Below are 114657 nucleotides of genomic sequence, written 5' to 3' on the forward strand. Positions count from 1 at the left end.
CACCGCGCTCGCGCTCGGCGGCGCGATAGCCGGTGGCAGTGTGCGGGTCGAGGATCTCCTGGGTGCGGTGATGGGCCTCGCGGATCACTTCCAGGATGGTGGCGTCGTCGATGCTGTGGCTGGCGAACATCTCGCGCAGCCGCGCCAGCGGCGCATCGGCCAGCGCCGAGGGCTCGTCCTGGAAGCGCTCGAGCAGTTCGGCCACGGCCGCGCCGTCACGCTGATAGGCCTCGAACAGCAGACGCTCGAAGTTGGACGACACCACGATGTCCATGGACGGCGCCAGGGTCGCGACCAGTTCCTTCCTGGAGAAGTCGTTGTCGGCCAGGGTGCGGTGCAGGATGTCGTTGGCGTTGGTGGCGATCACGAAGCGCTCGACCGGCAGGCCCATGCGGTAGGCCATGTAGCCGGCGAAGACGTTGCCGAAGTTGGCCGACGGCACGCAGAAGCTCACCTTGCGGTGCGGCGCGCCGAGCGCCACGGCGGAGGCCACGTAGTAGACGATCTGGGCCATGATGCGCGCCCAGTTGATCGAGTTCACCGCCACCAGCCGAGTGCCGTTCAGGAAGTCCTGGTTGGCGAAGCTGGCCTTGACCATGGCCTGGGCGTCGTCGAAGTTGCCCTCGATGGCGACGTTGAACACGTTGTCCGCCAGCACGGTGGTCATCTGGCGACGCTGGACCTCGGACACCCGCTCGTGGGGGTGCAGAATGAAGATGTCCAGGTTGTCGCAGTGGCGGCAGCCCTCGATGGCGGCCGAGCCGGTGTCGCCGGAGGTGGCGCCCATGATCACCGCACGCTCGCCGCGCTTCTTGAGGAAGTGGTCGAGCAGCCGGCCGAGCAGCTGCAGGGCCACGTCCTTGAACGCCAGCGTCGGGCCGTGGAACAGCTCGAGCAGGAAGTGGTTGGCATCGAGCTGGTTCAGCGGCACCACGGCGTCGTGGCTGAAGGTGGCGTAGGCGTCGCGAACGATCTCGCGGAAGGTGTCGTCGTCGATCTCGCCGCCCACATAGGGCTGCATCACCCGGAAGGCGATCTCGGCGTAGGAGCAGCCAGCCATGTCGGCCAGCTGCTCGTGGCTCAGCTGGGGGACGGTCTCGGGCACGTAGAGGCCGCCGTCGCTGGCCATGCCGGTGAGCACGACCTCCTCGAAGGAGAGCGCGGGCGCCTGCCCGCGAGTACTGATATAGCGCATCATTCCACTCCGTGGGACTCGAGCTACGGGCTACGGGCTACGGGCATATCGCTGCCCGCCGCCCGCTGCCCGAGGCACGCGGCCGATGGTTATTGATTCTCTTCCAGCGACTCGACGCGAATGCGAGTGACGGAACCGGCGATGTCGGCCATGGCCTCGATCTTGCGGATCGCCTCGTTCATGTGCTTCTCGCGGGTGCGGTGGGTCATCAGGATGATCGGCACCAGCTCGCCCTCGGTCGCCTCCTTCTGGATCAGCGCCTCGATGGAGATGCCTTCCTCGGAGAGGATGGTGGCGACGCGAGCCAGCACGCCGGGACGATCGACCGCCAGCAGACGCAGGTAGTAGGCGGTGCTGATCTCTTCCATGGCCAGGATCGGCGGCTGGTCGGCGTTCTCGCCGATGCCGCTGAAGGCCAGGTAGGGCACGCGGTAGTGGTGGTCGGTGGCGATGTCGCGGGCCACGTCGAGCACGTCGGCGACCACCGCGGAGGCGGTCGGCTCGGCGCCGGCACCGGCGCCGTAGTAGAGGGTCGGGCCCACGGCGTCGCCCATCACGGCGATGGCGTTCTTGACACCGTGCACGTTGGCCAGCAGCCGCTCCTTGGGAATCAGCGTCGGATGCACGCGCAGCTCCAGGCCCTCGTCGGTGCGCTTGGAGATGCCCAGGTGCTTGATGATGTAGCCCAGGTTGTCGGCCTGCTCGACGTCCTCGGCGGTGACCCGGGAGATGCCCTCGGTGTAGGCCTTCTCGAACTGCAGCGGCACGCCGTAGGCGATGGAGGCCAGGATGGTCAGCTTGTGGGCGGCGTCGATGCCTTCCACGTCGAAGGTCGGGTCGGCCTCGGCGTAGCCCAGCGCCTGGGCCTCGGCCAGCACGTCCTCGAAGGCGCGGCCTTCGTCGCGCATGTGGGTGAGGATGAAGTTGCCGGTGCCGTTGATGATGCCGGCCAGCCACTCGATGCGGTTGGCGCCCAGACCCTCGCGCAGCGACTTGATCACCGGGATGCCGCCGGCCACCGCGGCCTCGAAGGCCACGATCACGCCCTTCTCGTGGGCGGCCTGAAAGATCTCGTTGCCGTGCACCGCGATCAGTGCCTTGTTGGCGGTGACCACGTGCTTGCCGTTCTCGATGGCGGTCAGCACCAGCTCGCGGGCCACGTCGTAGCCGCCGATCAGTTCGACGACGACGTCGATGTCGGGATTGGCCGCGACCTCGAAGATGTCATGGGTCGTGTTGATGCCGGTGACGTCACACTCGGGGTTGGGCGTGCGGAAGGCCACCTGCTCGATGACGATCGGACGCCCCGCCCGACGGGCGATCTCGTCGGCGTTGCGCGTCAGTACGTTGAAGGTCCCGCCTCCGACGGTGCCCAGGCCACAGATTCCCACTCTCACCGGTTTCAATGTCTTTCCCCTCGTTACTGCTTGGTGTCTCAGCGATGTTCGGCCCGAAGGCCCGCGCGCTCGATGGCGCGCCTATTCGTCGTTCAGGCCCAGCATGGTCGCCAGGCGTTCGGCCGGCACGTAGCCGGGCACCAGGCGCCCGTCGGGCAGCACGATGGCCGGGGTGCCCTGCACGCCCAGCTGCATGCCCAGATGATACTGTTCCTCGACCGGATTGTCGCAGCTTGCGTTGCCTTCGAGCGCCTCTTCGCGCTTGGCCGTCGACATCGCCTCGCTGGGATTGTCGGCGCACCAGACCTGCTGCAGCTCACGGGCCCCCGGCGAGCTCATCCCGCCGCGCGGAAAGGCCAGGTAGTCGACTTCGATACCCATCTCGTTGAGGCGCGGCACCTCCTCGTGCAGGCGGCGGCAGTAGGGGCAGGTGGTGTCGGTGAACACCGTGACCCGCGCCTTCGGCTCGTCGGTGCCGCGGAAGATCACCCGCTCCTCGTCAGGGATCGCCGCGACGCGGGCGGCCCGCTCGGCGTTGCGCGCCTGCTCGGAGAGGTTCACCAGCCCTCCCTCGGCGTTCTCGTAGAGGTCGCCGACCAGGAAGTAGCCGCCATCGGCATCGGTATAGAAGCGCTCGCCGGTTTCCAGTCGCACCGCGTAGAAACCCGCCAGCGGGGTCTCCTCGATATGCTCCACCGGCATCTGCTGGCCGTCGACCTCGAGACGTTCGGTCAGCTGCTCGATGGCCGGGTCCTGGGCCAGGGCGGGGAGTGACAGAGCGGCGAGCATACCGCCGGCGACAACACGGGAGATGGGTCTCATGATTCAGCCTCGGGGATGATGATCGGCGTGCAGGACCTCGAGCCGGGCCTGCGCGACATGGGTATAGATCTGCGTGGTCGACAGGTCGCTGTGACCGAGCAGCAGCTGTACGACACGCAGATTGGCCCCATGATTCAACAGATGGGTGGCGAAGGCGTGGCGCAGGGTGTGCGGCGACAGCGGGCGATCGATGCCGGCGACCAGGGCATGGGCCTTGATACGGTGCCAGAAGGCCTGGCGCGTCAGGCAGGCGTCACGCCGACCGGGAAACAGCGCCGGCCGAGACGGGTCGTCCATCAGCGCCGCACGCCCGGTACGCAGGTAGCGCGACAGCCAGTCCACCGCCTCTTCGCCGAGCGGCACCAGGCGCTCCTTGTCGCCCTTGCCGCGCACCCGCACCACGCCCTGGCGCAGGTTGACGGCGTCGGTGGTCAGCCCGACCAGCTCGCTGACGCGCAGCCCGGCGGCATAGAGCACCTCGAGCATGGTGCGATCGCGCAGCCCCAAGTCGCTGCCGAGGTCCGGCGCGGCCAGTAGCCGCTCCACCTCGTCCTCTTCCAGGGTGTCCGGTAGCGACGGCCGGGCCGGCGGCAGCTTCACCTCGGCGATCGGGTCGTGGTCGATGCGCCCCTCGGCCAGCGCCCAGCGGTAGAAGCGTCGCAGGCTCGACAGCAGCCGGGCATTGCTGCGCAGCTTGTAGCCGTCGTCACGCCGGGCGTCGAGCCAGGCCGGCAGGGCCTCGGCGCCGGGCGCCAGCAGCGTGGCGTTGCGCCCGTCTAGCCAGGCCGCCCAGGCGGTCAGGTCACGGCGATAGGCCGCCAGGGTGTTGTCGCTGGCGCCCTCTCCCAGCCACAGGTCATCGAGGCAGGCCTCGATCAGCGCCAGGGCCTCGTCAGCGATGGTCGTCATGGCGTTCCTCGCCCCCTGAACGACGAAACCCCGCCCCGCGACTGCGGTGACGGGGTTGCGATGTCACGCGGACTGACAAGCCGCGTCACCACTGGCCGGCGAGGCGTCGCCTCAGGCCAGCTTTTCCTTGATGCGGGCGGACTTGCCGCTGCGCTCGCGGAGGTAGTACAGCTTGGCCTGGCGAACGTCGCCGCGGCGCTTGACGCTGATGGAGTCGACCAGCGGGCTGTAGGTCTGGAAGGTCCGCTCGACGCCGACACCGTGGGAGATCTTGCGCACGGTGAAGGCGGAGTTCAGGCCGCGGTTACGCTTGCCGATGACGACGCCTTCGAAGGCCTGCAGACGCTCGCGGCTGCCTTCCTTGACCTTGACCTGGACGGTCACGGTGTCGCCCGGGGCGAATTCCGGCACTTCCTTGCTCATCTGCTCGGCTTCGAGCGCCTGGATCACCTTGTTCTTGCTGCTCATGACTTAACTCCTCGATAACATACATGATTCGCCGATCCGGCAGTGGATGGCCGACGAACCGTGATCCCGGCGCTCGAATGCCTCGACGCGCGGGAGTCCTGTTGGTGACGCAGGTCTCCGCCTCTCGTGGCGTGTCCTGCACCTCCGCCCGGCCTAGTCGCCTTCGGCCGGCACGTACTCCTCGATGAACTCCTTGAGCAGAGCCTGCTGCTCGGCGTCCAGCGTCCTGCCCTCGAGCAGGTCGGGTCGCCGGAGCCAGGTCCGCCCCAGGGACTGCTTGAGCCGCCAGCGCCGGATGGCGCCATGGTGGCCGCTGAGCAGGACATCCGGCACCCGCCGCCCGTCGATCACCTCGGGGCGCGTGTAGTGCGGACAGTCCAGCAGTCCGTCGTTGAAGGAGTCCTCGACCGCGGAATCCTGATGGCCCAGCACGCCAGGCACCAGCCTTGCCGCGGCATCGATCAGCACCATCGCCGGCAGCTCGCCGCCGCTCAGCACATAGTCGCCGATCGACCATTCTTCATCGATGTCGGCTTCAACGACCCGTTCATCGATGCCTTCGTAGCGTCCGGCCACTACCACCAGGGGTGGGCCTTCCGCCAGCTCCTGCGCGCCGCGCTGATCCAGCTGACGCCCCTGGGGCGAAAGATAGATCACCTTCGGGCGTTGCCCGGTGGCGTCCTCGGCCCGCTCGCGGGCATCGTGGATGGCCGAGCGCAGGGTGTCGACCTTCATCAGCATCCCCGGTCCGCCGCCGTAGGGGCGGTCGTCCACGGTGCGATGCCGGTCGGTGGCGTAGTCCCGGGGATTCCAGAACTCCAGGGCGATCTGCCCCTTGTCCACCGCTCTGCCCGTCACGCCCTGACGGGTCAGCGCCTCGAACATCTCGGGGAACAGCGATACCACACCGACCCACATGGAGGCGTCGCTGCGACTCAAAAGTCCGGATCCCAGTCGACGGTCATCACGCCGGCCTCGAGATCCACCTTCTGCACGACCTCGTCGGGCAGGAAGGGCAGCAGTCTTTCGCGATCGTCGATGGCGTCGCCGTCACGCCCCTTCACGACCATGACGTCGTTGGCGCCGGTCTCGAAGAGGTAGTCGACGCGGCCCAGCGTCACGCCGTCGCGGGTCACGACCCGCAGGCCTTCCAGCTGGTACCAGTAGAACTCGTCGTCGCCGTCGAGTTCGGGCAGCTCGGCCGTGGGCAGCAGCACTTCGGCGCCGGCCAGGGCCTCGGCCTGATCTCGACCGTCGACGCCTTCCAGGCGGGCCACCAGGCCCTTGCCCTGCGGGCGTCCCCGGACGAGACGATAGCGCACGAGTCGGCCCTGATGACGCAGCACCCACTCGTCGTACTCGAGGATGCCTTCCATCGGGCTGGTGTACGAATACACCTTCAGCCAGCCCTTCACACCGTAGGGGCTGGTCAACTTGCCCAGCACCACGTGCTCATTGGCCGGTGTCGGCTCGACGCCTGCGCTCATCGCGATCCTGCCTCAGACATTCGGGGCATCAGGCCGATCAGGCCTGCTTGCGGGCTTCCTTGACCAGCTCGGCGACGCGGCCGGACAGCTGGGCGCCCTGGTCCTGCCAGTGCTGAACGCGGTCGAGGTCGACGCGCAGACGCTCTTCCTGGCCGCGGGCGACCGGGTTGAAGAAGCCGAGACGCTCGATGAAACGGCCGTCACGGGCCTTGCGAGAATCGGTCACGGTGAGGTGGTAGAAGGGACGCTTCTTGGCGCCACCACGTGCCAGACGAATGGTAACCATGCGTTGACTGTCCTTCGGTTGAGTTACGGAGGTTGTCGGTCGGGGCCAGGCCCTCGACAGTCGGATCGACCGCACCCCGGAGGGTGCGCCGCCGGGTGTTCGGTCACGAGAAGGCCCGCGAAAAACGCGGACCTGCCAGTGAAGACGCCGCATTCTACGGAAATCTCCCCGGCTTGGAAACCTTTTTGGGCCGCGAGCCGGGCGCCTCAGCGCCGCGGCAGACCACCGCCCGGGCCGCCCATGCCGCCGGGACCGCCCATTCCACCCGGGCCACCCATGCCGCCGGGGCCTCCCGGGCCGCCGCCGCCCATCATGCCGGACATGCCGCGCATCATCTTCTGCATGCCGCCCTTCTTGCCGGCCTTCTTCATCATCTTTTGCATCTGCTTGTGCTGCTTGAGCAGGCGATTGAGGTCCGGCACCTGCAGGCCGGCACCGGCGGCGATGCGGCGCTTGCGCGAGCCGTTGATGATGTCGGGGTTGCGGCGCTCCTTGGGCGTCATCGAGTTGATCAGCGCCTCGAGCTTGCCCATCTCCTTCTCGGGACCCGGGCCCTGGGCCATCTCGGCCATCTGCCCCATGCCGGGCAGCTTGCCGAGCAGGCCGCCCATGCCGCCCATCTTCTTGAGCTGCTGGAGCTGGTCGCGGAAGTCCTCGAGATCGAAGCCGTCGCCCTTCTTGACCTTCTTGGCCAGCTGCTCGGCCTTGCCCTTGTCGACGGTGCGCTCGGCCTCCTCGATCAGCGACAACACATCACCCATGCCGAGGATGCGCGAGGCCACGCGGTCCGGATGGAAGGGTTCGAGGGCGTCGACCTTCTCGCCCACGCCCATGAACTTGATCGGCTTGCCGGTGACGTGACGCACCGACAGCGCCGCACCGCCACGGGCGTCGCCGTCGGCCTTGGTCAGGATGACACCGGTCAGCGGCAGCGCCTCGTGGAAGGCCTTGGCGGTGTTGGCGGCGTCCTGGCCGGTCATGGAGTCGACCACGAACAGCGTCTCGTCCGGCGACACGGCGTTCTCGAGGGCCTGGATCTCGGCCATCATCGCCTCGTCGATGGCCAGACGGCCGGCGGTGTCGACGAGCACCACGTCGTGGAACTGGATCTTGGCGTGCTTGATCGCCGCCTCGGCGATGGCCACCGGCTGCTGGTCGCTGCTCGACGGAAAGAAGTCGACCTCGACCTCCTTGGCCAGGGTCTCGAGCTGGTCGATGGCCGCCGGGCGGTAGACGTCCGCGGACACCACCAGCACCTTCTTCTTCTCACGCTCGCGCAGGTAGCGCGCCAGCTTGGCCACGGAGGTGGTCTTGCCCGCGCCCTGCAGGCCGGCCATCAGCACCACCGCCGGGCGACCCTTGAGGGTCAGCCCCTCGTTAGCCTCGCCCATGATCGCCTCGAGCTCCTGCTGGACGATCTTGACGAACTGCTGGCCCGGCGAGAGGCTCTTCGAGACCTCCTGGCCCACGGCACGCTCGCGCACCCGGTCGATGAACGCCTTGACCACCGGCAGGGCGACGTCGGCCTCGAGCAGCGCCCGCCGGACCTCGCGCAGGGTGTCCTTGACGTTGTCCTCGGTCAGGCGCGCCTGACCCTTGATCGATTTGAGCGTCTGGGACAGACGATCGCTGAGATTCTGAAACATGGGGCCTCTCCGCAAACGATGGCCTGGGAAGCCGCATCAGCCCCCGGCATGACGCGTCCGGGCGGGACTTTCCCATAATGGGACGAAATTATACGCCTTGTGGCCGCGAGTCTCCATGGCAGCGGCCCGGGCCCGGCTGGGCGGCGCGTGGAGGATTCGGTATAGTGGCACCTCCATTTCCTCTTGCTGGACGCTGGCGAAGGCGCACGGATAGCCATCGATGTACGCGCTCCCCCTGGCCCTGGTGGCCTTCATCTTCTACATCGCCGCCGCTTCCTGGCAGGGCCTGACCCTGTTTCGACGCGTGGCACCGCGGGACACCCTGGTCCGCGGCCTCGGAGCCGCCGGCCTGCTCTGCCACCTGCCGCTGGCCGTGGGCCTGCTCGACGCAGGCGATTCACTGCAGCCAGGCTTCTCGACCAGCGTGGTGCTGGCCGGCGCCCTCGCCGTTCTGGTGCTGCTGCTCGTCAGCCTGTTCAAGCCGGTGCTCAACGTCGCCACCGGGCTCTTCCCGCTGGCCGGCGCGGTACTGCTGCTGGCCATCGAGTGGCCGAGCCCCGAGAAGGGCAGCACCATGACGCCCGGCATCGCCCTTCACGCCCTGAGCGCGGCGCTGGCCTTCGCCCTGCTGGCCATCGCCGCCGTCCAGGCGGTGCTGCTCGGCGTGCAGAACCAGGCGCTGCGTCACCACCACATCCGCGGCGTGGTCCAGTCGCTGCCGCCGCTGACCACCATGGAACGGGTGCTGTTCGAGCTGCTCTGGGGCGGCATGATCCTGCTGACCCTGTCGATCGCCAGCGGCTTCGCCTTCGTCGACAACATGTTCGCCCAGCACCTCGTCCACAAGACGGTACTGTCGCTGGTCGCCTGGGTGATCTTCGCCGCCCTGCTGACCGGCCACCATCGCCTGGGCTGGCGCGGCATGCGCGCGGTGCGCTGGACCCTGGGCGGTTACCTGGTGCTGCTGCTGGCCTATTTCGGCAGCAAGTTCGTGCTCGAGATCCTGCTGGCGCGTCCTTGACACCACCGGTCCCCGTCCCTACAACTCAAGCCTTGATACGCGATTGAGGATCCTTCGACTTGAACGACGATTTCCCCCTGGGATTGCTGTTCGGCCTGCTGCTGCTGCTCATCTGCCTCTCTGCCTTCTTCTCGAGCTCCGAGACCGGCATGATGTCGATCAACCGCTATCGCCTGAGCCACCGGGCCAACGAAGGCGAGCGCCGGGCCCAGCGGGTGATGCGTCTGCTCGGCCGCCCCGATCGCCTGATCGGCGTGATCCTGATCGGCAACAACTTCGTCAACAACCTCGCGGCCTCGATCGCCACCATCATCGCGATCCACTTCTTCGGCGAGGTCTCCGGGCCCGCCGTCGCCACCAGCCTCCTGACCATTGCCATCCTGATCTTCGCCGAGGTCACGCCCAAGACCTACGCCGCGGTGAAGCCGGAGCGCATCGCCTACCCGGCCTCGCGGGTGCTGGAGCCGCTGCTCAAGCTGCTCTACCCGCTGGTGTGGCTGGTCAACGCCATCTCCAACGGCCTGCTGCGGCTGCTCGGGGTCAAGACCCTCGAGGGCGGCGGCGACAACCTGACCCGCGACGAGCTGCGCACCGTGGTCCATGAGGCCGGGCCGCTGATCCCGCGCCGCCACCAGGCGATGCTGGTATCGATCCTCGATCTCGAGAACGTCACGGTGAACGACATCATGGTGCCCCGCCACGAGGTGATGGGCATCGATCTGGACGACGACCTCGACGCCATCCTGACCCAGATCCGCACCAGCCAGCACACCCGCCTGCCGGTCTACAAGGGCGACATCAACAACATCATCGGCATGCTGCACCTTCGCAACGCGGCGCGCTTCCTGTCCCGTGGCGAGGTGACCAAGGCGGCCATCGTCCAGGAGGCGAGGGAGCCCTACTTCATCCCCGAGTCGACGCCGCTGCACACCCAGCTGCTCAACTTCCAGAAGCAGAAGCGGCGCATCGGCATCGTGGTGGACGAGTACGGCGACGTGGAAGGCCTGGTGACGCTGGAGGACATCCTCGAGGAGATCGTCGGCGAGTTCACCACCGACGTGGCCGGCCAGGACCAGGAGATTCACCCGCAGGACGACGGCAGCCACGTCATCGACGGCACCGCCAACATCCGCGACATCAACAAGTCGCTGGGCTGGCAGCTGCCCACCGACGGCCCCAAGACCCTCAACGGGCTGATCCTCGAGCACCTGGAATCCTTCCCCGACGGCCCGGCGTGCCTGCAGATCGGCGCGGTGCGCATGGAGATCCTCGAGGTGCGCGACAACCTGATCACCTCGGCGCGCTGCTGGCAGGCGGTACGCCTGCCAGCAGCGGCGAACGTCTGACTCAACGCCCGCGAGACGCGACCCAGCGATCGGCCTCGGCCTTGAGCGCCCGGACGCCCTCCTCGACCCGCTGGCGATCGGCCTCGGCCGGCGCCAGCGGGGTGCCGAAGTAAAGCGCCACCCGAGCCCGGAAGCGGCGCGGCGGCTTGGTCAACGCCCGACCGCCGTAGTGCGAGGTCCAGGAGCCCCACAGGCCGGCCAGCCCCGCCGGCACCACCGGCACCGGATCCCGGGCGAGGATCAGGTCCAGCCCACGCCGGAAGCGATGGATCTCGCCGTCGGTGGTCAAGCGCCCCTCGGGAAACACCATCACCACCTCGCCGGCGCGCAGCGCCCGGCTGACCTGATCCAGCGAACGGCGCAGCCCGCCCGGATCCCGGCGCTCGGAGTCCACCGGGATCGCCCCCACCAGCTTGAACAGCCAGTGCAGCCAGGGCGACTCGTAGATCGGCCGGTCCATCAGGAAACGCAGCGGGCGCGGGCTGGCGCCGCCCACCACCAGGGCGTCGACGAAGCTGACGTGGTTGCAGACCACCAGGGCGGGGCCGTGGGCAGGAATGTGGCGGCGGCCACGGAAGCGCAGCCGGTAGAGCAGGTGGATGATCAGGAACACCAGCCGGCGCAGCATGCGGCGCGGCGAGCGCAGGCACCAGCCCAGCGCGGCGGTCGCCGCCAGCGCCGGGAGCGCCCAGGTCGGCAGACCGGTCAAGAGATGTCGGACCCCGCCTTCAGGCCGGCCAGCAGGGTCGTCAGCAGCTGGTCGAGCAGCTCCTCGACCTCCAGCGGCTCGCTCTGCCAGTAGCCGAGGCGCTCGTTGAGCCCCAGCTGCACCAGGCCATGGACGCTACCCCACAGGGTACGCCCCAGCCGGCGTGCCTCGAGGTCGTCGAGGGTCGGCTGGTATTCCTTGAGGGTGTTCTCGACGCGCAGGAACAACGCCTCGATCATGTCGCTCTGACGCTGGTCGAGCTCGCCCTCCTGGGCCAGCGGATAATCGAACATCAGCTGCCAGCGGAACGGCTGGTGACGGGCGAACTCCCAGTAGGCCCGAGCCAGGGCCTTGAGGCGACCATCCGGTGCCGCCTCGTCGAGCAGCGGGTCGATGGCGGCGCGCAGGCTCGCCAGCGACTCGATGTTCACGTGCTGCAGCAGGTTGCCGAAGCTGCCGTACAGCTTGAGCAAGGTGCTGGGAGCGCAGCCGACGTCACGCGCCAGGGAACGCAGCGACAGCGTATGCACCGGCCGCTCCTGCAGCCAGGCATCGCAGGCGGCCATCACCTGGGCATGAAGCGCCTCGGGGGCGTGCTGTCTGGGACGAGCCATCGACATCCTCGCGGGCCGGGACGGCGCGGCACCACCATGGGCGGCGCCGGCCACGATCTGAAATGAAAACACTGTTTCCGCTAGCATATCGCGCCTGAAGCGCAACGCAAGTCCACCACGCCACGACGCTTTCCAGGCCGAGACGTCTTGGTTACCCTGACGCACCCAGCCCGCGGAGGTTCCATGGCCGGCCGTCTTTATATTCCGCCTCTCGACCTCGCCCGCCTGATGCCCGACCTGGGCATGGACGAGACGCCGATCACCGGCGTCAATCTGGCCCCGCGCCGCCCGCTGTCGATGATCCGTCTCGAGGCCGGCCGCCCCCGGCTGGGCCAGGCCTTCTGGGGGCTCACCCCGCCCTGGCTGGACGTATTGGACCACGCGCCGCACTGCGCCCGGGCCGAGTCGATTGCCTCGCGCCCCATGTTCCGCGAGGCCTTCGCCGCCCGGCGCTGCCTGGTGCCGGCGGCCGGCGTCTATGTCTGGAAGCCCCAGCCCCGGGCCAAGCAGCCCTTCCTGGTGACCCGGGCCGACCGCGGCCCGTTGCTGCTGGCCGGGCTGTGGTGCCGCTTCCACACCGATCTCACCGCCTTCCATGACTCCCTGGCGCTGATCACGGTGCCGGCCAACGACCTGCTGTCGCCGCTCACCGACCGCCTGCCGGCGGTGATCCCCCCCGCCAAGGCCGGGCAGTGGCTCGATCCGGCCACCCCGCCGGCGACGCTTCACGCGCTGCTGGCACCGGCGCCCGGGGAACTGTTGGGCGCCTTTCCGGTATCAAGACGTGTGAACGATCCCGGCTGCCAGGAGGCCGCCTGCGCCCATCCCGTCGGCCCCATGCTGCGCCGTCCATCGAAGGAGTGAAGATGACCCGACACCGCCGCCCTCACCGGGTACTGTCCCTCGCCCTGGCCGCGGCCCTGCTGCCGACGCTCGTCGCCGTCCCGGCCGCCGCCGATACCCAGGCGACGATCGACGTGCCGATCGCCAGCCCCTCGGATGACCGCGACTACCGGGCGCTGACCCTGGACAACGGCCTCACCGTGCTGCTGGTCAGCGACCCCGAGGCGGACAAGGCCGCCGCCTCGTTGAACGTGGACGTGGGCAGCGCCCAGGACCCGGACGACCTGGCCGGCCTGGCCCACTACCTGGAGCACATGCTGTTCCTGGGCACCGAGGCCTATCCCGAGGCCGACGCCTACCAAAGCTATCTGTCGCGCCACGGCGGCCAGCACAATGCCTACACCGCTTCCCAGGACACCAACTACTTCTTCTCGGTGGACCCCGAGGCCCTGGACGGCACCCTGGATCGCTTCAGCCACTTCTTCGTCGACCCGCTGTTCAACGCCGATCGACTGGCCAGCGAGCGCCAGGTGGTGCACTCCGAGTATCAGGCCCGCAAGCGCAACGCCGGCCGCCGCCACGCCTCGGTGCTCGAGGAGATGCTCAATCCCGAGCACCCCACGACGCGCTTCTCCGTGGGCAGCAACGAGACGCTGGCCGATCGACCGGAGGGCGAGCTCCCGCTGCGCCAGCGGGTGATCGACTTCTACGAGCGCCACTACGGGGCCAACGTCATGCACCTGGCGGTGGTCGCGCCCCAGCCCTTGGACGAGATGGAGGCCCTGGTGCGGGAGGACTTCGCCGACGTTCCCGACCGCGGCCTGTCGCGCCCCGAGATCGCCGCCCCGCTGGCGACACCGGCGCAGACGCCCGCCGCCGCCGAGCTGCACGCACTTCGCGACGACCGCCGTCTGACCTTCTACTTCCCGGTCCCCGATCCCGAGGCGGCCTATCGCCTGAAGCCGGCCAGCTATCTGGCCAACCTGCTGGGCCACGAGGGCGAAGGCAGCCTGCTCGACGCCCTGCGCGAGGCCGGCTGGGCCGACGGGCTTTCCGCCGGCACCACCCGCGGCGACGGTCGCCACGCCCTGTTCAGCGTCGACATCAGCCTGACGCCGGAGGGCGCGAAGCACCGCGAACGCATCCAGGCCAGCCTGTTCGCCGCCATCGGCGCGATCCGCAACCACGGCGTCGAGGCCTGGCGCTATGAGGAGCAGGCCCGACTCGCCGAGCAGGACTTCCGCTTCCAGGAGCACGGCAGCGCCCTGAGCACCGCCATGCGCCTGGCCACCGGCCTCTCCCGCTATCCGCTCAAGGACGTCATCTACGCCCCCTATCGCATGGACGGCTTCGACGCCGAGCGCATCAACGACTGGCTGGACGCGCTGCGCCCCGCCAACATGCTGCGCCTGTACAGCGGCCCTGAGGTCGAGGGCGACGCGCAGACGCCCTGGTTCGACGTCGGCTGGTCGCCGGCCGACCCCGGCGTCGGCGAGGCCGAGCCCCTGGCCGGCCTCGCCCTGCCCGAGCCCAACCCCTACGTGGCCGAGGACTTCACCCTGCTGGAGGGCAAGGACGAGGCGCCGGTGCAGCGCATCGACACGCCCGAGTTCGCCTTCTGGCAGATGCGCGATGACAGCTTCGGCACGCCGCGGGTCGAATGGCGTTTCAGCCTGCAGTATCCCGATGCCAGCCGGAACGCCCGGGACGCCGCCCTGTCGCGCCTGCTCGCCGGCTGGCTCGGCGACAGCCTCAACGAGGCGCTCTACCCCGCCCGCCTGGCCGGTCACGGCTTCGAGGCCTATGCCCACGCCCGCGGCATCACCCTGTCGTTCTCCGGCTGGCGGGACGGCCAGCAGGCGCTGATCGCGCGGGTGCTCGATCAGCTGCGGCACAGCACGATCGAGGCCGCCGACGTCGCCCGGGTCCGCCATCAGCTGCGCCAGCGGTGGCGCAACGCGCCCCAGGACGACCTCTATCGCCAGGCCGGCCGTACCCTGACCGAGGCGCTGATCCGCCCGCAGTGGTCGCCGGAGGCGCTGCTCGACGCCAGCGACGCGCTGGACGCCGAGGCGCTTCGCGACTTCCGCGACGACTTCCTGGCGAACCTGCACCTGGAGGCCATGGCGGTGGGCAACCAGCACACCGAGGCCGCGACCCGCCAGGCCAGAGCGGTGGCCGAGGCGCTGTCGCCGCGGCTGGAAACCTCGGCGATCCCCGAGCTGACGCCGCTGCGCGTCGGCGAGGGCCTGCCGGCGCTGACCCCGGACACCGCCCGCGATGAATACCTGGTGATGCGCTACCTCCAGGGGCCGGACCGCTCGCTGGACAGCCAGTCCCGGCTGGCGGTGCTCGGCCGCCTGCTGGAGACGCCCTTTTATCAGCAGCTGCGCACCGAACAGCAACTCGGCTACATCGTCAACGCCGGCTACCGGCCGCTGCTCGACGCCCCGGGCCTCGGCTTCCTCGTGCAATCGCCCGGCACCGACAGCGCCACCATCCAGCAGCGCATCGACGCCTTCCTGACCGGCTTCGGCGATCGGCTGGGCGAACTCGACGACGAGGCCCTGACGCCCTATCGCCAGGCAGTCCACGACGACCTGCTGACCCGCGATCCCAGCCTCTCGGCCCGCACCAACCGGCTGTGGCAGGCACTGGCGATCAGCGGCGGCGACTTCGAACGTCGTCGGCGCCTGGCCGAGCGCGCCCTGACGGTGACGCCCGAGGCGCTGCGCGAGCTGTGGCCGAACCTGATCGACGGCGCCGCGGTGCAGATCACTCACGACCCGGGCGACGCCGCCAGTGACGTCATGGCGCTCAAGGCCGACCTGCCGCCGCTGCCCGACGGCGACGACTGAGGCATCGCCTTCCCCGACACGACGACGCCCGGCCGATTGGCCGGGCGTCGTCGTTCAGGGGCAGAGGGTCAGGGGCAGCGAAAAAGGCGCGGCCGGTCAGCCGAAGGCCTGGGCCGGCATCATCGCCTCCACGTGCATCACCAGCTCCTCGAGGATCTGACGCTCGCGGTCGCCGAGCGCGCCCTGGTTCAGGCGGTCGATCTCGCGGGCGAACTCCTTGAGCGTGAAGCCGGCCACGGCGGCGTCGTTCATGCGCTCCCAGCGGAAGGCCTCCCAGCGCGCCTGCTCCTCGCCGGTCAGGGTGTCCGGATAGCTGCGCGCCCGATAGCGGAACAGCATCTCCTCCAGCCGTGGATCCTGGAAGGCGAAGCCCGCCCCCACCAGATCCCAGGGATCGGTGGCCCGCACCCGCTCCATCTGCTGGCGGTCCGAGGGCGAGAAAAAGCCGCCGGCGTAGAGCATCAGATCGGGATCGTGGGGCGGCTCGGGCGGCGGCGCGGCGAACACCTCGCTGACCCGAGCGATTACCTCGGGGTGATCGGTCAGGGTCTTCCAATGCCGGCGGCAGGCGGCCATGTCCAGGCTGAGGCGCTCGACGATGTCGCCGTATTCGCCCTGGCGGGGGCCGGCGACGTCCTTGAGTGCGCTGGCGGGCAGCACCACCGGGCACTTGTTGATGTGGATGACCTTGAGCGGGATCCGCGACTCGCCCTCGGCCAGGTCGTCGTTGCTGACGAAGACCCGCTCGCGAATCTGCTCGGGCGTGAGCGTCAGCAGCGGCTCGGGGTCCACCGAGAGGTCGTAGACGATCACCCCGTTGGGATTGGTCGGATGCTCGGCCAGCGGCATCACCAGGGCGCTGCAGCCGCGGCTGGCCGGGTAGCGCCGCGAAACGTGCAGTATCGGCTTGCGGCCCGGCACGTCGAGCTGTCGCGCCACCTGGCGCTTGCCGCGCTGGGCCAGCAGGTAATCGAAGAGGTTGGCGTTGCAGTCGCGCAGCAGGCGGGCCAGGGCGATGGTCGCCCGCACGTCGGCCAGCGCATCGTGGGCGCCGGCATGCTCGATGCCGTTGGCGGCGGTCAGATGCTCGAGCTTGAAGCTCGGCGAGCCGTCCTCGCGGGTCGGCCACTCGATGCCCTCGGGGCGCAGGGCGTGGAAGGCCCGCACCACGTCGATCAGATCCCAGCGCGAGTTGCCGTTCTGCCACTCCCGGGCATAGGGGTCGAGCAGGTTGCGGTAGAACAGGTGGCGACCGACCTCATCGTCGAAGCGCACGTTGTTGTAACCCACCACGCAGGTGCCGGGCTGGCTCATAGCGTCCATCACCCGGCCGGCGAATTCGGCCTCGGGCAGCCCGCGGCGGCGCGCCTGCTGCGGCGTGATGCCGGTGATCAGGCAGGCCTGGGGATGCGGCAGGTAGTCGTCGGCGGGCTTGCAGAACAGCTCGATGGGCTCGCCGATCTCGTTGAACTCGGCGTCGGTGCGAATCGCCGCGAACTGGGAGGGCCGATCGCGGCGCGGGTCGGCCCCGAAGGTCTCGTAGTCGTGCCAGAGGAAGGTCAGGGGGGCGGCTTGCGACTTCGCCATGGGCGAGCTCTCCGAGCGGGCATAGGAAACGGCCCCCAAGCCTAGCACAGGGGGCACGACGACTCAGCCGCTGCTCAGCCCCGTGGCAGGGTGACGTTGAGCTCCAGCACGGAACAGTTGTCCTCGCTGTCGAGGGAGATGTTGACCGCTTCATCGTCGACCTGGACGTAGCGGCGAATCACCTCCAGCAGCTCCTGCTCGAGCATCGGCATGTAGTCCGGCTGGCCGCGCTGGCTGCGCTCGTGCGCGACGATGATCTGCAACCGCTCCTTGGCGACGGAGGCGGATTTCTTGCGCTCGCGCTTCAGGAATTCGAGTAGCTTCACCGGCGATTTCCTCCGAACATGCGGCTGAGCAGCCCTTTCTTCTGATACTGGTGGAAGCGCAGCGGCACGTCTTCTTCCATGAGGCGGGCCACGGTGTCGGAATAGGCCTGGCCCGCGTCGCTCTGATCGTCGTGGGTGACCGGCACGCCCTGGTTCGAGGCCCGTAGCACCGCCTCGGACTCGGGGATCAGGCCGACCAGCTTGATGGCCAGGATCTCCTGGATGTCCTCGAGGTTGAGCATGTCGCCGCTGTCCACCCGGTTCGGGTTGTAGCGGGTGATCAGCAGGTGCTCCTTGATTGGCTCCTCGCCGCGTTCGGCGCGCCGGGTCTTGGAGGCCAGCAGCCCGAGGATGCGGTCGGAGTCACGCACCGAGGACACCTCGGGGTTGGTGACCACGATCGCCTCGTCGGCGAAGTACATGGCCAGCTGGGCGCCGCGCTCGATGCCCGCCGGAGAATCGCAGACGATGTAGTCGAAGTCCTTGTTCAGCGTGTTGAGCACGGTCTCGACGCCTTCCAGCGTCAGGGCGTCCTTGTCGCGGGTCTGGGAGGCCGGCAGGATATGCAGGTTGTCGACCCGCTTGTCACGGATCAGCGCCTGGTTGAGCCCGGCCTCGCCCTGGATGACGTTGACCAGGTCATAGACCACGCGCCGCTCGCAGCCCATGATCAGGTCGAGGTTACGCAGCCCCACGTCGAAGTCGATGACGGCGGTCTTCTGGCCCCGCAGCGCCAGGCCCGTCGCGATGGCGGCCGCACTGGTTGTCTTGCCGACCCCACCCTTGCCGGAGGTCACAACGATGATCTTGGCCAAGTGTCACATCCTGTCTGTCATGTAATGGAAAGGGCGGCCCGGTCACGGGCCGCCGCATCGTCGCCCGCGCGTCAGTCCAGCGGGGCGATGCCCAGCTGGTCGTCGTTCAGGCGCACCTGCACCCCGGTGCCCAGCAGCCGGGGATCGATATCCTCGAGCCGCTTGTAGTTGCCGGCCACCGAGAGCAGCTCGGCGCGCAGCTCGCGACAGAAGATCGCCGCCCCGGCATCGCCATGGATGCCGGCCAGGGCCCGACCGCGCAGGGCCCCGTAGACATGGACGCTGCCGCCGGCCAGCACCTCGGCGCCGGCGTTGACCGCGCCTACCACCACCAGATCACCCTCGGGCGCGGTGACCTGCTGTCCGGAACGCACGGTGCCGCGATAGATGCGCCCCACCGCGCCGGTCGACGGTGCCGGCTCGTCCGCGATGGGCGCCTCGGCCGCCGGAGCGTCGTCGCCGACGGGCACGCTCTCCAGGGTGCGCGGTCGCCCGGCTTCCTGGGGCGGGAACCAGCCGAGCCCCAGCGCCCAGGACGATTGCTTGACGGGGTCGGCACCGCCCCGCACCGCCACCGGCAGCAGCTTGTGGGCCCGGCACACGGCGCAGATCCGCTCGAGCGCCAGATGCGGCTCGTCGAGCTGCTCGACGCTGAGCACCACCGGGGTATGCTGGAAGAAAGCGGGTGACTGGCTGAGCTTGCCGGCAAGCTGTTCGCGAATGCGTTCGGGGTCGGCGCTGGTCAGTTCCATGACCGTCATCGGCAGCATGCCGCCCTTGAAGGTGAAAGCCATCCCATCCCTGTCCACTTTGAGGCTCATGGCCGAACTCCACGTCGGATGATGGTCGGGGACCTGCTCACAAGCTATGCGAGTCCCCCCGATCCCGCAACCGATCATATGTCACGCCCGGGCGGCTTGTCAGTGTCTCGTAACGGCTACAGTCGCACATCGCGCCCTTTTCTGCCGGCACGCCGCATGCTTAGATAATTCAATGATAGCGCGCCATTGCGGCGCGTCTCACGCATCAGCGCGCCGGTCCGTCATGCCAGGCTCGCCGACCACTCTCAGGATCTCCCATGCCAGGACTCCTCCGCCGCCTGTTCGCCCCCCGCTGGCAGCACCCGAATCCCGAGGTACGCCGCCAGGCCATCGCCCGCCTCGATCCCGCACAGACCGCTCAGCTCGCCCGGCTCGAGCGCCTGGCGACGGACGCCGATCCCGACGTCCGTCGCGAGGCGCTGGCGCGGCTCGAGGAACCGCAGCGGCTGCTGGCCCTGCGACACGAGGGGGGCGAGAGCGCGGAACTGAGCGAGCGGCTGGTGGCCCTGCTGAGCGGCCGCGACGGCCAGCTGGACCTGCCCGCCCGCATCGCCCTGGCGGAATCCCTGGACGACGCCGATCTGGCCGAGCGCCTCGTCCTGGAGGGCGACAACCAGCAACTGCGCCTGGCCGCCCTGGCTCGCCTCGACGACGAGGAGGCCCTGATCCGCCAGGCCTGCGACAACGGCATCGCCGCCGTGCGCCAGGCGGCCGCGGCCCGGGTCGAGAGCGAGGCCGGCCTGCAGCGGCTGATCCAGGACGCAAGACGCGACCGCCAGGTGGTGCGCCAGGCCCGGGAGCGCCTGCAGCGGCGACGTGCCGACGCGGCCTCGCTGGCCGCGGCTCGGGAACGCCGCGAAGCGCTGCTGGGCAAGCTGGAGACCCTCGGCCACTCCGCCTGGGAGCCGATGTTCGGTGCCCGCTTCCGCCACCTGATGCGCGAATGGGCGAGCCTGTCCGACATGCCGAGCGCCGAGCAGGAACGTCGCTATCAGGAGGCCTGCCTGCGCTGCCGCAAGACGCTCAGCGACCACGAGGCCCACGAACAGGCCCAGGACGCGGCCGAGCGACGTCGCGAGGACGCCGACCAGGCCCGCGAGGCACTGATCGACGCCCTGGAGGAAAGCCTCGACGGGCTACATAACGCCCAGCGCCTCGCCGATCAGGACATCGCCAGCCTGCGCGCCCAGAAACAGCTGCTGGCGACCCGCTGGCAGGCGCTCTCCGAACAGCATCTCGCCGACGAGACGCTGCGCCAGCGCTATGACGCGGCGCTGGCGGACTTCGCCCGCATCGTCGAGGCCCGGGAGCGCCTCGACGAGCGTGCCGAGGCCATCGAAAAGGCGCTGCGCGACGGCGACGACGTCCGGCTGGCCGAACTCGTCGAGGACTGCGACTGGCCCGACGACCTGCCGCCATCCCCGCTGCTGCAGCGCGCCGGCTGGCGCCTGGCCGACGAGGCCGGCGAAGCGGCCGAGCCCGGTGATCTCGAGGCGCGCCTGGCCCGCGTGGGCGATGACCTGGACCGCCTGGAACGCCTGCTCGACAACGGTGCCTTCAAGGGCGCGAACCGGCTCCACCAGAGCCTGCGCCAGCAAATCGACTACCTGCCCGAGGCCCGGCGCAGCGAACCGGCCGCCCGGCTCAAGCGCCTCGGCGCCCGACTGGCCGAGCTGCGCGACTGGCGCGGCTTCGTCGCCGGCCCCAAGCGCACCCAGCTGTGCGAGGCCATCCAGGCCCTGGCCGAGGAGGAAGAGCTGGACGACGCCGAGCTCGACCGGCGCCACCGCCGACTGGTGAAGGAATGGCGCGACCTGGGCGACGCCGCCGCCAACCGCGATCAGTCCACGGCCTTCCGGGCCGCCTCGGACCGCATCCACGAACGCCTGCGCGAGTGGCGGACTCACCAGGGCCGCCAGCGACAGACCAATCTGACGGCCCGTCAGACCCTGTGCGACCAGCTCGAGCACCTGCTCGACCAGCCCGCCGCCGCGGCCGATCCGGACGCGCTACGGGAGATTCGCGACCGCGCCCGCCAGCAGTGGCGACGACTGTCACCGGTGCCGCGGAGTGAGGCCGAGGCCATCGGCCGGCGCTTCGGCCGCATCCGCCACGCTCTTCAGGCGCTGATCGAGAAGCGCGCCGGCGAGATCGCCGAGGCCAAGCGCGGGCTGATCGAGGAGGCCCGGGCCCTGCGCGACGGCGACCAGCCGGCGAAGCGCCGTGCGGAGCAGGCCAAGGCCCTGCAGCGCCGCTGGCGCGAGCTGGGCCGCGCGCCCAAGGGGGAGGAGCAGACGCTGTGGCGCGAGTTTCGCCACCTGTGCGACGAGATCTTCGCCCAGCGCGACGCCGACCGCAGCGACCAGGCCCAGCGCCACCGCGACCGGCTCGACGCCATGCAGGCGCTGATCGACCGCATTGACGCCTGGCAGCCGGCGCGCAGCGACGACACGGCGTCGCTCGACGAGGCCGTCCAGGAAGCCGCCGCGCTGGAGCCGCTGCCCGCCGGGCGCCGCAGCGAGGGCATGCGCCGCCGCTGGTCCGGCATCGTGCGCGCTAGGCGCGAGCGCCTGGCGCGCCTGGCGCTCGCCGAAGTGGTCGAGCGCTGGCGCCGGGCACGCCCGCTGCTGGAGGCCCACCTGGAAGCGGACGCGGCCGCGCAGAACGGCGGCGAATGCCAGGACGTGCCGGCCCCCGCCGAGCTGCCCGACACGCTGAAGGACGCCCACGACGCGCGCAACGCCGCCCGCCGCGATCCGCCGCCGGCCACCGAGGTCGAGGAGCGTCTGGCGCGCCTGCGCGTCCATCTGGCGCTGCTGGCCGGCGACACCAGCCACCGCCAGGACGACCCGCTGCGGCTGGCCATCCAGGTCGAACGGCTCAACGAGAACCTCGGGCACACGCCCTCCCGCGCCGAGGAACTGCGAGGCGTGCTGATCGAGCTGCTGGCCACCGGCCCGGTCTCGCCGACGCTGTGGGAGCGCGAGGTCGGCGAACTCGATCACACCCTCGAGACCCTGACCCGCCTGCCGCCCCCCTGAGCCGCCCAGGGGCGGCGCCTCTTCCTGCGCCCCGAAACGCGAACGCGAGGCCATGGCCTCGCGTTCGCTTCTGCCGGGCACGGCCTCGTCGGGCCGCTTGTTGTTCTCGACTCAGCCCATGAACTGGCCGCCGTTGATGTCGACGTTGGCACCGGTGATGAAGCCGGACTCCTGATCGGCCAGGAACACCACCAGGCGAGCAATCTCCTCCGGCGTGCCGTAGCGCTTGACCGGAATGGTCTCGCGAATCGCCTCGCGCACCTTCTCGGGAATCTTCATGATCATGTCGGTGGCGATATAGCCCGGCGACACCGTGTTGACGGTGATGCCCTTGGTCGCGGTCTCCTGGGCCAGCGACATGGTCAGGCCGTGCATGCCGGCCTTGGCCGCGGCGTAGTTCACCTGGCCGAACTGCCCCTTGCGACCGTTGATCGAGGAAATGTTCACGATGCGCCCGTAGTTATGCTCGAGCATGTCCTCGATCACGCTACGGCAGGTATTGAAGACGCTGTTGAGGTTGGTGTCGATGACCTCGCTCCATTGATCAGAGCTCATCTTCTTCAGGGTGCCATCGCGGGTGATGCCGGCGCAGTTGACCAGCACACTGATCGGCCCATGGGTCTCGCGGATTTCCTTGGCGCCGGCCATGCAGGCATCGAAGTCGGCGAGGTCCACGCCGGACAGGGCGATATTCTCGTAGCCGTCGGCCTTCTGCTGCTCGAGCCAGGCCTGGGCCTTCTCGGGATTGTGATATCCAGCGACGACCTGGTAACCGGCATCGGCCAGCGCACGACAGATGGCGCTTCCGATTCCCCCGGTGCCTCCGGTGACCCAGGCTACGGCAGTGGATGTTGTCATTGATGCTCTCCCTGGTGATATACAACCTGCGGCCGGGCGGCGGGCCCGGCCCCTCGAGACAGTCTCGTCTGCCCGGCTGTCATTTTCGTGACAGCTCGTCTCGAGTATGGACCAGGTGAAGCGGACAACACGAGGCCCCCGGAGACGGCTCGAGGCGGGGTTGACGCAGGTCAGGTTCTCTGTATAATGTGCCTCACGTTGATGCGGGGTGGAGCAGTCTGGTAGCTCGTCGGGCTCATAACCCGAAGGTCATCGGTTCAAATCCGGTCCCCGCTACCAAACATAAGAAAAAGGCCGATGTCTCAGGACATTGGCTTTTTTCGTTTTTGCGGATGTTATCAACCCGATCGCCGGGCTCGACTCTTCACAACCCTAGGAAGGTCATTGGCTCAAACCCGAGCTCAGGCACCAAATATCAGAGAAAAGCCAGAACCTACGGGTTCTGGCTTTTTTCGTTTGTGCTGGATGCCAGCATACCGCTCGTCGGTCTCGGCTCTTCACAACCCCGGGAAGATCATCGGCTCATGCCCGATCCCAGCCGCCAAATTTCAGAAAAAGGCCGATGTCTCGGGACATCGGCCTTTTTCGTTTGCCGATTGATAAACCCCATCATCGGACTCGACTCTTCACAAGCCAAGGATGGTCATCGGCTCAAACCCGAGCCCAGACACCCAATATCAGAGAAAAGCCAGAACCTGCGGGTTCTGGCTTTTTTGGTTTGTGCTGAATGCCGACATACCGCTCGTCGGGCTCGGCGCTTCACAAATCCAAGAAGGGACAAACGCCTTTGCCTACAGCAGCACGCTGCCCCAGCCGAGCAACAGCAGCAGCGGAAATAGCCAGCGGCTCAGGCGATCCACTCGCACGGCGGTGGCCTCGCGATCGGCGCCGACCAGCACCCCGGTCACGATCGCGTTGAGGATCGCCAGGAACACCATGATCGTCGCCCATACCACCAGTCGATCGGCGATGGTGAAGTAGCCGAGCCTGGGCAGATAGCCGGACATCGAGAACTGGAAGGCGATCAGGGTCAGCATCGAGGTGGCGCCGAGGCCGATCTGGAACTCATAGCGCTGGGGCGGCACCCAGAAGATCGCCCAGGACATCATCACGATGAAGCCCATCGGCAGGACGATCTTGAACACGTAGTAACTGGAGACTCGCTCGGCCTCGAGCGTCGCGGTGAAGATGCTGCGCTCCGCGTTGAGTGCCGGCACCGCCTCGGTCGCCACCGCCGTCTCGAGCCCGGTGATCCGCCAGCCCTCGATATTGAGCCGCCGGGCCAGGAAGGTGCGCTCCGACATCGGCGCCAGCATCAGTTGATCGGGTCCCGATTCCACCGAGCCGACCCGAAACAGGAATGCCTGGCGGTCGAAAGGAAAATCCCGCAGCGGATGATAGGTGGAAATGCTGCCGCCATAGCGCTGCTGGTAGACCACCCGCCCCTCGGTCTCGACCACGACCTGATCGAGCAGGTTGGCGCGCCGTGCGGTGAGCGAGAAGGAGTTGAACAGCGTGACGCGCGGCACCCAGACGCGGGAACGCTGGAAGCGACAGCCCTCCTGCTCCTCGAGCCGCGGGTCTACCCAGGCCAGGGTCAGGAGGAAATCGCCCTCCAGGCGCTGATTGACGTCGTCGATATCGAGCACGTCGACGATGCCCCAGCCCACCTCGACCGTGGTGGGCGGCCCGTCGGGGAGCGGACGCTCGTCGGTCGCAAGCTCCGGCAGCACGCAGAGGCCGGGGGGCTCGGCGGCCCGAGCGACGGCGCAGCCGACCATCAGCGCAAGCGCCAGACACCCGATGAACCAGCGAGGCGGCCGACGCCCGGCCGAGACGCCATGAACGACGAATCTCCCCACGTCGACTCCTCCCTGCCATCGGCAGACGACACCGGACCGCTCCAGGGCACGGTGCCGGTCGTCTCCCTACCGGCAGCATAGTCGCCGCACGCCCCGCGCGCCGCTTCTCCGTCGATCCTGCCACGCCCCTTGAAGTCGGCGACTCGGGCCCGCATCTACTGAGCAAACTCATTCCGTTCAAGGCCAGATCACCATGCCGATCGTCGATCCCCGTACCGGTGAGCCGCTCACCTCCGACAGCCAGGCCGACGCCGCCTCCGGTGCCGCCCAGGGCGGAAGCCAGGCCGCGCAGCGCGATGACCTGATCATCGATGTCGACCGCAGCAACATCCAGCAGCTGCTCGAGACCTCCATGCAGGTGCCGGTGCTGCTCGACTGCTGGGCGCCCTGGTGCGAGCCGTGCAAGAACCTGATGCCGGTGCTGGAGAAGCTGACCCGCGAGTACAACGGCGCCTTCCTGCTGGCCAAGCTCAACATCGACGACAACCAGGACATCGCCGCCCAGCTGGGCGTGCGCTCGGTGCCGGACGTCAAGCTGATCAGCCAGGGCGGCCTGGTCGACCAGATCCAGGGCGCGCTGCCCGAGAAACAGATCCGCGAGTGGCTGGGTAAGTACTTCCCGGAGCCCGAGGGCGTGCAGGAGAGCCCCGAGGAGCAGGCCGCCGCCGCGCTGGAGGCCGGCGATGCCGAGACCGCCCGCGCGATCTACGCCGAGCTCGCCCAACAGTGGCCGGACTACGGCCCCTACAAGGTGGAGCTGGCCCGCGCCCTGGTGGCCGCCGGCGAGTCGGACGAGGCCCGTGCGCTGCTCGACGCCCTGCCGCCGGAGGAGCGCGACGCCGCGCCGGCCCGCGGCGTGCGCGCCAGCATCGAGTTCGGTGAGGAGGCCCCGTCCCGCGAGGCAATGGCCGCCCTGGAAGGCCGCGACGACAGCGAGGCCCGGTACCAGCGCGCCCTGCGCCAGGTGGCCGACGGCCAGTACGAGGCCGGCCTGGAGGCGCTGCTGACGCTGATGAAGCAGGACCGCGCCTATGGCGACGATGCCGCGCGCAAGACCCTGCTGCGGGTCTTCGACGCCCTGGGCAACGATCATCCGCTGACCGCCACCTACCGCCGCAAGCTGTTCGCCCTGCTCTACTGAGCCGCGACCGGACCGAGCGAACGCCGCCGCCCTTCTCCGGAGGGCGGCGGCGTCGCGTCAGGCCCCCAGCACGCCGTCCAGCCGCGCCAGCGCCGCTTCCAGCTGGGTCGCGGTGGTGCCGAAGTTGAGCCGCGCGAAGCCCGGCCGACCGAAGGGCGCCCCGTCGGACAGCGCCACCCCGGCGCGGTCGAGCAGCACGCGCTGGGGCGAGGCCACGCCCTCCAGTGCCGGCGCCTCGCGCAGGTCGAGCCAGGCCAGATAGGTGGCCTCGGGCGGCGTCATGGTCACGCCCGGCCAGCGCGCCACGCGCTCAATCAGCCGCGCCCGATGGGTACGCAGTGTCTCGAGCAGCGCCTGGCGCCAGGGATCGCCGTGACGATAGGCGGCCTCGGCGGCCACCAGGCCGAGCACGTTGCCGTCCGGCTGCAGCCCCTTGGCCATGGCCGCGAAACGGCGACGCAGGCCGGCATCGGGAATCACCGCGCAGGCGGCGGTCAGCCCGGCCAGGTTGAAGGTCTTCGACGGCGCCCACAGCGTCAGGATCCGCTCGGCCAGCTGCGGATAGGCGGCGGCCAGCGGCCGGTGCCGTGCCCCCTCGTCGAGCATCAGGTCGGCGTGCAGCTCGTCGGAGACCACGATCAGATCGTGGCGCTCGACCAGCTCGGCCAAGCCGTCGAGCTCGTCGTCGCGCCACACGCGGCCAGTGGGATTGTGCGGCTGGCACCACAGCAGCAGCCGGGTCTTGGGGGTGATCGCCGCTTCCAGGGCGTCGAGGTCCAGCCGCCAATCGTCGCCCGGCGTCTCGGGCGGACGCATCGCGGCCTGCTGGGCCAGGCGACCGGTGCGCTCGGCCACCTGCAGGAAGGGCGGATAGATCGGCGTCACCGTCAGCACGCCGTCGCCCGGCTCGGTCAGCGCCAGGCTGGCCAGATGCAGCGCCGGCACCACCCCCGGCAGCCACAGCTGCCAGCCGGGCGCGATGTCCCAGCCGTAGTGCGTGGCACTCCAGTCGCACAGCGCCTGGCGCAGGCTATCCGGCACCCGGCCGTAGCCGTAGACGCCGTGGTCGACCCGGGCGCGCAGCGCCTCGATCACCGCCGGCGGCGAGCGGAAGTCCATGTCGGCGACCCACAGCGGCAGCACGTCCTCGCCGTACCGATGCCATTTCTGTGACGGCCAGTCGCCCTCGGGCGGGTGGCGTCGCTCCACGGGCGTGGCAAAATCGAACTCCATTGCGTTCCCTGCTCCCAGAGGCCATGAACAATGACTGAAACCATGCCGCAAGGCGGCTTCTATGCCAAGGTACGCCGCGGCCTGCCCGGCCTCATCGCCCGCTGGCAGGACATCGGCCGCGACTCGCCGGATCGCCTGGCGCTGATCCTGGCCGAGACCGCCCGGGTGGCCAAGCTGGGCGAGCCCGCAGCCACGCCCGACGCCGCCACCCTGACCGCCTGGGCAGACCCCGAGGCGCCCGAGGAAGTGCCGCTGTGGGCCGGCCGCACCGCGCTGTTCCTGCTGGTGCAGATGCCGGCCCGGCCGCTGCCGGTCGATGATGACGAGGCCTGCGCCTGGGCCTACTGCTGGCTGCGCAACCGCGACCCGGACAGCTACGAGGCCGCCCGCGACGCCCTCCCCGAGCACCTTCGCGAGCCGCTGGATGCCGCCCTCAAGGCCGCCTGGACGGATCGCCAAGGACTGCGCCTGGTATGACGCCGCGCCCATGTCTTCAGGAGGCGGCCTGGCCGAACCGCCAGGGCCTCCGGCTGGTGTAACGCCCGCCCACCACATCAGCGCCGGCGCGCGGCCTTCTTGGGCTTGAAGCCCGCCGGCTTGGTGGCCAGCCATTCGACGAAAGCACGAACCTCCGGATGCGCCAGCAGCGCCTCCCGGCTGCGATAATGCTCGGCCAGCTCGCGCTCGCCGAGCACCGCGTGGATGTGCTTGTGGCAGGCGTGACACAGCCACAGGATCGCCGTCAGCCGCTCGGCACGATCGAATCGACGCCGATAGCGCGCCTTGCCGTGCAGGGCGCGGGGAATCAGATGATGCCGGGTCAGCGGCGCCGCCCGGCCGCACAGCTCGCAGCCCTCGGGGCGGGGCGGCGGCGAGAGATCGTGTCCGACCATGGCCCTCTCCACGACGATACATGCCTCTAGGATAAGGAAAATCACATGGACGTTCCGCTTACCTGGCAGCTGGCCAAGCTCGCGGTCTCGATCGGCGTGGTGCTCGGCCTGTCGATGATCGCCGAGCGCGTCAGCACCCGCGTCGCCGGACTGCTCTCCGGCTATCCGCTGGGCACCGCCATCGCGCTGTTCTTCATCGGCCTCGAGCTCTCGCCCGTCTTCGCCGCCGAGAGCGCGGTGCACACCCTGGCCGGGTTCACGGCGACCCTGGCGCTGGGCGGCGGCTACCTGCTCGGCGGCCGTCGCGACGGCCTGGCGGGCATCGCGCTGGGCACCCTGACGGGGCTCGCCTGCTGGCTCGCCACCAGCCTGGTGCTGACCCGGATCGACTTCGATCGCGTCACCGGCACCCTGACGACGCTGGCCGCCATCGCCGTGTTCACCTGGCTCTATCGCCGGGTGCCGGACATCAAGGCCAGTCCCAAGGGCGGCTTCTCCTGGCCCGCCCTGGCGCTGCGCGCCGGCCTCGCCGCGGGCATCATCTTCCTGATCACCGGCCTCGCCCACGTGGTGCCCTCGGCCTGGGCCGGGGTGATGGCGGCCTTCCCGGTGACCATGTATCCGTTCCTGGTGATCCTGCACCTGACCCAGGGTGCCGCGCCCACGGCTACCGTGATCAAGCACTATCCCGCTGGGCTCGGCTCGCTGCTGTGGTACGCCCTGGTGGTTTCGCTGACCTACGACAGCCTCGGCCTGTGGCCGGGCACGCTGCTGGGCTTCGCCGCGGCCACGCTGTGGCTGCTCGGCTGGACCCGGCTGCAGCGCTGGTGGCGCGAGCGCCGCACGCCGTCAGCGCGCGGCTGAAAGGGCCGCCGACCCGCCCATTGACCAAGCGCTTGCTCGGCGGCGATGCTGACAGGCCGGCCATGATCGACGAGGACGCCCATGTTCACGCGCACCATCGAACCCGCTTTCTACGACACCGATGCCCTGGGGCACATCAACAACACCCGCCTGCCGGCCTGGTTCGAGCTGGCGCGCAATGACCTCTTCCGGCTGTTCACGCCGGACCTCGACCCGGGCCGCTGGCGGCTGATCATGGCGCGCATGGAGATCGACTACCGGGCCGAGCTCTACTACGGCCAGGACATCGAGATCCGCACCTATCTCACTCGCCTCGGCACCAGCTCCTTCACCGTGACCCAGGAGGCCTGGCAGTCGGGCCGACTGGCCAACCTGGGGCATACCGTACTGGTCCACTACGATCATCAGGCCAAGGGGGCGGTCCCCCTCGAGGGCGCGCTCCGCGAGGCCCTCGCCGCCCACCTGCAAGACACGGAGACCCAGGACGCATGACCCCCGCCATCAAGGCCCTGGAAAAGGCCGGCGTGGCCTTCGAGACGGCCAGCTACGAGCATGACCCGCGCCGCCCCGCCTACGGCGAGGAGGCTGCCGAGGCCCTGGGCCTGCCCGCCGAGTCGGTGTTCAAGACCCTGCTCGCACGCCTCGACGACGGCCGGATGGCGATGGCCATCGTGCCGGTCTCCGGCCAGCTCGACCTCAAGGCGCTGGCCCGGGCGGCCGGTGCCCGCAAGGCGCAGATGGCCGAGTCCGCCGAGGCCGAACGCGCCACCGGCTATGTGGTCGGCGGCATCAGCCCGCTGGGCCAGAAGAAGCGCCTGCCGGCCTTCATCGACGCCAGCGCCGAGGCGCTGGCGCGCTTCCACGTCAGCGGCGGACGCCGCGGCCTGGAGCTCGCCCTCGCCCCGGCCGACCTGGCGCGACTGCTGTCGGCGACCTTCGCCCCCCTGGCACGCTGAGCCGAACGCCGCCGTCTGCGGTCCCAGTCGTATCCGCCCCATCGATCCCAAGGAAGCCCCATGGCCATCCGCTACGATCTCTGGCTCGATCCCGATAACGTCGCTCGCCATCGCGCCGTCGAGGCCGACCTGGAGAACTTCTTCCTCGAGCGCTTCGCCGACTACCCGCATATCCGCTTGTTCGGGGCAGACCCCTACGATTATGATGCGCCCTTCAACCGCCTCTACGATGTCCTGATCGCGCGCGGCGGCGAGTACTGCGAACGGCACTGGCACTACGTGCCCACCCCCGAGCAGCTCAACCGCACCTTCTTTCGCGCCGTGGGACGCTCGACCAAGTTCATACGAGACGACCCCGACGATGGTGATTCAACCTGACACCCTGCCCGACGAGCGCCAGCTCGCCGTCATCGCCGCGCAGCTCGGCCGCGCGCCCCGCGGCATCGAGGCGCTGGCCGCCACCGACGGCGAGGGCACGCCGCTGGTGCTGCGCATGGCGCCCATCGTCGACGAAACGCCCTTCCCGACGCTCTACTGGCTGAGCGACGAGCGGCTCAAGATCGAGCTGTCGCGCATCGAGGCCGCCGGCGTGATCAAGACCCTCGAGGCCCGGCTGAAGGAGGACCCCGAGTTCCTGGCCGCCTATCACCAGAGCCACGAGGACTACGTGGCCGCCCGCTGGGGCTACATGAGCGAGGCCCAGCGCGCCGAGGTCGAGCGCCGCGGCTACGGCGACGTGCTTCGCCAGCGCGGCATCGGCGGCATCGCCAACTGGGACCAGGTGCGCTGCCTGCACACCCAGTACGCCCATCATCTGTGCGGTCACAACGTCATCGGTCAGTGGGTGGACGCCGAATACGGCGTCATCGACCTGCTGCCCTGAGCGGTCGGCCGTGGCATGGCGAGATCACACGAGGGCGCCTGACGGCGCCCTTCTTGCGTCGGCACGCCGACGACCACGCATCAAGGAGGACATCATGTCGAGATTCTGCGTCTATCTGGGCTCGCGGGACGGCCACGACCCGCGCTTTCTCGTCGCCGCCCGGACGCTGGGCGAGGCGCTGGCCCGCCGAGGCCACTCGCTGGTCTACGGCGGCGCCCGCGTGGGCATGATGGGCGAGCTGGCCGACAGCGTGCTGGCGGCCGGCGGTGAGGTGATCGGCGTGATGCCGGATCATCTGGTGGAGCGCGAGCAGGCGCACCTGGCGCTGACCCGGCTGATCCGCGTGCGCAACATGCACGAACGCAAGGCCAGCATGGCCGCCCACTGCGATGCCTTCATCGCCCTACCCGGCGGCATCGGCACCCTGGAGGAGCTGTTCGAGGCCTGGACCTGGCGCTATCTGGGGCTGCACGACAAGCCGATCGGCCTGCTCGACACCGCCGGTTTCTATTCGCCGCTGCTGACCTTCCTCGACAGCACCGTGGAGCACGGTTTCCTCAACGCCCGCACCCGCCAGGACCTGCTCGCCGCCGAGGCGCCCGAGGCGCTGCTCGACGCCCTGGAGGCGCGCCTGGCCGTCGCCTGAGGCGTTTCACGCCCCACGACGCAGACCGCCCGGCACGGGGCCGGGCGGTCGAGAGCATCACGGGGCGTCATCGCCGTCTCAGTCGGCGATCTCCAGCGTGCGCTGGTAGGTGAGCTGCAGCAGCAGGGCGTCTTCCCCGGCGCGGTGGCGATGGATGCCACGCTCCTCGATGATCGCTTCCTTGATGTCGCTCCAGCGCGCCATCTGCGCCTCGCTGAGCAGGCGGCGCAGGGCCTCGAGGCGGAAGGCGGGCAGCATGCCCGCGTGGTGGAAGAGCAGCGACAGCCAGGTGTTGTCGTAGCCCCAGCTGTCGCTGTAGGCCACGCCGACCTCGGCCAGCTCGTCGTTGAGCCAGCGCGCCACCTGACGTACCGGGTGGCCCTCGCGCGCCAGGCGATTGCGCGAGATGCCATGCAGGAGTTCCGCCTTGGGATCCCAGTGCGTCCACTCGTCCAGGGGCTGGATCAGGAAGGCGCAGGTGCTGCCGTCCGCGCGAGCCAGGCCGACCTCGATGGGGTAGCTGCCGCGTCCGAATCCGGACGCTTCGATATCCAGCAGTGTCGGTAACGTCACGGGCTGCTGAGTCCTTGATGATGTAGGACCGCCGATCATTGGCGGCCGAAGTCACTGCCCCGGATGAGGCGCCATCATCCTAGTGTCGCGTCCCGGCTTCGTCGCTGTCCAGTGGCGCCACCGGCACGGCGTTGCGTTCGGCCAGCGCCGTCCAGTGCGCGGTACGTTCGGGATCCTGCGGCAGCTCCAGCTCGCCGTCGCGGTAAGCCCGCGCCAGGCGCTCCGCCGCCAGACGATGTCCCGCCTCGCCGGCCCGGGCGTACCAGGTCACCGCACGGTCGGCGCGATGCGGATACTGGGCACAGCCATGCTCGTAGATCTGCCCGGCCTGATACTGGGCATGCAGGTCGCCCCCCTGGGCAGCCTCGAGCACATAGCGGGCACCGCGTGCCTTGTCCTGGGGCGTGACGGCGCGATGGAACAGCATATGGCCGTACAGCGACAGGGCGGCCGGGTGGCCGGCATCCGCGCAGCGCTGGAAGAGATGCATGGTCAGGCGCTGCGTGCGCGGCGAGCGAGGCAGCCAGCGCGTATGAAACAGCTGGCGCGCCAGATGGTACTCGAGCCGAGTGAACAGTGACGATGCCTGCGGCATGACAAACAACCTTGCGTCCTGGGGGTCGGTTGATGACGTCGAGCATGTTCCCGTGCTCGGCGTCCTGTACGGAAAAATCGGCCGCCTTGTGGGCTCCTCCCAGGCAGCGGATGCGCAGCATACGCCCGCCCCGGCAGTGACTCAACCCCTCGGCGTTTACGATATCGCTCCCCCGGCGCTACCATGCCAGGGCACTGCCCCCCTTGATGAGGAGAAACGGATGCAGACCCGCCCCCTGGGCCGAACCGGCCTCGACGTCAGCCGGCTGTGCCTCGGCACCATGACCTTCGGCGAGCAGAACAGCGAGGCCGAGGCCCACGAGCAGCTCGACCGCGCCGTGGCCTTCGGCGTCAACTTCATCGACACCGCCGAAATGTACCCGGTGCCGCCCAGGGCCGAGACCCAGGGCCTGACCGAGTCCTACGTCGGCAGCTGGCTCAAGGCCCGCGGCGCGAGGGACGACGTCATCATCGCCACCAAGGCCGCCGGCCCGGGACTCGACCACATCCGCGGCGGCCCGCGCCTGACCCGCGAACACCTGCACCAGGCCATCGACACCAGCCTGGCGCGGCTGCAGACCGACTACGTCGACCTCTACCAGCTGCACTGGCCGGACCGCCGTGCCAACTTCTTCGGCCGTCTCGGCTACGAGCACGACGCCGAAGAGGACGCCAACTCCCTCGAGGAGAGCCTGTCGGCACTGCATGAGCTGGTGCAAGCCGGCAAGATCCGGGCCGTGGGCCTCTCCAACGAGACGCCCTGGGGCGTGATGCATGCCCTCCAGCTGGCCGAGCGCCAGGGCCTGCCACGGGTCGCCTCGGTTCAGAACCCCTACAGCCTGCTCAACCGCAGTTTCGAGGTGGGACTGGCCGAGATCGCCCATCGCGAGGACGTCGGCCTGCTGGCCTATTCGCCGCTGGCCTTCGGCAAGCTGTCCGGCAAATACCTCGACGGCGCTCGGCCGGAAGGCGCGCGCCTGACGCTCTTCGAGCGCTTCCAGCGCTACAACTCGCCGCAGGCCGAGGAGGCGACCCGCGCCTACGTCGAGATCGCTCGCCAGCATGGCCTCGACCCGGCCCAGATGGCCCTGGCCTACGTCAATTCGCGCTCCTTCCTGACCAGCAATATCATCGGCGCCACCACCATGGCGCAGCTGGAGAGCAACCTGGAGAGCGAGTCGCTGCGCCTCGACGACGAGGTGCTCGCGGCCATCGAAGCCGTGCACCAGCGTCACCCCAACCCCAGCCCCTGAGGCCGATGCTCCCTCCCGGGCCAAGGCTATGAGCGCGATAGCCCCGGCCCGGGACACTGCCTGATATACTCGCAGCCGACTCAATTCAGGCACAGGAGCGCCCCATGCTGAGCGTGATCTCGCCCGCCAAGACACTGGACTTCGAGACCCCGGCGACCACGGCCCAGGCCACCCAGCCCGACTTTCTCGACCGCAGCCGTGAGCTGATCGGCATCCTGCGCGACCTCTCGCCCCAGCAAATCGGTGAGCTGATGGGCGTCAGCGACAAGATCGCCGGGCTCAACGCGGCCCGCTTCGCCGAGTGGCAGACGCCTTTCACGCCGGACAACGCCAAGCCCGCCGCCCAGGCCTTCCAGGGTGACGTCTACGTGGGGCTGGAAGCCGCCACCTTCGACGAAGGCGACAACGCCTTCGCCCAGGAGCACCTGCGCATCCTCTCCGGCCTCTACGGCCTGCTGCGACCGCTGGATCTGATCCAGCCCTACCGGCTGGAAATGGGCACCAAGCTCGCCAACCCGGCCGGCAAGGATCTCTATGCCTACTGGAAGCCGACCCTGACCGATGCCCTCGATCGGGCCATCGCCGAGAGCGGCAGCAAGGTACTGGTCAACCTGGCCTCCAACGAGTACTTCAAGGCCGTCGATGCGAAGAAGCTCGACGCCCGTGTGATCACCCCGGTGTTCAAGGACGAGAAGAACGGCCAGTACAAGATCATCAGCTTCTACGCCAAGAAGGCCCGCGGCCTGATGGCGGCCTGGATGATCCAGCAGCGCCTCGACGATCCGGAAGGCCTCAAGGACTTCGACGTGGCCGGCTATCGCTACAGCGCCGCGCAGTCCCAGGGCAATACCCTGGTGTTCTGCCGCGCCGAACAGGATCGCCCGTAACGTACCTCAGTCGAAGAAGCGCAGCGGCCGCGGAGAGCGCGGTTTGAGGAAGCGGCGATGCACGTCCCCGAAGCGGGCATCGTCGCAGCGCTCGAGCCACTCATAGGCCGCCATGTCGGCGCTCACCGCCCAGGCGCCGGCCCGCTCGATCCGCCGCCGGGCCAGGGACGCTTCCTCGCGCCGCCGGCTGACGGTGGCCTCGGCCAGCCAGAAGACCTCGTAGCCCGCCTCACGAAGCCCGAGCCCCGTCTGCAGCACGCAGACGTGGGCCTCGGCCCCGCACAGCACCACCTGGTGCCGCCCGCTCTGGGCCAGCGCCTTGGCGAAGTCAGGCTCCGCATGGGCATCGAAGCGGCTCTTTTCCCAATAAAGGGCGCCTTCGAGTGCCTCGCGCAGCCGGGGCTCGCTGCCCCCGAGGCCCGCCGGATACTGCTCGGTCAGCCATACCGGCACCTCCAGTGCAGAGGCGACCCCACCCAGCCAGCTCGCTTCCCCGACGGCCTGCTCGCCGCCGTCCAGCACCGGCAGCAGCCCGGCCTGAAGGTCGACGATCAGCAGCAGGCTCTTCTCTCGAACAAGACGCATCGATGATCCTCCACGGCAAACGGTGCCGGTGTCGCCCCAAGCCGCTAGAATGGTGGCTTCGACTTCTTCCCGGCGGGCTCTCCCGTCACATTCCCTGGAGACACACGATGCGTCAACTCTTCGTCATGCTCGTCGTCGGCCTGCTGGGCTTCGGCCTCGCCGTCGACCATGCCGACGCGCGCCGCCTGGGTGGCGGCAAGAGCTTCGGCAGCTATTCGCGCTCGGCGGACTCGCCGAGCGCGACCAGCACGCGCACCAACGGCACCGCCGGTGCGGCCGCGACCCAGCGCAAGCCGTCCAGCGGCCTGTCGCGCTTCGCCGGGCCCTTCGCCGGCCTGCTGGCCGGCGGCCTGCTGGCCTCGCTGTTCTTCGGCGGCGCCTTCGACGACCTGCGCTTCTTCGACATCCTGTTGATCGGCGGTGCGCTGTTCCTGCTGTTCAGGCTGTTCGCCCGCAAGCGGCGCCCGGCAACGGCAGGCGGCCCCGGCATGGAGACACGCGAGTCTCACGAGCAGGCTCAGGCTCAGCCCCAGGCCTTCACCGGTTCACTCGGCGGCGGTCTCGCCAAGGAGCCGGCGTGGTTCGACCGTGAGCGCTTCCTCGGCGGTGCCAAGGAGCACTTCATGACCCTGCAGCGCGCCTGGGACAACAACGACTTCTCGCAGATCCAGGACTACGTGACACCGGAGCTCTACAACCTGTTGCGCGAGGAACGCGACCAGCAGCCGGCGAACAACCGCACCGAGGTCGTGCGTCTGTTCGCCGAGCTCGGCAGCATCCAGGAAATCGGCTCCCAGGCCGAGGCTACGGTGCTTTTCCACGGCATTCTCGACGAGAACGGCGAGCAGAACGCCTTCAACGAGACCTGGCACCTGGTGCGCGAGCTTCGAGAAGGCGCCCCCTGGCACGTTCAGGGCATCGAGCAAAATCCCGCCTGATACGCGTCTTTCGCAGACCACGACAGGCACAAGAAAGGCCGGGCAATAGCCCGGCCTTTTGCCATTCAGAGACCCCACCATCGGCGCAGCCCTCGGTCTTCATCAGCCTCTCGAGCCTCCACCGCAACACGCCTCTCCTGGCTCGTCATTCCCCTCAGAGCAAGCCGCGCTCTCGCCCCTGGTCCTACCCCCTTCGATACTGACGGACCGTGACACCTGCCATGTGACGGCATTCAGGGCATCATCTTCCTCGGGCCAGATACACGAACGCCCCCTCCAATCGCAGAGGGCGGGGCGTTTTTTCGGGTATCGATTCAGGCTCGGCATCGGCGCCCTGTTCGACCGTCCAGACATGAAGAACCCCAAACCTTTCAGGCTCGGGGTTATCTCGGTAATAAGTGCCTGACGGGGATCCGGCCGGCGCTCCGGTGCTCTCCAGGAACGCCCTTGCCTTCTCTTTTTCATCGACCCGAATGAAAAAACCCCGACTCGATGAGCCGGGGTTTTCTCGATATAAGTGCCTGACGATGACCTACTCTCGCATGGGAACTCCCACACTACCATCGGCGCTGAGCGGTTTCACTGCTGAGTTCGGCATGGGATCAGGTGGTTCCCGCACGCTATGGTCGTCAGGCGAAAAAGGCAATGCGAATCATGCTGACGAGATCGTCTCTCGTGTATCCGCTGTCGTCTGTTGTCAGTCACAGACCACTTGGGTGTTATATGGTCAAGCCTCACGGGCCATTAGTATCGGTTAGCTCAACGCCTTGCAGCGCTTCCACACCCGACCTATCAACCAGCTCGTCTCGCTGGGCCCTTCAGGAGGCTCGAGGCCTCGGGGAGATCTCATCTTGAAGGAGGCTTCCCGCTTAGATGCTTTCAGCGGTTATCCCGTCCGACCATAGCTACCCGGCGATGCCACTGGCGTGACAACCGGAACACCAGAGGGTCGTCCACTCCGGTCCTCTCGTACTAGGAGCAGCACTTCTCAAATCTCCAACGCCCACGGCAGATAGGGACCGAACTGTCTCACGACGTTCTAAACCCAGCTCGCGTACCACTTTAAATGGCGAACAGCCATACCCTTGGGACCGACTTCAGCCCCAGGATGTGATGAGCCGACATCGAGGTGCCAAACACCGCCGTCGATGTGAACTCTTGGGCGGTATCAGCCTGTTATCCCCGGAGTACCTTTTATCCGTTGAGCGATGGCCCTTCCATACAGAACCACCGGATCACTAGAACCTACTTTCGTACCTGCTCGACGTGTCTGTCTCGCAGTTAAGCACCCTTATGCTCTTGCACTCATTGCACGATTTCCAACCGTGCTGAGGGTACCTTCGTGCTCCTCCGTTACGCTTTGGGAGGAGACCGCCCCAGTCAAACTACCCACCACACACGGTCCTCGATCCGGATAACGGACCGGAGTTAGAACGCCAATGATGCCAGGCTGGTATTTCAAGGTTGGCTCCACTCGATCTGGCGACCGGGTTTCCAAGCCTCCCAGCTATCCTACACAAGCAACATCAGCGTCCAGTGTGAAGCTGTAGTAAAGGTTCACGGGGTCTTTCCGTCTAGCCGCGGGTACACAGCATCTTCACTGCGATTTCAATTTCACTGAGTCTCGGGTGGAGACAGCGTGGCCATCATTACGCCATTCGTGCAGGTCGGAACTTACCCGACAAGGAATTTCGCTACCTTAGGACCGTTATAGTTACGGCCGCCGTTTACCGGGGCTTCGATCAGGAGCTTCGCTTACGCTAACACCATCAATTAACCTTCCGGCACCGGGCAGGCGTCATACCCTATACGTCCGCTTACGCGTTTGCAGAGTACTGTGTTTTTAATAAACAGTTGCAGCCACCTGGTATCTTCGACCGGCGTCAGCTCCACCCGCAAGGGGCTTCACCTAATACCGGCGTGCCTTCTCCCGAAGTTACGGCACCATTTTGCCTAGTTCCTTCACCCGAGTTCTCTCAAGCGCCTTGGTATTCTCTACCTGACCACCTGTGTCGGTTTGGGGTACGGTTCCACTGTATCTGAAGCTTAGAGGCTTTTCCTGGGAGCGTGGCATCGATGACTTCCAGACCGTAGTCTGTTCGTCTCGTCTCTCGGCCTTGGGGAACCGGATTTGCCTAATCCCCCAGCCTACTGACTTTCACCAGGACAACCAACGCCTGGCTCACCTAGCCTTCTCCGTCCCCCCATCGCAATACAGTGAAGTACGGGAATATTGACCCGTTTCCCATCGACTACGCCTTTCGGCCTCGCCTTAGGGGCCGACTCACTCTGCTCCGATTAGCGTCGAACAGAAACCCTTGGTCTTCCGGCGGGGAGGTTTTTCACCCCCCTTATCGTTACTCATGTCAGCATTCGCACTCGTGATACCTCCAGCAAGCCTCTCGACTCACCTTCGTCGGCGTACACGACGCTCCTCTACCGCGCATCATTCGATGCACCCGTAGCTTCGGTACCTGGTTTGAGCCCCGTTACATCTTCCGCGCAGGCCGACTCGACTAGTGAGCTATTACGCTTTCTTTAAAGGATGGCTGCTTCTAAGCCAACCTCCTAGCTGTCTGAGCCTTCCCACATCGTTTCCCACTTAACCAGGATTTGGGGACCTTAGCTGACGGTCTGGGTTGTTTCCCTTTTCACAACGGACGTTAGCACCCGCTGTGTGTCTCCCACGCTGCACTCACCGGTATTCGGAGTTTGCCTCGGGTTGGTAAGTCGGGATGACCCCCTAGCCGAAACAGTGCTCTACCCCCGGCGGTGATACGTGAGGCGCTACCTAAATAGCTTTCGAGGAGAACCAGCTATCTCCGGGCTTGATTAGCCTTTCACTCCGATCCACAAGTCATCCAAATCTTTTTCAACAGATCCTGGTTCGGTCCTCCAGTTGATGTTACTCAACCTTCAACCTGCTCATGGATAGATCGCCCGGTTTCGGGTCTATATCCAGCGACTGGTCGCCCAGTTAAGACTCGGTTTCCCTACGCCTCCCCTATACGGTTAAGCTCGCCACTGAATATAAGTCGCTGACCCATTATACAAAAGGTACGCGGTCACGGGACGAGCCCGCTCCCACTGCTTGTACGCACACGGTTTCAGGGTCTATTTCACTCCCCTCTCCGGGGTTCTTTTCGCCTTTCCCTCACGGTACTGGTTCACTATCGGTCAGTCAGGAGTATTTAGCCTTGGAGGATGGTCCCCCCGTCTTCAATCAGGGTTTCACGTGCCCCGACCTACTCGATTTCACGGGATCAGGCTTTCGACTACGGGGCTATCACCCTGTATCGCTGAGTTTCCCAACTCATTCGCCTAACCTTTCACCCGCTTAAGGGCTGGTCCCCGTTCGCTCGCCGCTACTGGGGGAATCTCGGTTGATTTCTTTTCCTCGGGGTACTTAGATGTTTCAGTTCCCCCGGTTCGCCTCGTGCACCTATGTATTCAGTGCACGATACCTATCTGACGATAGGTGGGTTTCCCCATTCAGAGATGTCCGGGTCGCAGGTTGTTTGCCACCTCGCCGAACCTTATCGCAGGCTTCCACGTCTTTCATCGCCTCTGACTGCCAAGGCATCCACCGTGTGCGCTTCATCGCTTGACCATATAACCCCAAGGGGTCTGATCCGCGATGACAACCACGACAATTGCCGGATACGCTTGAGACGTATCTCATGCCCTCTCCCGGGTAGGAGAGGGACTTTGTCAGCATGATTCACATTGTTAAAGAGCGACTGTCAATCGACAGTCACAAACGTGTCATTGCCTTTTGCAATGATCGTTTGTGACTGCGGATTCACATAAAACCGACTGCAGGACCCTGTGGAGCGTGGTGGAGCCTAGCGGGATCGAACCGCTGACCTCCTGCGTGCAAGGCAGGCGCTCTCCCAGCTGAGCTAAGGCCCCTCTGAATACCCATACGTGACATGGGAATTTTATTCAGGACAAGGCGTTTTGTGGCGACGCATAGCCTGCTATGCGAGTCACAAAACAACGCGGTACTGGATAAAATTTGGTGGGTCTGGGCAGATTTGAACTGCCGACCTCACCCTTATCAGGGGTGCGCTCTAACCAACTGAGCTACAGACCCATTGGTCACGCTGGGTCTATACCCAAACAGTCTTTTGCTCTGGCCGATCAGATAATTCATTGTGGACACTTGCCGGGTGGCGGTGACGTCGTCGATTAAGGAGGTGATCCAGCCGCAGGTTCCCCTACGGCTACCTTGTTACGACTTCACCCCAGTCATGAACCACACCGTGGTGATCGCCCTCCGAAGTTAGGCTAACCACTTCTGGTGCAGTCCACTCCCATGGTGTGACGGGCGGTGTGTACAAGGCCCGGGAACGTATTCACCGTGCCATTCTGATGCACGATTACTAGCGATTCCGACTTCACGGAGTCGAGTTGCAGACTCCGATCCGGACTGAGACCGGCTTTATGAGATTAGCTCCCCCTCGCGGGATGGCAGCCCATTGTACCGGCCATTGTAGCACGTGTGTAGCCCTACTCGTAAGGGCCATGATGACCTGACGTCGTCCCCACCTTCCTCCGGTTTGTCACCGGCAGTCTCCCTAGAGTTCCCGACCGAATCGCTGGCAAATAGGGACAAGGGTTGCGCTCGTTACGGGACTTAACCCAACATTTCACAACACGAGCTGACGACGGCCATGCAGCACCTGTCTGAGCGTTCCCGAAGGCACCCATCCATCTCTGGATGGTTCGCTCGATGTCAAGAGTAGGTAAGGTTCTTCGCGTTGCATCGAATTAAACCACATGCTCCACCGCTTGTGCGGGCCCCCGTCAATTCATTTGAGTTTTAACCTTGCGGCCGTACTCCCCAGGCGGTCGACTTATCGCGTTAACTGCGCCACAAAGGTCTCGAGGACCCCAACGGCTAGTCGACATCGTTTACGGCGTGGACTACCAGGGTATCTAATCCTGTTTGCTACCCACGCTTTCGCACCTCAGCGTCAGTGTCAGTCCAGAAGGCCGCCTTCGCCACTGGTATTCCTCCCGATCTCTACGCATTTCACCGCTACACCGGGAATTCTACCTTCCTCTCCTGCACTCTAGCCTGACAGTTCCGGATGCCGTTCCCAGGTTGAGCCCGGGGCTTTCACAACCGGCTTATCAAGCCGCCTACGCGCGCTTTACGCCCAGTAATTCCGATTAACGCTTGCACCCTCCGTATTACCGCGGCTGCTGGCACGGAGTTAGCCGGTGCTTCTTCTGCGAGTGATGTCCTTCTTGCAGGGTATTAACCCACAAGCGTTCTTCCTCGCTGAAAGTGCTTTACAACCCGAAGGCCTTCTTCACACACGCGGCATGGCTGGATCAGGCTTTCGCCCATTGTCCAATATTCCCCACTGCTGCCTCCCGTAGGAGTTCGGGCCGTGTCTCAGTCCCGATGTGGCTGATCATCCTCTCAGACCAGCTACGGATCGCGGCCTTGGTGAGCCATTACCTCACCAACTAGCTAATCCGACATAGGCTCATCCGATAGCGCAAGGTCCGAAGATCCCCTGCTTTCCCCCTTGGGGCGTATGCGGTATTAGCTTGAGTTTCCTCAAGTTATCCCCCACTACCGGGCAGATTCCTATGCATTACTCACCCGTCCGCCGCTCGACGCCTCCTAGCAAGCTAGGATCGTTTCCGCTCGACTTGCATGTGTTAGGCCTGCCGCCAGCGTTCAATCTGAGCCATGATCAAACTCTTCAGTTAAAAGCTTGATAGTTCCTAAGGTGGAACCAAACCTGGTTCAAGATTCAAACGTCTCTTTGACGAGTCGCTTGTCTTGATATCTAGTGACTGGTCACCGACATCCCGACAAGCGCCCACATGAATTATCTGATCGATTGTTAAAGAGCAGCTCGACTCAATAAGGAGAAGAGCACCTTGCGTTCCCGGCCGCTTGACCAGTGCCTCGCAAGGAAGGCGTATTCTACGTGATCGGTGCGTCGTGTCAACCGGGGATCTTCAAGCTCTCGATAGAGCGAAGCGGATGACCGAGCGGTCGTCTTCAGCGAGTGAAGCGAGGTCCGATCGAGCCCTCAGCGGGCTACCGTAGCGAGTGGCGGGCATTCTACCGATTCCGCTGACCCTGTCAATCGAGCGATTTCGACAATCGCCGAAAAATCTCAAGAAAAACAAGCGCTTTCGCCACTCATTACCGCCTGCAACGTTGCCCGTCGCCGGCAGCGGATGCGTACTTTACGGATTTCCCGAGGGCGACGCAAGAACTATTTGCCGAATCGTGACGAGGGGATGAACAAGGCGTGACACTCACCTGCACCGGCACCCGCGGAAAGCTATCCACACCCGCCTGCCCGCTCGACCGCCTGTGGATAATTCAGGCCCGGCGCCCAGAGACAACAACGCCCGCACGAGGCGGGCGTCATGGCCGGCAAGGATAACGCGATTCAGCCCTTGGCGCCGCTCTTCATCTTGCGCAGCAGAGCACATACCGGGCCGGAAGCGACATAGGCGCCGAACAGCAGCAGCAGCATCACCGACGGCTCGATGGAGATGACCACGAAACCGAGCACGATCGCCAGCAGCACCACGAAGGGCACCGGCCCCTTGAGGTCGACGTCCTTGAAGCTGTAGTAGCGAACGTTACTGACCATCAGCACGCCGGCGGCACCGACCAGGAACAGCATCAGCAGCTTGAAGCCGAAGGCATCGGCATCGAAGCTGTGGAAGGTCCAGACGCTGGCGGCGACCACTGCCGCGGCGGAGGGGCTCGGCAGGCCGATGAACCAGCGTTTGTCGACGCTGCCGATCTGCACGTTGAAGCGTGCCAGGCGCAGGGCGGCACAGGCCACATAGAGGAAGGCCACCACCCAACCGGTCTTGCCCACGTCCTGCAGGATCCAGGTGAAGGCCACGAGCCCGGGCGCCACGCCGAAGGACAGCATGTCGGACAGCGAGTCGAACTCGGCGCCGAAGGCGCTCTGGGTATTGGTCAGGCGCGCCACCCGCCCGTCCAGGCCGTCAAGCACCATGGCGATGAAGATGGCGATGGAAGCCGAGGTGAAATCGCCGTTGATGGCGGCCACCACGGCGAAGAAGCCGGAGAACAGCGCCGAGGTGGTGAACAGGTTGGGCAGCAGGTAGATCCCCTTGCGGCGGACCTTCTTGCCATCCTCCAACGCCTCCTCGACCACTTCCGACTCACGCAGGAAGGTCTTGGCCAGATCATCGTCGTCGTGTGGCGGCGGGGTCTGAGGCTCGCGATTGCTGGGGTCCTGACTCATGGTGTCATCCGTTGCGACTGGGGTTGGCTCCATTCTACACATAGAGCCCGGCGGGACTCATTGCCCATGAACGCAAACGAGGGCGCGGTTTCCCGCGCCCTCGCTTCGGCTGCTATCGATGACGCCCGATCAGTTCTTGGACTTGTCGACCAGCTGGTTGGCGGCGATCCACGGCATCATGCCGCGCAGCTTCTCGCCGACCTGCTCGATCGGATGCTCGGCGTTCAGACGGCGACGCGCGGTCATCGACGGGTAGTTGGTCTCACCCTCGTTGATGAACATCTTGGCATACTCGCCGGTCTGGATGCGCTTGAGAGCGTTGCGCATGGCTTCGCGGGACTGGTCGTTGATGACCTCACCGCCGGTGACGTACTCGCCATACTCCGCGTTGTTGGAGATGGAGTAGTTCATGTTGGCGATGCCGCCCTCGTACATCAGGTCGACGATCAGCTTGAGCTCGTGCAGACACTCGAAGTAGGCCATTTCCGGGGCATAGCCTGCCTCGGTCAGGGTCTCGAAGCCGGCCTTGACCAGCTCGACCGCACCGCCACACAGCACCGCCTGCTCGCCGAACAGGTCGGTCTCGGTCTCGTCGCGGAAGGTGGTCTCGATGATGCCGGTACGGCCGCCGCCGACGCCCGCCGCGTAGGACAGCGCGAGTTCCTTGGCGCTGCCGGTGGCGTCCTGATGGATGGCGATCAGGTCGGGGATACCGCCGCCCTTGACGAACTCGGAGCGCACGGTGTGGCCCGGGGCCTTCGGCGCGATCATGATCACGTCGAGGTCGGCGCGCGGCACGATCTGGTTGTAGTGGATGTTGAAGCCGTGAGCGAAGGCCAGGGTCGCGCCCTGCTTCAGGTTCGGCTCGATCTGCTGCTCGTAGATGGCCTTCTGATTCTCGTCCGGCGCCAGCACCATCACCACGTCGGCGGCCCTGGAGGCCTCTTCGACGGAAGCGACCTTGAGACCGGCGGCCTCGGCCTTGGCGGCGGAGGAGGAACCTTCACGCAGCGCGACGACGACGTCGACACCGGACTCCTTCAGGTTGTTGGCGTGAGCGTGACCCTGGGAGCCATAACCCACGATGGCCACCTGCTTGCCCTGGATGAGGGAGAGATCGCAGTCCTTGTCGTAATAAACGCGCATGTGAGGCTCCTGAAAACGAGTATGAGAAAGAGGTGTCAGCGTTGATGGCCACCCGCGCCGTCTTGTCGCGGCGCTGGGCGTCAGGCCCCGGGTCTGCGTGCCCGGTCGATGCATCGACTCTACGCCAGGCACTTCATTGCGTAAAACGCTATATTTGCAATGTCATATCCCGAAATGTGAAATACTCAGCCCATGGACATGCGCCCCCTGAAGCACTTCCTCGCCCTGGCCGACACCCTGCACTTCGGCCGTGCCAGCGAGGCCTGCCACGTCAGTCCCTCCACCCTCTCGCGGTCGATCCGCCAGCTGGAGGAAAGCCTCGGCGTGCGCCTCTTCGAGCGCGACAACCGCCACGTGACGCTGACCCGCCAGGGCCATCAGTTCCACGACTATGCCCGGGACGCCCTGGAGGAATGGGAACGGCTGCGCCAGTCGATGATGAGCGAGGCCCAGGCGCTGACGGGGGAAATCAGCATCTACTGCTCGGTGACCGCCAGCTACAGCTTCCTCTACGACCTGCTCAGCGAGTTCCGCACCCGCCACCCGGGCATCGAGCTCAAGTTGCACACCGGCGACCCCGCCCAGTCGATGCCAAGAGTACTGGCCGGCAACGAGGACATGGCGATCACCCTGAGGCCGCGTCGACTGCCCGAGGCCCTGGCCTTCAAGTCGCTGACCCGCTCGCCGCTGGTGTTCATCGCCCCGAGGGAGCCTCAGTCATGGATCCCGGCCTCACCGGAGGCGTCCCGCCCCGAGCAGTGGCGGGACGTGCCGATGATCCTCTCGGAATCGGGGCTGTCGCGGGAGGTCAGCGACACCTGGTTCCGGGCGCTGGGCCTCAAGCCGCGCATCTACGCCCAGGTCTCGGGCCACGAGGCCATCGTCAGCATGGTCAGCCTGGGCTTCGGCGTCGGCGTGGTGCCGGGCATCGTGCTGGAGGCGAGCCCGCTGGCCGAGCGAGTCCGGGTGCTGCCGGTGAAGCCGGAGCTGCCCCACTACGACGTCGGACTGTGCGTACTCAACCGCCGGCTGAAGAGCCCGCTGATCCACGCCCTGTGGGCCGAGGTCGAGGAGCACGGCTGACGCTCCTTCCAGACACGAGAAAGCCGCCCCGTAGGGCGGCTTCTTCGATCGGGCGGATCAGCTCGAAATTACAGCGACAGGACCTTGTCGCCACGGGCGATCCCCGACACCCCCGTGCGCGCCACCTCGAGCAGCCCCACCGGGGACATCGCCTCGAGGAAGGCGTCCAGCTTGCTGGCGTCGCCGGTGATCTGGACGGTGTACTGGCTCGGCGTCACGTCGACGATCTGCGCGCGGAAGATGTCCACGGTGCGCTTCACCTCGTCCCGCGCCGCGCCCAGCGCCTTCACCTTGACCAGCATCAGCTCGCGCTCGATGTGGCTGCCCTCGGTCAGGTCCACCAGCTTGACCACGTCCACCAGCTTGTTGAGATGCTTGGTGATCTGCTCGATCACTCGATCGTCGCCGATGGTGGTCACGGTCAGACGCGACAGCGTCTCGTCGTCGGTGGGGGCCACGTTGAGAGTTTCGATGTTGAAGTTGCGCTGGGAAAACAGCCCCACCACGCGAGACAGGGCGCCCGGTTCGTTTTCCATCAGAATCGAGATGATATGGCGCATCAGGTCCGCTCCGTCTTGGAAAGCAGCATGTCACGCATGGAGCCCAGAGGCACCTGCATCGGATAGACGTGCTCGTGGGGGTCCACGGCGACGTCGAGGAACACCAGCTCGTCGTTGTCGGCGAAGGTCTTCTCCAACGCCGACTCGAGTTCCTCTTTCGTCTGCACCTTCAGGGCGGTGAAGCCATAGGACTCGATCAGTTTCTGGAAATCGGGCAGCGACTCCATGTAGGAATGCGCATGGCGGGACTTGTAGTTCAGGTCCTGCCACTGGCGCACCATGCCGAGCGAGGCATTGTTGAGGTTGATGATCTTCACCCCGCCACCGAACTGCTTACAGGTAGAGAGCTCCTGCATCATCATCTGGAAGCTGCCCTCACCGGTGAAGCAGACCACCTGCTCGTCGGGGAAGTTCTGCTTGATGCCCATGGCCGCCGGGAAGCCGAAGCCCATGGTGCCGAGCCCGCCGGAGGTGACGAAGCGGTTGGGCTTGTCGAACTTGTAGTACTGGGCGGCGAACATCTGGTGCTGCCCCACGTCGGTGGTCACGTAGGCCTGGCCGCGGGTCGCGCGGCATACCGCCTCGATGACTTCCTGGGGCTTGAGCACCTCGCCCTCGGCGGACGGCTCGTAGAGCTTGCCGCGGCGCTCCTCGCGCCAGCCGTCGATGGTCTGCCACCACTCGGTGAGCGCCTCGGTGCTGGCGATCTCGCGGCCCTGCAGCAGGCTGATCATCTCGTTGATCACGCTGCCGGCCGGTCCCACGATCGGCACGTCGGCACGCACCGTCTTGGAGATCGAGCTCGGATCGATGTCGACGTGGACGATCTTGGCCGTGGGGCAGAACTTGGAGGTGTTGTTGGTCACCCGGTCGTCGAAGCGCGCCCCGATGGCGATGATCAGGTCGGCGTGGTGCATGGCCATGTTGGACTCGTAGGAGCCGTGCATGCCCAGCCAGCCGAGGCACTGGTCGTCGCTCTGCGGGAAGGCGCCGATGCCCATCAGGGTGGTGGTGATCGGGAAGCCCAGCCGCTTGACCAGATCGGTCAGCCCCTCGCTGGCCTCGCCGGTCACCACCCCGCCGCCGGTGTAGAAGACCGGCCGGCGCGCCTTGAGCATCAGCTCCACGGCCTTCTTGATCTGGCCGGTATGGCCGCGCGTCACCGGGTTGTAGGAGCGCAGCTTGACCTTCTTCGGATAGACGTACTCGTAGCGCTCGGTGGGGGCGGTCATGTCCTTGGGAATGTCCACCACCACCGGGCCGGGCCGCCCGGTGGACGCCAGATAGAAGGCCTTCTTGAGGACTTCCGGAATCTCGCTCGGATGCTTGACCGAGAAGCTGTGCTTCACGATCGGCCGGGTCACGCCGACGATGTCGGTTTCCTGGAAGGCATCGTCGCCGATCAGGTGGCTCATCACCTGGCCGCACAGCACCACCATGGGAATCGAGTCCATGTAGGCGGTGGCGATGCCGGTCACCGCGTTGGTGGCGCCGGGACCGGAGGTGACCAGCACCACGCCCGGCTTGCCGGAGGCCCGGGCGTAGCCGTCGGCGGCGTGGGTGGCGGCCTGTTCGTGGCGCACCAGGATGTGCTTGACCTTGTCCTGGCGGAACAGGGCGTCATAGATGTGTAGCGCAGCGCCGCCGGGATAGCCGTAGATGTATTCGACGCCCTCGTCTTGCAGGAAGCGGGCGATCATGTCCGCGCCGGAAAGCAGTTCCACTGATGTTTCTCCCCTGGAGGTCTCGAGTGCGATCCGCGCCCTCGTCGGGCACGGGGTCGAGTGCGGCGGTATGCCGCTGCCGGTCTCGCCGGCACCTGATGCCAAACCCTGGCGTATTGAGGCCCGGTTAGGGCCAGCACTCTAATCACGGCGGATCACCGCGTCGGGGCGTTGGCCAGGTCGGGCGGTTAGCCCGGACCCGGAAGTCCTTCGGCGGGTAGAGGCCAGGCGGCCTACCCTTCGCACGGAAATCGGGGGTCGCCCGCTGGAGTCCGCGCCCGATAATCAGGAAGGGTCAAGATTCCAATAGCGTCCGAAAAGTGTCAACCGCCGCCCGCACCGGCAGGCGCCGATCGGCGGATTTCGGCGTTTCCGCGCCCCGCTCTCGCCATCGTTTAATACGAAAGTCTAGAATGACCGACTCGCGACCGCCTGGCGTTGCTGCTTTAATGATGCCAGCTGACACGATTCACCTTTCTCGAGCGCCCTTCCGCTTCCTCGTCACGCCGACGAGGCGACGCCTGCAAGATGAATCGATTCACCCGCATTCAGAACACCGCCTCACCGAGGAGACGCCCATGTCACGCATCGTGCAGTGGTCCATCACCGTGGCCCTGGCCGGCTTCCTGTTCGGCTTCGACACCGCGGTCATCTCGGGCGCCGACCAGCCCATCCAGACGCTCTGGGGGCTCAGCGACCTCCAGCACGGCCTGCTGATCATGTCCATGGCCCTGTGGGGCACCGTGATCGGCGCCATCGGCGGCAACTGGCCGACCGACCGCCTGGGCCGCCGCGCCACCCTGCTGCTGATCGGCATGCTCTACCTGGTGTCCGCGATCGGCTCGGCGCTGGCCACCGATCCCTACTGGTTCTCGCTGTTCCGCCTGCTGGGCGGCATCGGCGTCGGCATCTCCTCGGTGGCCGCCCCGACCTACATCTCCGAGATCGCCCCGGCCAAGCACCGCGGCACCCTGGTCGCGCTGTACCAGTTCAACGTGGTGTTCGGCATCCTGATGGCCTTCATCTCCAACTACGTGGTGGGCGGGCTGTTCGAGACCAACGCCTGGCGCTGGATGCTCGGCATCGAGATCGTGCCGGCGCTGCTCTACACCCTGCTGATCAGCCGGGTGCCGCGCAGCCCGCGCTGGCTGATCCTGCATCGCGGCGATACCCAGGGCGCCCGCGAGGTGCTGCTGCGCCTCGATCCCGCCGCCGACGTCGACGCCCAGATCGCCGAGATCCAGGCCGCCGAAGACAGCGAGGAGCGCGCCCACGCCGGCTTCTTCTCCGGCCGCTACCGGCTGCCGATCCTGCTGGCCTTCCTGATCGCCTTCTTCAACCAGCTCTCGGGCATCAACTTCATCATCTACTATGCCCCGCGGGTGCTCGAGGCCGCCGAGCTCGGCGCCAACACCGCCCTGCTCTCCACCGCCGGCATCGGCCTGGTCAACCTGGTGTTCACCATGCTCGGCATGGCGCTGATCGATCGCCTGGGGCGCCGCACCCTGCTCTACATCGGCTCGGCCGGCTATCTGGTCTCGCTGGTGCTGATCTCGCGCGCCTTCTTCAGCGGCGAGCTCGGCGGGCTGGACGTGCCGCTGCTGCTGGGCCTGTTCATCGCCGCCCATGCCATGAGCCAGGGCGCGATCATCTGGGTGTTCATCTCCGAGGTGTTCCCCAACCACGTGCGGGCCCGCGGCCAATCCTTCGGCAGCTCGGTGCACTGGGTGTGCGCGGCGCTGATCGCGCTGCTGATGCCGTGGGTGCTCGGCACCTTCAGCGGCGGCCCGGTGTTCGCCTTCTTCGCCGTGATGATGGCGCTGCAGCTGGTGTTCGTGATGTTCCTGATGCCGGAGACCAAGGGCGTCTCCCTCGAGGAGCTGCAGAAGCGCCTGGTGCGCGAACCGCAGGGCAAGCGCGAGGCCTCGAGCGCCGCCGCCCAGCGCGCTTGATACGACGCAGCCTCCCCGCCGTCGAGCAGGCGGCCCGGCAAAAGAAAACCGCCCGCGCCTTTCGGCGCGGGCGGTCTCGTTTCAGGGCGAGGAGCGCCTCAGCTCTGGAACACCAGGCGGTCGCCCTCGGCCTCGACGCGGATGACGTCGCCGGGCGAGAACGCCCCAGCCAGCAGGTCTTGGGCTAGCGGGTTCTCGAGGCGATTCTGGATCGCCCGCTTGAGCGGCCGCGCGCCGAACACCGGATCGAAGCCGACCGCGGCCAGCTGGGCCATGGCCGCGTCGGAGACCTCGAGCGACAGGTCGTGCTCGGCCAGCCGCCCGCGCAGGCGCTCGAGCTGGATGGCGGCGATGGCCTGGATCTGCTCCTGGCGCAGGGCGTGGAACACCACCACCTCGTCGATGCGGTTGATCAGCTCGGGGCGGAAGTGGGTGCCGACCACGTCCATCACCGCGGACTTCATCTGCGCATAGCCGCTGTCGTCGCCGCCCATGCCCTGGATGATCTCGGAACCGAGGTTGGAGGTCATCACGATCACGGTGTTGCGGAAGTCCACCGTGCGGCCCTGGCCGTCGGTGAGGCGGCCGTCCTCGAGCACCTGCAGCAGGATGTTGAAGACGTCGGCGTGGGCCTTCTCGACCTCGTCGAGCAGCAGCACCGAGTAGGGCTTGCGGCGCACCGCCTCGGTCAGGTAGCCGCCCTCCTCGTAGCCGACGTAGCCGGGAGGCGCGCCGATCAGCCGGGCCACGGAGTGCTTCTCCATGAACTCGGACATGTCGATGCGCACCATGGCTTCCTCGGTGTCGAACAGGAAGCCGGCCAGCGACTTGCACAGCTCGGTCTTGCCCACCCCGGTCGGGCCGAGGAACAGGAAGGAACCGTTGGGGCGGTTCGGGTCGGCGAGCCCGGCCCGGGAACGGCGCACCGCGTTGGCCACCGCGGTGACCGCCTCGTCCTGGCCGATGACCCGCTCGTGCAGCGCTTCCTCCATGCGCAGCAGCTTGTCGCGCTCGCCCTCGAGCATCTTGGACACCGGGATGCCGGTCCAGCGCGACACCACCTCGGCGATCTCCTCCTCGGTGACGTTGGAGCGCAGCAGCTGGTGCTTGGCGGTATCGGCCTCGGCGTCACTGGACTCGGCGATCTTCTGCTCGAGCTCGGGAATCACCCCGTACTGAAGCTCGGACATCCGCCCCAGGTCGCCCTGACGGCGCGCCTGCTCGAGGTCGATGCGGGCACGGTCGAGCTCGTCCTTGAACTGGGCCGCGCCCTGGATGCTGGCCTTCTCGGCCTTCCAGATCTCGTCGAGATCGGCGTACTCGCGCTCGAGCTCCTCGATCTGTTCCTCGAGGCTGTCGAGGCGCTTCTTGGAGGCCTCGTCGGTCTCCTTCTTGAGGTGCTCGCGCTCCATCTTGAGCTGGATCAGCCGGCGGTCGAGGCGGTCCATCTCCTCGGGCTTGGAGTCGAGCTCCATGCGGATCCGCGAGCAGGCCTCGTCGATCAGGTCGATGGCCTTGTCCGGCAGCTGGCGATCGGTGATGTAGCGGGTCGACAGCTTGGCCGCGGCGATGATGGCGCCGTCGGTGATGTCGACGCCGTGGTGCACCTCGTAGCGTTCCTTGAGGCCGCGCAGGATGGCCACGGTATCTTCCTCGGAGGGCTCGTCGACCAGCACCTTCTGGAAGCGACGCTCCAGGGCGGCATCCTTCTCGATGTGCTGGCGGTACTCGTCGAGGGTGGTGGCGCCCACGCAGTGCAGCTCGCCGCGCGCCAGCGCCGGCTTGAGCATGTTGCCGGCGTCCATGGCGCCCTCGGCCTTGCCGGCGCCGACCATGGTGTGCAGCTCGTCGATGAACAGGATGATCCGGCCCTCCTCCTGGGCCAGCTCCTTGAGCACCGCCTTGAGGCGTTCCTCGAACTCGCCGCGGAACTTGGCCCCGGCCAGCAGCGCGCCCATGTCCAGCGACAGCACGCGCTTGTCCTTGAGGCCCTCGGGCACCTCGCCGTCGACGATGCGCTGGGCCAGACCCTCGACGATGGCGGTCTTGCCGACGCCGGGCTCGCCGATCAGCACCGGGTTGTTCTTGGTCCGGCGCTGCAGCACCTGCACGGTGCGGCGGATCTCGTCGTCGCGGCCGATCACCGGGTCGAGCTTGCCGCTGGACGCCCGCTCGGTGAGATCCAGGGTGTACTTCTCCAGCGCCTCGCGGCTCTCCTCGGCGTTGGGATCGCTGACCTTCTCGCCGCCGCGCACGCTGTCGATGGCGGTCTCCAGCGACTTGCGGCTCACACCCGCCTGGCCGAGCAGCTTGCTCACCGCATGGCGCATCTCCAGCGCGGCCAGCAGCACCAGCTCGCTGGCGATGTACTGGTCGCCGCGCTTCTGGGCCTCGCGGTCGGTGAGGTTGAACAGCTTCATCAGGTCGCGGGACGGCTGCACCTCGCCGTCGAAATCGCCGACCTTGGGCAGGTCGTCGAGATGGCCGACCAGGCCGTCGCGCAGCCTGGCGGCGTCGCCGCCGGCCTTCTGCACCAGCGCCTTGACGCCAGTATCGCTGGCATCGAGCAGCGCCAGCAGCAGGTGGCCGGGCTCGAGCTGGTTATGACCGTGGCCCACGGCCAGCGACTGGGCATCAGCCACGGCGTTCTGCAGCTTGGCGGTGAACTTGTCGATTCGCATAGCGTTTCCTCCGTCGGGGTAGCGGCGCGATTCGGACGCGCCGCCTGTCCCAATGTCATGAGTCTTGACATCTTAAGTGGCGTCAGGATGGCCGGCTTTCAAGTCAGCCGCCGGAGGAAACGCCGGAGGGTTGATATGGGTCAAGCCCGCGCCCGCGAGGCGTCGGTGCCGGCCAGCATCGCGTCGATTCAGGACAACGCCCAGGCGATCAATCCGATGCCCAGCAGGATCACGCCCCATCGCGCCAGCGATACGAGGACCCGCGTATCGTGGTCCACATCGCTCGATGCGGAGGCAGAGGACGTCGCCGCCGCCTCGGGAACCGACGCGTCCTGCGCCAAGGCGACGTAGTCCGGTATGGCCTCATCCCACTGATCGAACAGAGCGGCATCGCAAGGCGCCAGCTGGTCGCGAAGCACCTCTTCGCCGCCCTCGGGCTTGTGCAGCACGGCAGCACCGGCTTCGTGGACGACCCACAGACCGGCGAGGTCACTGTTGATGCCATCGGGCCCCACGGAAAACCGCTCCCAGACTTGTGCCAGTCGCTTGGCATGCTTCTCCAGCGGCGTCCGGACCGGCTTGTCCGTGACCAGCGAGCAGCGCACCCGCATGGTCCCCTCGTCCGGCGTCTCGACCAGCGCGGAATGCGCAAAGAACGACAGCGCCGTTTGATCGAGCATGAACTCCGAGCCGATCAGGCCGATATGGGTCACGCCGTTGTAGAGACAGTCCCGACACAGCTTGAACAGCGAGAAGGCATGGATCTCGAACTCGTGCGTCGCGCCTCCCGATTCGAGCATTCGCTCGACGCTGGCCCTATCGCATGCGGCTATCGCAAACGGCGTGTCCGGCTCATCGTGCTGAATGTACGGCAAGCGGCATCCGGTATCGGGGTGCACCATCACCGGCAAGAAGACCTCCCTGTCCCGCCAATGTCGCAACAAGCCGAGCAGGTCGCCGTCTTCAAGCATCCCCGTCAGCTCATCGAAGGGGTTATCCAGTTGCTGAGATTCCAAGATATGCGTCCTTTCCCTTGAACGTTTCCTACGCCTCGCACCGCCCGCATCACGCACGACCCGACATCGGGCACGGCGTTACAAGGAGGCGGGGCGCTCCAGTGCTTCGACGATCATCGACAGCTGCCGCACCACCTTGGTGCCGGTATCCTCATCCCCGCCGGCTCGCAGGCGTCGCCGAAACTCGGCGCAGATGCCTTCCCAGCGCTCTCGCTCCTCGTCGCTCAGCCTGCCGCGCAACGCCTTGAGCTTGAGCAGGTTCTCCTCGGCTCCCTGGGTCAGCAGCTGGGCCTCGCCGAGGTAGTGATCGTCGATCAACGCCTCGACTTCGGCCTCGCTCATCGCCGGCGAGAGGCCTTCGACCAGCTTGTTCATGTTCCGGTAGCTGCCCTGGAGCCGGAAGACCGGCTCCTCGCGATAGGCATCGTCCTGGGCACAGGCCTCGATGTAGGCCTGATTGACCCGCATCACGACATCGCGCACGTGATACATGCGCGTGATGAGTTCGACGATGTCCTGTCGCTCGGCGGCACTGTAGTCATGCTCGAAGTCGCTGCTCGCCACCTCCTTGCCCTGGGCGAGATCCATGAAGCGATAGACATCGCCCATGCCGTGGTTGACCAGCGGTGCGAGCAGAGGATGCGCCGCGAGACTGTTCTCGATGTAGGACATGGCGAACAGCTCCTGGGTGCCGCTCAGCACATCGCCGAGATTGTAGATATCGGCGCGGTTGGCCAGCATGTCGGGCACCCTGAAGGTCTCTCCCTGCTCGGTATAGGGATTGCCCGCCATCACCACGCCGAAACGCTTGCCCCGCAGGTCGTAGGTCCGCGACTGGCCCCGCCAGACGCCATCGATGCGGCGACTGCCGTCACACAGCGAGATGAACTTCTGCAGGAACTCGGGATGGGTGTGCTGGATATCATCGAGGTAGAGCATGACGTTGTTGCCCATTTCCAGCGCCAGGTTGAGCTTCTCCAGCTCGGCCCGGGCAGTGGAATGGGGCGCCTGCTCGGGATCCAGCGCGATCACGTCATGCCCAAGGCTCGGGCAGTTGATCTTCATGAACACCAGCCCGAGACGATGCGCCACATACTCCATCAGCGTGGTCTTGCCGTAGCCGGGCGGCGAGATGAGCATCAGCATGCCCATCAGATCGCTGCGCCGGGCATCCCCCACCGTCCCCATCTGCTTGGCCAGGTTGTCGCCGATGAGCGGCAGATAGCTCTCGGTGATCAGCTGGTTGCGCACGAAGGAGGTGAGCGGCTTGGGCTGGTACTCCTCGAGTCTCAAGTGGCCACGCTGGCGCTCGAGCAGCTCGTGACGCAAGGCCTGAAGGCGCTCCCAGCCCGGCACCACCTCATGATGCCGATGAAGACGATGCTCGAAATCGTCGAGCTGTAGCTTCAGGTAGCGCTGTTCGATGCGGGGATGATCGCCCAGCAGGCCCTCGACCTCGACCGACAGTCGAACGTCCCGCTCTTCCCAGCGGATACGCTCATCGGCCTCCACGATGGCCATGGCCTCGGGCAGATAATGGCGTTCGTGGCTGGCGGCGGCCTTGTCATGCCAGGCCTCGAGCCAGCGCTGGATGGTCAGCCAGCGCTCCACCGGGCGCCCCGCCAGGGCGGTTCGCAGGCGCTCGAATTCGGGGCGATGCGACTCCCGGCCGAGCGCCTCCTGGAAGGCCCTGGCCATGCGCATGCCATAGCCACTGGCCTCGAAGGCCTCGCCCTCGGCGGCCAGCTGCTCGACCAGGTAACCGGCGGCCGCCTCGATGTCGGCCTCCTCCAGCGACCAGGCCTCGACCAGAGGAAACTGCGCCAGCGAGGTCCGGACTCCGGCGACTAGGTCATCCTTCAGTCGATCGGAGCCCATCGAGCGCGCGAGGATGCCCGCACTGATGCACTGGGCCTGCAGCACGTCGGGCGTGAGCCCACCCTCCGATGCAGACCAACTTTCCCGCTCCAGCCACCAGGCCACGGCCAGGGCACGCGCCCAGGGACCATGACGCAATCCGCCGGCGGCCTTCCTGACGGGCTGCAGGGCGCCCAGGATCCGTGCCGCATCATGATCGTGCACGCCCTTCTCGTAGCCCTCCCGATAGCGGGACGACGCGAAGTCCGCCATCCGCTGCTGCAGGGTCTCGGTATCGGCCACGTTGAGTCCGGCGTCGCCGTGCTCGATGAGGAAGCGATAGGCCAGGTATTCCCCGCGATAGACGCTCGGCGATTCCGAGGGCAGCGTCTGCCCCCACCATGCGCGCAGCGCCTCGAGTTCGTCGGACTCGACGGGCTCCTGGAACTGGGTGCCGGTCAGATGCCACCACAGGCGCTCGTCGCGCGGCAGCATGGTCAGTTCCAGCGCCTGGCGATTGACCGTGAAGCGATGGCGTGGCCCCAGCCGGACCACCTGACCGCCGTCCTCGAACATCTCGGCCTTGTCGCGTACCCCGCGCAGCGCCGCATCCCGGATGGCGGCCAGCCGGGAATCACGGTCGTCCGCCTCCAGCCCGGCCTGCATCTCGCGCAGCCGATCGATCAGCTCGCGCGCCTTGAGCACCATGGCATCCCCGGCGAAGAAGGCCTGCAGCTCCGACTCGTCGTCGAAGCCCTCGCCCCGTCGCTCGAGCCCGCCGAGGATGCGGTCCAGCGCCTGGGTCAGGGAATCCACACGCTGCTGGCGCGCCTCCATAAGCTGGGCCCGTCGCGCGGCCACGCCCTCCTGGGCGGCCTCACGCTGCTCCAGGATCGCCTCGAGGAATCCTTCCTGCTCGCCGAACTGCCCCTCGAGCTCCTGAAGCTGGTCGAGCAGGCGCGTCATGAGATCATCGCACTGCTCGGGCTCGGACAGCCCCGCCAGCCCGTTCGAGAGCCCCTGTTCGAACAGCCGAAGCCGTGACACGAAGCGCGCCTGGTCCTCTTGCTCCAACATCTCCTTGAGGCGCAGCTCCGCCTCGGTGCGCTGCTGGTTGGTGGTCGAGTAGACCGACGACAGGGTGTCGTTGATCTGGATCTCGCGCTCGGCATCCTCGCCGCCCAGAGACGCCAGCATCGACTGGATCAGATCCAGCCCCTCGCTGAGCTCGCGATAGCCGTCGACGGCCTTGGCGAGCGCGGGACGCGAATCCGCCTCCTGCACCGATCGGGACAGCGCTTCCAGACTCTGCCGATAGCCCTGCAGGGCCTCGGGGGTGGAGAGGAAGGCCAGAGTGCGATCGATCAGGCGGCGCTCGGCCGCTTCGGCCTCGGCGTCCATCTCCGCCAGGGCGTCACGATCCACGTAGCGGCGTTCTTCCAGGGTCCTGATATCGCCGCGCTGACGGCGAAGATCCCGCAGGCCCGCCATGAAGGGCTCGGGATGATGCCAACTATCGGGGGTGAAGCCCCGCAACAGCGCCGACTGGCGCTGCCGGCACTCTTCCACCGCCTCGGCGCTGTCGCGCTGGATCTGATGGACCTTCTCGAACTCGTCGAGCACCCTTTCACTGCCTTCGCGCAGCTCCTTGAGCAAGGCGGGAAAGGCCGCTTCCTCCAGACCGACCTCGTCGCTCACCTCGGCGAGCCAGTAGAACTGGTCCAGCAGCCGGTCACAGTGACGGATCAGGCGCTTGAAGTGATCGTCGCTGGCATGCAGCCGATCGATCAGGCTCTGCAGGGCGTTGAGCTCGGCCACGGCACGCACCAGCTCGGGATTGCCGATACGGCTCAGCATGCTGTCGTTGGCGAAGGCCTGCTGGGCATGAAACGTTTCCGACATGAACGGCGTCCGCCAGATCTGCAGCGGATGCACCAGCGACGGCTCCTGATCGGCGCTGAACAGGGCCAGATAGCCATTATCGAACAGCGCGGCCCCGTGACCGATCAACGGGGCATCGGCCTGGCGCTTCACCAGGCTGTAACGGTAGAGCACCACCCGTCCGCTGGCCTGACCATAGAAGGCGAACAGCATGTCCTCCCCGTTGGGCGCCCGTCGGGCCGGCAACGGCCGCAGCGACTCGTCGGGCACGTCGAACAGCTTGTGCTCGCCGTTCATCAGGCAGTAGCCGGCGGGGAAGATCAGGCCATGATGGTCAGGCAGCAGGACGAAGCCGTCATCCAGCGCATCGAGACGCTGCAGCCGGAGCGTCTCGCGATGGAAGACATAGTAGCGATGCCTGGCCTCGCCATAGGGCAGTATCCTGACGATCAGCAGCTCATTGAGGTCGGCGTACTCGAAGCTGGCGTCGTCCAGCGACTGGGAGTCCGACTCCACCGGATCATCGAAGATGCCTTCGCCGCTGTCGGTGTTGTTCTCGATCTTGAAGGTGATGCTGCCGCCGAGGTTATCGACGAACAGGGTGTCGGCGATATTCAGGTGAGGCGCCCGCCCCTGAACATGATCATCGCGTCCCGCCCGTATCCAGCTCACCGCATGGCGATCCGGATAGACGAGTTGGCGCTCCCCCCGGTTATCGACGTAGGGTCCGACATTGCCCTCCGCCGTCAGCTCCCAGCGAAAGACGCGACGATCATCGAGCTTCTCGCCGATCTGGAAGACCATCAGCAGCATGCCTTCCAGCACCGTCAACCGCGACAGCAGCGCATGGCTGTAATACTGCTGCAGTTCGGCGAAGTCGGTGCGGAAGCGCGGGTCATCGAGGAAACTGTCGGCAATGGCGGACTCGCCCACCGCGAAGGTCGATTCGCCATCGCCCTGATCGACCCGATAGAGGCGGAAGACGTCCTCGACCTTCAGGGCATTGCGCAGCCCGAGCTGGACATGGAAGCCGAACAGCAGATGCGAACCGATCCGCACCACGTCACGGGCCACCGACTTCAGCTCGGTGCGGACCCTGCCCCGGCCCAGCACGCTCATCGTGGTACTGCCGAACTCGCGTTCACGCTGGTCGTTGAGGGCCTGGGTGGCCTGATGAAGCCTCTGGCCCTGCTGTTGCAGACGTTTCGTCAACACCGAGAAGGCAGAGCCCTCCTCGACCAGACGTTCGAGGGTAGATTCATGTTGCGACATGGACGACGGATTCCTGACTCGGGAGGGCAATAACGGTCTGCCTCCCCCGCCCGACAGGCCGGGGGAGGCAGAGAGGGGTCACGAGGCCTGGTCGACCACCGACGGGGCGGCGGTGTCCGTCGCCATCATGCGGGTGGCGAGCTGGGAGAGTACGCCTTGCAGGGCCGGAGACTTGTCCATCACCCCCTGGACGCTCTTGCCGATGCCCAGTCCCTTGGCGAAGGTGTCGAAGATCTGGCCATCGCCGCCGACCATTTCGAACTTGGCTCCTTTCAGCGCCTCGGCCATCACCTTGCCGTTCTCGAGGATGCCTTCGCGCTGCATCTCGATGCGGCCCAGCGTGTCCTTCTCGGCCAGTTCCATCTGCATGCGGAACTGCTCGAAGTCGCGGGCCTCCTGCGACATTCCCTCGTAGGCACGCAGCTTCTCGACCAGGCCATTGGCCTCGGCACGTGCCATGGCTTCGCGCGCCTGGGCCTTGGCCACGCCCATCTTCTGCTCGCCCTCGGCCTCGGCATCGAGCCGCTGCTCCAGCACCCGCACCTCGGCCAGGCCAGCCTTTTCCTCGGACTCTGCGCTAGCGCTCCTGACCTCGGCTTCCGCCAGGCCTTCGGAACGATGGGCGCGCGCCTTGGCCTCCAGCACCTGCGCCTCGGCCAGCCCTTCGGCCGCGGCCCGCGCCCGGTGGCCACGCGCTTCCTTCTCGTCGGCTTCGGCCTTGCGCTCGGCGGCATCCGAGTCGGCCTGCGCACGTACCAGAACCTCGTCGGATTCCAGCTTGGCACGCTCATATGCCGCCTCGGCGGCCCGCAGTTCCTTGATCTTGACTTCCTCGGCCTCCGCCTCGGCCGCGGTCACGCTGGCCACCTTGAGACGCTCGGCCTCGGCACGATTCCTCACATCGTTGATGTGCTCTTCTTCCTCGGCCACCTGGCGCTCGACGGAAATGCGCTCGCTGGTGATGACCGCGATATCCTTGCGCTCGGCCTCCAGCGATTTTTCCATGCCGATGCGCTCGACCTCGACGCTGCGCTGCCGGTTGACGTCTTCCATCTCGCGGGCCTGCGCGATGCGCACGTCCTCGATCTGTACCGCCCGCTCCCGGGCCTTGATCGCCATCTCGACCTGGCGCTGCTTGGTTTCCTCGGCGATGGCCACAGCCTCGTCGGTCTTGATGCGTGCCGCCTCGGCCTTGGAACGCTCCTCCTCGCGAACCTGCTCGGTCTCGGCAGATTCCCTGGCACGGAGGGTGTCGATCTCACGCTGCTGACGCGCCTCGGCATCGGCCTGGGTGCGCTCCAGCTCCAGTGCCGCTTCACGGGCAGACACGTTCTTGCGCTGGATTTCCAGCTCCTCATCACGCTCCAGACGATTGGTCTCGACGTTGTGCTGAGCCGTGATTTCGGTGATGCGACGGATACCCTCGGAATCGAGGATATTGTGCTGATCCAGCGAGGTCTTCGGCGTCTGCTCGAGATAGTCGATGGCCACATCTTCGAGCACGTAACCATTGAGATCCTCACCGATGGTCTCGACGATCATGTCCCGGAAATGCTGGCGCTCCTCGAACAGCTGCATGAATTCGAGGCGCTTGCCCACCGTTTTCAGGGCTTCGCTGAACTTGGCATTGAACAGCTCGTTGACGGCCACGCGATCGGACGCCCGCGTTACCCCGACCGATTTCGCCACGCGCAGCACGTCCTCTGCCGTCTCGTTGACGCGCAGATAGAAGGCCACGGTAATATCGGCTCGGAGGTTATCCTTGCAGATCAGTCCTTCGTTGCCGGTACGGTTCATCTCCAGGGTAATGACCGAGACCTTCATGGTTTCGGCACGGTGAATGACCGGCAGCACCATGGCGCCGGTGAAATACACCTTGGGCACCGAGGAAAGATCATTGACGATCAGCGCCTGCCCCTGATCGATCTTGCGATAAAACGCCTTAATCAGGCACAGGACGCCGACCAGGGCAAGCAGCAACACGCCGATAGCAATGGCGACCGGCATAATCCAACTCATGTTCATCATCGGGACTCCTCTGTCCTCATCTTCTGACTCATTCCATGTCCCCGGAAAGGAACTGATGTTCGGTCACGACCCAGTAGGCACGCTGTTCCGGGAGATGCCGTATCAGCACCACCTGATCGCGACGCTCCAGCGCCGAGTCGGACTGGATGTTGATGACCAGCTCCGCACCATCACGCCGCACCCTGGCACGACCGCGACCACGATCGGCACTGAAGGACACCACCACGGCGGTTTCGCCCTGAAGGTTTCTCTTCCGCGGTGCACTGTAGAGATGCCGAAAGGCGGGCCCGAGCAGCCGCGCCATGCCGATTGCGGCCACGAGCCCCACCACGATGCTCACCGCGGCCACGATGCTCCCTACCAGCAGGCCATGCCCCAGGAGCAGCCCCAGGAAATAGCTGCTCAGCCAGGCTCCCAGCGTCATCACCGTCATCGTCAACGGCAGCGGGACGCCACTCAGTCCCAGGGTCGCCATCAGGCCGCCCAGCCCGCTCATACCCTCCAGATCGACGTCGAGATCCATATCGAGGTCGAAAGCACCCAGCAAGGAAATCAGCCAGTACAGGACCGATACGACGAGCAGGATCCCGAAGAATGCGGTAGGCAAAGACAGCATTTCCGTCCAGAAGGTCTCCACGCCTCTTCTCCCTATCGGCGGCCATCACATCGACACTTGCCATCGGCAAGAAATAAAAAAAAGGCCGCAAAGATACCAGCATCGTTTCTCACTGCGGAGTGCTTTCATGGCGTTATCACTCGGACACCGTCAGGCAACGAGCCGAGAGGTGATTCCAGAGAAAAACCCACACATCAAAAATAACTTATTGAAATAAAACCCTTTCTCCGAGGGAAAACGCCCCATCAAGAAGAATGATAACGAGTGTCATCCGACAATAGGTAAGCGATCTCCTACAAGAAAATGCAGAAAATACTTACGCGAAAAAAAGTCACCGGAATTCGTCACCAGCATCGACCTGGCGGTTAGGCGAGACGCTCGTTTCTCGTCCGCGCTCTCCCAATGCGAGAACACGGCGCACCGTAAGTGCTGATAGGCATGTACAAGGAAGGTGCCGGAAAGCGCGGGGAGATCGCCTCGCTATGTCGGCAGGCGATACGTCGTACTAACAGGCGAGGAGCGGGCGGCCAGACGATCCCCCCACTTTCCCGGGTCTACCGAGCCAGGGGAGTCCTGCCGACCGACAGCAACGGAGGTGTGGCTAGCGCAGCCAGATCATGCTGGCCATGCGGCCGGTGACGCCGTCGTCACGGCGGTAGGAATAGAAGCGGGATTCGCAGGCGGTGCAGAAGTGGCCGCCGCTGATATGGGACAGTCCCAGCCGTTCCAGGCGCAGGCGCGCCAGCTTGTACAGGTCGGCCATGTAGTGGCCCAGCCGATAGGGGCTCGGCACGAAGGCCTCGGCGGCATCGGGCTGCACGGCGACGAAGGCCTCGCGCACCTCGCGCCCGACCTCGAACTGGGCATTGGAGATCGCCGGCCCCAGCCAGGCCATCAGCGACTCGGGCGGCGCGCCCATGGCGGCCACCGTGGCCTCGAGCACGCCGCCGGCCAGGCCGCGCCAGCCGGCGTGGGCCACGCCGACCCGCTGGCCGTCGCGGTCGCAGAAGAACACCGGCAGGCAGTCGGCGGTCAGCACCACGCAGGCATGACCACGGTCGAGGGCCACCGAGGCATCGGCCTCGGGCGGGGTCTCGAGGTATTCCGACTGCACCCGGGCGCCGTGGGCCTGATCGAACCACAGCAACGGCCGGTCGTCGCCGACCTCCTTCTGCAGCTGGCGGCGGCACAGTGCCACGTGGGCAGCGTTGTCGCCGACGTGCTGCGCCGGATTGAAGGCGGCGAAGCGCCCTTGACTGGGCCCGGTCTCGCGGGTGGTAACGCAGGCCGCCACCGAGGGCGGCGCCGGCCAGTCGGGGCGAATCAGGGTCGGGCGCAGGTCGAGGGCATCGCTCATCGCGGTTTCCTTAGCGGCGAGTCTCGCGGTCTTCGCGCAGGAAGTCCAGCAGCATCAGCATGTCATCCGGCAGGGCGGCGCGAAAGGTCAGCGTCTCGCCGCTGGTCGGGTGCACGAAGGCCAGCTTGCGGGCGTGCAGCGCCTGGCGGGGGAACTCGCGCAGTACCTCCTTGAGCGTCTCGCCGGCGCCGGCCGGCAGCTTGAGGCGCCCGCCGTAGACCGGGTCGCCGATCAGCGGATAGTGCAGGTGCGCCAGGTGCACGCGGATCTGGTGGGTGCGGCCGGTCTCCAGCTTGCAGCGCACGTGGGTGTGGGCGCGGAAACGCTCGACCACCCGATAGTGCGTCACCGCCGGCTTGCCGGAGGCGGTCACCGCCTGGCGCTTGCGGTCCTTGGGGTGACGGCCGATGGCCGCGTCCACCTTGCCGCCGGAGGTCATTACCCCGACCGAGACGGCGTCGTACTCGCGGGACACGGTACGCGCCTGGAGCTGCTCCACCAGCGCGGTCTGGGCGCCCAGGGTCTTGGCCACCACCATCAGCCCGCTGGTGTCCTTGTCCAGGCGATGCACGATGCCGGCCCGCGGCACCGCCGCCAGCGCGGGACAGTGATGCAGCAGGCCGTTGAGCAGGGTGCCATCGGGATTGCCGGCGGCCGGGTGCACCACCAGGCCGGGCGGCTTGTTGATCACCAGCACCTCGTCGTCCTCGTACACCACATCCAGCGGGATGTCCTCGGGCTCGAAGCGGGCATCGTCCTCGACCGTCGCGGTCAGCGCCACGGCCTCGCCGCCGTAGACCTTGTCACGGGGCTTGGCGGGACGGCCGTCCAGGGTCAGCGCGCCCTCCTTGATCCAGGCCTTGAGGCGTTCCCGGGAGAAGTCGGAGAAGAGGTCGGCGGCGGCCTGGTCGAGGCGCAGGCCGGCCATGTGCTCGGGGACGCGGTGCTGGGCTTCGAAGGTCTGGGACATGGACTCGATGATCATCCGTCTGGGCGGTGGAGCGCTCCGCGGCAGCGCGCTCGGCGCGGTGACTGCGTTTTGCCACGAGGTGCTTTATAGTGGGCGAATTCGGGCCGATTCTAGCACGGCCACCCAGGGTTGTTTGACACGAGGATCACGATGCGCGTTATCACGACCGGACCCCGCCTGGCCGTCATGCTGCTGGCGAGTGCCCTGCTGGCCGGCTGTGCCAGTTCTCAGGAGCAGGAGGCGCCTGACCTGCAGGAACGCCAGCTGTACGACGAGGGACGCTCGGCGCTGGAGGGCGGACGCTTTACCACCGCCATCAACCGGCTCGAAGCCATCGACACCCGCTTCCCGTTCGGCGATACCGCCGAGCAGGCCCAGCTGGAACTGATATACGCCTACTACCAGACCGACGACTGGGAGAAGGCGCGGGCCGCGGCCAGCCGTTTCATCCGCCTGCACCCGGACCATCCCCAGGTCGACTACGCCTACTACCTGCGCGGTCTCTCCGCCTGGCAGGCCGGGCGCTTCAGCCTCGAAGGGCTGCGGCTGATCGACATCTCCAAGCGCGACCTGGGCGCCACCCGCGACGCCTATTCCGACTTCCGCGAGCTGGTCCAGCGCTTCCCCGACAGCCAGTACGCGCCGGATGCCCAGCAGCGCATCGTCTACCTGCGCAACGTGCTGGCCCGCCACGAGCTGCAGGTGGCCGACTTCTACCTGCGCAAGGGCGCCTACCTGGCGGCCGTCGAGCGTGGCCGCTGGGTCATCGAGCACTACCCCGAGGCACAGGCCACCCGTGACGCCCTGGCGACCATGGTCGAGGGCTACCTGGGGCTCGACATGACCGAGCGGGCGCGCGAGACCCTGCGGGTGCTGATCGACAACGCCCCGGACCACGAGCGCCTCGACGGCCGCACCTTCGACCCGCAGTACGTCGACGCGGCCCCGATCACCGCCTGACAAGCTGCAAGCTGCAAGCTGCAAGCTGCAAGCTGCAAGCTGCAAGCTGCAAGCTGCAAGCTGCAAGCTGCAAGCTGCAAGCTGCAAGCTGCAAGCTGCAAGCTGCAAGCTGCAAGCTGCAAGCTGCAAGCTGCAAGCTGCAAGCTGCAAGCTGCAAGCTGCAAGCTGCAAGCTGCAAGCTGCAAGCTGCAAGCTGCAAGCTGCAAGTCAGCAGCGTGAAACCGCCCGCAGCAAAAGAAAACCCGAAGGCCTTGGCCTTCGGGTTTTCTTGTAGCTCGGCGCTTGTAGCTCGGCGCTTGTAGCTCGGCGCTTGTAGCTCGGCGCTTGTAGCTCGGCGCTCGAGGCTTACTCGCCGGGCTGCCAGCCGTTGACGATGGGATAGCGGCGGTCGCGGCCGAAGCCGCGACGGGTGACGCGCACGCCCACCGGCGCCTGGCGACGCTTGTACTCGCAGCGGTCGACCAGTTTCACCACCTGATAGACATCGTCGCGCTCGAAGCCGGCGTCGATGATCGCCTCGGCACTCATGTCGCCCTCGATGTAGCGCACCAGGATGGCATCCAGGACGTCATAGTCCGGCAGCGAATCGCTGTCCTGCTGGTCCGGCGCCAGCTCGGCGGACGGCGGACGCTCGATGACCCGCTCGGGAATCGCCGGCGCCTGGGTGTTGCGCCAGCGCGCCAGGCGGTAGACCCAGGTCTTGTAGACGTCCTTGATGGCGTTGTAGCCGCCCACCATGTCGCCGTAGAGGGTGGCGTAGCCGACCGCCATCTCGCTCTTGTTGCCGGTGGTCAGCACCATCAGGCCCTTCTTGTTGGAGATTGCCATCAGCAGCACGCCGCGGCAGCGCGACTGCAGGTTCTCCTCGGTGGTGTCGCGCTCGGTGCCGGCGAAACTCTCAGCCAGGGTCGACATGAAGGACTCGACCATCGGCTCGATCGGCATCACCTCGTAGTCGACGCCCAGCAGCTCGGCCTGCTCGGCGGCGTCCTGCTTGGAAATGTCGGCGGTATAGTGGTACGGCATCATCACCGCGTGCACCCGCTGCGGCCCCAGCGCGTCCACCGCGATGGCCAGCGACAGCGCCGAGTCGATGCCGCCGGACAGGCCCAGCACCACACCCTTGAAGCCGCTCTTGTTGACGTAGTCGCGCAGTCCGGTGACCAGCGCGCAGTAGAGGTCCTCCTCGGGCTCGACCGACTCGTCGACCTCCCCGGCCTGGGGCACCCAGCGCTCCTGCTCGCGCACGAACTGTACCGGCATCAGCCCCACCGCCCAGTGCGGCGCCTGAACGCGCAGCTGGCCGTCGGCGTCGACACAGGCCGAGCCGCCGTCGAACACCAGCTCGTCCTGGCCACCGATCTGGTTGACATAGACGATCGGCAGCGACGCCTCGCGGGCGCGCTGCTCGAGCAGCGCCAGACGCTCGGCGGGCTTGTCCTGATGGAAGGGCGAAGCGTTGAGGGTGACCAGGATCTCGGCCCCGGCGTCCCGTGCCTGCTGCACCGGCGCCTCGGCCCAGACATCCTCGCAGATCAGGATGCCGAGCCTGGCGCCCTTGTGCTCGATCACCAGCGGCCGGGTGCCGACCGCGAAGTAACGCTGCTCGTCGAACACCTGGTAGTTGGGCAGCGCCTGCTTGGCGTATTCGTCGAGCCACTCGCCGTTGTAGAGCACGCCGGCCAGGTTCCAGGTCTGCCCCTCGCGGCGCCCGGGATAGCCGACGATCACCATCACGTCACGGGACATCTTCTCGGCCATCCGTGCCCGGGCCTCGCGCAGCCGCGTTTCCATGGAAGGGCGCAGCAGCAGGTCCTCCGGCGGATAGCCAGTCAGGAACAGCTCGGGCAGCACCACGATATCGGCACCATGCTCGATGCGCGCCTCGCGAACCGTCTCGATGGCCCGGTCGGTGTTGCCGGGAATGTCCCCCACCAGGGGGTCCAGCTGAGCCATCACCAGCGTCAGGTCTTGCATGGGCGTAGAAATCTCTCGAGAATCCTTGGATACCCGCATTGTCCCGCAAGGGCGGTCGAGTGGCAAAGGCGGCCGACACGCTACAGGGAGCGCTTAAGGATGAACCTCTTGCTGATCCGCCTGATCATCTTCGCCGTGCTGTTCTTCGCCGGCCTCAAGCTCTATCGCATGTACCGCGAATGGAAACTCGACCGGGAAGACGCCGACCAGGCAAGCCATCAGGGCGGACAGATGGTCCGCTGCGCCTGGTGTCAGGTGCACCTGCCGGAAAACGACGCCCTGCGCGAGAAGGGCGAGTGGTTCTGCTCCACCGACCACCGCGACAAGTATCTGGAGGAGCGCCGGCGCGAGGACTGACGGCGCCGCCCTCCTCTCTTCGACCGCACCGCGCTCTTCGTTACCGCCTCGATGTCACCCGGCCTTCGAGACGGTACGGCACCGGATCGAGTATCGGCTCGCGCCCCAGCAGCGCGTCGACCAGCAGGTGCGTCGAGGCCGGCGCCAGCACCAGCCCGTTACGGTAGTGGCCGGCATTGACGTGGAGACCCTCCAGCCCCGGCACCGCGCCGATGAACGGCACGCCGTCCGGCGATCCCGGGCGCAGCCCCGCCCAGTGATGCTCCACCTCGCACTCGGCCAGCGCCGGCACGATGCCGATCGCCGACGCGCGCAACGAGGCCTTCGCCTCGGCGTCCGTGGTCTTGTCGAAACCGGTCTCCTCGAGGGTCGAGCCGGCCAGCACCCGGCCATCGGCCCGCGGAATCACATAGCGTCCGTCCATCAGTACCACGCGATTCACCAGCCCCGGCGGCGCCTCGAACAGGATCATCTGCCCCTTCACCGGGCGCACCGGCAGCGCCATCCAGACCCGCTCGAGCAGTTCCGCCGCCCAGGCGCCGCCGCAGACGATCGTGTGATCGCCCTCGACGATGCCGTCCGCGGTCTCGACGCCCGTGACCCGCGCCGCCGACTGCCGGAAGCCCGTGACCTCGCTGCCCTCTCGCAGCGTGACGCGAGGCATGGCCTCGAGCCGGCAGCGCAGCGCCTGGCCCAGGCGAGGATTGCGGATGCTGCCGAGGGTCGGCATCCACAGCGCATCATCGAAGCCCGGCGCGGCCTGTGGCTCCTTGGCATAGAGGAAATCGGCCGAGACCCGCTCCAGCGGTTTGCCCACCTCACGCGCCCAGCGCTCGGCCTGGGCCTCGTCATCGACCCGCAGGTAGAGCAGGCCCTTCTGACGATATTCCGGATCGACGCCGGTTTCCTCGAAGAGCCGCAGGGCCAGCTCGGGATAGAAGCCCTCCGACCAGGTGGCAAGGCGGGAGACGGGCGCCGAGTGGCGCCAGGGATAGAGCGGCGAGACGATGCCGCCACCGGCCCAGGAGGCCTCGCGGCCGCAGCGGCCGCGCTCGAGAAGGGTCACCGAATGGCCGGCATCGGCCAGTTGCAGGGTCGTCATCATGCCGATGACGCCACCGCCCACGACGAGGAAATCGCTCACGAGGCGTGTCCGAATTGACTGACAGTAGGAGTACGACGTCCGGCCAATAGTTAAGACGAGACCGCCAAGAAAGCCGAGACTTTGCCAAGGGGGACCACATGGCACCCGACGCCGCCGAAGAACGCTACCTTACCGACAAGCCGCGTAACTTGGCAAAGCCCGCCGCCAGGGGCTTCACGCTGATCGAGCTGCTGGTGGCGCTGGCGGTGCTGGTGATCATGGCCACCGTGGCCGTGCCCGGCTTTCAGCGGATGATGGCGCGAAATGAAGTGGCCGCCGAGGTGATGCGGCTAAAGTCAGCACTCGCCATGACGCGCAGCGCCGCCATTACCCGGCGCAGTACCGTGACCCTCTGCCCCACCGTCGACATGACCCAATGTCGGATCGACAACAACGCCGACGGAAAAGCCTGGCTGGCCACACTGGCCATCTTCGAAGGGCGCGGCGAACCCGGTGATGCTCTGCTGCGCAGCTTCGACGAGAGCCGCCTGCCGTCGCTGACCTACCGCAACGATAACCGTCCGGTGCGCTATGCGGCACTGGGCCGATCATCGGGGTATAACGGTACCTTTCGTCTCTGCGGGCGGCACGAAGAGGGCGCCAGGGTCATCGTCAATAACGTTGGTCGGGTTCGCGTCGATTCCCGGCGGCCTCCTTGTTGATAGAGTACAGCCTCGCCAAGCACTTGACCTTTTTCCGGCCCACCGATGAGTCATTGGGGAGACAAGGTGTACGACATCACCTTTACAACGCTTCCCGGGAAAGGCATCAGTGCCAACTATCCAACATAAGCGGCATGTCATCCTGCACCAAAGAAACCTCTTTCAAGGCCTCATCGAAGTGTATATCCCCTGATCCCCTCATGTCGATCCAACCGGCTCTTAAAGCACCGAAGATCGAACCACTCCCAGTAATCACCACATCGGTATCTGGAGCAACAATGTCGATGAAAGCGTTGTTGGCCCCACTGACCGTCACCCCTGCATTATTAGGAGAGCCTCCATACTCACCATAAGAACTATACAGGGCAATCGCCGGCCGTTTCTCTTGGCCATTCACATCTCGAACAAACGCGCCAGAGCTTAAAAGCTGAGACCCGCCTCCCAGCCTTGTCTTGCCGGCAACCAGGACGGTCAGCGTTGAATTCTCATCCACGACCAGCCGTGTGTTATTACCGAGATCAAAATCTCCATCGACCACCAGCGTCACATCGCCCTTGACCAATAACTGTTTCAACCTGCCGCCGGCAGTCACGTCTTGATCGACACGAAGATACGTTGTCTCTTCTTGAAGACCCAACTCCGTGGAGGCCGCATCGTTATTTCCAGATCCACCCGTGAAGGAGAATCTCCCTCCTTTGACAGCATAGCAATGCCCACAGCCTTGCTGTTCAAACCAGGCAGAGATGCTTACAACATCTTCATTATCCCAGACATTATCGAACAAGACTCCGGGGCCGCCCGTTTCGCTTGTTACACCGACAGGATCGCAGCGCTCAGAATTGTTGTAAACTGGGGGGATAAACGGAGACTGGTATTCATGGTAGTTCGCTGCCAGCTCCATTTTGGCGTCGTCCCACTTCCACCACTCAGGATATGAGACACTTCCTGATGCAGTGATCGAAGCAGGTGGATTATTCGTCGAGCCGATGACAGCATTTCCTCCAGTCGTCACCTCCCCCTCCATCGTTGACGCCGTACCAAATGCCACATTTCCTCCGGCCACCAGGTTACCGTAGATAGTCCCGTTCATATCGACATCACCATCGACCATCACATTGCCATAGATGGGTGTTCCACCATCCAAGGAAAGGTCTCCGGGAACCTCCACACGACCATACACAGGCGAGTGACCACTCAACGAGAGACTGGCCCCTTCGGAGAGGGCCTTTACTACGGCTTCCCGTCTCAGACCATTAAAAATCTCCTGCCCATCGACGACGACACTCTCCCCATAAGCCCCGTAACTGGAATTATAGCTATCAACTTGAGGACCACCTCCAAGTCTTATCCCTTCACAGCCGACAACACCTTTATCATATTCCTCGGCCCCAGCGGACACGACCTCGGCAACGACCGGCAGGCTTCTAACGCCCCCCCCGCCCGAGACACCTCCCATCGCGATGATATATTTATCTCCATCGTCTTCAACATACTGGTAGTAGCAAAGCAAAGGCGCGTCACACTCGTTGTCAGCGCCGCCTTTTATATCAGAAAAGGCCATATCCGAAATATCATCAACAGAAAAATCATCTATTGAAATCCAGTCAGGCTCACCACCATCGCGAAGAAGCTTCCAGGCTTCCGAAAGTGCCTGCTCTGCCCCCATCTGCGCCTGAGCCGCCGCCTTGTAATTACCTGCCAGCCGCTCGTCGATCAACGATGACTGCATGCTGGAAAGCCCCATCATCAGCGACACCGTCAGCAGCGAGAGAACGACAAGTAGAGCGGCGCCTTTTTCTCTTTTCATTTCCACACCTGGACGGATGTTGAGCGGCGTTCTGATATTCCGATGACGTGACTCATATTGCCTCACTCTATTCAGTCAGAACCAGAAGCATGCCTGACGGCCTCTGTTCTATTGACGGCAAGGAAACGTAACGTATCCGGTGCCCCATCCTGCCCTGCCGGAACAAGCTCCAGCATGACCGTCACGCCATAATCCCCTGCAGAGGCGACGCGGAACCCATTATTCGTCAGGCCGCTCACCACTTCCTGGGCACCAGCCCCGTCGTTTTTATCGATCGTCAGGGCGTAACCATGGCCCGCCTCTCCCGCCATGTCCCCCAGTCGATAAGTGACATCGCGCACGCTTCCCGATTCGCAATCGCCACCATCGGGCAGGGTCAGAGTCAGACTGTCCCCGTTCATCGTTTCACTGGCAGCCGCCTTGTTCCAGCAGGCGCGCCTGATGTCTCTCAACAGCGAATCGACGGCGAAGTTCACCGCCGCCTGCTTTTCACCGAGCGCCTCCACCTGGCGCTGGGTCTGAAACACCGTCAGGAACAGTTGGCCGGCCCCCAGGATGATGACCAGGCCAATCACCATAGCCACCATCAGTTCGACAAGAGAAAAGCCGCGGCTATGCTTCATGGCACCACCCGACCAGGAAGCCTGACACGATACTCGAATGCAGGAGGCCCCTCGGAAGAGAATCTTTCCTCCGCCCAGGCAATATCGATGTCGAATTCGCATTCGCCATGGCCATTGACAGGGGTGTTGCTCAACCCTGGAAGAAAAGTGGACCACTGATCATGCCAACCCGCTTCGAGCCCATTGACCACACTCTCGGAAGGGCATGACAACTCTTTCTCTTCGGCCATCTCGGCCCACAGTCTCTCCTGTGCATCCTGCGCCGCCAGGCTGGCGATGGAACGCTGGTAGGCAGCATGAGCGCCTTGCAAGGCCTTGAGCTGCATGCCTGCCACACCCAGCAGGCCGATGGAAAGCACCAGCAGGGCGATCAGCGCCTCAAGCAGGGAGAAGCCACGCTGTATGGACGTTGCCACTGGCATCATGCCTCCCCGACCCGTCCCATTGGGCTGATACTGATCGCGCGGTTCCTGACATCCGAGTAAGTGTTGCTCAAGAATAGCGTGCACCCCGATGCGCAGCCCCCCGTCGGCTTCCCTAGCGGCCCGAAGGTCACGGAAAAGCCCTCGGATAACGCCGTGCGTGTGTCTTCACCGCTGCGTTGGCGCAGGACGCTGCCATCCACCACGCCATACCGCCAAGGAGTGGCCTGCGTCACCGTGAACGTCACGTCTTCACGACGTTTTATCGCTTCACTCCTGGCGTAGTTGAGGCCGACAAGTACTTCATTGTATTCCGAAGACACCCGGCTCGCGGCCATCATGCGCTGGAAATCCGGGATCGCGACGGTCGCCAGTATCATGGCCACTGCGATGGTGACCAGAAGCTCGATCAGGGTGAATCCAGAGGCACGCTTCATAGGTTATTCCCAGCAGCCATCCGGGCCCCTCGTTCCATCGCTCTCCAGCCAGATCGTTCCACAGCCGGATGGCACTCGCGTTCCCTCCGTCGCCTTTAGCTTGAACGCGCTCCCCGGGTCACCGTCGAAGCTGATCCTTGGGTACACCCCCTCCGGTGACGTTCTCGTCTGCAAACAAGATGCCTTGTAGGAGTAATGCCGCGTATAGCAACGCTCCATCTCTCCCGCCGCCTGCATCAGGCCCGCCTGACCGTCCGACAGTCGCGCGCGTTCCACGTAGCTCGTGTAACTGGGATAGGCGATCGCCGCCAGGATCCCGATAATCGCCACCACGATCAGCAGCTCGATCAGTGTAAAGCCGGCCTGGTGCCAGGCGCGGTCCCTGCGGCGTGTCCGATTCATGCTCCGGCGCATCTCCCTTCTGGCCTCACGACGAGTTTCAGTATGTATCAGCAGAGAGGCTCCCGACAGCCGATCATCGTAAAAAAACCGGGCATATGCCCGGTTTCTTCACTCCTGCGAAAGCCTGACACACCCGCTGAGCCAGAACAGTACCAGGTGGCAGATGACTAATCGCTGGCAATCACCCGTTCGCGCAGTTCACGCGGCATGGAGAAGGTAATGGTCTCCTCGCGGCCCGGGAGTTCCTCGGGCGCCGCGGCGCCGAGTGCCTGCAGACGCTCGATCACGCCCTTCACCAGCACCTCGGGGGCGCTGGCGCCGGCGGTGACGCCCACCGCGCTCACCCCTTCGAGCCAGGTCGGATCGAGCTGCTCGGCGTTGTCGATCAGATAAGCCGTGGTCCCTTCCCGCTCGGAGAGCTCGCGCAGGCGATTGGAGTTGGAGCTGTTGGTGCTGCCGACGACCAGCAGCAGGTCGCAGCCGGCGGCCAGCTCGCGCACGGCGTCCTGGCGGTTCTGGGTCGCGTAGCAGATGTCGTCCTTGCGCGGCCCTTCAATCTCGGGAAACCTGGCGCGCAGGGCGTCGATCACCCGAGCGGTGTCGTCCATGGACAGCGTGGTCTGGGTGACGAACGCCAACCGGCTCGGGTCGTTCACCTCGAGATTGGCGACGTCCTGCTCGTCCTCGACCAGATAGATGTGTCCGCCATGGGAGGTGTCGTAGCGCCCCATGGTGCCTTCCACCTCGGGATGCCCCTCGTGGCCGATCAGGATGCATTCCTGGCCGCGCCGCGCGTAGCGCAGCACCTCCATGTGCACCTTGGTCACCAGCGGGCAGGTGGCGTCGAAGACCTTCAGCCCGCGGCGCTCGGCCTCCTCCTGAACGGCGCGGGACACGCCGTGGGCGGAGAAGATCACGATCACGTCGTCGGGTACCTCGTCGAGTTCCTCGACGAACACCGCGCCCCGCTCGCGCAGGCTGTCGACCACGAAGCGGTTGTGCACCACCTCGTGGCGCACGTAGATGGGCGGATCGAAGACGTCCAGGGCCCCGTTGACGATCTCGATGGCCCGATCGACGCCGGCGCAGAAGCCGCGCGGATTGGCCAGCTTGATCTGCACAGAGTTAGCTTGCATGGGTTGCCTTGCCTTGATGCGTTGGCATCGTTTAACGCCTGCTACATGAGGATGACGACGGTCCGACGCTTCGGCACCGCCGGCGGCCAGGATATCGAGCGCAGCAGGAAGTCAGTGTTTTCCTAGTGCGTGGTGGCCGGCTTGATCTCCAATACCTCGACCTCGAAGGTCAGGGTACGCCCCGCCAGGGGATGATTGAAGTCCACTTCCACCCGCTCGTCGTCGACGCTCTTGATCACGCCGGGCAGCTCGCCGCCGGCCGGATCGGCGAACGACATCACCATGCCCTCCTCCGGCTCGTCGGTGGAGAAGTCCTCGCGCTTGAGCACCTGGATGTTCTGAGGGTTGTGCTGGCCGAAGGCGTGCTCCGGGGAGATCTCGAAGCTGCCGGACTCGCCGGCGCTCATCCCCTTGAGCGGCTGCTCGAAGCCCGGCGGCAGGTTGCCGTCGCCCACCTGGAAGGTGGCCGGCGCCTTGTCGCGGGTGGAGTCCACCTGGGTGCCGTCTTCCAGCTTGAGGGTGAAGTGGAGGGTGACTTCCATGCCCTCGTCGATGCGCAGGCCTTGTGAATCGCTCATAGGTTCTCTCGAAACGGTCGTGAAGGTCGCGTCAAGCGCGCCGCGCCCGGCGCCGCTCGCCGATGGTCGACTCCCAGATCAGCCCGATGGCGCCCAGGGTGATGCCGATGTCCGCGACGTTGAAGGCCGGGTAGTACCAGCCGGCGGCGTGTAAGGAGAGGAAATCCACCACATAGCCGTGCACCAGGCGATCGTAGAGATTGCCCAGCGCCCCGCCGATGACCAGCGCCAGCGAGGCCGCCAGCAGGGTCTCGCCTACCCTGAGACGCTTCATCCACAGCGTCAGGCCGATGCTCGCAGCCACCGCAATGGCGGCGAACAGCCAGCGCTGCCAGCCCGGATGGTCGGCCAGGAAGCTGAAGGCCGCGCCGGTGTTGTGCAGCAGCGTCAGGTTGAAGAACGGCAGCACCTCGAGCGGCCGGGCGTAGTCGAGCATCCCGGAGGCCAGGGCCTTGGTGCCGAGGTCCAGGATGACCCAGGCCACGGCCAGCCACAGCCAGCGCAGCGGCTTGTGCATGGGCGCCGCCTGGGCGCCCTTTTCGGTCTCGGGCATGCTGCCCACCTCACGCATAGTGACGGGTCTCGCCGGGGCCGTCCGGCAGGTTGCTCACGCAGCGGCCGCAGAGGTCGTCGTGCCCCTCGTGGGTGCCCACGTCCTCGCGATGGTGCCAGCAGCGCTCGCACTTGGCATGGCCGCTGGCGGCCACCGCGACCTTGAGGCCCTCGAGCTCGGTGCCCTCGGCGCCCTCACCCTGAGGCTTTTCGCTATCAGACAAGGGCGCCAGGTGGACCTCGCTGGTCAGCATCACGAAGCGCAGCTCGTCGCCCAGCTTGTCGAGGGTATCGCGCAGGGCATCGTCGACGTAGAGGGTGACCTCGGCGGCCAGGCTACCCTTGATGGTCTTGGCGTTGCGCGCGTCTTCCAGGCACTTGTTGACGGCCTGCTTGATCTCCAGCACCCGCTCCCAGAACTCGCGGCCCATCTCGGCGTCGTCGCCCAGGGTCTCGAGCCCGGTGTAGTACTCCTGCAGCAGCACGCTCTTGCCGCGCTTGCCCGGGATGTGCTCGTAGATCTCCTCGGCGGTGAAGGAGAGGATCGGCGCCACCCAGCGCACCAGCGCCTGGACGACGTGGTAGAGCGCGGTCTGGGCGCTGCGGCGCGCCACCGAGTCGGCCTGGGTGGTGTACTGGCGGTCCTTGATCACGTCCAGGTAGAAGCCGCCGAGCTCGCGGGCACAGAAGCCGTGCACCTGCTGGTAGACGTCGAGGAAGCGGTATTCCTCGTAGGCGGTCTCGATGCGCGCCTGCAGCTGGGCGGCGCGGTCGACGACCCACTGGTCCAGGGCCAGCATGTCGCCGAAGGCCAGGGCATCCTTGGCCGGGTCGAAGCCGTTGAGGTTCGCCAGCAGGAAGCGCGAGGTGTTGCGGATGCGCCGGTAGACGTCGGCGGTGCGCTTGAGGATCTCGTCGGAGACCGCCATCTCGCCGCCGTAGTCGGTGGAGGCGACCCACAGGCGCAGGATGTCGGCGCCCAGCTTGTCCATCACCTCCTGCGGCGCGACCACGTTGCCCATCGACTTGGACATCTTGCGGCCGTGGGCGTCCACGGTGAAGCCGTGGGTCAAGAGGCCGCGGTACGGCGGGTGGCCGTCGATGGCGCAGCCGGTCAGCAGCGAGGAGTGGAACCAGCCGCGGTGCTGGTCGGAGCCCTCCAGGTACAGGTCGGCACGCGGGCCGTACTCGTGGCCGTGCGGGTGCGAGCCGCGCAGCACGTGGCGGTGCGTGGTGCCGGAGTCGAACCACACGTCCAGGGTGTCGGTGACCTTCTCGTAGTCGCCGGCCTCGTCGCCCAAGAGCTCGGCGGGGGCCAGGCGGAACCAGGCGTCGATGCCCTCGGCCTCGACGCGCTGGGCGACGAGCTCCATCAGCACCACGGTGCGCGGGTGCAGCTCGCCGGTCTGCTTGTGCAGGAAGAACGGGATCGGCACGCCCCAGTTGCGCTGGCGCGAGATGCACCAGTCGGGGCGGTTGGCGATCATCGAGTGCAGGCGCGCCTTGCCCCAGGCCGGGGTGAAGGCGGTGGCCTCGATGCCCTCCAGCGCCTTCTCGCGCAGGGTGCGGCCGTCGCGGCCGATCAGGTCCATGCCGACGAACCACTGGGCGGTGGCGCGGTAGATCACCGGCGTCTTGTGGCGCCAGCAGTGCATGTAGCTGTGGCTGATGGTCTTGTGGGCCATCAGCGCACCGAGCTCGCGCAGCTTGTCGACGATGTGCGGGTTGGCCTTCCAGATCAGCTGGCCGCCGAAGTACGGCAGGTCGTCGACGTAGACGCCGTCGCCCTTGACCACGATGATGAAGTCGCTGAAGTCCATGCCGTAGCGACGGCAGGAGTCGAAGTCGTCGACGCCGTGGACCGGCGCCGAGTGCACGATGCCGGTGCTGCCTTCGTCGATGGTGACGTAGTCGGCCAGGTAGATCGGCGCGCGGCGCTCATAGATCGGGTGGGCGAACGCGATCAGCTCCAGGCGCTCGCCGGTGGCGGTGGCGATGATCTCGCCGTCCAGGCCGAAGCGCTCGAGGCAGGACTCCACCAGCTCCTCAGCCAGCAGCAGCAGGCGCTCGCCGGTGTCGACCAGCGCATAGGTGAACTCCGGATGGACGTTCAGCGCCTGGTTGGCCGGGATGGTCCAGGGCGTGGTGGTCCAGATCACCACGGCGGCCGGCTTGGGCAGGGCCTCGAGGCCGAAGGCCGCGGCCAGCTTGTCGTCTTCCGCGCAGGCGAAGGCCACGTCGATGGCGTCGGACTTCTTGTCGGCGTACTCCACCTCGGCCTCGGCCAGCGCCGAGCCGCAGTCGAAGCACCAGTTGACCGGCTTCAGGCCCTTGAACACGAAGCCGCCCTCGACCATGTCGGCCAGGGCGCGAATCTCGCCGGCCTCGTTGGCGTAGTCCATGGAGCGATAGGGGTTGTCCCAGTCGCCGATCACGCCCAGGCGCACGAAGTCGGACAGCTGGCCCTGGATCTGCTCGGCGGCGTACTCGCGGCACAGCCCGCGGGCCTGCTCGGCCTCCAAGTGCTTGCCATGGGTGGTCTCCACCTTGTGCTCGATCGGCAGGCCATGGCAGTCCCAGCCCGGCACGTAGGGGGCGTCGAAGCCGGCCAGGTTCTTCGACTTGACGATGATGTCCTTGAGGATCTTGTTGACGGCGTGACCGATGTGGATGCTGCCGTTGGCGTAGGGAGGGCCATCGTGGAGCACGAAGATCTCGCGGCCTCGACGCGCCTCGCGCAGGCGCCGGTAGAGGTCCATCTCCTTCCACTGCTCCACCCGCGCGGGCTCGCGCTTGGGCAGCATGCCGCGCATCGGGAAGTCGGTTTCTGGCAGGTTCAGAGTGTGCTTGTAGTCGCTCATATCCTGGGGGTCAGCCGTCGTCGTGGTCGGCGGGCTGGCCCGCCGAGGAATCGGAAGTCACGGCCTCGCGCGCCAACGGCGCCGATGCCAGAGGAAGAGAATCGTCCGCCGTGGCGAAGAAGCGCCGGGCACGCGCCTGGTCGAGGCCGATCTGGGTCTTGAGGGCGTCCAGGCCATCGAATTTCACCTCGCCGCGCAGCTTGGCGCAGGGCACCACGCTCAGGGTCTGGTCATAGAGGTCGCCGTCGAAGTCGAACAGGTGGACCTCGAGCACCGGCCGCTGACTGCCCACCGTGGGCCGCCAGCCGACGTTGGCCACGCCCTCGGCGCGGCGGCCGTCGGGCAGCTCGGCGACCACCGCATAGACGCCCTGCAGCGCCAGGGCGCGGGCCGACTGCGGCAGGTTGGCGGTGGGCACGCCGATGGTACGACCCAGCTGACGGTCGCGCACCACCCGACCGGCGAGCCGATAGGGCCGGCCCAGCAGGCGCGCGGCCTGGGCGAAGTTGCCGCTGGTCAGCAGGGTGCGCACCCGGGTGCTCGAGACCCGCTCGCCGTCGAGCAGGAAGCTGCGGGTGTGCTCCACGCCGAAGCCGCGCTCCGCGCCCGCCGCCTCGAGCAGTGCGAAGTCGCCGAGGCGGTCGCAGCCGAAGCGGAAGTCGTCGCCCACCACCAGATGGTGCACGCCGAGGCCCTCGACCAGCACCCGCTCGATGAAGGCCCGAGCGGTCAGCGAGCGCAGCGTGTCGTTGAACGGCAGGCACAGCACCCGGTCGGCGCCGTGCTCGGCCAGCAGCTCGACCTTGTCGCGCAGCCGGGTCAGGCGCGTCGGCGCCTGGTCGCCGGCGAAGAACTCGCGGGGCTGGGGCTCGAAGACCACCACCGTGACCGGTAGCCCCAGCGCCCGCGCCCGTTCGCGCAGCTGATCGAGGATCGCCTGGTGGCCGCGGTGCACGCCATCGAAGTTGCCGATGGTCGCCACGCAGCCCCGGTGTTCGTCGCGCAGATTGTGCAGTCCTCGAATCACTTGCATGGGCGTCATCGCGCTGGAGGTGAAAGGGGATCGATTATAACGGACCAAGGGCCCCTTGACAGCCGGGCCGGCTTGGCCATCAGCCGTTGATCCGGAAATGCCGCGGTCGCACGCCGAACGCCGCCAGCCAGGCGAAGTAGGCCGTCGCCCCCAGGATCACCAGTGCGGCCAGCCAGCCGACCCGATGCCACAGCGACCAATCCAGCCAGGCGTGCCATTCCGGCATCAGCCAGGCCAGCCCCAGCCCCATCACCGCGCAGCCGCCGAGCAGCTGCACCGCGTAGCGGCCCCAGCCCGGCTGGAAGCGCAGCACGCCCTCGCGGCGCAACAGGAAGCCCAGCAGGCCGGCATTGAGGAAGGCCGACAGCGCCGTGGCCAGCGCCAGGCCGGCGTGGGCCAGCGGCCAGATCAGGATCAGGTTGAACACCATGTTGGCGACCATCGCCACGATGCCCACCTTGACCGGCGTCTTGGTGTCCTGGCGGGCGAAGAAGCCCGGGGCCAGCACCTTGATCAGCATGAAGGCCACCAGGCCCAGCGCATAGGCACGCAGACTCATCGCCGCCATGGCGATGTCGTGGTCGGTCATGGCGCCGTAGTGGAACAGCGTGATCAACAGCGGCTCGGCCAGCACCGCCAGGGCCAGCGCCGCCGGCATGCCCAGCAGCAGCACGGCGCGGATCGCCCAGTCGAGCATCCGTGCGAAGTGCTCGCCGGACTGCTCGGCGTGGCGCTTGGACAGCGCCGGCAGGATCACCGTGCCGATGGCGATGCCGAACACCCCCAGCGGCAGCTCCACCAGGCGGTCGGAGTAGTAGAGCCAGGACACGCTGCCCGCCGCCAGCAGCGAGGCCAGCACGGTGTCCAGCAGCAGGTTGACCTGGGACACCGAGACCCCGAACAGCGCCGGCGCCATCAGCTTGAGGATGCGCCGCACGCCCTCGTGGGCGAAGCGCGGCCAGGGCCTGGGCATCAGGCCCAGCCGCGCCAGGAAGGGCACCTGGAACAGCAGCTGGGCGGCGCCGGCGATCAGCACGCCCCAGGCCAGCGCCAGCGACGGCTCGCTCATCAGCGGCGTCAGCGCGAGCGCCGCGCCGATCAGCGACAGGTTGAGCAGCACCGGGGTGAAGGCCGGCACCGCGAAGCGGTTCCAGGTGTTGAGCACGCTGCCGGCGAAGGCGGTCAGCGAGATCAGCAGCAGGTACGGGAAGGTCAGCCGCAGCATGTTGGCGGTCAGCGCCAACTTCTCCGGGTCCCGGGCGAAGCCGGGCGCGAACAGCCACACCAGCCAGGGCGCGGCCAGCATGGCCAGCGCCGTGATCAGCAGCAGCACCGCGGCGAGGCTGCCGGCCACCGCATCGAGCAGCTCGCGCACCTCCTCGCGGGTGCGCTGGGTCGCGTACTCCGAGAGCACCGGCACGAAGGCCTGGTTGAAGGCGCCTTCGGCGAACAGCCGGCGCAGGAAATTGGGCACCTTGAAGGCGACGAAGAAGGCATCCGCCCCCTGTCCCGCCCCCAGCAGCGCGGCGATCACCACGTCGCGGGCCAGGCCCAGCACCCGCGAGAGCATGGTCATGGCGCTGACCACCATGCCCGAACGCAGCAGGCCGCCGCCCCTGGGGGCCGGAGCGGCGTCGGAGGCGGGCTGAGGAGGAGTATCGGTCACGGTGCGCTCCCTTGCCGGTGAAGTCCGGGCGAAAATCGTCAGGCACAAAAAAACCGGCCGAAGCCGGTTTTTCGATGGCGTGCCCGCACGCGGCGGGCACCCAGAGGCGTCCGGCGAGCTTACGCGGCCAGGGCCTTGATGCGCTTGTTCAGACGGCTCTTGAGGCGAGCGGCCTTCTTCTTGGACAGCACGTCCTTGTCGGCGATGCGGTCGATGACCGGCTGGGCCGCCTTGAAGGCGTCCATGGCCTGGGCGTGGTCGCCGCCGTTGATGGCCTTGATCACGTTCTTGACGTAGGTGCGAACCATGCTGCGCTGGCTCGCCTTCAGAACACGACGGCCTTCTGCCTGACGGGCGCGCTTGCGGGCTTGCTTGCTGTTAGCCACTGACTGTCTCCTTGGAGAAAGTTGTCACCGCCTGCGAGGGCGGCTTTGATAACGTTTTGATCCAACAGGGAAAAACAAAAATCCCCGTCGGCCTGGCCATCTGGCCGACCGCGCGACGTGGCGCAGTCGATTACGGGCCGTGTCTGAGAGGATGGCGCATACTATCACGCAGCGACACCGCTTGCCAGCCTTGTCAAGGCCGGATGCCCCGCCACGCCTGTCTCAGAGCACGACCAGATTGTCGCGGTGGATAAGCTCCGGCGCTTCCATGTAGCCGAGAATCGCCTCGATGCGATGGCTCGGCTGGCCGATCAGACGCTGCGCCTCATCGACGCCATAGTTGACCAGCCCCTTGGCGATGCGACGCCCTTCTTCATCGACGCACAGCACCATCTCGCCGCGCACGAAGCGCCCGGCGATCGCCTTGACGCCCACCGGCAGCAGGCTGGAGCCGCTGTCGCGCAGCACCTTGACCGCCCCGGCGTCCAGGGTCAGGGTGCCGCGCACCTGGAGCTGGCCGGCCAGCCAGCGCTTGCGCGCGGCGATCGGCGCCTGGTCGGGGGTCAGCAAGGTGCCGAGGCGCTCGCCGTCGACCAGCCGGGTCAGCACCTCGGGCTGGCGACCGCTGGCGATCACGGTCAGCGCTCCGGAGCGCGCCGCCAGCCGGGCGGCGCGCACCTTGGTGGTCATACCGCCGCGGCCGAGGGCGCCGCCGTCGCCGGCCACCGCGGCCAGTCGCGGATCGTCGGCGCGGCCCTCGGTGATCAGGCTGGCGTTCGGATCGTGACGCGGGTCGGCGTCGAACAGCCCTTCCTGGTCGGTGAGGATGACCAGGGCATCGGCCTCGATCAGATTGGCCACCAGGGCGCCGAGGGTGTCGTTGTCGCCGAAGCGGATCTCGTCGGTGACCACGGTGTCGTTCTCGTTGACCACCGGCACCACGCCGAGCTCGACCAGGGTGCGCAGGGCCGAGCGGGCGTTGAGGTAGCGCTTGCGGTTGGAGAGGTCGTCGTGGGTCAACAGCACCTGGGCGGTGGTCAGCTGGTGACGGCCGAAATGGCCCTCGTAGCACTCGGTGAGGCCGTTCTGGCCCACGGCGGCGGCGGCCTGGAGGGCATGCACTTCCGACGGACGCGTCTGCCAGCCCAGCCGCACCATGCCGGCGGCCACGGCGCCGGAAGACACCAGCACCACCTCGATGCCGCGCCGATGCAGGGCGGCGATCTGGTCGACCCAGCCACCGATGGCGGCCTCGTCGAGGGCGCGGCCATCGTTGGTCAGCAGGGCGCTGCCGATCTTCACCACCACCCGCCGCATGCCCTTCAGGGCGTCACGACCGGGAACCTCTTCACCTTTCGCCATCTTCGCCGTCCTTGATACGACTCGCGTTCATCGGGCTCGCGCCCGCCACAGCGGCCGGCGCGATGGCGCCGCCCGCTGCACCTCCAGCCTACTACGCCCGCCCTCAGGGGGCGTATTCGATCTCGACGTCGTAGTCGTCGTCATCGAAGTCGTCGTCATCGTCCTCGTCGTCGCGAGGACGCTTGCGACCCAGTCGGGCCTCGGTGCGGGCCACGGCCTCCTCTTCCATGCGACGACGCATCTCGCGCTCGTGCTCGGCGACCTCCTCGTCCTCGTTCTCGAGGCGGCGCCGCTCGGTGAGCCAGCGATGGGCGGCCTGCACCAGGGCCTCGGTGCCTTCGCCGCTGATCGCCGAGACACGGAACACCGGACCGTCCCAGTCGAGGCGCCTGACGATCTCGTCGGCCACCGCCTCGCGCTCGTCCTCGGGCAGCAGGTCGAGCTTGTTGAGCACCAGCCAGCGCGGCAGCTCGGCCAGCGTCGGCGAGAACTCGCCCAGCTCGCGGACGATGGCCTCGGCGGCTTCCACCGGATCGGACTCGTCGAAGGGCGCCACGTCGACCACGTGGAACAGCAGCCGCGAGCGGGTCAGGTGCTTGAGGAAGCGCAGTCCCAGGCCCGCGCCGTCGGAGGCGCCCTCGATCAGCCCGGGAATGTCGGCCATCACGAAGTGCTCGTGCTGACCGAGCTTCACCACGCCGAGATTCGGCACCAGGGTGGTGAAGGGATAGTTGGCGACCTTGGGCTTGGCCGCCGAGACCGAGCGGATCAGCGTCGACTTGCCGGCGTTGGGCAAGCCCAGCAGGCCGACGTCGGCCATCACCTTCATTTCCAGGCGCAGGTTGCGCCGCTCGCCTTCGGTACCCGGCGTGGTGCGCCGCGGCGCCCGGTTGGTGGACGACTTGAAGTGGATATTGCCGAGCCCGCGGCGACCGCCCTGCCCCACCAGCACCACCTGACCGATCTCGGTGACGTCGGCGATCACCTCGAGGGTGTCCTCGTCGATCACCGTGGTGCCCACCGGCACCTTGATGTGCAGGTCCTCGCCGGCGCGGCCGCTCATCTGCCGACCCTGGCCGGGCTGGCCGTTCTGGGCCTTGTAGAAGCGCTGATACTTGAAGTCGATGAGGGTGTTGAGGGCGTCGTCACCGATCAGGTAGACACTGCCGCCATGGCCGCCGTCGCCCCCATCGGGACCACCCTTGGGCACGTACTTCTCGCGGCGGAAGCTCAGGCAGCCATTACCGCCCTTGCCGGCTTCCACGATGATCGAGGCTTCGTCGACGAACTGCATCTGTCATTCTCCCGGCGGTGCATACCGCCATGATACAAGAAGGCCCCGCCATGGCGGGGCCTTCTCGCTACAGGTCCGGGCGGTCTCAGGCGGAGACGATGCTCACGAACTTGCGATTCTTCGGACCCTTGGTCTCGAACTTGACCACGCCTTCGTCCAGGGCGAACAGGGTGTGGTCCTTGCCGATGCCCACGCCGGCGCCGGCGTGGAACTTGGTGCCGCGCTGACGGACGATGATGTTGCCCGGAGCCACGGACTGGCCACCGAACAGCTTCACGCCAAGGCGCTTGGATTCGGAATCGCGACCGTTACGGGTAGAGCCCGCTGCCTTCTTATGAGCCATTGCAAATACCTCGCTCGTTCAGGGGAGTGACCGCTTACGCGGAGATCCCGGTGATCTTGACTTCGGTGAACCACTGACGGTGGCCCTGACGCTTCATGCTGTGCTTGCGGCGACGGAACTTGATGATGTTCACCTTGTCGCCACGGCCATGAGCGACGACCTCAGCAGACACCTTGGCACCGTCGACGGTCGGCGCGCCGACCTGGACGTCGTCATCGCCACCCACCAGCAGAACTTCATCGAACTCGATGGTGTCGCCGGTCGGCACTTCCAGCTTCTCGAGCTTGAGAGTCTGGCCTTCCTGAACGCGGTACTGCTTGCCACCGCTCTTGATAACTGCGTACATGCTTGTCTCTCCGGTACTCATCGGGGGTTGGCTCTTCATCGACCTGCTTCGAGTGGCGCCCCTTCCGGCAACCATCTGACAGGGAGCGAGATGAGTGGGTCGCGGATTATAACCGCACGCGCGCAGGACGACAACCCGGCCGACACCCTGAACGCCGCGTCCGGCGCGGCCCGAGCACCAGCGCGGGCGCGCGCCTTGACGCCCCAAGGGGGGCCCCATAGCATGACCCTCACTCCCAGGCCGGCGCCAGGGGCATCGCGCACGGATGCCGCCCGCCGCCCCCACCACTTCGTCGATGCCGCCTTCATGTCAGCCAACCCTTCGTCGCCACAGCTCGAGAACGCCGTCCCCGCCTCGCCCATCCATGCCGTCGTCGCCGAGGACTTCGCCGCCGTCAACCGCACCATCCTCGAACAGCTCGCCTCCAAGGTGCCGCTGGTGGAGACCATCGGGCAGTACATCATCGACAGCGGCGGCAAGCGCCTGCGCCCGCTGCTGGTGCTGCTGGCCGCCCGCTCGCTGGGCGTCGAGGGCGACCGCCACATCACCCTGGCCACGCTGATCGAGTTCATGCACACCTCGACCCTGCTGCACGACGACGTGGTAGACGAATCCCACATGCGCCGCGGCAAGGCCACCGCCAACGATGCCTGGGGCAACGCGCCTTCGGTGCTGGTCGGCGACTTCCTCTATTCACGCTCGTTCCAGATGATGGTCGACGTGGGCTCGATGCGGATCATGGAAGTGCTCTCCGCCGCCACCTGCACCATCGCCGAGGGCGAGGTCCAGCAGCTGACCAACGTCGGCAACCCCGACGTGGACGAGGCCGCCTACTTCGAGACCATTCAGGGCAAGACCGCCATGCTGTTCGAGGCGGCCTCCCACAGCGGCGCCCTGCTCGCCGGTGCCACGCCCGAGCAGGAAGACGCGCTGCGCCTGTACGGCCGCTACCTGGGCCTGGCCTTCCAGCTGGTCGACGACCTGCTCGACTACCAGGGCGACGCCGAGGCGATGGGCAAGAACGTCGGCGACGACCTGGCCGAGGGCAAGCCGACCCTGCCACTGATCCAGGCCATGGCCGCCGGCACCGCCGAGCAGGCCAAGGTGGTCCGTCAGGCCATCCGCCAGGGCGGCCTCGAGCGCCTCGACGAGGTGCTGGCCATCGTCGGCGAGACCGGCGCGCTGGAGTACACCCGCGCCAAGGCCGAGGAGATGTCCGCCAAGGCCCTGGCCCAGCTGGATGCCCTGCCCGACTCCCCCTACCGCAACAGCATGGCCGAACTGGCCCGCCTGGCGGTGGAACGCCGCAACTGAGCCCGAGGCCGGAGATCGGCGAAGACGGAGAAGTAAAAGAAGGGCTTGCATTCCGTCTTCGCCTACGTATAATACTCATCCGTCGCCGAGAGACACGGCAGGCATCGGAGTATAGCTCAGCTTGGTAGAGCGCTGCCTTCGGGAGGCAGAGGTCGTAGGTTCGAATCCTGCTACTCCGACCAAGGACATCAGTAAAAACGCCCACTTAGCTCAATCGAGCGGTGGGCGTTTTTCGTTTCCCTCGGCTTGTTTCATTACCCCCACTGCCCGATCCGCAGCCCATGCTGACGAAGCTTGCGCACCACGCTGGGCTGGCTGATGCCGAGCCGCTCGGCCATTGCATAAGTGGAAGACAGCTCGCCGCACAGCTCGGCGAGGACGGCGCGCTCGGTGCGCGCCAGCATGGCCTTGAGCGACTCCCCTTCGAGCAGCGCGGCGCCGGCCTTCCCCTCGGTGCTCCGCTCCGGCTCCGTCTCGGGCAGCGCCGCCGGCCATTCCGCGGCCGCCCGCTCGCCACGAATGATATCCTCCCCGGCCGACAGCCAGGCCCGCTCCAGCCAGTTCTCGAGCTCTCGCACGTTGCCCGGCCAGTCCCGCCCCATCAGCTCCTGCCAGACGTCACGCCCGATCAGCTTGTCACGCCCATAGCGGGCATTGAGACGCTTCAGCTGGCGCTCGACCAGGCCGGGGATGTCCTCGCGGCGCTCGCGCAGCGGCGGCAGGGTGACGGGGATGACGTTGAGGCGATAGTAGAGATCGAGGCGGAACGCCCCCTCCTCGACCCGCCGGGCCAGGTCCTGGTTGGTCGCCACCACCAGCCGGAAGTCGATGCGCCTGGCCCGCGTATCGCCCAGCCGGGTCACGCTGCCGTCCTGGATGGTCTTGAGCAGCTTGGTCTGCATCGCCAGCGGCAGCTCGCCGATCTCATCGAGGAACAGGGTCCCGCCCTCGGCCTGCTCCAGGAGACCCGCCTTGCCCCCCGGCGCGGCACCGCTGAAGGCACCATGTCGATAGCCGAACATCTCCGACTCGAACAGGCTCTCCGGAATGGCGCCGCAATTGACGTCGATGAAGGGCCCATCGCCGCGCGCGCTCCAGCGGTGCAGCTGGCGGGCGAAGGCGGTCTTGCCGACGCCCGACTCGCCAAGCATCAGCACCGTGGCGTCGGTCGGCGCCACCCGCTGCAGCAGCAGCGCCACCTCGCGCATCACCCGGCTACGCACCTCGAGCTCGCCCAGGTCGACGTCCAGACCGGGCTCCTCGGCGCCGCCGCCACGCATGAGATGCTCGCTGAAGCGACGCTGCAGCAACGCATACTCTTCCTGGAGCATCTGCAGGTCGGTCAGGTCCATCGACCGGCTGACCACCGCCACCAGCTGGCCGCCCTGAAACACCGGATGCGCCTGCGCGATCACCCGCCGTCCGGTGCCGGTCACCTGCATCAGCTGGGCCGGCTTGCCGGTGCGGATGACCTCCAGGCTGATCGAGGGCTTCAGTACGCCTTCGGCCTCGAGCTGCTGCACGGTAGTGGCGCACAGTTCCTCACGAGACATGCCATAGACCGCCGCCGCGGCCGGGCTGACCTCGCAGACCCGCCCCTCGGTATCCACCACGAAGAAGTGATCGTGGGCGGTGTCGATGATGGTCTGCAGGATGCAGCTGTCGAGTTCGCTCATGGAAGGCCCCGTGATGCATAAATGAATCGCGCGATTCACCAATGTATCACGGCCACGGTGCCAGCGATCCAGAAATGAATCAACACACTCTAAACCTCCAACAATATCAGCTAGTTAAAAAGTGGCACGTTTCATGCTTAAGGTAACGATGAACAACCCCAATGATATGGAGCCCCAATGAGCGACTTTAACCAGCCCCTCGGCGGCAACGAGATGCCACGCTTCGGCGGCCCCGCCACCATGATGCGCCTGCCCACCCAGGACAGCGCCGCCGGGCTCGATGCCGCCTTCATCGGCGTGCCCATGGACATCGGCGCCTCCAACCGCCCCGGCACACGCCTGGGGCCGCGCCAGATCCGCGACGAGTCGCGCATGCTTCGCCCCTACAACATGGCCACCCGCGCCGCGCCCTTCGACAGCCTGCAGGTCGCCGACATCGGCGACGTGGCGATCAACACCTTCAACCTGCCCAAGAACCTCGACATCATCACCGGCTTCTACGACGAGGTGCTGTCTCACGACTGCGTGCCCTTGACGATGGGCGGCGACCACACCCTGACCTGGCCGCTGCTGCGCGCCATCGCCAGGAAGCACGGCCCGGTCGGCCTGATTCACATCGATGCCCACGCCGACGTCAACGAGCACATGTTCGGCGAGGAAATCGCCCACGGCTGCCCCTTCCGCCGCGCCCAGGAAGAGGGCCTGCTGGACAGCAACCGCGTGGTGCAGATCGGCCTGCGCGGCACCGGCTACGCCGCCGACGACTTCGACTGGTGCCGCGACCAGGGTTTCCGCGTCGTGACCGCCGAGCAGTGCTGGTACAAGTCGCTGGCGCCGCTGATGGCCGAAGTGCGCGAGCAGATGGGCGACGGCCCGGTGTACATCTCCTTCGACATCGACGGCCTGGACCCCTCGGTCGCCCCCGGCACCGGCACCGTCGAGATGGGCGGCCTCACCGCCCAGCAGGGGCTGGAGATCGTGCGCGGCGCGGCGGGCCTCAACGTCGTCGGCGGCGACCTGGTCGAGGTCTCGCCCCCCTATGACACCAGCGGCAACACCGCGCTGATGGGCGCCACCCTGCTCTACGAGATGCTCTGCGTGCTGCCCGGCGTGATACACCGCGACTGAGCCGACCCGACCCGGCCCCCCCCCCCCCCCGGGGCCGGGTTCTACCCATTACAAGATCAATAGGGAAACCCCATGGCCAACTCCTTCGACACCCAACTGGCCAGTCGCGCGGCACCGCTGAGCCGCGCCGGACTGCTGAAGTTCCTGATCCCCTCTCTGCTGGGCATCGGCCTGTTCCTGGTGCCCTTCTCCACCGGCGACACCATCAACATCGGCATGGGCCTGATGGCCGACGGCCTCAAGGCGCTGCTCGGCGATGCCCTGCCGACCATCGCCACGGTCGTGCTGTGCCTGTCCGTAGCGCTGACGCTGACGGTCAAGCTGACTCGGCCCGCCTGGGCCCGCGAGGGCGCCCTGCACGAGCTGTTCGACGTGGCGCCTCTGTGGGTGATCATGCGCGTGCTGGGCGCGGCGTTCGCGCTGATGACCTACTTCCAGGTCGGCCCGGAGGCGGTCACCGCCTCCTTCACCGGGGGCGTGATGCTCAACGACCTGGCCCCGGTACTGCTGACCTTCTTCTTCTTCGCCGCCATCCTGCTGCCCTTCCTGGTCGACTTCGGCTTCATGGAGTTCATCGGCAGTCTGGTGCGCACGCCCTTCCGCAAGATCTTCGGCCTGCCCGGGCGCAGCGCCATCGATGCCACCGCCTCCTGGATGGGATCCGGCACCGTGGGCGTGCTGATCACCACCCAGCAGTACGAGCAGGGCTACTACAACGCCCGCGAGGCCTCGGCGATCGCCACCAACTTCTCCATCGTCTCGATCGCCTTCGCCCTGCTGGTCACCAGCTTCATCGGCATCAACCACCTGTTCGTGCCCTTCTACCTGACCGTGGTGGTCGCCGGCCTGGTCGCCGCCGTCATCGTGCCGCGCCTGCCGCCGCTGTCGCGCAAGTCGAACGCCTACCACGAGCCAGTAGGCTGCCAGATTCAGGAAGAAAACACCGGCGACCAGAGCCTGCTGCGCTACAGCCTGGGCATGGCCGTGGCACGTGCCGAGACCGCCCCGGGTCCGCTCAAGCTGGCACGCATCGCGCTGTTCAACGTCGCCGACATCTTCCTCGGCCTGCTGCCGCTGGTGATCGCCATCGGCACCGTGGCGCTGGTGCTGGCCGAATTCACGCCGCTGTTCACCTGGCTCTCCGCGCCCATGGTGCCGGTGCTGGAATGGATGCGGATCCCCGAGGCCGAGGCCGCCGCCCCCGCCACCCTGGTGGGCTTCGCCGACATGTTCCTGCCGGCGGTGCTGGCCAGCGACATCGAGAGCGAGCTGACCCGCTTCGTGATCGCCTGCCTGTCGCTGACCCAGCTGATCTACATGTCCGAGATCGGCGCCCTGCTGCTGAAATCGAAGATCCCGCTCAAGCTGTGGGAGCTGGTGGTGATCTTCCTGCTGCGCACCGCCATCACCCTTCCGATCATCGTGTTCATGGGCCATTGGCTGGTGGGCTGAGACGATCCCCATGAACCGCGAGAGCCTGAATCCTGAGAGAGAAACGCCCATGACCTGCGCCGACCTGCTGATTCGCCTGCTGCGCGACACCTACGGGGTGGACACCGTGTTCGGGATCCCCGGCGTGCATACCGTTGAGCTCTACCGCGGCCTCGCCGGCGGCGAGGGCAGCGGCATCCGCCATGTCACGCCGCGCCACGAGCAGGGCGCCGGCTTCATGGCCGACGGCTACGCCCGCGCCACCGGCAAGCCCGGGGTGTGCTTCATCATCACCGGGCCCGGCATGACCAACATCGCCACCGCCATGGGTCAGGCGCTGGCCGACTCGGTGCCGATGCTGGTGATCTCCAGCGTCAATCGCCGCGACACCCTGGGTCGCGGGCAGGGCCGGCTGCATGAACTGCCGAGCCAGCAGCAGCTGATCGCCGGGGTCGCCCGCTTCAGCCACACCCTGCTCGACCCCGAGGGCCTGCCCGAAACGCTGGCCCGGGCCTTCGCGGTATTCGAAGGCGCACGGCCGGGGCCTGTGCATCTCGAGATTCCCATCGATCTGTTCGATGCCCCGGTCCGCACGCCGCGGCACTGGCAGCGAGCGGCACTGGCCAAGGCCGCGCCGGATCCCGTGGCCATCGCCGAAGCAGGCGCCTGGCTGGCAGATGCCGCACGCCCGCTGGTGCTGCTCGGCGGCGGCAGCGTGGCCGCCCCCGAGGCCGCTCGCGCGCTGGTCGAGGCGCTCGATGCCCCCGCCGTCACCACCATCAACGCCAAGGGACTGCTCGGCCGCGACCATCCGCTGGACCTGGGCGCCAACGCCTCGCTGCCGGCGGTGCGCGAGCTGGCACGGGACGCCGACGTGGTGCTGGCCATCGGCACCGAGCTCGGCGAGACCGACTACGACGTGGTGTTCGACGACGGCTTCACGCTCGACGGCCGACTGATCCGCATCGACGTGGATCCCCAGCAGCTGGCCCGCAACCAGGCCGCCGACCTGGCCCTGGTGGCCGACGCCGGCCAGGCCCTCGCGGCCCTGGCGTCGCACTTCAAAGGAACCCGGCTGAACCGTGGCGGCGCCGAGCGTACACGGGCCGCCCATGAGGCGATGGGGCTCGCCGAGGACCCGGCCTTTGCCGCCTATGTGCCGCTGTTCGACACCCTGCGCGAGGCCCTGCCCGAGGCGATCCTGGTCGGCGATTCCTGCGCCACCACCTACGCGGCCAACCACCTGGTCGCCCAGCCGGCCCCGCGGCGCTTCTTCAACGCTTCCACCGGCTACGGCACCCTCGGCTACGGCCTGCCGGCGGCGCTCGGCGCCAGCCTCGCCCGCCCCGACCTGCCGGTGGTGGCCCTGGTCGGCGACGGCGGCGTGATGTTCACCCTGCCGGAGCTGGCCTGCGCGGTGGAGGAACGCCTGCCGGTAGTGATCCTGCTGTGGCACAACCAGGGCTACGAGGAGATCCGCCGCTTCATGGACGACGCCGGCGTCACCCGCCTCGGCGTCGACCTCCAGGCCCCGGACTTCCTCACCGTGGCCCGCGGCTTCGGCTGTGCCGCCACCCGCGTCGCCGCCCCCGCGGAGCTGGCCCAGGCGCTGTCCAGCCGCCCCGCCGACGGTCCGCTGCTGATCGAAGTCGACGCCGCGGCCTGGGCTCGCGCCGCCTCGCCTGAATTCGGACCTGGAGCCTGACATGCAACGACTCACCCAGCAGTTCATCGACAACCACTGGATCGCGAGCCGCAGCGAGCGCCGCCTGCCGGTGACCGATCCCTACCGCCAGGAGACGATCGCCGAGGTCACCGCCGGCGACCCGGCCGACGTCGACGCCGCGGTGGGCGCCGCACGCCGTGCCCTGCCCGCCTGGCAGGCGCTGGGCGGCGAGCGTCGGGCGGTCTACCTCGAGGCCTTCGCCGACGCCCTCGTCGAGCGCCGCGAGGCGCTGATGCGGCTGTCTTCCACCAACAACGGCAAGGCCCTGGCCGAGACCGCCATCGATCTCGACGATGCCATCGCCTGCTATCGCTACTACGCCGGCCAGGCCCGGGCCCTGGAGGCCCGCCAGGGGCGCCTGGTCGAGCATGGCATGGACGGCATCGAGGCCCGCACCTACGAGGACCCGGCCGGCGTGGTCGGCCTGATCACGCCCTGGAACTTCCCGCTGGTCACCAGCGCCTGGAAGATCGCCCCGGCGCTGGCCGCCGGCTGCACGGTGGTGTTCAAGCCCTCCGAGATCACGCCGCTGCCCGAGCAGGCCGTGGCCGAGATCGCCCTCGAGATCGGCCTCCCGGCCGGGGTCATCAACCTGGTGCACGGCGACGGCGAGGGCATCGGCGCGCCGCTCACCGCCCATCCCGGCATCGACAAGCTGTCCTTCACCGGCAGCAACGCCGTGGGCGAGAAGGTCATGCGCGCCGCCGCTGACGGCACCCGGGGCGTCTCGCTCGAACTCGGCGGCAAGTCGCCGATCCTGGTGCTGGACGACGCCGAGGTCGAGGCCGCCGCCGACTGGGTGATGGCCGGCATCTACTTCAACAGCGGGCAGATCTGCTCGGCGACCTCGCGGCTGATCGTGCACGCATCGCTGGCCGACGCGCTCTATGCGGCGCTGGCCACGCGCATCGATACCATCCGCCTGGGCGATCCGCTGGCCGACGATACCGACATGGGCCCGATGACCAGCGCGCGGCAGCGCGAGGCCGTGGAAGGCTACCTGTCCATCGCCGCCGAGGAGGGGCTTATCGCGGTGCGCGACGCCCGGCACCGCGAGCTGCCCGCCCAAGGCGAATTCGTCGCGCCGACCCTGTATCGCGATGTGCCCGTCGGCAGCCGACTGTGGCGGGAGGAGGTCTTCGGCCCGGTGCTGTGCGCCCGCAGCGTCGACAGCGACGCCGAGGCGATCGCGCTGGCCAATGACTCCGCCTTCGGCCTCGCCGCCACCGTGATCTCGGGCGACGCCGACCGCGCCCGCCGCGTCGGCCGCGCGCTACGGGCCGGCAGCATCTGGTTCAACAGCGAGCAGCTGGTGCTGCCGGAGGCGAGCTGGGGCGGCTTCGGCATCAGCGGCATCGGCCGCGAGCTGGGCCCCTGGGGGCTGGCGGGCTACCTGGAGGTCAAGCACCTGATCGGACCGGCGGGCTGAATCGGCCCTGCCATGCAATACACGACGCCCCGGCCGCCTGGCCAGGGCGTCGTCGTCTCAAAGCGTTTCAGGAAAGACGATCCCTACTCGTCGTGGCCGACCTTCAGCGTCGACTTCTTCGCCTTGCCGTCGTTGGCCTGCCAGGAGAGGCGGATATCCAGGCGGTGATAGTCGTCTTCCTTGCGCGCGGTGATCTTGAGATTGATCAGCCCCTTGGGCGCGAGGCGGATCTCGCCTTCGTCGTCCGAGAACGACAGCACACCCTTGGCCAACCCCTTGGTGATCGCCTTGAGGATCTCCTGGGCGCCCTTGATGCTCTGTAGCGATTCGTGCCGGAAGAGGCTCTTCTCGGTCTTCATGATGGTCTTGCCTTCTTCTGGGTGGCCGCACGCCGCCTCTCGAGGTAGCGCTCCGGTTCGAAGACCTTGGCATGCGGATAGTCGTTGCTGATGCCGATCACCCGGCCCGCCGGGTCGATGATGGTCACGCCCATGCCATGCCCCTCGAGCCCTTCCTTGCGACGCGAGTTGCGGTCCAGGGTGATGTCGCCCTCGATGTGCAGCATGCCGCGGCGAATCATCAGGCGCTGTCCGGCGGTGAGGTTGATATGGCCGTGCACCACGGCGTGGATGCCCTGGCGATAGACGCGGTCGACGCCGTGTTCGGTCAGGGGAAAATCGACCTTGCGATACTTGGTGCGCAGGGTGTTGGCCAGCGGCCCATAGTAGAACCCGAAGGGATCCTCGAGCACCTGCTCGGAGAAGCGCCGGTTCAACGCCTCGACGCCTTCGTCCTCGATCAGGCGAGCGGTGCTGTCGTCCAGCCCGGCGTGCACGAACAGGAAGGAACCCTCCCGGTGGGCGAGCCGCATGGCCTCGAAGAACCAGGCGAACTCGCCCTCCGGGCGCAGGAACAGCGCGCACAGCACCTGCGACGCGGCGTAAACCTGGCGCAGCGTCAAGCCGGCCTTCTCGCAGGCGGCCTCGAAGTTCGCCACCTTCTTGCGCAGCCGGGCGAGCTCTCGCTCGATGGCCTTGTCGCTCATCTGCTCCCGGGCCATGGCCGGGAAGGCCTCGAACCAGCCCTCGTCGGGAAACAGCCGCCGCCGGCAGCCCTTCCTGCCCGGGACGCCGGCCAGCGGCTTCTTCTTGCCGGCCAGGTACTCGGCGTACACCTCCTTGAGCAGCGGGATGGCCTTGCTGCCCATGCGCACGAAGAGGTGCTCGGTGCGCGGCGAGCGCTCGTGCTCCAGGGCCATCAGCCCCATCAGCAGGCGCATGTCATGGTTGCCCGCCAGCAGCGTCACCCGGGCGCCGCTGTCCATCAGCCGGCGCAGGCTGCGCAGCAGCGTCAGGTTGCTGGGCCCCTTGTCCAGGCAGTCGCCGCCGATCACGAAGGCGCCCTTGCGGCCGCGCTTGGTCAGGCGGATCTCGTCAAGGCCCGGCCCGGTCTGCTTCACGCCGCCCGAGGCCACCAGCGAGCCCACGAAGGCCTGCGCATCGGCGTGCGGGTCGGAGATGAAGAAGACCCGACGCTCGGGCCAGGCCCAGGGGCGATGCGACACCGCGCGGCGCAGCAGGCGGGTGACCACCGCCGGCGAACTGCCGCCCCGCGCCTGGGCGTTGCGCCCGCCCGGCACCCAGGGCTCCGCGGTGGTCGGCAGCGCCTCGGTCAGCCACGACGGTCCCTTGTAGCGGGGAAAGCCGCGGGGAACACCGCGGCCCTCATCGCCGACATTCACGCCGGATGTCTCGGAACGGGCCTGACCACTCGCCATGTGCGGGCTCCTGGAGAAAGAAGGGAAGAAGAAAGCAGGGAAGGAGAAAGCGGGAACGAGCCAGCCTATGACCTCGAGGTGACGGTTCGATGACGCCCCGGTGCGCCTGGGCTAGTCGTGGTAGCCATCGCCGCCCCTCACCTTCCAGCGTCCGCCGACATGATGCCAGCGGCCGTGGGCATCGCGCTCCAGGTAGACCGGCGCGGCGTGATACATGCTCAGCCGGGCGATGTCGTCGAAGGCCAGCACGCCGAGTCGATGGGCGGCGTGGCGGAAGGAGGCCCCGTGGCCGACGAAGACCTTGAGCGTGTCCTGACCGGCCTGCGCCGACAGCGCGGCCATGCGCGACTCGAGATGCTCGGCGACGCGCTCGCCGGCCTCCATCAGCGACTCCGCCCCGGGCAGCGGCAGGCGGAAGTGGCTGTTCGACTTCCAGTCCGCCGGCAGCTCGCCGCAGCGCGGGTCCGCCGCGACCACCTCGGCGATCTGCGCCGCGGTCAGGTTCGCCGCGCAGCCCAGCCCGCGCTCGGCCAGGGCGGAGAAGCTCTCGACCCGCGGCGCCGCCTCGCACGGCACGCCGGCCGAGGAAAGCGCCGCTTTGAGGCCCTCGGCGGTCTGCCAGGCCCGCAGCAGGCGCGAGGCATCGATGGTCTCGGCCAGGCGCCAGCCTTCGGCGGCCAGGGTCTGCGCCAGCGCGAGACCGGCCTCGGCGGCCTGGACTTCCCCACGCTCGGTCAGCGGGAAGGGCTGGTGGGCGCTCGGCGTATCGGCCAGCTGGTGATAGTCACCATGGCGGATCAGCGCCGCGATGGTGCGGGGCGTGCGATTTGTCATGACGCGCCTCCCGACTGGAGACGCGCCGCCAGCGCGCGCAGCTCGCTCGCCAGCGCCTCGCCCTTGACCGCCGCGGCGGCCTCCTCGGGCGCGAACCAGCGCCGGGTACGGTGCGGCTCCTCGCGGTCATGCTGCGGCTGCTCGGCGTCGACGCGCATGGCGAACAGCGCCACCTCACAGGTCGCGCCCCACTTGGCCTGGCGATAGTGGCCCGGCGCCACGGCGGCGATCGCGCCGCTGATGCCGGCCTCCTCGCCCGCCTCCTTGAGCGCCGAGGCCTTGGGGGAAAGCCCCGGTTCGACGATGCCCTTGGGCAGGCTCCAGTGGCGATTGCTGCTCGAGCCGATCAGCAGCACCTCAAGTGCGCCATCGCGCCAGCGATAGGGCAGCACCGCGGACTGGGTGTAGTAGTAGGCCGGCCGCTCGCGCCGCTCGGCGCCGTCGGGAAACGGGAAGGGAAAGCCCTCGGGCAGCACCTTCGGGCGCTGTAGCTCGAGCAGCCGCGCCCCGCCGGCGGCGAGCGACGCCCAGGCGACGTCCAGGCCGAGGCGCGCCAGCGCCGCGGTGGGCAGTCGCTTGCCGTCTTCCGCGTCGGGAAGCGGTTCGGGCGAGAGCCAGTCGAGGAATTCCTCCAGCCCGGGGTTGTGGCCGACCACCATCAGCCGCGAGATATCGTCCGGGCAGCGCGCCACCACGTGCGCCAGCGCCTCGGGATCGCCCTCGTAGAGCGCCGGCTCCAGCGTCACGGCCTCGGCGGTCAGCCCCATGGCCTTGGCGCACTTCTCGGCGGTGGCCCGGGCGCGCTCGGCGGGCGAGGTCAGGATGCGCTGCGGCACCCGCCCCTGCTCGGCCAGCCAGGCGCCCATGCGCTGGGCGCCGAGCTTGCCGCGCTTCTTCAGCGGCCGCTCGAGATCGTCAACCGGCACCGACCCGTCGGACTTGCCGTGGCGCAGCAACAGCAGCTCGCGAGACATGGCTAGCCCTCCAGCAGGGGAATGAGATGCCCCGCCACCAGGGCATTGAAGTCGATGCCGCCGCTGACCTCGAACACCGGCACGCCGGCCAGCACGTCCAGGTAGGCGGCCTCGTCGAGGGGCTCGTCGTCGGCCAGGAAGCTGCCGTCCGCACGCTGATAGAAGGGCCCCGCCGACTTCATGATCGCCGCCAGCAGGTCGCGACGCTGCGTCAAATCCACGGCGGCGACCCGCGGCGGGCTCGCGTCGTCGCGGCGCCAGTTGAGGACCACGAAGCCTCCCAGGGTCGCCTCATCAGTCAGGCGATCGGGACCGTAGCGCGCGGCGACGGGCACGTCGTGCTTCTCTTCCAGCTCCCACAGCGCGTCGGCCGGCAGCGCCCTCAGCTGATCCCGGCGCGCGACCGGCAGCAGCGTCTCGAGGCGGGGATTGTGGAGCGCGGTGCCGGGATTGATGCGCGGCTGCTTGGGCACGCCGGCGGCCCGCACCTCGCCGCCCTCGCGCTTGAGGAACAGCCGGTCGTTGGTCAGGAAGACGGTCGCGGGATGCTCCAGGGCGTGCAGCATGGCGGTGGACTTGCCGCCGCCGGAGAAGGCGGCGATGGCCAGCGCCCGGCCGTCGCGCACCAGCGCCGCGGCGTGGCAGACCTGCCAGTCCGCCCGCTGCAGGTGATTCATGTATTGGGCGATGACGAAGTTCACCACCTGGTTGTCGTGGGCCAGGCAGGGCCCGGCCGCGATGCAGTGCGGCGCGCTCTGCAGGAACACCATGCCGGTGCGCACCTTGCGCACCAGCCGGCCGCCGGGCAGGTCGTGGACGCTGTCCTTGCGCCCGGTCTTGCCCGGCTCGCGGGCCCAGTCGACGAAGGCGGTGTCCAGCGCGGGGGCCTCGCGCTCGATGACGACCACCTCGAGCGTCGCCGCCGCGTCCGGCGCCAGGCAGTGGGCGAAGTAGTCGCCGAGACGATCGAGCAGCGCGGCCGAGTTGGAGCGAATCGCCAGCGTCGCCCGCCCCATGTCGAGCACCAGCGCACGCTCGAGCAGTTCGGCCTCACCGATCAGCGTCTCGGCCAGGGCCGCCGGCGTGGCGTTCGCGGTGCTCATAGCTCGCTCAGCACGTGGTCGAGGTAGGCGCCGGCGGCGTCGATACCCGCGCCCTCCAGGGCGCCGCGGAAGCCGCCGAAGGCGGACACCTCGAAGACGATCGGGCCGTCCGGGGTCTCGGCCACGTCCACGGTGGTGAAGTCCAGGCCGAAGGGCGCCTGGGCCCTAGTGGCCAGGTCGATCAGCGCCTCCGAGGGCGCATAGGCCTCGTAGCGGCCGCCGCTGTGGATGGTGGTGTTCCAGCTGTCGCCGCTCTGGGGCACGCGGGCGTAGGTGCCGAGGTAGCGCCCGCCGGCGAACACCATGCCCAGATCGCGGCCGGGCAGCTCGACCTTGCGCTGCAGGTACATCATCGGATTGTCGCGGCGGAAGGCCTCGACCTCGGCGCGCAGCGCCTCCGGCGACTGGCCGGCGGAGATCACGCACATGCCCCGGGCCTTGGTCGAGAACAGCGGCTTGAAGACCGCCTCGCCGAAGCGCTGGACGGCCTCGCAGGCGCTGTCGACGTCCTCGGTGACGACCGTCTCCGGCATCGGGATGCCGGCGTGGCGCAGGGTGAGGGTGCAGCTGAGGCGATTGATCAGCCGCAGCATCTTCTCGGCGCCGCTGAACACCCGCACGCCCCGGGCCTCCGCCGCCCGCAACAGCTCCAGGCGATCCAGGCTGTCGGGGCTGTACTCGGCGCTGATCTTCTTCACGACCAGGGCGTCCAGCTCGCCGAGATCCAGGCCCCGGTGGTCGAGGCGGCCGGTGGTCAGGTCGAGGCTGATGTGCTGAAGGTCGATCACCGCACGAAACCCGGTCCGCGCCTCGATGGCGTCGGCCAGCACCTCGGTGGACCACTTGCCGGGAATGCCCACCACGCCGATCCTGGGATTGGGGTCAGTCAACGAAAATCTCCTTCATGGGAATACGAAAACGGTCGGCCTTCTCCAGATCGGCCGCCAGGACCAGCTCGAGCAGATAGCGCGCGCGCAGGAACATGCGGCTGGCCAGCGACTGGTCGAGGATGAAACGGGTCGAGGTGGCGAAGGAGCGCGCCAGCCCCAGCGCCAGCCTCAGCTCGAAGGTGGTGTCGCCTCGGGACGTCGCATAGCGCCGCGCCGTGCGATAGAAGTCCTGGGCCAGGCCCATGATGCGACGGCGCAGCGGGGCATCCATGATCTGCAGCCGATAGTTGGAGACCATGAACACCGAGACGTCCTGCACGTAGTCCATGTAGCTGGAGCGGTGCAGGTCGATGAAGTTGATCCGCCGCTCGAGCGGGTCGTAGATGATGTTGTCGACGTTGAAGTCGCCGTGGATGTACACCGAGAACGGCGCACCCAGCTCGGCCTCCCGGACTCTGGCGCGCTCGACCAGCGCATCGAAGCCGAGCAGCTCGACGCCGCACACCGTCGCGCCGCTGCTACGGAACTCGGGATGGATCTTGTAGACCTCGCCGAGGCGCTTCTCGAGCTGCTGCATGTAGCCGGCGGCGACCGGGGTGTCGGTATGGGTCTCCTGCCACACCGACTTCAGCGTGCGGGTGAGCCGCTTGAGGGCCTCGTCGAGCAGCTCGGGCGACTCGTTGAGCAGGATGTGCTCGAAGGTGAAGCCGGGCAGGTGCTCGATCAGCAGCGCCGCCGACTGGCCGCGCTTCTTGTAGGACAGGATCCTGGGCGCCAGGCCGGGATAGATCTCGTGCCAGCTCTCGACCCCCTGGCGCTCTTCCTTGACCTTGCGCTTGAGGCCGTCCTTGAAGATCGCCATGTAGTCGTCGTCATCGCCCGTGGAGATGCCCGAGATGCTGCTGCCCGATCGGGTCTCGGCGATGGGCGCCATGCTGAAGGCCTCGTCCTCGCCATCGGCCAGCTCCTCGACCAGCGAGTGCAGCGAGCGATAGCGCTCGAAGTTCATCGACTGCCCCAGGTTGGCCGAGATGATCACCTCGCTGAGATGCAGCAGCACGTCGCCCATCTGGCGGATCGTCTGGGCCACGAACAGCGCCCGGGTCAGGTCCTCGGTGCTGTTGTCGCGCTGCTTGAGCGCGGTGACGCCGTCGCCCACCCGCTGCTGGACGCGCTTGTGCAGCGTGTCCTGGAGGCGGCCGATCTGCAGCGCCTGCTGGGTGTCGCTGTCGGCGACCGCGCCCTCGACCATGGCCACGCCGGAGCGCACCAGCGCCAGCATCGGCGGGAAGTCCTCCGGCGACAGCGCCGCGGGATCGTCGACGTCGACCAGCTGGCGCACGCTCTCGCGGGCCAGCTCGGTGAGGCGGTCCAGGTCGGTGGCCACCAGCTCCAGGCTGCGCAGGATGCGCCGCCGCGCCTCGCCGGTCTTCTTGCGCGACAGCCGCCGGACGCAGTCGGCATGGATGCGCATCTTGAGGTTGCGGGCATAGCCGTCACGCTCCGAGACGCGCCGGGCGATGGCCGCGGTCGGGGTGGCAAAGAAGGCCTGGAGATTGGCCAGCTGGGAATCCACCTCGACGCACAGAAAGCGCAGGTTGTCCTGGATGCTGTCAGGTATCCGCTGGGTCATGGAACTCGCCCGCATAGAGTGGTTCGGCCGGCAGCGCGCCGGCGCCCACCAGGCGAGGCAGCAGATCGGCCAGATAGAAGGGAGAGAACGCCAGCCGCGGAAGGGCATCGATCCCGACCCAGCACACCTCGAGCTGGCGCTTGTCGGGGCTCGTACCGCTACGCGGCGTGTAGTCATCGGGCACGGTCGCGAGAAACAGGAAGTCGACCTGGTGTCGGCGCAGCGGCGGCTCGGTGCGCTTGAGCTTGACGTAGTCGCAGACCCGCACCAGGGTCGGCGACAGCACCTCGGTATCGATCTCCTCGCGGCACTCCCGCTGCAGGGCGGTCTCCAGGGATTCGCCGGTGTCCTGCCCGCCGCCGGGCAGGGCATAGACGTCGCCCTGCTTCCTCAGCAGAAGCAGGCGCTCGTCGCGCAGGATCAGCGCTCTGGCCGAATTGCGCACCCCGGGAATCAGCTCGGCCATGTTCGAGTCGCTCGTACGTCACACATCGTTAGCATGCCACAAAAAATATGACATATTTGTGACAACGCCCCGCGCCACTCAAGCCCGCGACACCGTGGCCGAAAGCAGGCAAGCTAGCCCGAAAGTCCGCCACAGGGAAGATCGACGGCATGGTCGACGTTCGCGTCACCCGCACCGCCCTGGTGCCCGACCCGCTGCGGGTCCAGCGCTACCAGAAGGCCCCGGAACTGGGCCCGCGTCTGCTGTTCTTCAGCGGCGGCTCGGCCCTCAACGGCGTGTCACGGCGGCTGCAGCACTACACCCACAACTCCATCCACCTGGTGACGCCCTTCGACTCCGGCGGCAGCTCCGCCAAGCTGCGCGAGGCCTTCCACATGCCCGCCATCGGCGACCTGCGCAGCCGGCTGATGGCGCTGGCCGACGACTCCATCCTCGGCCATCCCGAGGTCTACCGGCTGTTCACCCACCGGCTGCCGAAGGACGGCGAACCGTCGGCCCTGCGCGCGACCCTGGATGCGCTGGTGAGCGGGCGCCATCCGCTAACCGACGACATCTCCAACCCCATGCGCCGGCTGATCTGCCACCAGCTCGGCTTCTTCCGCGAGGCGATGCCCGCTGACTTCGACCTGCGCGGCGCCAGCATCGGCAACCTGATCCTGGCGGGCGGCTACCTGAACAACCACCAGCAGCTCGATCCGATCATCTTCCTGTTCTCCAAGCTGGTGCACGTGCGCGGCACGGTGCGCGCCGTGGTCAACAAGGACTACCACCTGGCGGTCACGCTGGAAGACGGCCGCCGGGTGCTGGGCCAGCACCGCATCACCGGCAAGGAGGTCGCGCCGCTGACCTCGCCCATCGCCGGCCTCGAGCTCTCGGCCAGTCGCGACCGCGACGAGCCCGTCACCGCCAGGCTGCGCAAGAAGAACCGCCGGCTGATCGCCTCCGCCGAGCTGATCTGCTATCCGCCGGGCAGCTTCTACTCCAGCCTGCTGGCCAACCTGCTGCCGGAAGGCGTCGGCCGGGCCATCCACGCCAACCGTTGCCCCAAGGTGTTCATACCCAACTCGAGCCCCGACCCCGAGCAGGCCGGCATGGGACTGGAGCAGCAGATCAGCGTGCTGCTCGATACCCTGCGCCGCGACATCGGCGAAGCCCGCCCCGCCCACGAACTGGTGAACTTCGTGCTGCTCGACCGGGCGCGCGGCGACTACCCCGGCGAGCTGTCCGACGCCTTCCTGAAAGAGCTCGGCATCACTCTGATCGACACCCGGCTGATCGGCGAGAGCGGCACGCCGCACTACGATCCCGACCTGCTGGCCACGGCCCTGCTGTCGCTGGTGTAGGCGGGCGTCAGGCTACGGTAATGACCGAACACTCGGCGACGTGGCTGACCTTGTGCGAGGTGCTGCCGAAGATCATGCCGTGCATGTCGCTGATCCCGCGACTGCCCATCACGATGGCGTCGACGCCGCGCTGAGATGCCTCATGGAGGATCGTCTCGGCCGGCATGCCCTGACGCACCACTGACTCGACCTCGAGGCCGCTCAGGTCGACGGCGTCGCGCACCTTCTGCAGGGCATCGTCGGCGTCGGCCTTCAGCGAGTCGGCGATATCGTTCCAGTTGTCCGCGGTGAAGGGCTCGGGCATGCCGCCGGTGAACAGCCCCATGTTACCGGGCGGATACTCGGCCACGGTCAGCAGGATCAGCGACGCGGAGGAGCCCCGCGCCAGCTGCGCCGCGACGCCCAGCGCCTTGGCGGAGTGCTCGGAGCCGTCGACGGGCACGAGGATGGACTGATACATGGTGGCCTCCTGCAGGCGGATCAGGGGAAACGCTCCGCTCCCCACGGTCCTTTCAGCCTAGTCGCTGGCGGCGCAGGCGGCCGGGGATCGCCCGTGAGCTTGACGGACATCAAGCCGCGGGCCTTGCTCAGTCGTCGTCGGCCAGGCGACGCGCCATGGCCTTGCGCGCCTTGTTGCGACGATAGAGGCGCACCAGGGCGATCCACAGCGCGACCGCCACCATGGCGGCCAGGGTCCAGCCCTGCCACACGCGTGCCGCGTCGCCGAGCATAGTTTCCAGGGTGATGATGAGGATGAAGCCCAGGGCCTGGCTGGCAATGGCCAGGGCCCGCAGGGTGTCGAAGGCCTGTCGTGCCATGAGTGCTCCCGCTGGATGACAGCCCCGCCCGCCGACAGTAGGCTTGGTGGGGTCAATTCGCCCAGTGTACCCGGTCCGGCCCGACGCGCCGACCCTGCCTCGAGAGAGCCCTCATGGATGCCATCGCCCTCGGGCCCGTGCTGCTTCCCCTGCCCCGCCTCTACGCCCTGGCCTGTGCTCTGCTGCTGCTCGTCGCCGCCGCCCTGGCCCTGCGCCTGCCCCGCGCCCGCCGAGCGCGCTGGTTCAACGGCCTGATCATCGCCTGGCTGGTCGGCGCGCGGCTCGGCCACGTGGCCCTGAACCTGCCGGCCTACGAAGCGGCGCCGCTGGACGCGCTGAAGCTGTGGCTGCCGGGCTATCAGGCGTGGCTCGGCCTGCTCGCCGCCCTGGCCTGGAGCGCCTGGGCGCTGCGCGACCGCCTGGCCGCCATGCTCGGCGCCCAGGGCCTGACGATCGGCGCCACCCTGGCCTGGCTGGCGCTGATGAGCTGGGCGCCGCTGGGCAGCGGCATCACGCCTCGCGCCCTGCCCGAGTTGACGCTCGAGAACCTCGAGGGCCAGCCGGTCAATCTCGCCGAGATTTCGGGCCAGCCGGTCATCGTCAACCTGTGGGCGACCTGGTGCCCGCCCTGCCGCCGCGAGCTGCCGCTGCTCGCCGAGGCCGACGCCCGGGACGACGTCACCGTGGTGGTGGTCAACCAGGGCGAGGACCTGCTGCCGGTGGCGCGCTATCTCGATGCCCAGGGACTCACCTTCGAGCACGCCCTGCTCGACCCGCGCCAGTCGCTGATGGTGGCCAGCGATGCCCCGGGACTGCCCACCACCCTGCTGTTCGACGCCGAGGGCCGCACCCGGGAGCGCCACGTCGGCGAGCTGACCCGAGCGACCCTCGACGGCTGGCTGGACGCGGAGTAGGCACCAGTTCCGACCACGTCGGCAAGCCGTAGAGGAACTCCTGCGCCATGGGTGAGGAGGATTCCTCCGAACGGGCTGGCCATGGAGGGCCAGCACCGGTCCTGCAAGCGTAGCGGGACGCGAGAGCGCCGCAGGGCGCCGGGAGCTACAGGGAAGTATTCGTGCGTTTCCGGGAGGCCGGCCCCGCTCGCAGGCTTGCCGACGATTGAGACATCATCCGAGGCGAACCGAGATTGCTAGGGGAAACCCCGGGAAGCCTCTTAAGCCGCGCCGGGGATTGCTGTAAGATACCGCGCCCTGTCGCCGAGGGTCGGGTGTGGCCCGCGGCACGAGACCAGATCCCTAGCATCCCCCGAGGCATCATGAGCGACTTCTCTCCCGGTCAGCGCTGGATCAGCGATGGCGAGGCCGAACTCGGCCTGGGCACCATCCTCAACTGCGACGCGCGCAGCATCACCGTCCTCTTCGGCGCCAGCCAGGAAACCCGGACCTACAGCATCCAGCATGCCCCCCTGACCCGGGTGATCTTCGGCAGCGGCGACCGCATCCGGTGCGCCGAGGGCTGGGAGATGACCGTCGACGACAGCAAGGAGTCCCGAGGACTGATCGTCTACATCGGCGAGGACGACCAGGGCGAGATCCGCGAGCTGCCCGAGGCGCGGCTGGCCGACTCCATGCAGTTCGACCAGGCCCGCGACCGCCTGCTGACCGGCCAGGTCGACCGCAACGACTGGTTCGACCTGCGCTTCCGCACCCTGCACCACCATCATCGCACCGAGCAGAACCCGGCGCTGGGCCTGGCCGGACCGCGCATCGACCTGATCCCGCACCAGCTCTACATCGCCGACGAGGTATCACGCCGCCAGGCGCCGCGGGTGCTGCTGGCCGATGAGGTCGGGCTCGGCAAGACCATCGAGGCCGGCCTGATCCTGCACCGCCTGCTGTTGACGGGCCGCGCCGAGCGCGCCCTGATCCTGGTGCCGGCGAGCCTCACCCACCAGTGGCTGGTGGAACTGCTGCGCCGCTTCTCGCTGGAGGTCACCCTGCTCGACGAGCAGCAGAGTCTGGCCCAGGGCGACGGCAACCCCTTCGAGACCGGCCAGCTGGTGCTGGCCAGCCAGGACTGGCTGTTCGCCAACCCACACCGCCAGGCCCAGGCCGAGGCCGTCGACTGGGATCTGTTGATCGCCGACGAGGCCCACCACCTGGAATGGAGCGAGAACGCCGACGAGGTCGGCCCCGGCTACGCCTGCGTGGAGCGCCTGGCCGCCAGCGTGCCCGGCGTGCTGCTGCTGACCGCCACTCCGGAGCAGATGGGCCAGGCCAGCCACTTCGCCCGGCTGCGCCTGCTCGACCCGGATCGCTACCACAGCCTGGCGGCCTTCCAGGAAGAAGAGCGCCACTACGCCGAGGTGGCCACCGCCATCGACGCCCTGGAGCGCCTGCCCGGCGAGGCCGCCGACCGCGAGGCCGTGGCGGCCGTCAGCGACGACCCCGACAGCGCCGCGCTGCTCGCCACCCTGGCCGACGCCGAGAGCGACGACGACCAGCGCACCGCCGCCCGCGGCCAGCTGCGCGAGCAGCTGCTCGACCGCCACGGCACCGGCCGGGTGATGTTCCGCAACAGCCGCCGCCACGTCGGCGGCTTCCCCGAGCGTCGCCTGCACGTCGACCGCCTCGAGCTGCCCTCCGCCTACCGCCGGGTGCTACGCCGCCTGGGCCGCGACGAGGACTACCTCGACGAGCTGCTGATCGAGACCGGCCTCGACCACCCCGAGGTGCTGGTCTATCTGGACACCATGTACCAGGCGCTGGCCAACGACCCGCTCAACGCCGAGCCCTGGTGGCAGTTCGACCCGCGCGTGACCTGGCTGCTGGAGCGGATCACCGAGCTCGGCGACGACAAGATCCTGGTCATCGCCCACGACCGCGAGACCGCCCAGGGCCTGGCCGACGGCCTGCGCGTGCTGGGCGGCGTGCAGGCCCCGGTGTTCCACGAGGACCTGACCCTGGTCGAGCGCGACCGCGCCGCCGCGGCCTTCGCCGACGACGAGGACGGCTGCCAGGTGCTGGTGTGCTCGGAGATCGGCTCCGAGGGCCGCAACTTCCAGTTCTGCCGCCACCTGGTGATGTTCGACCTGCCGCTGCACCCGGACCAGCTCGAGCAGCGCATCGGCCGCCTCGACCGCATCGGCCAGCGCCACGCCATCGAGCTGCACGTGCCGGTGTTCGCCGCCAGCCCCGGCGAGCAGCTGCTGCGCTGGTATCAGGAGGGCATGGACGCCTTCGGCGCGCCCCACGGCCTGGGCGGCGAACTGTTCGACGCCTTCGGCGACGCCCTGGCCGACGCCCTGCTCGACGAGGAAAGCCTGGACGAGGTGATCGCGGACACCCGCGAGCTCTTCGACCGCCGCATGACCGAACGCGACGCCGGCCGCAACCGCCTGCTCGAGCTCAACGCCTGCCGCCCGGAGCGCGCCGAGCAGACCATCGAGGCGATCCGCGAGCTCGACGAGGACCGCGCCCTGCGCCGCTACATCGACCAGGCACTGGACATCTTCGGCGTGGATGCCAAGGACATCGGCAACGACATCCAGCACCTCAAGCCCGGCCCGCAGATGCTCGACGGCCTGCCGGGGCTGGTGAAGGGCGAGGACGGCTTCTCGGCCACCTTCTCCCGCGAGCGCGCCCTGGGGCGCGACGACGTTCAGCGCCTGTCCTGGGAGCACCCGCTGACCCGCGAGATGATGGGCCGCATCCTCGACGGCACCATGGGCAACACCGCGCTGGCGCTGCTCAAGCATCCGTCGATCCCCGGCGGCCGGCTGATGGCCGAGCTGGTGTTCCGCACCCACTGCCCGGCCCCCAAGCGGCTGCACCTCAACCGCTTCCTGCCGCCGACCGCGGTGCGCGTGCTGCTCGACGAGTCCGGCGCCAACCTGACCGCCAAGGTCTCCTTCACCGGGCTGTCGAAGAACCTGCAGAAGGTCAAGAAGGCCGCCGCCCGCGACCTGATCAAGAGCCGCCACGAGCAGCTCCGCGACCTGCTCGACCGCGCCGAGGCCGAGGCCGAGCGCGAGCTGCCGACCATCGTCGAGGCCGCCCAGGCACGCATGCGCGAGGCGCTGGACGCCGAGCTGACCCGTCTGGAGGCCCTGGCCCGCCGCAACCCCGCGGTGCGCGAGGACGAGCTGACGGCGCTGCGCGAGGAGCGCGCCGCCCTGGACGCCGCCATCGAGGGCACCCGGCTGCGGCTGGATGCGGTGCGGGTCATCGTCACCATCGACGAGAACTCCCGCTAGGCGAGGCGACTCCCCCGGACGAGACCTGTCGCCGCCCTCCGGGGCTGATCCGGCGACAGGTCCCGGAGCGCCGGACCGCCGAGGGGCGCTATGAACCCATCCCTGGGCGCTACTTTGGCCCTACGGCGCTCTCGCATCCTGCTCCGCTTGCAGGTCCGGTGCTGGCCATCCTTGGCCAGCCCGTTCGGCGGAATCCGCCTCACCCATGGCCAAAAACCCCCTCTTCGACCTGTCCCCGGCGCCCCGTCTTGACGCCTTAACCAAGAGCCCCGTCGGCACGCTGCCGGCGGGGGCTCGTCGTTTCAGGGCATGGAAATGCGAAAGGGATGCGCTGATTTATGTCGCGAGCGATGAGAGGTGGGGGCGCCTAGCCTGGGTGCCGCCGGCGCCCAGGATCACTAGGTTCGTTCCCGACGAACCTATGCACTTCCTGCATCCCTGCAGGTCGTCGAGCGCAGCAATAAATCGGCGTTTCACTAGCCGAGGATATCGGTCAGGGCCTCCTCCAGGGTCGGGAAGCGGAACGCGAAGCCCGCCTCCTCCAGGCGCGCCGGGCGCATGTCGGCGCCGGTCAGCAGCAGTCGCGACATCTCGCCGAGGCCGATCTCCAGCACCTTGGCCGGCACCGGCAGCAGCGCCGGGCGGTGCAGATGCCGCGCCAGCAGGCGAGTGAAGACGGCATTGGTGACCGGGTGCGGGGCGCTGCCGTTGAAGGCCCCCTGAAGGTCGTCGCGCTCGAGCAGCAGCAGGATGGCGCTCACCAGATCCTGGCGATGCACCCAGGGCATGAACTGAGTGCCGTCGCCCAGGCGCCCGCCCAGCCCCAGCTTGAAGGGCGGCAGCAGGCGCTGCAGCATGCCGCCGCCGGAGTCGAGCACCAGGCCCAGGCGCAGGATCGCCAGCCGGGTGCCGAAGGCCGTCACGCCCTCGGCGGCTGCCTCCCAGCGCTGGCACAGGCGATGGGCGAATTCGTCGTGGGGCGGCGTCTCCTCGGTGACGACGGTGTCGCCCTGGTCGCCGTAGTAGCCCATGGCCGAGGCCGAGACCATCACCGACGGCGCGCGCCCGTGCGACGCCTTGAGCTGCTCGCAGAGCTGCACCAGCTCGCGGGTGGCGCCGAGCCGGGAATCCAGCAGCCGCTCCTTCTGCGCCTCACTCCAGCGCTTGCCGGCGATCGGCTCGCCGGCCAGGTTGACCACCGCCTCCGGCGGCGTATCGACGAAGTCCAGCGCCGAGCGACGCACGTCGACGCCCTCCGGCAACTTGAGCCGCGCCTGGCCGGGGTCCCGCGACACCACCTGGACCCGATGCCCGTCCGTGATCAGTCGCCGGCACAGGGCCTGGCCGACGAATCCGCTGCCTCCGGTGATCAGTATGCGCATTCCGGTCTCCTTGGATGGCGTCGAGCAAGTGTTATACAGGTTTTGTACACGTCTGTTAGTCTAGCGGTAAACCCCGTTGACTGCATGAGCCCGACATGACCTCGACGCCCCCTTCCCATGCCGTGATCGGGGCCGGTATCGCCGGCCTGGCCTGCGCCCGTGCGCTGGCGGATGCCGGCCACGACGTCACCGTGTTCGACAAGGGTCGCGGCCCCGGCGGCCGGATGTCCAGTCGCCGGCTCGAGGACGGCGCCATCGAGCTCGGCGCCCAGAGCTTTCGCGCCGCCCATCCGGCCTTCCGCGAACAGGTGGCCGCCTGGGTGCAGGCCGGGGTGGCCGCGCCCTGGCCCGACGCCCTGTGGCGGCTGGAAGCGGGCCGGGCAGCGCGGCGCGCCGACGGCCACCCCCGCTACACCGGCACGCCGCGGATGAGCGCGGTCACGCGCCAGCTGGCCCGCGGCCTGCCCCTGCACACCGGCACCCGCATCGTGTCGCTCGCGCGCGCAGGTAACGATTGGCGGCTCATCGACGAGCGCGGCACCACGCATGGCCCCTTCGCCACGGTGAGCCTGGCGCTGCCCGCGCCTCAGGCCGAGGGCTTGATCGCCCCCCATGCGCCGGAGCTCGCGAGCGAATGCCGACAGGTGCCCCAGCGCGCCTGCTGGGCGGCCTGGGCCCGCCTCGAGGCGCCACTCACGCTGCCCGGCGCCGAGGCCAATTGGCCGCTGCTGCAGTTCGACGCGGGCCCGCTGAAGCGCGTGGTCCGCCACCGCACCAAGCCCGGCCGCGGCGGTGCGCCCGAACTCATCACCCTGCTGGCCGATCTCGACTGGAGCGAACGCCGGCTCGAGGACGCCCCGGATGCCGTGGCCGTGGACCTGCTCGGCGCCCTGAACGACGCGCTCGAGACGCTCCGCCCCGCCGCCAGCCTGCCGGCGGTACAGGCGCGGGGCGCCCACCGCTGGCGCTATGCCGAACCCGGCGCGGTGGCGCCGGGCCATGACCATCGCCTGACGGACGCCGGCCTGGCGCTGTGCGGCGATGGCTGGCGCGGCGGACGCATCGAGGACGCCTGGCTGTCCGGCCACCACCTGGGCGAGGCGCTATGCCATCGCCATCCCCTTCCCGACCACGGAGATTTCCCGACATGAGCAATGCCCTGATCCTGATGGCCCACGGCTCCAGCGACCCTAACTGGCGGGCGCCCTTCGAGCGCCTGGCCGAGCAGCTATCCGCCCGGCTTGCGACCCCGCTGCGCCTGGCCTACATGGAGATCTGCGCGCCCTCGCTGGAGGACACCGTGGCCGAGCTGGCGGCCGAGGGCGTCGAGCACGCCGAGATCCTGCCGCTGTTCTTCGCCGCCGGCCGCCACCTGCGCAAGGACGTGCCCGGCCAGGTCGAAGCCCTCGGCGAGGCGCACCCCGAGGTACAGCTGACGCTGCTGCCGCCGGTGGGCGAGCATCCGGCCTTCGTCGAGGCCCTAGCGGCGGTGATCGCCGAGCGGGCCGGCGAGAGCGACTGACGGCCGTGTTGTACATCGACTGCTTTTTGTACAAAATTGGTGGTTGAAGCCCCATCCCTTCCGTCACCGATCTCACCACCGAGGCAGAGGCCCGCATGAGCGATCAGGCGAACCATCCGGCCGATGCGCCGCTCTATCCGATCCGCGAAGTCTCGCGCCTGACCGGCGTCAATGCCGTGACCCTGCGCGCCTGGGAGCGCCGCTACGGGCTGATCCAGCCTAAGCGCACCCCCAAGGGCCACCGACTCTACGCCAAGGACGACATCGCCCGCGTCGAGCGCATCCTGCAATGGCTCAACCGCGGCGTGCCCGTCAGCCAGGTCCGCGAGCTGCTGGAACAGCCCGAGATCGTGGAGGCGCCGCCGCCCGCCGCCGGCGACTGGGGGAGCCAGCGCCAGCAGCTGATCAAGGCCGTCGAGGCGCTGGACCTCGAGCGCCTGGAGGCGCTGTTCAACCAGGCCCTGGCCCTCTATCCGGTCGCCACCTGCCTCGACGAGCTGTGGCAGCCGGTGCTGCGCGAGCTGGAGGAGCGCTGGGACGACCGCCTGGGCGCCGACCTGCAGCGCCGCACTCTGGAAGCCTTCCTGCGCACCCGCATCGGCACCCGGCTGTATCACGCCAACGCCCGGGCCGGCGGCTCCACGCTGCTGATCGTGCCGCTGCCCGACGACGGCCCGCTGTGGGGGCTGCTGGCCGCCCTGGCCGCCGCCGATCGCGGCTATCGCGTGCAGTGGCTCGACGCCGCGCTGCCGCCACAGGAGCTGCCGCTGGCCGTGGAGCGCTTCCACGCCACCGCCCTGCTGCTGGCCAGTGGCCGCGCAGAGCGCGCCGACCTGGTGCGCCGCCAGCTACCGCGCCTGGCCGAGCAGCTCGAGGTGCCGGTGGCCCTGTGCGGCCCGGTGGCCCGCATTCGCGCGGCCGACCTCGACGCCTCGGGCGTGGAACTGCTCGGCGACGACCTGAGCCACGCCATGACACGCCTGCACTCCCTGACCCAAGCCGCCTGAACGGAGACACCGATGTCCCCGACCCTGGTCTGGTTCCGTAGCGACCTGCGCATCCACGACAACACCGCCCTGGCCGCCGCGGCCCGCCGCGGCCCGGTGATCGGCGTCTTCCTGCGCTGCCTGCCACAATGGCAAGCCCACGGCCACGGCGCCAACAAGCTGGACTTCACCCGGCGCGGCGTCGCCGCGCTCTCCGAGTCGCTGGCCGGGCTCAACATTCCGCTGCTGCATCGCGACATCGAGGCCTTCGACGAGGCCCCCGCGACGCTGCTCGCCCTGGCCCGGGAGCTCGGCGCCGAGGCAATTCACTTCAACCGCGAGTACCCGCTCGACGAGGCGCGCCGCGACGCGGCAGTGATCGAGACCCTCGAGGACGCCGGTCTCGCCGCCCACGGCCATCGCGACGCCGTGGCCTTCGCCCCGGGCGAGCTGCTGACCGGCAAGGGCGACGTCTACGGTGTCTTCACCCCCTTCGCCAAGGCCTGGCACAAGGCGATCACCGCCGACCGGCTGGCGCTGCAGGACGCGCCCGAGCCCCAGGCCAGACTGTCGGTCGATGCCGACCCCATCCCCGAGCTGCCCGAGCTCGAGGACACGCCGGTCGACGGCCGCCTGTGGCCCGCCGGCGAGGGCCCGGCCGCGGATCGCCTGGAGCGCTTCCTGCGCTTTCGCGGCCGCCACTACGACGACCAGCGCGACTTCCCGGCGATCCGCGGCACCAGCGAGCTGTCGCCCTACCTGGCGCTGGGCATGATCTCCCATCGCCAGTGCATGCAGGCGGTGATGGCCGAGAACGACGGCGCCCTGGCCGACGGTGACGCCGGCTTCACCGCCTGGGTCGGCGAGCTGATCTGGCGCGAGTTCTACCAGCACATCGCCGCCGGTTTCCCGCGGGTGTGCCGCCACCGCGCCTTCCAGCGTCACACCGAGGCACTGCCGTGGCGCGACGACGAGGCCGGCTTCCGGGCCTGGTGCGAGGGGCGCACCGGCTACCCCATCGTCGATGCCGCCATGCGCCAGCTCGTCGCCACCGGCTGGATGCACAACCGGCTGCGCATGGTGACCGCCATGTTCCTGTCCAAGCATCTGCTGATCGACTGGCGCCGCGGCGAAGCCTTCTTCCTGCGTCACCTGGTCGACGGCGAGTTCGGCGCCAACAACGGCGGCTGGCAGTGGGCGGCCTCCACCGGCACCGACGCCGCGCCCTACTTCCGCATCTTCAACCCCACCACCCAGTCCCAGCGCTTCGATCCGGAGGGCCGCTTCCTCGCCGAGTGGCTGCCCGAGCTCGCCGAGCTGTCGCCCAAGGCCCGCCACGCCCCGGGCAACGACCTGCTGAGCGGCGTCGACTATCCGGCGCCCATCGTCGACCACAAGGCCGCCCGCGCCCGGGCGCTGGACGCCTTCAAGAACCTGCCCGCTGCCTGAAGCGGGCGCTTATCCCGGCCGCTCCACCCACTTTCGCCCCTCTCTTCTTCTCCCTCCACGGAGACCGTCATGTCACCGGACCCAGACCTGGAGGCCTTCTGCGCCTTCTACAATAAGCTAGACAAATCCTGTACAAAAAATCTGTACAAGATATATACTCCAGACGTGAGCTTCGCCGACCCGCTGCACCACATCGACGGCCTGCCGGCCCTGGAAGCCTACTTCGCCACCCTGTACGAGAACGTCACGGCGTGTCGATTCGTCTTCCACGATCACCAGCGACAAGGCGACACCGCCTTCGTGACCTGGACGATGCATCTGGCTCACCGCCGCCTGGACGGCGGCCGGGAGATCACGGTGGAAGGGGCCTCGCGGCTGCTCTTCGCCGGCGACGACACGGGACGGGTCCGCGAGCACCGGGACTACTTCGACGCCGGCGCCCTGCTCTACGAGCGGGTGCCGCTGCTGGGCACGGCGATCCGCTGGCTCAAGCGTCGCGCGGGAGGCTGAAGGGCGGCTGAAACCGCAACGCCGCCTCCCGCGTAGCTGCAACACAGGCGTCGCCATACGCGAGGAGACGACATGACGGCATCCCACACGACCCGCTGCATCTGGCTGACCGGCGCCACGTCCGGCATCGGCCGCGCCCTGGCCGTGCGCCTGCTCGACCAGGGGCATCGGGTCGCGCTCAGCGCCCGCCGCCCAGACGCCTTGCAGGAACTGGCCGGCGACCGCGACAACGCCCTGCTGCTGCCGCTGGACGTCAGCGACCGCGACGCCGTGCTGGCCGCCGGCGATCGCATCGCCGCGCGCTTCGGCCGCCTCGACCTGGCGATCCTCAACGCCGGCACCTGCGAATACCTCGAGGCCGGCACCTTCGACGCCGCCCTGATCGAGCGGGTCTTCGCCACCAACTTCTTCGGCGCCCTGCACGGCGTGGAGGCCGCGCTGCCGCTGCTGCGTCAGGCCAGGTCCCAGGGAGGCCGGCCGCTGCTGGCCGCCACCTCCAGCGCCTCGGCCTATCTGCCGCTGCCACGCGCCGAGGCCTACGGCGCCTCCAAGGCCGCCCTCAGCCACTTCCTGGAATCGCTGCGCCTCGACCTGGCTGGCGAAAAGATCGACGTCAGCCTGATTCATCCCGGCTTCGTGAAGACGCCGCTGACCGATCGCAACGACTTCCCGATGCCGATGCGGGTCAGCGTCGACCAGGCCGCCGAGGCGATCCTCAAGGGCCTGGAGGCCCACCGCCTGGACATCCACTTCCCACGCCGCTTCACCCTGGCATTGAAGCTGCTGGGCATCCTGCCGCCGGGGCTGCGCTTCCGCCTCGGCAGGCGCCTGGCCCGCGATCACGCCGATACGGAGACCGCGTCATGACGTCGCTCACCCCCCTCACCGCGCCCGGGAGCCGCCAGCGCATCGCCGTGATCGGCAGCGGCATCGCCGGCATGGCCGCCGGCTGGTACCTGTCCCGCCGCCACGAGGTCACCCTGTTCGAGGCCGACACCCGCCTCGGCGGCCACACCGCCACCATGGACGTCGAGCTCGAGGGCCGTCACTACGCCATCGACACCGGCTTCATCGTGTTCAACGACTGGACCTATCCCCACTTCCGGCGCCTGCTGGCGACCCTCGGGGTGGAGAGCCAGGCCACCGAGATGAGCTTCTCGGTGCACGAGACCGCCCGCGACTTCGAGTACAACGGCCACAGCCTGCCGCGGCTGTTCGCGCAATGGTCGAACCTGCTGAGGCCGAGCTTCCACGGGCTGCTGCGCGACATCCTGCGCTTCAACCGCGAGGCCACCCAGGCGATGGTCGATGACCGGCTGCCGGCGGACCTGACCCTGGGCGACTACCTGGACGCCGGCGGCTACGGCGAGGGCTTCCAGCGCCACTATCTGCTGCCCATGGGCGCGGCGATCTGGTCGGCCAGCATCGGCCAGCTGCGCGCCTTCCCGGCCCGCTTCTTCGTGCGCTTCTTCCATCACCACGGCCTGCTGTCGGTCAACGAACGGCCTCAGTGGTACACCCTGGTCGGCGGCTCGCGGGCCTATATACCGGCGTTGACCGCGCCCTACACCGAACGCCTCCGGCTGGCCACGCCGGTGCGTGGCGTGCGTCGCGAGACCGACGGGGTACGGGTGCGCAGCGACGCCGGCGAGGAACACTTCGACCAGGTGGTGCTGGCCTGCCACGCCGACCAGGCGCTGGCCATGCTCGACGACGCCAGCCCCGCCGAGCGCGAGATCCTCGGTGCCCTGCCCTACCACGACAACGAGGTGGTGCTGCACACCGACACCCGACTGCTGCCGCGCCGCAAGCGCGCCTGGGCGAGCTGGAACTACCGGCTCGACGGCCGCGGCGACGATGCCCGGGTCTCGGTGACCTACGACATGAACATCCTGCAGCGCCTCGAGGCGCCGCACACCTTCTGCGTGACCCTCAAC

The 114657-nt window shown here is 67.4% G+C and carries 99 protein-coding genes, 4 tRNA genes and 3 rRNA genes (2 of these 106 running past the window's edge); 38 read left to right on the forward strand and 68 right to left on the reverse strand.

Annotated features, from left to right (window positions below; all coding sequences use genetic code 11):
* From thrC to ffh, 9 genes are all read right to left on the reverse strand, one after another.
* Positions 1-1195, reverse strand: partial view of a threonine synthase gene (gene thrC, locus QWG60_RS14710; protein ID WP_046078401.1) — the 5' portion only. It extends 194 nt beyond the left edge of the window; the window shows 1195 of its 1389 coding nt (coding positions 1-1195); its start codon is at positions 1193-1195; its stop codon lies beyond the left edge, outside the window.
* Positions 1196-1284: 89 nt separating this feature from the next.
* Entirely contained in the window at positions 1285-2601 is a 1317-nt protein-coding gene (locus tag QWG60_RS14715; protein ID WP_146909230.1) for a homoserine dehydrogenase, read from the reverse strand.
* A 72-nt stretch (positions 2602-2673) separates the two neighbouring features.
* Positions 2674-3414, reverse strand: a complete 741-nt coding sequence (locus tag QWG60_RS14720) for a DsbC family protein (protein WP_246124683.1) — start codon at positions 3412-3414, stop codon at positions 2674-2676.
* A gap of 3 nt (positions 3415-3417) precedes the next feature.
* Entirely contained in the window at positions 3418-4323 is a 906-nt protein-coding gene (xerD, locus tag QWG60_RS14725; RefSeq protein ID WP_246124684.1) for a site-specific tyrosine recombinase XerD, read from the reverse strand.
* A 111-nt stretch (positions 4324-4434) separates the two neighbouring features.
* Positions 4435-4791: a 50S ribosomal protein L19 gene (gene rplS, locus QWG60_RS14730; RefSeq protein ID WP_035592776.1), complete on the reverse strand. Its 357-nt coding sequence runs from the start codon at positions 4789-4791 to the stop codon at positions 4435-4437.
* Between the two features lie 153 nt (positions 4792-4944).
* Positions 4945-5709 carry a tRNA (guanosine(37)-N1)-methyltransferase TrmD gene (gene trmD / locus QWG60_RS14735; protein ID WP_035592778.1) on the reverse strand — a complete coding sequence of 255 codons (765 nt, stop codon included), beginning with the start codon at positions 5707-5709 and terminating at the stop codon, positions 4945-4947.
* Between the two features lie 17 nt (positions 5710-5726).
* Complete coding sequence (gene rimM / locus QWG60_RS14740) at positions 5727-6278, reverse strand: ribosome maturation factor RimM (protein WP_146909233.1); 552 nt, start codon at positions 6276-6278, stop codon at positions 5727-5729.
* A 37-nt stretch (positions 6279-6315) separates the two neighbouring features.
* A complete protein-coding gene (gene rpsP, locus QWG60_RS14745; RefSeq protein WP_035592782.1) occupies positions 6316-6564 on the reverse strand; it encodes a 30S ribosomal protein S16 in 249 nt (82 codons plus the stop codon).
* Positions 6565-6770: 206 nt separating this feature from the next.
* On the reverse strand, positions 6771-8210 hold the full coding sequence (gene ffh / locus QWG60_RS14750) for a signal recognition particle protein (protein WP_046078404.1): 1440 nt from the start codon (positions 8208-8210) through the stop codon (positions 6771-6773).
* A 220-nt stretch (positions 8211-8430) separates the two neighbouring features.
* Between ffh and QWG60_RS14755 the strand changes: the two genes are divergently transcribed.
* Together QWG60_RS14755 and QWG60_RS14760 are read left to right on the forward strand one after the other, a co-directional pair.
* The gene (locus tag QWG60_RS14755) at positions 8431-9231 is read left to right on the forward strand and encodes a cytochrome C assembly family protein (RefSeq protein ID WP_035592785.1); all 801 of its coding nucleotides are present in this window, start codon (positions 8431-8433) and stop codon (positions 9229-9231) included.
* A gap of 59 nt (positions 9232-9290) precedes the next feature.
* Positions 9291-10577, forward strand: a complete 1287-nt coding sequence (locus tag QWG60_RS14760) for an HlyC/CorC family transporter (RefSeq protein ID WP_035592787.1) — start codon at positions 9291-9293, stop codon at positions 10575-10577.
* A 1-nt stretch (position 10578) separates the two neighbouring features.
* Here the strand turns inward: QWG60_RS14760 and QWG60_RS14765 are convergent, their stop codons facing one another.
* Both QWG60_RS14765 and QWG60_RS14770 read right to left on the reverse strand, forming a co-directional pair.
* Entirely contained in the window at positions 10579-11205 is a 627-nt protein-coding gene (locus QWG60_RS14765) for a 1-acyl-sn-glycerol-3-phosphate acyltransferase (protein ID WP_035592814.1), read from the reverse strand.
* A gap of 77 nt (positions 11206-11282) precedes the next feature.
* Positions 11283-11900, reverse strand: coding sequence for a TetR/AcrR family transcriptional regulator (locus tag QWG60_RS14770; protein WP_035592789.1), 618 nt, complete (start codon positions 11898-11900; stop codon positions 11283-11285).
* Between the two features lie 183 nt (positions 11901-12083).
* Here QWG60_RS14770 and QWG60_RS14775 point away from each other — a divergent pair, with 183 nt between their 5' ends.
* Both QWG60_RS14775 and QWG60_RS14780 read left to right on the forward strand, forming a co-directional pair.
* A complete protein-coding gene (locus QWG60_RS14775) occupies positions 12084-12764 on the forward strand; it encodes an SOS response-associated peptidase (RefSeq protein ID WP_046078405.1) in 681 nt (226 codons plus the stop codon).
* Between the two features lie 2 nt (positions 12765-12766).
* Positions 12767-15601: an insulinase family protein gene (locus QWG60_RS14780; RefSeq protein ID WP_146909235.1), complete on the forward strand. Its 2835-nt coding sequence runs from the start codon at positions 12767-12769 to the stop codon at positions 15599-15601.
* 96 nt (positions 15602-15697) lie between these two features.
* On the opposite strand, the gene sbcB is transcribed toward QWG60_RS14780, so the two are convergent.
* From sbcB to minC, 4 genes are all read right to left on the reverse strand, one after another.
* Positions 15698-17188, reverse strand: a complete 1491-nt coding sequence (gene sbcB, locus QWG60_RS14785; protein WP_107182460.1) for an exodeoxyribonuclease I — start codon at positions 17186-17188, stop codon at positions 15698-15700.
* A 74-nt stretch (positions 17189-17262) separates the two neighbouring features.
* A complete protein-coding gene (gene minE / locus QWG60_RS14790) occupies positions 17263-17514 on the reverse strand; it encodes a cell division topological specificity factor MinE (protein ID WP_016856346.1) in 252 nt (83 codons plus the stop codon).
* Positions 17511-18329, reverse strand: a complete 819-nt coding sequence (gene minD, locus QWG60_RS14795; protein ID WP_035592796.1) for a septum site-determining protein MinD — start codon at positions 18327-18329, stop codon at positions 17511-17513. The genes minE and minD overlap by 4 nt, the downstream gene beginning before the upstream one ends.
* 71 nt (positions 18330-18400) lie before the next feature.
* On the reverse strand, positions 18401-19150 hold the full coding sequence (gene minC / locus QWG60_RS14800) for a septum site-determining protein MinC (protein ID WP_035592799.1): 750 nt from the start codon (positions 19148-19150) through the stop codon (positions 18401-18403).
* A gap of 257 nt (positions 19151-19407) precedes the next feature.
* Between minC and QWG60_RS14805 the strand changes: the two genes are divergently transcribed.
* Positions 19408-22191 (forward strand): DUF349 domain-containing protein, encoded by a 2784-nt coding sequence (locus tag QWG60_RS14805; protein ID WP_146909238.1) that lies wholly within the window; start codon positions 19408-19410, stop codon positions 22189-22191.
* Between the two features lie 111 nt (positions 22192-22302).
* On the opposite strand, the gene phbB is transcribed toward QWG60_RS14805, so the two are convergent.
* On the reverse strand, positions 22303-23049 hold the full coding sequence (phbB, locus tag QWG60_RS14810) for an acetoacetyl-CoA reductase (RefSeq protein ID WP_146909240.1): 747 nt from the start codon (positions 23047-23049) through the stop codon (positions 22303-22305).
* 202 nt (positions 23050-23251) lie between these two features.
* Between phbB and QWG60_RS14815 the strand changes: the two genes are divergently transcribed.
* Positions 23252-23328 (forward strand) — tRNA-Met (locus QWG60_RS14815).
* 512 nt (positions 23329-23840) lie between these two features.
* Here QWG60_RS14815 and QWG60_RS14820 read toward each other — a convergent pair.
* The gene (locus tag QWG60_RS14820) at positions 23841-24911 is read right to left on the reverse strand and encodes a ligand-gated ion channel (protein WP_146909242.1); all 1071 of its coding nucleotides are present in this window, start codon (positions 24909-24911) and stop codon (positions 23841-23843) included.
* Positions 24912-25104: 193 nt separating this feature from the next.
* Here QWG60_RS14820 and QWG60_RS14825 point away from each other — a divergent pair, with 193 nt between their 5' ends.
* Positions 25105-26052 (forward strand): tetratricopeptide repeat protein, encoded by a 948-nt coding sequence (locus QWG60_RS14825; protein WP_046078411.1) that lies wholly within the window; start codon positions 25105-25107, stop codon positions 26050-26052.
* 57 nt (positions 26053-26109) lie between these two features.
* Here the strand turns inward: QWG60_RS14825 and QWG60_RS14830 are convergent, their stop codons facing one another.
* Positions 26110-27285, reverse strand: coding sequence for a MalY/PatB family protein (locus QWG60_RS14830; protein ID WP_146909244.1), 1176 nt, complete (start codon positions 27283-27285; stop codon positions 26110-26112).
* Positions 27286-27327: 42 nt separating this feature from the next.
* Here QWG60_RS14830 and QWG60_RS14835 point away from each other — a divergent pair, with 42 nt between their 5' ends.
* Positions 27328-27762, forward strand: a complete 435-nt coding sequence (locus QWG60_RS14835) for a hypothetical protein (protein WP_046078413.1) — start codon at positions 27328-27330, stop codon at positions 27760-27762.
* A gap of 77 nt (positions 27763-27839) precedes the next feature.
* Here QWG60_RS14835 and QWG60_RS14840 read toward each other — a convergent pair whose 3' ends face one another.
* Positions 27840-28178 (reverse strand): hypothetical protein, encoded by a 339-nt coding sequence (locus tag QWG60_RS14840; RefSeq protein ID WP_107182456.1) that lies wholly within the window; start codon positions 28176-28178, stop codon positions 27840-27842.
* Between the two features lie 45 nt (positions 28179-28223).
* Here QWG60_RS14840 and QWG60_RS14845 point away from each other — a divergent pair, with 45 nt between their 5' ends.
* From QWG60_RS14845 to QWG60_RS14870, 6 genes are all read left to right on the forward strand, one after another.
* Positions 28224-29042, forward strand: a complete 819-nt coding sequence (locus QWG60_RS14845; RefSeq protein ID WP_046078415.1) for a hypothetical protein — start codon at positions 28224-28226, stop codon at positions 29040-29042.
* A gap of 81 nt (positions 29043-29123) precedes the next feature.
* Positions 29124-29534 carry an acyl-CoA thioesterase gene (locus QWG60_RS14850; RefSeq protein ID WP_046078416.1) on the forward strand — a complete coding sequence of 137 codons (411 nt, stop codon included), beginning with the start codon at positions 29124-29126 and terminating at the stop codon, positions 29532-29534.
* Positions 29531-29998 (forward strand): Cys-tRNA(Pro) deacylase, encoded by a 468-nt coding sequence (ybaK, locus tag QWG60_RS14855; protein ID WP_146909246.1) that lies wholly within the window; start codon positions 29531-29533, stop codon positions 29996-29998. Before QWG60_RS14850 ends, ybaK begins: the two co-directional genes overlap by 4 nt.
* 60 nt (positions 29999-30058) lie before the next feature.
* A complete protein-coding gene (locus tag QWG60_RS14860) occupies positions 30059-30376 on the forward strand; it encodes a hypothetical protein (RefSeq protein WP_146909248.1) in 318 nt (105 codons plus the stop codon).
* Positions 30360-30881, forward strand: a complete 522-nt coding sequence (locus tag QWG60_RS14865; protein WP_046078418.1) for a DUF501 domain-containing protein — start codon at positions 30360-30362, stop codon at positions 30879-30881. The genes QWG60_RS14860 and QWG60_RS14865 overlap by 17 nt, the downstream gene beginning before the upstream one ends.
* A gap of 94 nt (positions 30882-30975) precedes the next feature.
* Positions 30976-31527 (forward strand): LOG family protein, encoded by a 552-nt coding sequence (locus QWG60_RS14870; RefSeq protein ID WP_046078419.1) that lies wholly within the window; start codon positions 30976-30978, stop codon positions 31525-31527.
* A 78-nt stretch (positions 31528-31605) separates the two neighbouring features.
* Here QWG60_RS14870 and QWG60_RS14875 read toward each other — a convergent pair whose 3' ends face one another.
* Positions 31606-32100: a hypothetical protein gene (locus QWG60_RS14875; RefSeq protein ID WP_237022331.1), complete on the reverse strand. Its 495-nt coding sequence runs from the start codon at positions 32098-32100 to the stop codon at positions 31606-31608.
* 79 nt (positions 32101-32179) lie between these two features.
* Positions 32180-32695 carry a tetratricopeptide repeat protein gene (locus QWG60_RS14880; protein ID WP_035599818.1) on the reverse strand — a complete coding sequence of 172 codons (516 nt, stop codon included), beginning with the start codon at positions 32693-32695 and terminating at the stop codon, positions 32180-32182.
* A gap of 220 nt (positions 32696-32915) precedes the next feature.
* Here QWG60_RS14880 and QWG60_RS14885 point away from each other — a divergent pair, with 220 nt between their 5' ends.
* Positions 32916-33947, forward strand: a complete 1032-nt coding sequence (locus tag QWG60_RS14885; protein ID WP_146909251.1) for an NADP(H)-dependent aldo-keto reductase — start codon at positions 32916-32918, stop codon at positions 33945-33947.
* Positions 33948-34051: 104 nt separating this feature from the next.
* Positions 34052-34834 (forward strand): peroxide stress protein YaaA, encoded by a 783-nt coding sequence (yaaA, locus tag QWG60_RS14890; RefSeq protein ID WP_107182453.1) that lies wholly within the window; start codon positions 34052-34054, stop codon positions 34832-34834.
* A 6-nt stretch (positions 34835-34840) separates the two neighbouring features.
* On the opposite strand, the gene QWG60_RS14895 is transcribed toward yaaA, so the two are convergent.
* Positions 34841-35419 carry an isochorismatase family protein gene (locus QWG60_RS14895; protein ID WP_146909253.1) on the reverse strand — a complete coding sequence of 193 codons (579 nt, stop codon included), beginning with the start codon at positions 35417-35419 and terminating at the stop codon, positions 34841-34843.
* A 107-nt stretch (positions 35420-35526) separates the two neighbouring features.
* Between QWG60_RS14895 and QWG60_RS14900 the strand changes: the two genes are divergently transcribed.
* Positions 35527-36357 (forward strand): Tim44 domain-containing protein, encoded by an 831-nt coding sequence (locus QWG60_RS14900; protein ID WP_035599827.1) that lies wholly within the window; start codon positions 35527-35529, stop codon positions 36355-36357.
* 519 nt (positions 36358-36876) lie between these two features.
* On the opposite strand, the gene rrf is transcribed toward QWG60_RS14900, so the two are convergent.
* The 7 genes from rrf to ilvC form a co-directional block, all read right to left on the reverse strand.
* Positions 36877-36991, reverse strand: a 5S ribosomal RNA gene (gene rrf / locus QWG60_RS14905).
* 89 nt (positions 36992-37080) lie between these two features.
* Positions 37081-39967 (reverse strand): 23S ribosomal RNA (locus tag QWG60_RS14910).
* A 226-nt stretch (positions 39968-40193) separates the two neighbouring features.
* Positions 40194-40269 (reverse strand) — tRNA-Ala (locus tag QWG60_RS14915).
* Positions 40270-40376: 107 nt separating this feature from the next.
* A tRNA-Ile gene (locus QWG60_RS14920) sits at positions 40377-40453 on the reverse strand.
* Between the two features lie 96 nt (positions 40454-40549).
* Positions 40550-42087: ribosomal RNA gene (locus QWG60_RS14925) — 16S ribosomal RNA — on the reverse strand.
* Together the 16S, 23S and 5S rRNA genes with 2 tRNA genes alongside form the textbook arrangement of a ribosomal RNA operon.
* Positions 42088-42785: 698 nt before the next feature.
* Entirely contained in the window at positions 42786-43622 is an 837-nt protein-coding gene (pssA, locus tag QWG60_RS14930) for a CDP-diacylglycerol--serine O-phosphatidyltransferase (RefSeq protein WP_046077751.1), read from the reverse strand.
* 129 nt (positions 43623-43751) lie between these two features.
* Positions 43752-44768, reverse strand: a complete 1017-nt coding sequence (ilvC, locus tag QWG60_RS14935; protein WP_035592846.1) for a ketol-acid reductoisomerase — start codon at positions 44766-44768, stop codon at positions 43752-43754.
* Between the two features lie 192 nt (positions 44769-44960).
* Between ilvC and ilvY the strand changes: the two genes are divergently transcribed.
* Complete coding sequence (ilvY, locus tag QWG60_RS14940) at positions 44961-45851, forward strand: HTH-type transcriptional activator IlvY (RefSeq protein WP_046077752.1); 891 nt, start codon at positions 44961-44963, stop codon at positions 45849-45851.
* Between the two features lie 68 nt (positions 45852-45919).
* Here ilvY and ilvN read toward each other — a convergent pair whose 3' ends face one another.
* Entirely contained in the window at positions 45920-46411 is a 492-nt protein-coding gene (gene ilvN / locus QWG60_RS14945; protein ID WP_035592844.1) for an acetolactate synthase small subunit, read from the reverse strand.
* Positions 46411-48135: an acetolactate synthase 3 large subunit gene (locus QWG60_RS14950; protein WP_107182414.1), complete on the reverse strand. Its 1725-nt coding sequence runs from the start codon at positions 48133-48135 to the stop codon at positions 46411-46413. The genes ilvN and QWG60_RS14950 overlap by 1 nt, the downstream gene beginning before the upstream one ends.
* A gap of 452 nt (positions 48136-48587) precedes the next feature.
* Between QWG60_RS14950 and QWG60_RS14955 the strand changes: the two genes are divergently transcribed.
* Positions 48588-50087, forward strand: coding sequence for a sugar porter family MFS transporter (locus QWG60_RS14955; RefSeq protein ID WP_258394070.1), 1500 nt, complete (start codon positions 48588-48590; stop codon positions 50085-50087).
* A gap of 98 nt (positions 50088-50185) precedes the next feature.
* Here the strand turns inward: QWG60_RS14955 and clpB are convergent, their stop codons facing one another.
* From clpB to rluD, 7 genes are all read right to left on the reverse strand, one after another.
* A complete protein-coding gene (gene clpB, locus QWG60_RS14960; protein ID WP_146910229.1) occupies positions 50186-52768 on the reverse strand; it encodes an ATP-dependent chaperone ClpB in 2583 nt (860 codons plus the stop codon).
* Positions 52769-52956: 188 nt separating this feature from the next.
* Complete coding sequence (locus QWG60_RS14965; RefSeq protein ID WP_146910227.1) at positions 52957-53784, reverse strand: hypothetical protein; 828 nt, start codon at positions 53782-53784, stop codon at positions 52957-52959.
* A gap of 78 nt (positions 53785-53862) precedes the next feature.
* On the reverse strand, positions 53863-58794 hold the full coding sequence (locus tag QWG60_RS14970) for a DNA repair ATPase (protein WP_146910225.1): 4932 nt from the start codon (positions 58792-58794) through the stop codon (positions 53863-53865).
* 78 nt (positions 58795-58872) lie between these two features.
* Positions 58873-60813 (reverse strand): flotillin family protein, encoded by a 1941-nt coding sequence (locus tag QWG60_RS14975; protein WP_246124757.1) that lies wholly within the window; start codon positions 60811-60813, stop codon positions 58873-58875.
* Positions 60814-60850: 37 nt separating this feature from the next.
* Entirely contained in the window at positions 60851-61459 is a 609-nt protein-coding gene (locus QWG60_RS14980) for a hypothetical protein (protein ID WP_146910223.1), read from the reverse strand.
* A gap of 580 nt (positions 61460-62039) precedes the next feature.
* Positions 62040-62795 carry a peptidoglycan editing factor PgeF gene (gene pgeF, locus QWG60_RS14985; RefSeq protein WP_146910221.1) on the reverse strand — a complete coding sequence of 252 codons (756 nt, stop codon included), beginning with the start codon at positions 62793-62795 and terminating at the stop codon, positions 62040-62042.
* Positions 62796-62805: 10 nt separating this feature from the next.
* Entirely contained in the window at positions 62806-63765 is a 960-nt protein-coding gene (gene rluD, locus QWG60_RS14990; RefSeq protein WP_107182448.1) for a 23S rRNA pseudouridine(1911/1915/1917) synthase RluD, read from the reverse strand.
* Between the two features lie 150 nt (positions 63766-63915).
* Between rluD and QWG60_RS14995 the strand changes: the two genes are divergently transcribed.
* A complete protein-coding gene (locus QWG60_RS14995; RefSeq protein WP_035592839.1) occupies positions 63916-64725 on the forward strand; it encodes an outer membrane protein assembly factor BamD in 810 nt (269 codons plus the stop codon).
* Positions 64726-65070: 345 nt separating this feature from the next.
* Here the strand turns inward: QWG60_RS14995 and QWG60_RS15000 are convergent, their stop codons facing one another.
* The gene (locus tag QWG60_RS15000; protein ID WP_046077756.1) at positions 65071-66702 is read right to left on the reverse strand and encodes an NAD+ synthase; all 1632 of its coding nucleotides are present in this window, start codon (positions 66700-66702) and stop codon (positions 65071-65073) included.
* A 99-nt stretch (positions 66703-66801) separates the two neighbouring features.
* Between QWG60_RS15000 and QWG60_RS15005 the strand changes: the two genes are divergently transcribed.
* Positions 66802-67059, forward strand: coding sequence for a PP0621 family protein (locus tag QWG60_RS15005; RefSeq protein WP_035592837.1), 258 nt, complete (start codon positions 66802-66804; stop codon positions 67057-67059).
* A gap of 40 nt (positions 67060-67099) precedes the next feature.
* Here the strand turns inward: QWG60_RS15005 and thiO are convergent, their stop codons facing one another.
* On the reverse strand, positions 67100-68203 hold the full coding sequence (gene thiO, locus QWG60_RS15010) for a glycine oxidase ThiO (RefSeq protein ID WP_107182416.1): 1104 nt from the start codon (positions 68201-68203) through the stop codon (positions 67100-67102).
* A 98-nt stretch (positions 68204-68301) separates the two neighbouring features.
* Here thiO and QWG60_RS15015 point away from each other — a divergent pair, with 98 nt between their 5' ends.
* The gene (locus QWG60_RS15015; protein WP_106488901.1) at positions 68302-68865 is read left to right on the forward strand and encodes a GspH/FimT family pseudopilin; all 564 of its coding nucleotides are present in this window, start codon (positions 68302-68304) and stop codon (positions 68863-68865) included.
* A 106-nt stretch (positions 68866-68971) separates the two neighbouring features.
* Here the strand turns inward: QWG60_RS15015 and QWG60_RS15020 are convergent, their stop codons facing one another.
* The 16 genes from QWG60_RS15020 to rplU form a co-directional block, all read right to left on the reverse strand.
* Positions 68972-70672 carry a DUF7305 domain-containing protein gene (locus tag QWG60_RS15020; protein WP_146910194.1) on the reverse strand — a complete coding sequence of 567 codons (1701 nt, stop codon included), beginning with the start codon at positions 70670-70672 and terminating at the stop codon, positions 68972-68974.
* A gap of 71 nt (positions 70673-70743) precedes the next feature.
* On the reverse strand, positions 70744-71295 hold the full coding sequence (locus QWG60_RS15025) for a PilW family protein (RefSeq protein WP_082090789.1): 552 nt from the start codon (positions 71293-71295) through the stop codon (positions 70744-70746).
* Entirely contained in the window at positions 71292-71717 is a 426-nt protein-coding gene (pilV, locus tag QWG60_RS15030) for a type IV pilus modification protein PilV (protein ID WP_246124752.1), read from the reverse strand. The genes QWG60_RS15025 and pilV overlap by 4 nt, the downstream gene beginning before the upstream one ends.
* The gene (locus QWG60_RS15035) at positions 71717-72154 is read right to left on the reverse strand and encodes a GspH/FimT family pseudopilin (RefSeq protein WP_107182419.1); all 438 of its coding nucleotides are present in this window, start codon (positions 72152-72154) and stop codon (positions 71717-71719) included. Before QWG60_RS15035 ends, pilV begins: the two co-directional genes overlap by 1 nt.
* Before the next feature lie 3 nt (positions 72155-72157).
* Positions 72158-72556: a type IV pilin protein gene (locus QWG60_RS15040; RefSeq protein ID WP_052052325.1), complete on the reverse strand. Its 399-nt coding sequence runs from the start codon at positions 72554-72556 to the stop codon at positions 72158-72160.
* Between the two features lie 167 nt (positions 72557-72723).
* Positions 72724-73692: a 4-hydroxy-3-methylbut-2-enyl diphosphate reductase gene (gene ispH / locus QWG60_RS15045; protein WP_146910191.1), complete on the reverse strand. Its 969-nt coding sequence runs from the start codon at positions 73690-73692 to the stop codon at positions 72724-72726.
* Between the two features lie 122 nt (positions 73693-73814).
* Positions 73815-74270 carry an FKBP-type peptidyl-prolyl cis-trans isomerase gene (gene fkpB / locus QWG60_RS15050; RefSeq protein WP_035592834.1) on the reverse strand — a complete coding sequence of 152 codons (456 nt, stop codon included), beginning with the start codon at positions 74268-74270 and terminating at the stop codon, positions 73815-73817.
* 31 nt (positions 74271-74301) lie between these two features.
* On the reverse strand, positions 74302-74823 hold the full coding sequence (gene lspA, locus QWG60_RS15055) for a signal peptidase II (RefSeq protein WP_146910189.1): 522 nt from the start codon (positions 74821-74823) through the stop codon (positions 74302-74304).
* Between the two features lie 10 nt (positions 74824-74833).
* Positions 74834-77683, reverse strand: coding sequence for an isoleucine--tRNA ligase (gene ileS, locus QWG60_RS15060; protein WP_146910187.1), 2850 nt, complete (start codon positions 77681-77683; stop codon positions 74834-74836).
* A gap of 10 nt (positions 77684-77693) precedes the next feature.
* On the reverse strand, positions 77694-78716 hold the full coding sequence (gene ribF, locus QWG60_RS15065) for a bifunctional riboflavin kinase/FAD synthetase (protein ID WP_146910185.1): 1023 nt from the start codon (positions 78714-78716) through the stop codon (positions 77694-77696).
* A gap of 79 nt (positions 78717-78795) precedes the next feature.
* Entirely contained in the window at positions 78796-80307 is a 1512-nt protein-coding gene (murJ, locus tag QWG60_RS15070) for a murein biosynthesis integral membrane protein MurJ (RefSeq protein WP_146910196.1), read from the reverse strand.
* Between the two features lie 194 nt (positions 80308-80501).
* Positions 80502-80768, reverse strand: coding sequence for a 30S ribosomal protein S20 (gene rpsT, locus QWG60_RS15075; protein ID WP_035592830.1), 267 nt, complete (start codon positions 80766-80768; stop codon positions 80502-80504).
* Positions 80769-80990: 222 nt separating this feature from the next.
* A complete protein-coding gene (gene proB / locus QWG60_RS15080) occupies positions 80991-82130 on the reverse strand; it encodes a glutamate 5-kinase (protein WP_035592828.1) in 1140 nt (379 codons plus the stop codon).
* 103 nt (positions 82131-82233) lie between these two features.
* Positions 82234-83424, reverse strand: coding sequence for an Obg family GTPase CgtA (gene cgtA, locus QWG60_RS15085; RefSeq protein ID WP_035592827.1), 1191 nt, complete (start codon positions 83422-83424; stop codon positions 82234-82236).
* Between the two features lie 85 nt (positions 83425-83509).
* On the reverse strand, positions 83510-83767 hold the full coding sequence (gene rpmA, locus QWG60_RS15090; RefSeq protein WP_146910183.1) for a 50S ribosomal protein L27: 258 nt from the start codon (positions 83765-83767) through the stop codon (positions 83510-83512).
* Positions 83768-83801: 34 nt separating this feature from the next.
* Complete coding sequence (gene rplU, locus QWG60_RS15095; RefSeq protein WP_035592824.1) at positions 83802-84113, reverse strand: 50S ribosomal protein L21; 312 nt, start codon at positions 84111-84113, stop codon at positions 83802-83804.
* Between the two features lie 306 nt (positions 84114-84419).
* Here rplU and ispB point away from each other — a divergent pair, with 306 nt between their 5' ends.
* Positions 84420-85427, forward strand: coding sequence for an octaprenyl diphosphate synthase (ispB, locus tag QWG60_RS15100; protein ID WP_146910180.1), 1008 nt, complete (start codon positions 84420-84422; stop codon positions 85425-85427).
* Positions 85428-85532: 105 nt separating this feature from the next.
* Positions 85533-85609, forward strand: a tRNA-Pro gene (locus tag QWG60_RS15105).
* Positions 85610-85681: 72 nt separating this feature from the next.
* Here the strand turns inward: QWG60_RS15105 and QWG60_RS15110 are convergent.
* Positions 85682-87103, reverse strand: a complete 1422-nt coding sequence (locus QWG60_RS15110) for a sigma-54 interaction domain-containing protein (protein WP_146910177.1) — start codon at positions 87101-87103, stop codon at positions 85682-85684.
* A gap of 177 nt (positions 87104-87280) precedes the next feature.
* On the opposite strand from QWG60_RS15110, the gene speB reads away from it, so the two are divergent.
* The 4 genes from speB to QWG60_RS15130 all read left to right on the forward strand — a co-directional run bounded on the left by speB (position 87281) and on the right by QWG60_RS15130 (position 92817).
* Positions 87281-88231, forward strand: coding sequence for an agmatinase (speB, locus tag QWG60_RS15115; RefSeq protein ID WP_107182425.1), 951 nt, complete (start codon positions 87281-87283; stop codon positions 88229-88231).
* Positions 88232-88303: 72 nt separating this feature from the next.
* On the forward strand, positions 88304-89683 hold the full coding sequence (locus QWG60_RS15120; protein ID WP_107182426.1) for a YjiH family protein: 1380 nt from the start codon (positions 88304-88306) through the stop codon (positions 89681-89683).
* Between the two features lie 49 nt (positions 89684-89732).
* Entirely contained in the window at positions 89733-91367 is a 1635-nt protein-coding gene (locus QWG60_RS15125; protein WP_146910130.1) for a 5-guanidino-2-oxopentanoate decarboxylase, read from the forward strand.
* A gap of 1 nt (position 91368) precedes the next feature.
* Positions 91369-92817 (forward strand): aldehyde dehydrogenase family protein, encoded by a 1449-nt coding sequence (locus tag QWG60_RS15130; RefSeq protein WP_146910127.1) that lies wholly within the window; start codon positions 91369-91371, stop codon positions 92815-92817.
* 83 nt (positions 92818-92900) lie between these two features.
* On the opposite strand, the gene QWG60_RS15135 is transcribed toward QWG60_RS15130, so the two are convergent.
* The 8 genes from QWG60_RS15135 to QWG60_RS15170 form a co-directional block, all read right to left on the reverse strand.
* Positions 92901-93176, reverse strand: a complete 276-nt coding sequence (locus QWG60_RS15135; RefSeq protein WP_035596484.1) for an amphi-Trp domain-containing protein — start codon at positions 93174-93176, stop codon at positions 92901-92903.
* Entirely contained in the window at positions 93173-94594 is a 1422-nt protein-coding gene (locus QWG60_RS15140; RefSeq protein ID WP_146910125.1) for a metallophosphoesterase, read from the reverse strand. The genes QWG60_RS15135 and QWG60_RS15140 overlap by 4 nt, the downstream gene beginning before the upstream one ends.
* Positions 94595-94705: 111 nt before the next feature.
* Positions 94706-95428, reverse strand: a complete 723-nt coding sequence (locus QWG60_RS15145) for a histidine phosphatase family protein (protein ID WP_046077782.1) — start codon at positions 95426-95428, stop codon at positions 94706-94708.
* The gene (locus QWG60_RS15150) at positions 95425-96402 is read right to left on the reverse strand and encodes an NUDIX domain-containing protein (RefSeq protein WP_186810094.1); all 978 of its coding nucleotides are present in this window, start codon (positions 96400-96402) and stop codon (positions 95425-95427) included. Before QWG60_RS15150 ends, QWG60_RS15145 begins: the two co-directional genes overlap by 4 nt.
* A gap of 2 nt (positions 96403-96404) precedes the next feature.
* A complete protein-coding gene (locus tag QWG60_RS15155; protein ID WP_146910123.1) occupies positions 96405-97505 on the reverse strand; it encodes an HprK-related kinase B in 1101 nt (366 codons plus the stop codon).
* Complete coding sequence (locus QWG60_RS15160) at positions 97502-98395, reverse strand: GAK system ATP-grasp enzyme (protein ID WP_046077783.1); 894 nt, start codon at positions 98393-98395, stop codon at positions 97502-97504. The genes QWG60_RS15155 and QWG60_RS15160 overlap by 4 nt, the downstream gene beginning before the upstream one ends.
* On the reverse strand, positions 98388-100028 hold the full coding sequence (locus QWG60_RS15165; RefSeq protein WP_146910121.1) for a phosphotransferase: 1641 nt from the start codon (positions 100026-100028) through the stop codon (positions 98388-98390). The genes QWG60_RS15160 and QWG60_RS15165 overlap by 8 nt, the downstream gene beginning before the upstream one ends.
* Positions 100009-100494 carry an NUDIX domain-containing protein gene (locus QWG60_RS15170; RefSeq protein ID WP_052719240.1) on the reverse strand — a complete coding sequence of 162 codons (486 nt, stop codon included), beginning with the start codon at positions 100492-100494 and terminating at the stop codon, positions 100009-100011. Before QWG60_RS15170 ends, QWG60_RS15165 begins: the two co-directional genes overlap by 20 nt.
* 149 nt (positions 100495-100643) lie before the next feature.
* On the opposite strand from QWG60_RS15170, the gene QWG60_RS15175 reads away from it, so the two are divergent.
* The gene (locus QWG60_RS15175; RefSeq protein ID WP_107182433.1) at positions 100644-101837 is read left to right on the forward strand and encodes a GAK system CofD-like protein; all 1194 of its coding nucleotides are present in this window, start codon (positions 100644-100646) and stop codon (positions 101835-101837) included.
* A gap of 7 nt (positions 101838-101844) precedes the next feature.
* On the opposite strand, the gene QWG60_RS15180 is transcribed toward QWG60_RS15175, so the two are convergent.
* Both QWG60_RS15180 and QWG60_RS15185 read right to left on the reverse strand, forming a co-directional pair.
* Complete coding sequence (locus QWG60_RS15180) at positions 101845-102297, reverse strand: universal stress protein (RefSeq protein ID WP_046077786.1); 453 nt, start codon at positions 102295-102297, stop codon at positions 101845-101847.
* Positions 102298-102424: 127 nt separating this feature from the next.
* Positions 102425-102655 carry a hypothetical protein gene (locus QWG60_RS15185; RefSeq protein ID WP_106488918.1) on the reverse strand — a complete coding sequence of 77 codons (231 nt, stop codon included), beginning with the start codon at positions 102653-102655 and terminating at the stop codon, positions 102425-102427.
* A gap of 113 nt (positions 102656-102768) precedes the next feature.
* Between QWG60_RS15185 and QWG60_RS15190 the strand changes: the two genes are divergently transcribed.
* Complete coding sequence (locus tag QWG60_RS15190; RefSeq protein WP_146910119.1) at positions 102769-103569, forward strand: TlpA family protein disulfide reductase; 801 nt, start codon at positions 102769-102771, stop codon at positions 103567-103569.
* 362 nt (positions 103570-103931) lie between these two features.
* Positions 103932-106871, forward strand: a complete 2940-nt coding sequence (gene rapA / locus QWG60_RS15195) for an RNA polymerase-associated protein RapA (RefSeq protein ID WP_146910117.1) — start codon at positions 103932-103934, stop codon at positions 106869-106871.
* Between the two features lie 476 nt (positions 106872-107347).
* On the opposite strand, the gene QWG60_RS15200 is transcribed toward rapA, so the two are convergent.
* A complete protein-coding gene (locus QWG60_RS15200; RefSeq protein WP_146910115.1) occupies positions 107348-108253 on the reverse strand; it encodes a TIGR01777 family oxidoreductase in 906 nt (301 codons plus the stop codon).
* A 95-nt stretch (positions 108254-108348) separates the two neighbouring features.
* On the opposite strand from QWG60_RS15200, the gene QWG60_RS15205 reads away from it, so the two are divergent.
* From QWG60_RS15205 to QWG60_RS15235, 7 genes are all read left to right on the forward strand, one after another.
* Entirely contained in the window at positions 108349-109404 is a 1056-nt protein-coding gene (locus tag QWG60_RS15205) for an NAD(P)/FAD-dependent oxidoreductase (RefSeq protein WP_146910113.1), read from the forward strand.
* Positions 109401-109775 carry a sirohydrochlorin chelatase gene (locus QWG60_RS15210; RefSeq protein WP_046077792.1) on the forward strand — a complete coding sequence of 125 codons (375 nt, stop codon included), beginning with the start codon at positions 109401-109403 and terminating at the stop codon, positions 109773-109775. The genes QWG60_RS15205 and QWG60_RS15210 overlap by 4 nt, the downstream gene beginning before the upstream one ends.
* Before the next feature lie 95 nt (positions 109776-109870).
* A complete protein-coding gene (locus QWG60_RS15215) occupies positions 109871-110782 on the forward strand; it encodes a MerR family transcriptional regulator (protein ID WP_046077793.1) in 912 nt (303 codons plus the stop codon).
* 12 nt (positions 110783-110794) lie between these two features.
* Positions 110795-112210, forward strand: coding sequence for a deoxyribodipyrimidine photo-lyase (phrB, locus tag QWG60_RS15220; protein WP_146910111.1), 1416 nt, complete (start codon positions 110795-110797; stop codon positions 112208-112210).
* A 69-nt stretch (positions 112211-112279) separates the two neighbouring features.
* Positions 112280-112720: a nuclear transport factor 2 family protein gene (locus tag QWG60_RS15225; RefSeq protein ID WP_146910109.1), complete on the forward strand. Its 441-nt coding sequence runs from the start codon at positions 112280-112282 to the stop codon at positions 112718-112720.
* 72 nt (positions 112721-112792) lie between these two features.
* The gene (locus QWG60_RS15230; RefSeq protein WP_146910107.1) at positions 112793-113587 is read left to right on the forward strand and encodes an SDR family NAD(P)-dependent oxidoreductase; all 795 of its coding nucleotides are present in this window, start codon (positions 112793-112795) and stop codon (positions 113585-113587) included.
* A protein-coding gene (locus QWG60_RS15235) for an NAD(P)/FAD-dependent oxidoreductase (RefSeq protein ID WP_146910105.1) crosses the window boundary here: on the forward strand, positions 113584-114657 show its 5' portion. It continues 261 nt past the right edge of the window; 1074 of the gene's 1335 nt are visible here — the first part of the coding sequence; its start codon is at positions 113584-113586; its stop codon lies off the right edge, out of view. The genes QWG60_RS15230 and QWG60_RS15235 overlap by 4 nt, the downstream gene beginning before the upstream one ends.

The organism is Halomonas halophila (assembly GCF_030406665.1).
In the GTDB taxonomy this organism is placed as follows: Bacteria; Pseudomonadota; Gammaproteobacteria; order Pseudomonadales; family Halomonadaceae; genus Halomonas; species Halomonas halophila.

Excerpts from the sequence above, each read along its gene's own strand:
- QWG60_RS14825 (WP_046078411.1), top strand. The coding sequence starts at position 25,105 with ATGCCGATCGTCGATCCCCGTACCGGTGAGCCGCTCACCTCCGACAGC.
- QWG60_RS14970 (WP_146910225.1), bottom strand. The coding sequence starts at position 58,794 with ATGTCGCAACATGAATCTACCCTCGAACGTCTGGTCGAGGAGGGCTCT.
- ispH (WP_146910191.1), bottom strand. The coding sequence starts at position 73,692 with ATGCAAGCTAACTCTGTGCAGATCAAGCTGGCCAATCCGCGCGGCTTC.
- ilvN (WP_035592844.1), bottom strand. The coding sequence starts at position 46,411 with ATGCGCCATATCATCTCGATTCTGATGGAAAACGAACCGGGCGCCCTG.
- pgeF (WP_146910221.1), bottom strand. The coding sequence starts at position 62,795 with ATGAGCGATGCCCTCGACCTGCGCCCGACCCTGATTCGCCCCGACTGG.
- QWG60_RS14830 (WP_146909244.1), bottom strand. The coding sequence starts at position 27,285 with ATGGAGTTCGATTTTGCCACGCCCGTGGAGCGACGCCACCCGCCCGAG.
- QWG60_RS15225 (WP_146910109.1), top strand. The coding sequence starts at position 112,280 with ATGTCACCGGACCCAGACCTGGAGGCCTTCTGCGCCTTCTACAATAAG.
- QWG60_RS15230 (WP_146910107.1), top strand. The coding sequence starts at position 112,793 with ATGACGGCATCCCACACGACCCGCTGCATCTGGCTGACCGGCGCCACG.
- proB (WP_035592828.1), bottom strand. The coding sequence starts at position 82,130 with ATGGCGAAAGGTGAAGAGGTTCCCGGTCGTGACGCCCTGAAGGGCATG.
- cgtA (WP_035592827.1), bottom strand. The coding sequence starts at position 83,424 with ATGCAGTTCGTCGACGAAGCCTCGATCATCGTGGAAGCCGGCAAGGGC.
- QWG60_RS15135 (WP_035596484.1), bottom strand. The coding sequence starts at position 93,176 with ATGAAGACCGAGAAGAGCCTCTTCCGGCACGAATCGCTACAGAGCATC.
- trmD (WP_035592778.1), bottom strand. The coding sequence starts at position 5,709 with ATGTGGGTCGGTGTGGTATCGCTGTTCCCCGAGATGTTCGAGGCGCTG.
- QWG60_RS15110 (WP_146910177.1), bottom strand. The coding sequence starts at position 87,103 with ATGAGCGAACTCGACAGCTGCATCCTGCAGACCATCATCGACACCGCC.
- QWG60_RS14975 (WP_246124757.1), bottom strand. The coding sequence starts at position 60,813 with ATGAGTTGGATTATGCCGGTCGCCATTGCTATCGGCGTGTTGCTGCTT.
- QWG60_RS14900 (WP_035599827.1), top strand. The coding sequence starts at position 35,527 with ATGCGTCAACTCTTCGTCATGCTCGTCGTCGGCCTGCTGGGCTTCGGC.
- pssA (WP_046077751.1), bottom strand. The coding sequence starts at position 43,622 with ATGAGTCAGGACCCCAGCAATCGCGAGCCTCAGACCCCGCCGCCACAC.
- ispB (WP_146910180.1), top strand. The coding sequence starts at position 84,420 with ATGTCAGCCAACCCTTCGTCGCCACAGCTCGAGAACGCCGTCCCCGCC.
- lspA (WP_146910189.1), bottom strand. The coding sequence starts at position 74,823 with ATGCCCGAGACCGAAAAGGGCGCCCAGGCGGCGCCCATGCACAAGCCG.
- QWG60_RS14850 (WP_046078416.1), top strand. The coding sequence starts at position 29,124 with ATGTTCACGCGCACCATCGAACCCGCTTTCTACGACACCGATGCCCTG.
- QWG60_RS15190 (WP_146910119.1), top strand. The coding sequence starts at position 102,769 with ATGGATGCCATCGCCCTCGGGCCCGTGCTGCTTCCCCTGCCCCGCCTC.
- QWG60_RS15145 (WP_046077782.1), bottom strand. The coding sequence starts at position 95,428 with ATGACAAATCGCACGCCCCGCACCATCGCGGCGCTGATCCGCCATGGT.
- rimM (WP_146909233.1), bottom strand. The coding sequence starts at position 6,278 with ATGAGCGCAGGCGTCGAGCCGACACCGGCCAATGAGCACGTGGTGCTG.
- QWG60_RS15175 (WP_107182433.1), top strand. The coding sequence starts at position 100,644 with ATGGTCGACGTTCGCGTCACCCGCACCGCCCTGGTGCCCGACCCGCTG.
- phbB (WP_146909240.1), bottom strand. The coding sequence starts at position 23,049 with ATGACAACATCCACTGCCGTAGCCTGGGTCACCGGAGGCACCGGGGGA.
- QWG60_RS15015 (WP_106488901.1), top strand. The coding sequence starts at position 68,302 with ATGGCACCCGACGCCGCCGAAGAACGCTACCTTACCGACAAGCCGCGT.
- murJ (WP_146910196.1), bottom strand. The coding sequence starts at position 80,307 with ATGGTGGTCAGCGCCATGACCATGCTCTCGCGGGTGCTGGGCCTGGCC.
- xerD (WP_246124684.1), bottom strand. The coding sequence starts at position 4,323 with ATGACGACCATCGCTGACGAGGCCCTGGCGCTGATCGAGGCCTGCCTC.
- rplU (WP_035592824.1), bottom strand. The coding sequence starts at position 84,113 with ATGTACGCAGTTATCAAGAGCGGTGGCAAGCAGTACCGCGTTCAGGAA.
- QWG60_RS15150 (WP_186810094.1), bottom strand. The coding sequence starts at position 96,402 with ATGTCTCGCGAGCTGCTGTTGCTGCGCCACGGCAAGTCCGACGGGTCG.
- QWG60_RS14770 (WP_035592789.1), bottom strand. The coding sequence starts at position 11,900 with ATGGCTCGTCCCAGACAGCACGCCCCCGAGGCGCTTCATGCCCAGGTG.
- ilvC (WP_035592846.1), bottom strand. The coding sequence starts at position 44,768 with ATGCGCGTTTATTACGACAAGGACTGCGATCTCTCCCTCATCCAGGGC.
- ybaK (WP_146909246.1), top strand. The coding sequence starts at position 29,531 with ATGACCCCCGCCATCAAGGCCCTGGAAAAGGCCGGCGTGGCCTTCGAG.
- fkpB (WP_035592834.1), bottom strand. The coding sequence starts at position 74,270 with ATGAGCGATTCACAAGGCCTGCGCATCGACGAGGGCATGGAAGTCACC.
- QWG60_RS15000 (WP_046077756.1), bottom strand. The coding sequence starts at position 66,702 with ATGCAAGACCTGACGCTGGTGATGGCTCAGCTGGACCCCCTGGTGGGG.
- rapA (WP_146910117.1), top strand. The coding sequence starts at position 103,932 with ATGAGCGACTTCTCTCCCGGTCAGCGCTGGATCAGCGATGGCGAGGCC.
- QWG60_RS15210 (WP_046077792.1), top strand. The coding sequence starts at position 109,401 with ATGAGCAATGCCCTGATCCTGATGGCCCACGGCTCCAGCGACCCTAAC.
- QWG60_RS15155 (WP_146910123.1), bottom strand. The coding sequence starts at position 97,505 with ATGAGCACCGCGAACGCCACGCCGGCGGCCCTGGCCGAGACGCTGATC.
- QWG60_RS15120 (WP_107182426.1), top strand. The coding sequence starts at position 88,304 with ATGGCCAACTCCTTCGACACCCAACTGGCCAGTCGCGCGGCACCGCTG.
- QWG60_RS15180 (WP_046077786.1), bottom strand. The coding sequence starts at position 102,297 with ATGTATCAGTCCATCCTCGTGCCCGTCGACGGCTCCGAGCACTCCGCC.
- QWG60_RS14995 (WP_035592839.1), top strand. The coding sequence starts at position 63,916 with ATGCGCGTTATCACGACCGGACCCCGCCTGGCCGTCATGCTGCTGGCG.
- QWG60_RS15040 (WP_052052325.1), bottom strand. The coding sequence starts at position 72,556 with ATGAATCGGACACGCCGCAGGGACCGCGCCTGGCACCAGGCCGGCTTT.
- QWG60_RS15025 (WP_082090789.1), bottom strand. The coding sequence starts at position 71,295 with ATGAAGCATAGCCGCGGCTTTTCTCTTGTCGAACTGATGGTGGCTATG.
- QWG60_RS14885 (WP_146909251.1), top strand. The coding sequence starts at position 32,916 with ATGCAGACCCGCCCCCTGGGCCGAACCGGCCTCGACGTCAGCCGGCTG.
- speB (WP_107182425.1), top strand. The coding sequence starts at position 87,281 with ATGAGCGACTTTAACCAGCCCCTCGGCGGCAACGAGATGCCACGCTTC.
- QWG60_RS14870 (WP_046078419.1), top strand. The coding sequence starts at position 30,976 with ATGTCGAGATTCTGCGTCTATCTGGGCTCGCGGGACGGCCACGACCCG.
- minC (WP_035592799.1), bottom strand. The coding sequence starts at position 19,150 with ATGAGCCTCAAAGTGGACAGGGATGGGATGGCTTTCACCTTCAAGGGC.
- QWG60_RS14765 (WP_035592814.1), bottom strand. The coding sequence starts at position 11,205 with ATGCTGCGCCGGCTGGTGTTCCTGATCATCCACCTGCTCTACCGGCTG.
- QWG60_RS15215 (WP_046077793.1), top strand. The coding sequence starts at position 109,871 with ATGAGCGATCAGGCGAACCATCCGGCCGATGCGCCGCTCTATCCGATC.
- QWG60_RS14755 (WP_035592785.1), top strand. The coding sequence starts at position 8,431 with ATGTACGCGCTCCCCCTGGCCCTGGTGGCCTTCATCTTCTACATCGCC.
- phrB (WP_146910111.1), top strand. The coding sequence starts at position 110,795 with ATGTCCCCGACCCTGGTCTGGTTCCGTAGCGACCTGCGCATCCACGAC.
- rluD (WP_107182448.1), bottom strand. The coding sequence starts at position 63,765 with ATGTCCCAGACCTTCGAAGCCCAGCACCGCGTCCCCGAGCACATGGCC.
- QWG60_RS14865 (WP_046078418.1), top strand. The coding sequence starts at position 30,360 with ATGGTGATTCAACCTGACACCCTGCCCGACGAGCGCCAGCTCGCCGTC.
- QWG60_RS15005 (WP_035592837.1), top strand. The coding sequence starts at position 66,802 with ATGAACCTCTTGCTGATCCGCCTGATCATCTTCGCCGTGCTGTTCTTC.
- QWG60_RS14805 (WP_146909238.1), top strand. The coding sequence starts at position 19,408 with ATGCCAGGACTCCTCCGCCGCCTGTTCGCCCCCCGCTGGCAGCACCCG.
- QWG60_RS14840 (WP_107182456.1), bottom strand. The coding sequence starts at position 28,178 with ATGGTCGGACACGATCTCTCGCCGCCGCCCCGCCCCGAGGGCTGCGAG.
- ileS (WP_146910187.1), bottom strand. The coding sequence starts at position 77,683 with ATGAGCGACTACAAGCACACTCTGAACCTGCCAGAAACCGACTTCCCG.
- rpmA (WP_146910183.1), bottom strand. The coding sequence starts at position 83,767 with ATGGCTCATAAGAAGGCAGCGGGCTCTACCCGTAACGGTCGCGATTCC.
- rplS (WP_035592776.1), bottom strand. The coding sequence starts at position 4,791 with ATGAGCAGCAAGAACAAGGTGATCCAGGCGCTCGAAGCCGAGCAGATG.
- QWG60_RS15020 (WP_146910194.1), bottom strand. The coding sequence starts at position 70,672 with ATGAAAAGAGAAAAAGGCGCCGCTCTACTTGTCGTTCTCTCGCTGCTG.
- QWG60_RS14835 (WP_046078413.1), top strand. The coding sequence starts at position 27,328 with ATGCCGCAAGGCGGCTTCTATGCCAAGGTACGCCGCGGCCTGCCCGGC.
- QWG60_RS15035 (WP_107182419.1), bottom strand. The coding sequence starts at position 72,154 with ATGAAGCGTGCCTCTGGATTCACCCTGATCGAGCTTCTGGTCACCATC.
- QWG60_RS15140 (WP_146910125.1), bottom strand. The coding sequence starts at position 94,594 with ATGGCGAGTGGTCAGGCCCGTTCCGAGACATCCGGCGTGAATGTCGGC.
- QWG60_RS15200 (WP_146910115.1), bottom strand. The coding sequence starts at position 108,253 with ATGCGCATACTGATCACCGGAGGCAGCGGATTCGTCGGCCAGGCCCTG.
- ffh (WP_046078404.1), bottom strand. The coding sequence starts at position 8,210 with ATGTTTCAGAATCTCAGCGATCGTCTGTCCCAGACGCTCAAATCGATC.
- QWG60_RS15165 (WP_146910121.1), bottom strand. The coding sequence starts at position 100,028 with ATGACCCAGCGGATACCTGACAGCATCCAGGACAACCTGCGCTTTCTG.
- ribF (WP_146910185.1), bottom strand. The coding sequence starts at position 78,716 with ATGCAAGTGATTCGAGGACTGCACAATCTGCGCGACGAACACCGGGGC.
- pilV (WP_246124752.1), bottom strand. The coding sequence starts at position 71,717 with ATGCCAGTGGCAACGTCCATACAGCGTGGCTTCTCCCTGCTTGAGGCG.
- QWG60_RS14775 (WP_046078405.1), top strand. The coding sequence starts at position 12,084 with ATGGCCGGCCGTCTTTATATTCCGCCTCTCGACCTCGCCCGCCTGATG.
- clpB (WP_146910229.1), bottom strand. The coding sequence starts at position 52,768 with ATGCGAATCGACAAGTTCACCGCCAAGCTGCAGAACGCCGTGGCTGAT.
- QWG60_RS15170 (WP_052719240.1), bottom strand. The coding sequence starts at position 100,494 with ATGGCCGAGCTGATTCCCGGGGTGCGCAATTCGGCCAGAGCGCTGATC.
- QWG60_RS14860 (WP_146909248.1), top strand. The coding sequence starts at position 30,059 with ATGGCCATCCGCTACGATCTCTGGCTCGATCCCGATAACGTCGCTCGC.
- QWG60_RS14780 (WP_146909235.1), top strand. The coding sequence starts at position 12,767 with ATGACCCGACACCGCCGCCCTCACCGGGTACTGTCCCTCGCCCTGGCC.
- QWG60_RS15130 (WP_146910127.1), top strand. The coding sequence starts at position 91,369 with ATGCAACGACTCACCCAGCAGTTCATCGACAACCACTGGATCGCGAGC.
- QWG60_RS15205 (WP_146910113.1), top strand. The coding sequence starts at position 108,349 with ATGACCTCGACGCCCCCTTCCCATGCCGTGATCGGGGCCGGTATCGCC.
- QWG60_RS15185 (WP_106488918.1), bottom strand. The coding sequence starts at position 102,655 with ATGGCACGACAGGCCTTCGACACCCTGCGGGCCCTGGCCATTGCCAGC.
- yaaA (WP_107182453.1), top strand. The coding sequence starts at position 34,052 with ATGCTGAGCGTGATCTCGCCCGCCAAGACACTGGACTTCGAGACCCCG.
- QWG60_RS14880 (WP_035599818.1), bottom strand. The coding sequence starts at position 32,695 with ATGCCGCAGGCATCGTCACTGTTCACTCGGCTCGAGTACCATCTGGCG.
- QWG60_RS14845 (WP_046078415.1), top strand. The coding sequence starts at position 28,224 with ATGGACGTTCCGCTTACCTGGCAGCTGGCCAAGCTCGCGGTCTCGATC.
- QWG60_RS14955 (WP_258394070.1), top strand. The coding sequence starts at position 48,588 with ATGCCAGCTGACACGATTCACCTTTCTCGAGCGCCCTTCCGCTTCCTC.
- QWG60_RS14895 (WP_146909253.1), bottom strand. The coding sequence starts at position 35,419 with ATGCGTCTTGTTCGAGAGAAGAGCCTGCTGCTGATCGTCGACCTTCAG.
- ilvY (WP_046077752.1), top strand. The coding sequence starts at position 44,961 with ATGGACATGCGCCCCCTGAAGCACTTCCTCGCCCTGGCCGACACCCTG.
- rpsP (WP_035592782.1), bottom strand. The coding sequence starts at position 6,564 with ATGGTTACCATTCGTCTGGCACGTGGTGGCGCCAAGAAGCGTCCCTTC.
- sbcB (WP_107182460.1), bottom strand. The coding sequence starts at position 17,188 with ATGGCGAAGTCGCAAGCCGCCCCCCTGACCTTCCTCTGGCACGACTAC.
- QWG60_RS15125 (WP_146910130.1), top strand. The coding sequence starts at position 89,733 with ATGACCTGCGCCGACCTGCTGATTCGCCTGCTGCGCGACACCTACGGG.
- QWG60_RS14720 (WP_246124683.1), bottom strand. The coding sequence starts at position 3,414 with ATGAGACCCATCTCCCGTGTTGTCGCCGGCGGTATGCTCGCCGCTCTG.